The sequence below is a fragment of the Bordetella genomosp. 7 genome (assembly GCF_002261415.1).
In the GTDB taxonomy this organism is placed as follows: Bacteria; Pseudomonadota; Gammaproteobacteria; order Burkholderiales; family Burkholderiaceae_B; genus Bordetella_A.
Map to the genome: position 1 here is coordinate 283,858 of NZ_NEVI01000001.1, position 112,696 is coordinate 396,553.

Genomic DNA, 112,696 nt, shown 5'->3' on the forward strand with positions numbered 1-112,696 from the left:
CGCCTCGGTGGCTGTCTTGCGGCGCAGCTGCAGGGCGGTCATGCCGCCGGCCGCCGCGCGGCGCACGGCGTCCGCCAGGCGGTCGGTGTCGTCCCATTCGGGCGTGACGCCGTACAGACCGCCGGGAAAGCGCAGCCGTCCGGCGAGTGTGTCGGCGCCCTGAAAACCGGCGGGCGTCATGGAGCGGCCACCCGGTTGGGAACGCGCTTGCCCATGCCCGCCAGGAAAGCCGTGGCGACGGCCTGGTCGGCATGGCGCAGGGCCTGCTCGACGGCCTTGGGCATGTCGAGCCCCTGGGCCAGCATGGCGGCTGCGGCCGTGGCGGCCACTCCACCCGTATCGGCGTTGCGCTCGGGCGGCGCCTGCCATGGCCAGGTGGACGTCTGCCCCTCAGGGCCCAGCAACACGTTGGCGTAATGGCCGGGACGCACGGGCGAGCCCAGCACCAGTGCCCATTGGGCGCCGCCGGCCAGCATGGCGTGCATGGGGCTGGGCGCGTCGCCGATGTCGATGTCGCCGTCGGCGTGCCATTGGGCCAGGCGCAGATGTTCGACCACCACCAGATCAGTCTGGGGCAGCACGAGTTCCAGCGTGGCGGCCAGCAGGTCATCGGCGTCGTCCTGCGACGCGGCATCGTGCGCGGGCACGCTGCGCTGCCCCAGGTGCAGCACCAGCGGCACCTGGCTGTAATCGGCCGCCACCTGGGCGACGACACTGGCCGCTTCGGTGCTGTGCAGTCCGCCGACCTTGATGGCCTGCACCGGCATGTCTTCGAGCAGGCAGCGGGCCTGGTCGTCCAGCAGCTCCGGCGCGGTGGGGTGGATTTCTTCGATGCCGGCGGTATCCTGCACGGTCAGCGCGGTGGCCGCGGCCAGGCCGTGGCACCCCAGGCGCGCGCAAGTCACCGCGTCAGCAGGCAGGCCGTCGGTCCCGGATGGGTCGACGGGCCCGAAAATCAGCACTACAGGGGGAATCAAGGGGGACACGAGCTGCAGAATATTGAAGAGTGTTGCGCGGGCCTTGCCATGGCCGCCCGGCAACCCCTATTGGGTTTCGGTAAGATTGCCCCATTCTAATGGATGCGCCACGCGCTTTGCCCCTCGTCCGGGGGGCGGGCTTTTGATGTAACAGATAAAAGAGAATTTATGCGTACTTGGATGTGCTTAATCTGCGGTTGGGTATACGATGAAGAGGCCGGCCTGCCGGACGAAGGCATCGCTCCCGGCACGCGCTGGGAAGACGTTCCGCCCAATTGGGTCTGTCCCGAATGCGGTGCCCGCAAGGAAGACTTCGAACTGATGGAAATCTGATCGCGCGGGCGTCCTGCCGTATGCGGCCAGGCCGCCCGGGCACCGCGCCCGAGGGGTTCCCATGACCGATCAATACGACACCCGGTCCGACGACGACGCCACCGACGCGCCGGCTACCGACTTTTCCAACCAGTTCCTGATCGCTATGCCCAGCATGGTCGAAGGCAGCCTGGCAGGCTCGGTAATTTACGTGTGCGAGCACACGGCGCGTGGAGCGCTGGGCCTGGTCATCAACCGGCCAACCGACCTGACGCTGGCCAGCCTGTTCGAACGCATCGATCTCAAGCTCGAGATCCGGCCCGTGAAAGATTCGCCGGTATTTTTCGGCGGTCCCGTGCAAACCGACCGGGGCTTCGTGCTGCACGCGCCGGCAGGCAACTACACGTCCAGCATCAACCTGGGCGATCTGGCGCTGACGACCTCGCGCGATGTGCTGCAGGCCGTGGCCGACGGAGCGGGCCCTGCCCGCATGCTGGTGACGCTGGGCTACGCCGGCTGGGGCGCTGGCCAGCTCGAAAGCGAAATGGCCCAGAACGCATGGCTCAATGTCGGCGCCGATGCCGACATCATTTTCGACGTTCCGCCCGAAGACCGTTATCCGGCGGCGCTGAAGCTGCTGGGAATCGATCCGGTGATGCTCGCGGTCGGTGCGGGGCATGCCTGACGAAACGCTGCTGGCTTTCGACTTCGGCGAAAAGAAAATCGGCATTGCCATCGGCAATACGCTGACCCGGCAGGCGCGCCCGCTCGAAATCATTTTTTCCGAGGTGCGCGAAGCGCGCTTTGCGCGCATTGCCGAATTGCTGCACGAATGGCAGCCGCAGCGCGTCATCGTGGGCCTGGCGCTGGCCAGTGACGGCGGCGAGCAGCCGGCCACCGCCCGATGCCGCCGCTTCGCCAACCAGTTGCATGGCCGCTATGGGTTGAAGGTGGAACTCGTGGACGAACGCGGGTCCAGCATGGAAGCGCAGCGGCTGCTGGGCACCCACGCGCCCGATGACGCCGTGGCGGCAGCGGTGATCCTGCAGCGGTACCTCGACGCCTTGCCGTGATGGCGCGCAGGCGGACGACGCACGCGCGGCCGGGTCGCCCCTGGCCGCGCCCCGGCCGGTTTATGGGCCTGCCTGTTCGCGGGTATGATGCAGGCCGGCCGGCGGCGTGCCTCCCGTATGCGCGCCGCAGCAGCCGGGGAGCCCGAGTTTGCTGAGATTCCTGCGTTTCGTGTTGCGCTTCGCGCTGGTGGTGCCGTGGATACTGTTCGGCCTGCTGTGCGTCGGACTCGCCTATCCATCCATGACGGCGCGGGCGCGCGCCAACCTGAACCGCTACTGGTCGCGCCGGCTGATGTCGCTGTGCGGCATTGGCCTCGCCGTCCAGGGCGCGCCGCTGCTGCAGGGGCCGGTGCTGTGGGTGGCCAACCATGTGTCGTGGATCGACATTTTCGTTCTGAATTCGGTGCGCGCCACCTCGTTCATCGCCAAGAGCGAAATCCGCAAATGGCCGCTGATCGGCTGGCTGGCGGCGGGCGCCGGCACCCTTTTCATCGAACGCGGCCAGCGCCACGCCGTACATGCCATGGGCGAGTCGGTGCGGGCCCGCTTCGCACAAGGCGCCGCGGTGGGCCTGTTTCCCGAAGGAACCACCAGCGAAGGCGATACGGTGCGGCCGTTCCATGCCAGCCTGTTCGAACCCGCCCGCGCGGCGGGCGTACCCGTGCAGCCCGTGGTACTGCGCTTTCTGCAGCATGGGCAACGCAGCCCGCTGGCGGCATTCGTGGGCGAAGAAACACTGGCCGCCAACCTGTGGCGCGTGCTGGGCGCCACCGGTCTGTCGGTGCAGGTGGAATTCCTGCCGCCCGTGCCCACCCACACACCCGAAGGCTCGCCGCCCACCCGCCTGGAACTGTCCAGCCTGGCCCGCGACGCCATCGCCGCCCGGCTATAGCCGCGCCGCTGCTGCCCATATATCTACCCCGCTGCACGGCGGCCGTCGCCACGGTGTCTGAATCACGGAGGTGTCAGACACCCTGCGGGAGTCAGACACCGGCCGGGCATCCTTCAGGAGTCAGACACCGGCCGGGCCCCCGCGCCGCTGCTGCCCAGATATCCGCCCCGCTGTACGGCAGTCGTCGCCACGGTGTCTGACTCCGGAGGTGTCAGACACCCTGCGGGAGTCAGACACCGGACGGGCATCCTTCAGTTGTCAGACACCGGCCGGGCCCCCGCGCCGCTGCTGCAAAGATATCCGCCCCGCTGCACGGCGGCCGTCGCCACGGTGTCTGACTCCGGAGGTGTCAGACACCCTTCGGGAGTCAGACACCGGACGGGCATCCTTCAGGTGTCAGACACCGGCCGGGCCCCGCGCCGCTGCTGCCCAGATATCCGCCCCGCTGCACGGCGGCCGTCGCCACGGTGTCTGACTCCGGAGGTGTCAGACACCCTGCGGGAGTCAGACACCGGCCGGGCACGCGTGCCGCTGCTGGCAAGATATCCGCCCCGCTGTACGGCTGTCGTCGCCACGGTGTCTGACTCCGAAGGTGTCAGACACCCTACGGGAGTCAGACACCGGCCGGGCATCCTTCTTCAGTTGTCAGACACCGGTCGGGCATCCTTCAGTAGTCAGACACCGGCCGGGCCCCCGCGCCGCTGCTGCTTTCCGGGTTTAATCGGCCAGCGGATCCTGGAACTGCTCGCATTTGATCTGCACCAGCTTGCGGTCCTGCAGTCGGACGGCGGTCAGTGCGCCGCCCCACACGCAGCCCGTGTCCAGGCAGATGACGTCGGGCCGCAACAGCAGGCCCAGCGTGGACCAGTGTCCAAATACCACCGTCACGTCGCGCGTGGCCCGGTCGGGCACGTCGAACCACGGCACCAGGCCTTCCGGCCAGGCGCCGGGCGCCACTTTGGTGGCGAATTCCATTTCGCCCGACGGCGTGCACAGCCGGATGCGCGTCAGCGCGTTGATGATGACCCGCAGCCGCTTGCCGCCCGTGTAGCGTTCCTTCCAGCGCGTGGGTTCGTTTCCATACATGCGCTGCAAAGCCTTGCGCCAGTCGGGCCCGCGCAAGGCGTCCTGCACTTCGCCCGCCAGCGCCAGCGTCTTGGCCACATCCCACTTGGCCAACACTCCCGCATGCACCAGCAGGTGGCCATGTTCAAAGTGCGCCAGGGGCCGGTGGCGCAGCCAGTCGATCAGGTCGCCGGCGTCTTCGGCGTGCAGGATCTCGTTGATGGTGTCCGACTTGGACGGTTTGCGCACCTCGGCGGCGGCGGCCAGCAAGTGCAGGTCATGGTTGCCCAGCACCGAGACCGCGCGTTCGCCAAGATCGATAATGCGCCGCAAGCTCGCCAGGGACTCCGGGCCCCGGTTGATCAGGTCGCCGGCGAACCAGAACCGGGCGTCCGGATCGCCGGTGAGTTCGGGGTGGCTGAGCAGTTGTTCCAGCGGCGCGCAGCAACCCTGCACGTCGCCTATCATCCAGATGCTACCTTTCATGCCGGGCTGCGTCTCCAGGGCCAGCGCGCTCGCGCAAAGCGTGTCGTAGCGTGGCGGTATTCCATCAGGGTCAGGGCGCCCAGCGCCACCAGCACCGCACCCATGTTGGGGCCCAGTGCCGTCAACCAGGGCGGCCAGCGGCTCAGCATGCCGACATTGAGCGCCAGCTGGTTCAGCATGAAAAAGCCTACGCCCAGCAGTATGCCGATAAATACCTTTGCGCCGACGCCGCCGCGCCGCGTCTGCATGAACCCGATGGGCGCCGCGATGGTGATCATCACCAGCAGGGTGAACGGATAAGACACCTTGCGCCACAGGGCAACCACTTGCCGCCCCGCGTCAAGCTGGTTGTGATGCAGGTAATCGATGTAGTCGAGCAGCGTGTTCAGCGACATGCGTTCCGGCGTCAGCACCCGGGCCAGCAGCCGTTCGGGGCTGAGCGTGGTGTCCAGTTCGCGCTCGGGGACTTTCGATACATATGCCGGCGCCGTCGGTGGCGGCTTGCCATCGGCCAGCGCGTCGGGGGCGCCTTCGGTGATGTTCGTCTCGGCCACATCCCGCAGCACCAGCTTGTCCCCGGCGAAGGCGCCGGTGGCGGCGGTAGAAAGCGTGGTCAGCTGCTGCCCCGGCTTGAATTCGTACAGTGTCACGCCCTCGACGTTGCCGTCGGCCAGCAGCTTGGCGATATTGATGATGCGGGTGCCGCCGTTGCGCGTGGGTTCCTTGAACCAGTAGCCGCTGTCCATGCGGGTGCCGCTGGCCTTGCCGCGGAACATCAGGCTGGCCTCGCCGCTCTTGATTTCGGCGGCCGGCGTGACGAATTCCGACAACAGGGTGGCGCCGACCACCAGCGGCAGGGTGATCAGCCACAGCATGCGCAGCAGCCGCATGCCGCTGACACCCGACACGCGCAGGATCACGAGCTCGTTGCGTTGCGCCAGGCCGGCCAGCGCCAGGACGGCGCCGATGAGCAGCCCGATGGGCAGCAGGTCGTACAGGCGGGTGGGCAGGGCCAGGGCCTGCATGTACAGCAGGGCCACCATGCTGAACTTGTCGCCCACGTTGTCCAGGTCGTCGACCAGCGCAAAAAAGGTGAACAGGCCCAGCAGGGCCAGTAAGACCACTGCACAAGAACGATAGATCTCGCGAGCCAGGTAGCGGCGTGCTGTGCGCATGAAATGGAATGGGTACGTCGGCGCGTAAACGTGACAGCTTACCAAAATCGGGCCCCGTTCCGGGCCCCTGCTGCTGTGTCAGGGAATGTCAACCAGGCGCATGCGGCGGGTCAGTGTATTGGTGCGCGACTTCAAATAACTGGTATTGCGGTTTTTGTCGTAATAGCGCGGGTTGGGCAGCATGGCCGCCAGCCGGGCGGCCTGCGAGGTTCCCAGGTTGGCGGCGCTGGTCTTGTAGTAGTGCCGCGCGGCGGCCTCGGCCCCGAATACGCCCACGCCCCATTCGGCCACATTCAGATACAGCTCCAGGATGCGCCGCTTGGGCATGACGTGCTCGATCATGTATGTCAGCACCAGTTCCTGCCCTTTGCGCAGGTAGCTGCGCGAGCCCGACAGAAACAGGTTCTTGGCAAGCTGCTGGGTGATGGTGGACCCGCCGCGCATCTTGGTACGCCCCCGTTCCTGCTGGCGCTGGTTGTATTCCCAGGCCTTGCGGATGGCGTCCCATTCCACGCCGTCGTGCTCGGTGAAATTGGCGTCTTCCGAAGCCACTACGGCGCGCTTGAGCGTGTTGCTGATGCGGTCGTAAGGCACCCAGGTGTACCGCAGTTCGGCATCGGGGTCGGTTTCGCGCAGGCGCGAAAGCTCCTGGCGCATGATGGCGCTGCTGCCGGGGTCTCGGTAGGCGTACCAGACCACCAGGCAGAACATCCACAGCTGGTACATGATAAGCAGGCAGAGCAGGGCCATGATGCCTGCCCCGATCACCCGCCCCCAACGTATCCGGCTCAGTGTCGAGCGGCGCGCGGACATGCGTGCTCAGCCCTGGGCCAGCAGCGCGGCGCGCAGGGTCGTCAGTACGGGCGATGGGTCGGGCCGCACCCCGTGCCAGATCAGGAAGCTTTCGGCCGCCTGGCCCACCAACATGCCCAGGCCGTCGGCCGTGCGGGCGGCGCCGTCGGCGGTGGCCTGGCGCATGAAGGGGGTGGGGTGGGGCGCGTACATCATGTCGTACGCCAGTGCGTCCGGCGCGTAGAGCTGCTTCGGCAGCTCGGGCGCGGCGCCCTGCAGGCTGCTGGCCGTGGCATTGACCACCACATTCCAGCCGCCCGGCGTGCGGGCTTCAGACAGGGCGCCCGCGGTCACGTGCGTGCCCGGCCGCGCGCCCGCGGCCGCCCAGCTGGCGGCCAGGTCGTGGGCGCGCTGGGCATTGCGATTCACGATCTGGATGCGCGCGCAGCCCGCGTCGGCCAGGGGCTGCAGCACGCCGCGGGCCGCGCCGCCGGCGCCCACCAGCAGCACCCGCGCGCCCTCCAGCACGACGCCCAGCCGCAGCAGGTCGCTCACCAGGCCGACACCGTCGGTATTGCAGCCATGCCATTGCCCGTCGCGCAGCCACAGCGTGTTGACCGCGCCGGCCAGGCGCGCCCGTTCGCTCAGGTGCTCGCCAGCCAGGTCGCGGGCCGCTTCCTTGAAGGGCACCGTCACGTTCAACCCCAGCCCGCCTTGCTCGCGAAACGCCTGCACCGTGGCTGCGAAGCCATCCAGCGGCGCCAGCAGCCGCTCATATTGCAGCGGCTTGCCGGTCTGCGCCGAGAACAGCGCGTGGATCTGCGGCGAGCGGCTGTGCTCGACGGGGTTGCCGATGACGGCGTAGCGGGGCAGGCTGAGGTCCTGGGTCATGGGATATGGGTTTCCAGCGTGTCGTTGACGAAGTGCCAGGTGCGGGTAATGACCAGCATATCGGCTTCTCGTGCGATTTCGGGCGGAAAGGGAAGGAAGGGTGCGGCCATCTGCACGATGCGGCGAGCCGCCTGGTTCAGCACGGCATGCTCCGACGGCCGGTCGACCTCGACGCTGGCCACGCTGCCGTCGGCGCGCACCGACACGGTGATCTGCAACGTGCCGTAGATGCGGCCGCGCGCGTCTTCGGGGTAGTGCTGCGTGCCCACGGCCTCGATGCGGGCGCGCCAGGCATCCAGGTAGGCGGCATAGTGCGACGCCTGCGCCGACGGCGCCACGAAGGCCTTGCGAGGTTGCGCGTTATACGCCTGCACCCGGGCGGCCAGCGCCGCGATCCGCGCATTTTGCACCAGGCCCGGCTGGTCATCCACATCTTCGCCCGGCGCCGTGGCGTCGGGCCACGGATAGACCGGCTGGCGTTCCATGCCGGCCTTGTTGCTGGCCTGCAGCTGGCTCAGCAGCAGCATCTGCTCGGCCTCGAGCTGCGCCTGGCGCTTGCGCATGGCCTGCAGCACGATGGTTTCCGCCGACTCGCCCGTACGGGGCAAGGGCGATGCGGCCACGCCCTGGCGGGCGTCCCCGCCCCCATCGACCGCGTTCTGGGCGATCACCTGCGGCTGCACCGGTGTGGATTCCGTGCGGGCATTGACCAGCACGATCTCCAGCGGCGCCTGGCTGGGCCTGGCTGGCGACGGCGCACCGAACCGCCACGCCAGCGCACCGGCGTGCAACAGCAGCGAAATCGCAATCCCGATCCGCAGGTAGTGCTGGGCCGGCGCGCTCAGCCAATGCAAAAACCGGCCCGGCGTCGAGAGGTTATCGACAGAAAATTGCACCAGGGCATTTTAGACGCCTTGCTCGACAATGCGCGCCTTGCGCGCGTTGTTCCGGCGCTATGCCCCGACAACCCCCACAAATCGGCATTCCACCTCCAGCGCGAGTTCATCCACGCCCAGAATGTCGATTTCGACCGCCACGCCTCGTTCCAGCTCGGGCATTCCGCCCACCCTGGTCACGAGCGGCGCATTCGCAAAGCGCACGAGATCGTCCCGCAGCACATGCGCCACCGTGCGGGAAACGCCCTGCTGCTGCAGCCAGCGCAGGCACCAGTAGCGTTCCATATTGTTCTGGAACTCGCCCCACGCCGCATATTGGGAATCGAACGCGCCGATGATGGCGAACAGATCCGCGTCGCGAGGCTTGAAGGGCGCCACCAGGCGGGCCGACACGCCGTGATCGACCGCGGCGATCAGCTGCCATTGGTTCACCAGGTCTACATACCGGCGCAGCGGCGACGTATGCCAGGCATACTGCGGCACGCCGATAGCCTCGTGCGGCAGCGCCTGCGTGCTCATGCGCACCCGCCCAGCCTGCTGCGAACGGTAAATGCCCGGCACCCCATGCTGCTGCAGCAGGCCGCCCCACAGGTTGTTGGCCAGGATCATGTATTCGGCCACCATGCGGTCCAGCGGCGCATTGCGCTGGCGCGGCACCAGCCGCACCGGCGTGTCCGGGTCGTTGGGGTCGCCGTCCAGGTAGAAGCTGTACTCCACGCGCGTATTGTTCTCGGGCTTGCCGCGCACCAGGTCGCGCTGCGCCGACAACGCGCTGGCCAACCGCCACAGCGGCCGCAGCCAATGGCAATATGGAAACTGCGCGTCAGGGTCATTCAGCGCCTGCTCGGTAACCTGCGCGTCCAGCATGTTGTGGCGCAGATTCTCGCGCACTATCACGCGTTCCAGCCGCGTTTCCGACTCGGCGATCTCGCCGGTGGCCGGATCGGCCGTCACGTACAGCGACACCGCCGGCACCTCGCGCCCGGCATCCAGCGAGAAGGCCTCGATCACGTTGTCGGGCTGCATCGGAATCTTCTCGCCCGGCATGTACATGGTCGACAGGCGGGCGCGCGCCACCTTGTCCAGCTCGCCGCCGCGCGTCACCGCCAGCCCGGGCGCCGCCACGTGGATGCCCACCCGCACTTTGCCGTCCGGCAGCGTGACCACCGACAAGGCGTCGTCGATCTCGGTGGTGGTGATGTCGTCTACGGAATAGATTTCCAGGTCCGCGGCCAGCGGCAGGTCGCGTTCGATCGGTGGCACCGGCAGCTCGGGGAACCCTGTGCCGCGCGGAAAATATGCCGACAGGAACCGGCGCTTGTGCAGCGCCAGTGCATGGGGCCAGGCGCCCAGGTCCAGCAGCAGGCGCTCGGGGCTTTTCTGCAGGCGCGCGCAGGCGGCGTCCAGCGCCTTCCAGGGCATGCTGTTCTTGTCCGGGCGGATCAACAAAGATTCGGCGGCCTGGGCGATCTCGGTCGGCAGGCGTCCGGAGGCCATTTCTTCGACCCAATGCTCCTGCTGCTCGGCCTGTTTGCGTTTTTTCTCCAGCGCCGCCAGCGCGGCCTCCAGGATGTCCGGCGGGGCGGGGCGGTAGCGCCCGGTGCCGCGCCGGTGGAAATAGGCCGGCGCACTGTGCAGGCGCATCACGAGCGCCGCACGCTCAACCGGGCTGGGCGCCTGTCCGTAATAATCGGCCGCGAGCGCGGCGGCGTCGAATTCTTCCTGGGGCGCGCATTCCCACAGGAACTGCAGGTCCAGTTCCTCGGCGGCCGCGGCGGCCTCGGCCAGCAACGCGGCGGGCGCCGGCTCGGCGAAAGTGAACAGCGTATTGGCCCGCTTGATCTTGCTGCGCTTGCCCGACTCCGATTCCACCTGCAGGCTGGCGTCGGCTTCCGACAGGATATTGCCGGCCTTGAAGCTGCCGTCTTCTTCGTAAAACACGTACATATTCAGTCCATCGAGGGCACGGCGTCCGGGCTGGCCTGCGCAGCGCGGTTACCGGCCTGTATATATTGCGGGATGCAGAACGGGATCAAGCGTCCGGAGCTTCGAAGGCAAAGTCCAGCACTTCGGGCAGCCAGCGTTCGAAGTCCGACAACCCGTGGTCGCTGCCCTGCACAATGCGTTGACGGCAGCCGGCGTAGCGGGCTTGCATTTCGCGCCAGTCGAGCACTTCGTCGCCCGTGGCGGCCACCAGGAAATAACGGTCGGGCTGCGTGATCGCAGCCACGCGGGCCGTTGCAAGCTCGTCGACATATTCGGCGCGGAACTCGAACGGCGTGTCGGAATGATACATGTGATGCTGGCCCACCTGCGTGGCCAGATCGCGCGCGGCCTCGACGGCCGGGTTCAGCAGCACGGCCTTGCACTGCAGCCGCTCGGCCAGCCAGGTAGCGTAATAGCCCCCCAGCGACGAGCCCACGATGGTCAGGCGGCGAGGGTGGTCGGCGCCCTGAAGCAGGTCGCGCGCCAGTTGCAGCGACAGGTCCAGCGCCTGGCGCGGGCTGGCGGGCAATTGCGGGCATTGCCAGTCGCGCGGGCCGGCCAGCCCGCGCCGGGCCAGTTCCTGGGCCATCAGCCGGGCCTTGAACGACACGGGAGACGAGCGGAATCCGTGCAGATACAGAATCATGCGGGCTCCCGGCGGGCCAGGGCCTGGAGCAGCTTGTCGTGCACACCGCCAAAGCCGCCATTGCTCATGACCAGCACATGGTCGCCCGGCCGGGCGGCTTGCGTCACGGCCTCTACCAGCAGGCCCAGGTCGTTGTAGTCGCTGGCGCGATCGCCCAGCGGGGCCAGCACTTCGGCGGGGTTCCAGCCCAGGGCATGCTTGCCGCTGCGCTCGCCAAAGCAGAAGACCCGGTCCGCCAGTTGCAGCGCCTGCGGCAGGCGCGCCGCCACGGCGCCCAGCTTCATGGTGTTCGAGCGCGGTTCCAGCACGGCCAGGATGCGCGCCTGCCCGACTTGGCGGCGCAGCCCTTCGAGCGTGGTCGCGATGGCGGTCGGATGGTGCGCGAAATCGTCATATACCTTTACGCCGCCGGCGGTGCCGCGCAGTTCCATGCGACGCTTGACGCCCCCGAACCGGCTCAATGCCGCCACGCCGTCGGCGGGCGCCACGCCCGCATGCTGCGCGGCCGCCAGCGCGGCCAGGGCGTTCATGCGGTTGTGCTCGCCGCCCAGCGCCCAGCGCACCGTGCCGGCGGACTGCTCGTCGAACAGCACTTCAAAAGCGCCATCCGCGTCGGCAGGGCCGGCCTGCCAGGCGCCGCCCGGCCCGAAACTCACGGTCTCAGACCAGCAGCCGCGTGCGATGACGCGGTCCAGCGCATCACTGCTGGCGGGCCGCACGATGCGTCCGCGAGACGGAACGGTGCGCACCAGATGATGGAACTGGGTCTCGATGGCGGCAAGATCGGGGAAGATGTCGGCGTGGTCGTATTCCAGATTGTTCAGGATCGCCGTGCGCGGACGGTAATGCACGAACTTCGACCGCTTGTCGAAAAAGGCGGTGTCGTACTCGTCCGCCTCGATGACAAACGGCCGTATCGTGGGGTCGTACCGGGCGGATACCTTCAGGTCGTGCGCCACGCCGCCGATCAGGAAGTTGGGGCGCAGCCCTGCCGCCTCGAGTATCCAGGCCAGCATCGAACTGGTGGTGGTCTTGCCGTGCGTGCCCGCCACGGCCAGCACATGCGCGCCCGGCAGCACATTGTCGCCCAGCCACTGGGGCCCGGATACATAGCGCGCGCCCGAATCGAGGATGGCTTCCATCAGCGGGTTGCCGCGCGTCACGACGTTGCCCACCACATACAGGTCAGGGCGCAGCGCCATCTGGCCTGCCTCGTAGCCTTCAATGAGTTCGATGCCCTGTTCGGCAAGCTGGGTGCTCATGGGAGGGTAGACCGCCGCGTCGCAGCCCGTGACCCGATGGCCCGCGGCCCGTGCGATCAGCGCCAGGCCGCCCATGAAAGTGCCGCAAATACCAAGAATGTGCAGGTGCATTGATAATCTCCTGCGCGCATTGTAGAGGCTGCTTCGTCGGGCGCGGCCGCGTGGGGTTATGATCCGGTCCATGAACCGTCGCTTCTTCCTGTACGCTGGCGCAGCGGCAGCCGTGGCCGTTGCTGGTGGCTATGCCTGGCGCGATCGCCGCGAACCCGAACCTCCGCAACCTGCTTCGGCCCCGCCGGCTCCGGCGCCGGCCGCAGACCCGGCAGCCGTGCTGCGCAACCTGTCCCTGCCCGATCTCGATGGGCGCGAGCGCGCCTTGGCCGACTGGCAGGGCCGCCGCCCCATGGTGGTCAATTTCTGGGCAACCTGGTGCGCGCCCTGCGTAAAAGAAATGCCCGAACTGCAGGCGCTGCACGAAAAATATCCCGACATTCAATTCGTGGGCATCGGCGTCGATCAAGCCGAGAAAATGCGCGAATTCATCCAGAAAGTGCCGGTTACCTACCCCTTGCTGGTGATGGGGGCAGGGGCCATCGATACCCTGCGCAGCATGGGAAACCCGGCCGGCGGCCTGCCTTTTACACTGGTGTTGGCTGCTGATGGCAGCATTAACCGAACAATTCTGGGGCAGATCCAGGCAGACGATCTGGATCGCACGTTGCAGGGCCTGGCAGGCTAAAATCCGGCTCCGCGCCTGGTTGCGCCAGCATGGTTGCAGTATGACTTAGTTGGACAAATGCTGTGAATAGGCGTAAAAAGGCGGTTTATCGATAGTTTTGCCGACACGTTGCGGTTGGCCTTCGGCGCATCCCACATGGCGCAACATATCCTGGTTTTGCACGGCCCCAACCTGAACCTGCTGGGTTCGCGCGAACCCCATCTCTACGGCAGCCTGACGCTGGCGCAGATCAACCAGGGCCTGGAAGCGCTGGCGGCGCAGCTTGGCGTCGGGCTCACCGCCTGGCAAAGCAACCACGAAGGTGCGTTGGTCGAGCGCATCCAGGCGGCGCGCCAGGATGGCACCGACTTCATCGTCATCAACGCGGCAGCCTACACGCACACCAGCGTGGCAGTGCGCGACGCCTTGGCGGCGGTCGCCATTCCTTTTGTTGAAGTACATTTGTCGAACCTGTATAAACGCGAACCGTTCCGGCAGCACTCGTACCTGTCCGACCTGGCCGTGGGCCTGGTCTGCGGGCTGGGCGCCGATGGCTACGAGGCCGCTGTCCGCTATGCGGCGCGGCATTAGCGCGGCGCTCCAGTCTCCGGACTTATACCTTTACATCCTCTATTCGATACGGCGCGGCCTACACGCAGACGCGTCGCCAACATTAATCGGGAAGCAGCTTCTATGGACCTCCGAAAACTCAAGACCTTGATCGACCTGGTGGCGGAATCGGGCATTGCCGAGCTTGAAATCACCGAAGGCGAAGGCAAGGTCCGCATCGTCAAGTTCTCGCAGACCCTGCAGCCTGTGGCGTACCACGTGCCCGAAACGCCCGCCGCCGCGCCCGCGCCGGCCGCCGCCGCAGCGCCTGCTGCCGCGCCCGAAGCGCCCGCCGTGCCCCAGGGTCACGTCGTCAAGGCGCCCATGGTCGGCACCTTCTACCGCGCACCCAATCCTGGCGCCGCGCCCTTCGTCGATGTCGGCCAGTCCGTCAAAGAAGGCGACCCCCTGTGCATCATCGAAGCCATGAAGCTGCTCAATGAAATCGAAGCCGACAAGTCCGGCGTCATCAAAGAGATCCTGGTCGAAAACGGCGAACCCGTCGAATACGGCCAACCGCTATTCGTCATTGGCTGATTGCACCTATGTTTGAAAAGATCCTGATCGCCAATCGCGGCGAGATCGCGCTGCGTATCCAACGCGCCTGCCGCGAACTCGGCATCAAGACGGTGGTCGTGCATTCCGAGGCCGACCGCAATGCCAAGTACGTGCGCCTTGCCGATGAATCCGTGTGCATCGGGCCGGCGCCGTCGCGCGAAAGCTACCTGAACATGCCGGCCATTATTTCGGCCGCCGAAGTCACCGATTCCGAGGCCATCCACCCCGGCTACGGCTTTCTTTCCGAAAACGCCGATTTCGCCGAGCGGGTCGAGAAAAGCGGGTTTGTGTTCATTGGCCCCCGGCCCGACACCATCCGCCTGATGGGCGACAAGGTCAGCGCCAAGCGCGCCATGATCGAGGCCGGCGTGCCGGTGGTGCCCGGTTCGGAAGGCGCGCTGCCCGATGACCCGCAGGAAATCCTGCGGATGGCCCGCGAAACGGGCTACCCGGTCATCATCAAGGCCGCCGGGGGCGGCGGCGGTCGCGGCATGCGCGTGGTCTATACCGAGGCCGCGCTGCTCAATGCCGTCACCATGACGCGTTCCGAGGCCGGTGCGGCGTTCAACAACCCGGAAGTCTACATGGAGAAGTTCCTCGAGAACCCGCGCCATGTGGAAATCCAGGTGCTGGCCGATGGCGGCCGCAATGCCGTGTGGCTGGGCGAGCGCGATTGCTCCATGCAGCGCCGCCACCAGAAGGTCATCGAAGAGGCTCCGGCGCCGGGCATTCCCCGCCGCCTGATCGAGCGCATCGGCGACCGTTGCGCCGATGCCTGCCGCAAGATGGGCTATCGCGGCGCGGGCACCTTCGAGTTCCTGTACGAAAACGGCGAGTTCTATTTCATTGAAATGAACACCCGTATCCAGGTCGAGCACCCCGTCACCGAACTCGTTACCGGCGTAGACCTGGTCCAGCAGCAGATCCGCATCGCCTCGGGCGAAAAGTTCCTGCTGCGCCAGCGCGACATCAGCTTCAAGGGCCATGCAATCGAATGCCGCATCAACGCTGAAGATCCGTTCCGCTTCGTGCCCAGCCCTGGCCGCATCACCAACTGGCATACGCCTGGCGGCCCCGGCGTGCGCATCGATTCGCATGCCTTCAACGGCTATTTCGTGCCGCCCAACTACGACTCGATGATTGCCAAGGTCATTACGTACGGCGATACCCGCGACCAGGCTCTGGCCCGCATGCGTATCGCCCTGTCCGAAATGGTGGTAGAAGGAATTTCCACCAACATTCCGCTGCATCGCGAACTGTTGCAGGACGCCCGCTTCATCGAGGGCGGCACCAGCATCCACTATCTCGAGCACAAGCTGGCCCAGCGCCCTTGATGCTCTGGCGGGCCGCACGGGCGGCCCGCCATACCGGAAGAATCGTATGCGTGAACTTGTGCTTCATTGCCCAGAGGCGCAGGCCGAAGCGCTATCCGATGCGCTGCTCGAGGCTGGCGTCCTGTCGGTATCGGTCGAAGACGCCGATCTCGGCACCGAGGCCGAACGCCCTCTGTTCGGCGAGCCCGGCACCGAGCCCGATGTGCAGGCCTGGGAACACAACCGTGTCGTGGCCCTGTTGCCCGATGGCGTCGATCCGGCCCAGATCTATGAGCAGGCCATGGCCGGCGCCGGCATCGATCCCATCATGGCCGGCGGCTGGGCCGTGCGCGACGTGCCCGACGCCGATTGGGTGCGCCTGACGCAGTCGCAGTTCGGCCCCATCCAGATATCCCCGCGCCTGTGGATCGTGCCCAGCTGGCACCGCGACGACCCGGCCGTGCCCGCGGTCACCGGCCTGGACGACAACGCCATCCACATCGAGCTCGATCCCGGCCTGGCCTTCGGCACGGGCAGCCATCCCACCACCCACCTGTGCCTGGCCTGGCTCGAATCCGAGCTGCCCGCAGGCGCCACCGTGCTGGACTACGGCTGCGGCTCCGGCATCCTGGCCATCGCGGCTCGCAAGCTGGGCGCGGGCGCCACGGCAGCCGTCGACATCGACCCGCAGGCGGTGCAGGCCACGGCCGACAATGCGCGCGTCAACCGCGTCGAACTGCAAGCGCTGTTGCCCGACGCGCTGGCCGATGGCGCCTACCAGGTCGTGGTGGCCAATATCCTGTCCAACCCCCTGAAGGTGCTCGCGCCCATGCTGGCCGGACGCGTCGCGCCGGGTGGGCACCTGGTGCTGTCGGGCGTGCTCGAGCGTCAGGCCGAAGAAGTCGCCACTGCTTACGCGCCGTGGCTCACCCTGTCGGTATGGCAGGCACGGGAAGGCTGGGTCTGCCTGCACGGCCGCAGAACCTGAATGCCGGGTAGAGTAGCGCCATGGCCCTGACGACTCGCTGCCCGCACTGCGGCACCGCTTTCAAAGTCGTGCCCGACCAGTTGCGGGTGCGCAATGGCCTGGTGCGCTGCGGCGCCTGCGACACCGTGTTCGATGGCCGGGCCTGCCTGGTGGCGCAGATTCCCCAGACGCTGTCGGCCGCCGCCGTCGCGGCGTCTGCCGTGCCGCGCCCGCCCGCGCCGCCGCCCGTGCCGGAACCGTCCTTGTCGGAACCGTCCGTGCCGGAACCGTCGGTACCGGTGTCTTTGCCGCAGCGACCGATACCGGAACCGTCGCTACCGGAACCGTCCATACCCGAGCGGGCCATACCCGAGCCGGCCGCGTCGCGAGCCGAACCCCAATTGCGTGCGGCTCCGGCGACGCCTCCCGCAGTGCTGCGCGGCCGCACCGACATCCGCAGGCACGATCCTTATCTGGGCCGCCACAGCATGGATGACGAGGCGCCCGGTTTCGAAGAGCAACCGGAAGACTACGGCGGCGAGCCTGACGATGCCCCTGCGCACATCGCCGCGCCGGCGCCGTCCCCTGTCGCCGGCGGCGCGCCCGTGGGCCACGCTCCTGAAGCCCACGGCGATTACCCGGATCCGGACGTCGTTCCCGCCGTGCGCGGCGAGGCCCGCACCCGCTATTACGGCGTTACCGATGTCGGCCGCAGCCCTCCGGAATTTCTGGATCCCGAGCGCCAGGCGCGCCGCAGCATGGTCCGCAGCCTGTGGGGGTATGGCTGTGTGCTGGGCCTGCTGCTGCTGGCGCTGCAAGTGGTGTATGTGTACCGCACGGCGATCGCGGTTGCCATGCCGCAACTGCGCCCGTTGCTGACCAGCGTGTGCGAACCGCTGGGCTGCGAGATCGGCTACGCGCGCCGCATCGAGCGCATTTTCATCACCGCTTCGTCGCTGCAGCCGCCGCGCGGGCAGGCCGGCGCCCAGGGGCAGGACGACGGCAGCCGCCTGGTATTGCGCGTATCGCTGCGTAACCGCTACGACAGGCCCCAGCATTGGCCGGCGCTGCGGCTGGACCTTACCGATCTTTCCGATACCGTGGTGGTGCGCAAGGTGCTGCTGCCCGACGATTACCTGCCGCCCGGCCAGTCCGCGGCGCCCTTCGAGCCCGGCGCCGAGCGCAATATCGAAGTGCCCATCGAAGTGAAAGGCGCGCAGGTCAACGGCTACCAACTCGACAAGTTCTTTCCCTGAAGGATGACTAGCATGACGGCTCCGGTTCTGGTTTGCGGCTCGATGGCGTTCGACACAATCGCGGTATTCGATGGCCGCTTCAAAGAACATATCCTGCCCGACCGCATCCAGTCGCTCAGCGTGTCGTTCCTGGTGCCGTCCATGCGCAAGGAGTTTGGCGGCTGCGCCGGCAATATCGCCTACAACCTCAAGCTGCTGGGCGGGCAGCCGGTGCCGGTGGCCACGGTGGGCGAAGACGCGGCCGACTACCTGGCCCGCTTCACGGCGATGGGCATCGACACATCGCGCCTGCGCGTCATGCCCGACACCTTCACGGCGCAGTGCTACATCACCACCGATCTCGACGACAACCAGATCGCCGCTTTTCATCCCGGCGCCATGGAGCTTTCGGCGCAGAACGACCTGACGGGCGCCCAGGCATCGTGGGCTATTGTCGCGCCGGATGCCAAGGCCGGCATGTTCGCGCATGCACAGCGGCTGCACGCGGCGGGCATTCCGTTCATTTTCGACCTGGGCCAGGCCATGCCGTTGTTCGACGGCGCCGACCTCGATCGCATGCTGGGCCTGGCGCAGGTTCTTACCGTCAATGACTATGAAGCCGGCGTGGTGGAACAGCGCACCGGGCGCAGCATGGCGCAGATTGCATCGCACTTGCAGGCCGTGGTGGTCACGCGCGGCGCGGCGGGGGCCACGTTGCTTGCGGGCGGAACCGAAACCCAGGTGCCGCCCGTGCGGCCCACCGACATTGTCGACCCCACCGGCTGCGGCGACGCGCATCGCGCCGGGCTGCTGTATGGGCTGACCCAGGGCTGGAACTGGATCGATTGCTGCCGGCTGGCCAACCTGATGGGCGCGATCAAGATCGCGTCGCGAGGCCCGCAGAACCACGCGCCCGCGCGCGCCGACATCGACGCACGGTTGCGCCAAGCGTACGGAATCGGACTGCCGGCCTAGGAACCCTTCGGCCGGACCACGGTCCAAGCCTTTTGCGCCACGCCTGCCGGCGCATCAGCTATAAGCGGGCGTAACGCCGTACACGGTTATGGCCGTATTCGTTGCATGCTGTTTCGGACCGGCGCATTCCTTGCGCGCCAGAGTATTATCAGTTGCATAAAATAGGCCTACCGACCCAAGGAGTCCCCATGAGCCATCACCTGTCTTCTTCCATCATTGCGCCGCGCGCGGGCCGTTGGCTGGCCGTGGCCGCCGTCGTGACCTCGTTGGCCGTATTGGGCGGCTGCGCCAACCGCAGCGCGTCCAGTGGCGTTTATTCGTACGACCAGGCGCAGCGCGAACAAATCGTGCGCATCGGCACCGTCACGGGCGTGCGCCCCATCACCATCCAGGACGACAAATCCAGCGGCGTAGGCATGGTCGCCGGCGGTGCGCTGGGCGGGGTGGCGGGCAACGCCGTGGGCGGCGGCACAGGCCGCGCCCTGGCCACGGTGGGCGGCGCCATTCTGGGCGCGCTGGCCGGCAACGCCGTGGAAAACCGCGCGGGCCGTACCTCGGGCCTGGAAATCACCGTGCGGCTCGACAACGGCGAAACCCGTGTCGTGGCCCAGGAAGCCGACGTGCCCATCAGCGTGGGCCAACGTGTGCAGGTCATCAGCGGCGCCGGCCCCACCCGCGTGGCGCCGTACTAAGCCGCACCGCAGGTGTCAGGCGTGCGCAGGGCGCCTGGCACCTGTGTCCAGCACGGCAGTGCAGGCGTACTGCACGCCGTGCAAGCCTACACTCCCAGCAAGCCGTAGGTCAGGCGCGCCAGCATCATCAACACCACTTGCGCCAGAATCAGCAATATCAGCGGCGAAAAGTCGATGGCCGCGGTGCGCGGCAACAGGCGGCGAATGGGGTCGAGCAATGGCGCCGTCAGCGTTTGCAGCAGGGCCATCAAGGGCGACATGGGGTTCACCCACGACAGCACGGCCTGCAGCAGCGTCAGCCACACAATCAGGTTCAGCGCCCACTTGATCACCATCAATAGCGACGAGCCCAGCGCAGCGGGCACGAGCGCGGCGGGAATCAGCGAACCCACAGCCAGCAGCCACATCAGCGCCAGGTAGGCCAGGGCGGTCAGCCACGCGGCCACCAGGCTGGTCCAGTCGATGGAATTGCCGGCCGGAATCACCTTGCGTATGGGCAGCACCAGCCAGTTGGTTGCCTGGTAGATGCCGCGAGCCAGCGGATTGAAAGGATGCAGGCGTACCGCGTGGATCCATGCGCGCGCGATGAGGGCGGCGCCGAACAGCGTAAAAGTGATCTCGAGCAGGAAACGAAGGATGTCGCCGAGCATAGGGTGCGATCTGCAAAAATGTAATGGCGTTTATTGTCGCATGGCGCCATTGTGTTGCGTCGGCTCGGGCGCGCCGCGGCGCCGCGCACAAACAAAAGCCGCCTGGCCGGGGCCAGGCGGCTAAGGTACCGCCTAACGGTTCCGTCGATATTACGGACGGCCGCCGGTCGGGAACGGCCACGACGCGGCAGGGTTCAGCGCGGTCTTGGCGCCCGGGGCAGCAGCCGTGGAAGGCGGCGTGGCGGGCTTCTTGGGCGCAGCCTTCTTCGCAGGGGCCTTCTTGGCAGGCGCCTTCTTGGCAGGCGCCTTCTTGGCAGCAGCCTTCTTGGCGGGCGCCTTTTTGGCTACGGCCTTCTTGGCAGCGGCCTTTTTGGCAGGCGCCTTCTTGGCTACCGCTTTCTTGGCTACGGCCTTCTTGGCAACGGCTTTTTTAGCTACCGCTTTCTTGGCCGGGGCTTTCTTGACGGCCTTCTTGGCGGCAACTTTCTTGACCGCCTTCTTGGCAACAGTCTTCTTCACTGCTTTCTTGGCAGCGGTTTTCTTGACGGCTTTCTTGGCGGCGGTTTTCTTCACTGCCGGCTTCTTGGCCGCGGTCTTTTTCACGGCGGGTTTCTTGGCCGCTACTTTTTTGACTGCGACTTTCTTGGCAGCGACTTTCTTCACGGCCTTCTTGGCCGGGGCTTTCTTGGCCGCGGTTTTCTTCGCGGCGGGTTTCTTCACCGCCTTCTTGGCGGCTTTCTTGGCTGTTGCCATGGTCATGCTCCTTAGGTTCAGGGGTCCCAGAACTTAAACCCGTGCCACGATCCGTCGAACGACGGGCCGCGCCCGGGCCATTCATCGGCGCATGCCGCTGCCCCATACGGGCGGCAGCTACTGCGGTGTGCGCTAATGAATTCGGCACAGCCATTTGATATGGCCCCCACGCTCTGCGCGAGCCATCTCAAATGGCGCCGGCAGGCGCCCCACATGGGGCGCCTACCGCTTGGTACTGCGTATTCGAATACCCAGGCCGACGGAGCCGGCATCCGTCGCCGCGCCAGCCAGGCGCGCGGCGACGGATGCGTTTTATTCCCAGCTCAGCGTGCCGCCGGTCTGGTATTCGATCACGCGTGTTTCGAAAAAGTTGCGTTCCTTCTTAAGATCGATCATTTCCGCCATCCAGGGGAAGGGGTTTTCTTCCTGTGGGAACAGCGGTTCTATCCCAATTTGCTGGCAACGACGATTGGCGATGAATCGCAGGTACGACTTGAACATGGGAGCGTTCAAGCCCAGCACGCCGCGCGGCATCGTGTCTTCGGCATATGCGTATTCGAGTTCTACCGCCTTCTGGAACAGGCCGCGGATTTCCTCGCGGAACTCCGGCGTCCACAGATGGGGGTTTTCCAGCTTGATAGTGTTGATCAGGTCGATGCCGAAATTGCAATGCATGGATTCATCGCGCAGGATGTACATGTATTGCTCGGCTGCGCCGGTCATCTTGTTCTGGCGGCCCAGCGCCAGGATCTGCGTGAACCCAACGTAGAAGAACAGGCCTTCCATCAGGCATGCGAAAACGATCAGGGACTTCAGCAGTGTCTGGTCGGCTTCGGGCGTGCCCGTATTGAAGTTGGGGTCGGCGATGGCGTCGATGAACGGGATCAGGAATTCGTCTTTCGCGCGGATAGACGGGATTTCGTTATAAGCGTTGAAGATCTCGGCTTCGTCCAGGTCGAGGCTTTCAACGATGTACTGGTATGCGTGCGTGTGGATCGCTTCTTCGAACGCCTGGCGCAGCAGGAACTGGCGGCATTCGGGCGCCGTGATGTGGCGATAGGTGCCCAGCACGATGTTGTTGGCCGCCAGCGAGTCGGCCGTCACGAAGAAGCCCAGGTTGCGCTTGACGATGCGGCGCTCGTCTTCGGTGAGCCCGTTGGGGTTCTTCCAGAGGGCGATGTCGCGGGACATGTTGATTTCCTGCGGCATCCAGTGGTTGGCGCAGGTGGCCAGGTACTTTTCCCAAGCCCATTTGTACTTGAACGGCACCAGCTGGTTGACGTCGGTCTTGCCGTTGATGATGCGCTTGTCGGCAACCTTGACGCGATGCGCGGCGGCATCGCTGGCAGCCAGGCTGCCGGCATGCTGCGGCGCGGCCGGGGTAGGCAGCGCGGCATCGCCGAACACGCCGGTGGCGGCGCGAGTGGGTTGCGCAGCCGCCGGCTGCCCGCCCGCCGCGGGGGCGGGCGCCTGTGCCGGTTGTACTGCGAGCTTGTCGTCTTCCCAATTAAGCATGAATGAATTCTCCGGAGGCGGTGGTGATTACTGGCAGGCTTCGCACTCTTCGAAGCCGGGGTCGCCCGGCCTCATGGTGCAAACCGCCCCGAGAACTTCGGGTTCCGGCAAGGCAGGGGCCGCACCGGCGGCCACCGAAGCGGCGCCCGTGGCGCTGACGGCGTTCAGCTCGCCGCCGCGGCCCGTGGATTTTTCGGCGCTCGTGGCGCCCAGCGTGCGCAGGTAGTAGGTGGTCTTCAGGCCACGCTGCCACGCCAGCTTGTATGTGTCGTCGAGCTTCTTGCCCGATGCGCCCGCCATGTAGATGTTGAGCGACTGGGCCTGATCGATCCACTTTTGCCGGCGCGATGCGCACTCGACCAGCCAGCGCGGTTCGACTTCGAATGCGGTGGCGTAGAGTTCGCGAAGTTCGGAAGGTACGCGATCGATACGGGACAGGCTGCCGTCGAAGTACTTGAGGTCGGCGACCATGACTTCGTCCCAGAGACCGAGTTTCTTCAGGTCACGAACAAGGTATTCGTTTACGACCGTGAACTCGCCGGAGAGATTCGATTTGACGTACAAGTTCTGGAAAGTGGGTTCGATGCACGCAGATACGCCAATGATATTTGAAATTGTCGCAGTTGGGGCAATTGCAATGCAGTTCGAGTTGCGCATGCCATGTTCTTTGATGCGCGCACGCAACGCATCCCAATCGAGCGTGCTCGACTCATCGACATCGACATTGCCGCCGCGTTCTTCGCGCAGCATCGCCAGCGTGTCTTGCGGCAAGATGCCGCGCGACCACAGCGAGCCTTCGTACGAAGGATAGCGGCCGCGTTCCTGCGCCAGTTCGCTCGATGCCCAATATGCTTGGTAGCACACGGCTTCCATCGAGCGATCGGCGAATTCGACAGCGGCTTGCGACGCATACGGCACGCGCATCATCTGCAGGCAGTCCTGGAAGCCCATGATGCCCATGCCCACCGGGCGATGGCGTTCGTTGGAATCTTTGGCCTTCTTGACGGCGTAGTAGTTGATGTCGATCACGTTGTCGAGCATGCGCATCGCAATGCGCACCGTGCGCTTGAGCTTGTCGTGGTCGAGTTCGAACCCGCCGCCGGCAGCCGGCTTCATGTGCGCAACCAGGTTCACGGAACCCAGATTGCAAACAGCAATTTCAGATTCGTTGGTGTTCAGCGTGATCTCGGTGCACAGGTTCGAGCTGTGCACCACGCCGACGTGCTGTTGCGGCGAACGGATGTTGCACGGATCCTTGAACGTGATCCACGGGTGGCCGGTTTCGAACAGCATCGACAGCATCTTGCGCCACAGCGAGACGGCCGGCATTTTCTTGTACAGCGTCAATTCGCCACGGGCGACCTTGGCTTCGTAGCCCAGGTAGGCTTCTTCGAATGCCTTGCCGTATTTGTCGTGCAGGTCGGGGCAGTCGGACGGCGAGAACAGCGTCCATTCGCCGTTTTCCATGACGCGCTTCATGAACAGGTCGGGAATCCAGTTGGCCGTGTTCATGTCGTGCGTGCGGCGGCGTTCGTCGCCGGTGTTCTTGCGCAGTTCGAGGAATTCTTCGATATCCAGGTGCCACGTTTCCAGGTACGTGCACACCGCGCCCTTGCGCTTGCCGCCCTGGTTCACCGCCACCGCGGTGTCGTTGACGACCTTCAGGAACGGCACCACGCCCTGGCTTTCGCCGTTGGTGCCCTTGATGTGGCTGCGCAGCGCGCGCACCGGCGTCCAGTCGTTGCCCAGGCCGCCAGCGTACTTGGCCAGCAGCGCGTTTTCCTTGATGGCGTCGTAGATGCCTTCCAGGTCGTCGGACACCGTGGTCAGGTAGCACGACGACAGCTGCGAGTGCAGCGTGCCCGAGTTGAACAGGGTGGGCGTCGAGCTCATGAAGTCGAACGACGAGAGAATCTCGTAGAACTCGATGGCGCGGGCTTCGCGGTCGGGCTCGCGCAGCGCCAGGCCCATGGCCACGCGCATGAAGAACACCTGCGGCAGTTCGATGCGGGTGCCGCGGATGTGCAGGAAATAGCGGTCGTACAGCGTCTGCAGGCCCAGGTAGCCGAATTGCAGGTCACGCTGCGCGTCCAGTGCGGCGGCTACGCGGGCCAGGTCGAATTCGGCCAGCTTGGCGTCCAGCAGGCCGCCTTCGATGCCGCGCTGGATAAAGGTGGGAAAGTAATCGGCGTAGCGGGTCGCCATGGCGGCCTGCGAAACTTCTTCGCCCAGTACTTCCTTGCGGATCGTGTGCAGCAGCAGGCGGGCCGTGACCTGGCTGTAGGCCGGGTCTTTTTCGACCAGCGCGCGCGCCGACAGAATGGCGGACTTGAACACTTCGTCGACGGGGATGCCGTCGTACAGGTTCTTGACCGTTTCTTTCAGGATGGCTTCGGTGTCGATGAATTCGGTCAGGCCTTCGCCGGCGGCCTCGATCGTGGCGCGCAAGGCGGCCAGGTCGAGCGGGCGCTGCACGCCGTTGTCGACGACGTTCAGGTGGCTTTCCTGCGCGGCGGCGGGCGCGGCCTGTTCGAGCACTTCGGCGGCGGCGGCGCGTTCCTGGGCGCGTTTTTCGCGGTACAGCACGTAGGCGCGCGCCACGTCGTGTTCGCCAGAGCGCATCAGGGCCAGTTCGACCTGGTCCTGGATGTCTTCAATATGGAAGGTGCCGCCGGCGGGGCGGTTGCGGACCAGCGCGTTGACCACTTGAGTGGTCAGGTTGCTGACGAGCTCGCGCACGCGCGCCGACGCGGCGCCCTGGCCGCCGTTGACGGCCAGGAAGGCCTTGGTCATGGCGATGGCGATCTTGCTGGGCTCGAAACCCACCACGGAGCCATTGCGCCGGATGACGTTGTAGCTGGCCCATTGACCCGCGTTGGGATCGGCGGGGGCGTCGGTTTGAGACGGCGGCACGGCGGCGGGCCGGGTCACAGAGGCGATCGAAGTCTGCATGGAAGCTCCTGTGGGACTAGCGTAGATAAGCGGCATGGGCTGGGCCCATGCCGGCGCTGATGTATCGGGAAAAGGGGTCTATATTGCCGGGGAAATGCCCTCGGCTGCGCCAGGCGGAAGTGAATCCGGCTGTTCTGGCGACCACTACATATAGTGTAACACCCCCTCTGGTCATACAAATTCTAGTGATGCGGGCCGCGGGGGACAAGGCGCAGGAGACGTTAGTTCGATGTTTTAATTGTGATCAAATGTAATAGCGGCGTCAGTGTGGCGCGCACGGCGTAGTGCTTGCTATCAGCGTCGGTTTTACGCGGTTCTGCGCAGGGAAACCGGCGGAGAAGCCGGCGGCACGTAGTTCTGCAATGCCCGTCGCAAGCCGTCGCGGTACTTTGCGATGTTAGCCGCCTTTACGTGTCCGAAGCCCCGCACCATATCGGGCATGGCGGCGATGCCGGCGGCCTGCCCGATGTTGGCGGGGCTCAGGTGGGCCAGCAGCACTTGTACCGTGTCGCGGTATTCGTCGATCAGTTCGCGTTCCAGGCGTCGTTCGGCGTTGTAGCCGAACGGGTCCAGCCACGTGCCGCGCAAGCCTTTCATGCGCGCCAGTACCCGCATGGCGGGCATCAGGCCGGGGCCGAAGGCCACTTTGCGCGCCACGCCGGTATGGGGGTCTTTGCGCGCCAGCAAGGGCGGCGCCATGTGAAAGCGCAGCGTATAGCTGCCTTCGAACTGCGCGCGCAGCTGCTGCTGGAACGCGCCATCTGTATATAGGCGCGCGACTTCGTATTCGTCTTTATAGGCCATCAGCTTGAACAGATTGCGCGCGACGGCCATGGCCAGGCGCGGCGTGCGGGCCGTGGGAGCCAGCTCGCGCTCGCGCCGGGCGACCTGCTCGACCAGTTCGCGATACTGGCGCGCATAGCCGGCGTTCTGGTAGGCCGTCAGGTCGCGCACGCGGCGCTGCACCACGCTTTCGAACGATTCGGGCACATGCAGCTGCACCACTTGCGCGGCCGGCCTGAGCGCGCTTTCCAGCGCCTGAGGCTGGTGAGCCGCCAGGCGCCCGGCTTCGAAAGCATCCTGGTTGGCCTTGACGGCCACGCCGTTCAGTTCGATGGCGCGGGCCAGCGCGGCGTGCGACAGCGGCACGCCGCCGCGCTGCCACGCGTAACCCAGCATGAACATGTTCGACAGGATGCTGTCGCCGAACAAAGCCTGCGCGGCGTGATGCGCATCCAGCGCGGCCGTCGCGGATTCCCCGGCCGCGTGGCGGATCTTGGCCAACAGCGCCTCCGGGCGCAGGGCCGCGTCGGGGTCGCGCGTGAATTCGGACACGGGCGCCACGTAGGTGTTGACGGTAACCTGCGTATGGCCGCGCCGCAGCGCGCCCAGCGAATCGGGCGACACGGCGGCCACGGGGTCGCACAGAATGGCCGCATCCGCCTGCTGCCAATCCAGCCGCACCGGGCCATTGGCTGCGTGCTGCGGGGCCAGGCGGATGTGGCTGATGACGGTGCCGCCTTTCTGGGCCAGGCCGGTCAGGTCCAGCACCGACGCGGACAGACCCTGCAGGTGCGCAGCCATCGAGATGATCGCGCCGATCGTAATGACGCCGGTTCCGCCCATGCCCGCCACCAGAATGCGGTACGGCTGCTCGGGAGTATGCACGGACGGCGTGGGCAGGTCGGCCAGGCGGTCGCGCCATGCCGGCGCCTGTGGCTCCGGCGCGGCCTGCTTGCGCAGCGTACCGCCCAGCACCGACACGAAACTGGGGCAGAAGCCTTCTGCACAGGAAAAATCTTTATTGCAACTGGACTGGTCGATGGCGCGCTTGCGGCCGTACGGCGTTTCCAGCGGCACGATAGACAGGCAGTTCGATTGCACCCCGCAGTCTCCGCAACCTTCGCAGACGGCGCTGTTGATCAGCAGCCGGCGCGGCGGATCGGGAAACTGCTGTTTCTTGCGTCGCCGCCGCTTTTCGGCCGCACAGGTCTGGTCGTGAATGAGCACGGTGACGCCGCGCGTGTCCCGCAGTTCGCGCTGTATGCGGTCAAGCTCGCGGCGATGGTGCACATCCACGCCGTCGGGCAATTTCACGCCGCGGTACTTTTCGGGCTCGTCCGTGGTGATCACGATGCGCGCCACGTTTTCGCCCTGCAATTGCTGGCAGATCTGCGGCACCGATATCGGTCCGTCCACCGGCTGGCCGCCTGTCATCGCGACGGCATCGTTGAACAGGATCTTGTAGGTGATATTGGCGCGCGCCGCCACGGCCTGGCGGATCGCCAGGTAGCCCGAGTGGTAATACGTGCCTTCGCCCATGTTCTGGAACACGTGCGGCATTTCTATATAGCGCGACGCGCCCACCCAGTCGACGCCTTCGCCGCCCATCTGTGTCAGGCCGCCGGTGTCGCGGTCCATCCACGCGGCCATATAGTGGCAGCCTACGCCGGCCAAGGCCTGGCTGCCCTGCGGCACTTTGGTCGAACTGTTGTGCGGGCAGCCCGAACAGAAATACGGTCGCCGCCGCATGCCGTCCGCATCGTTGGAAAGCGGGGCGGGGCAGCTGAGCAGGGCGGGATCGGCGGCCGCGCGTATGCCGGCGCTGCGTCCCAGCCACGCCGCCAAAGGCGCGGCCAGCAGGGATGCGCGCAGCTGGCCCGCCGACGGCACCAGCGGCTCGCCATCCAGCCCGGCCTTGCCCACCACGGTGGGGCGCTCGGGCAAGTTGTAGAGCAGGTCTTTGATCTGGCTTTCTACTATCGCGCCTTTTTCTTCGATGACCATGACGTGCGCCAGCCCGCGGGCGAAGTCCAGCACGCGTTCGGCATCCAGCGGCCAGGTCAGGCCCGGTTTGTAGATGCGCACAGGCGTATCGGCGCCATGCGGGTCGATGCCCAGCCGGGCCAGCGCCTCGATGGTGTCGAGATAGGCTTTGCCCACCGCCACCAGCCCCACCCGGGCGCGCGGCGCGGGGCAGGCCAGCCGGTCGATGCTGTGGCGGCGCGCGAAGGCGCGCACGGCGCGCAGCCGCGCCTGCATGCGCAACTCGACCGCCGGCGACAGGAAGTCGCGCGCGGTGTATTCCAGCGCTTCTGGCGGCAGGCCGGGGTCGGCCGGCATGTCGTAATGCACGGCGGGCGCCGGAAGGCAGCTCTGGCCGCTTTCTACCGTTTCCGAAATGGCCTTGAAGGCCACCCATGCGCCGCTGTAACGCGACAGGGCCCAGCCCCACAGCGCGTACGCTTCATATTCGTCAATAGAGGCCGGATGCACGATGGGCATCTGCCAGCCGATCAGAGACGCTTCGCTCGAATGGGGAATCGACGACGACACCGCCGTGTGGTCGTCGCCCACCACGACCAGGACGCCGCCATGCCGCGATGCGCCGGCCGCATGTCCATGATGCAGGGCATCGCCGGCGCGATCCACGCCCGGGCCCTTGCCGTACCATAGTGCGAACACTCCATCCACTTTGCGGTCGCTGCGCACGCCGGCCTGCTGCGTGCCCATCACGGCGGTAGCGGCCAGGTCCTCGTTGATGCCCGGCACAAAGGTGACCTGGTGCGCGTCGAGCACCTTGTGCGCCTTCCACATGGCCATGTCCACGCCGCCCAGCGGCGAGCCCCGGTAGCCGGACACGAACCCCGCCGTATTCAGGCCGCGCTCGCGATCCAGCCGCCGCTGGGTCACCAGCATGCGCACCAGTGCCTGCGTGCCGGTCAGGAAGATGCGGCCGCGGGTGCGTGTCAGGTTGTCCTGCAGCTGGTAGTCCAGGTCCAGGCATGGCTCGTGTGCGGGCGTGCCGTCCATGATGGGCGCTCCTATTCTCAGAGTTCATGATAGGTGCGTGGCACTGCGCAAACATTGCGTTATCGGATCGTGTAATCCCTATAATTTGAAATAAACATTTCGTTCAGGAGGGGGTGGGCATGGACAAGACCGATATAGGCATATTGCGCGCGCTGCAGGCCGACGGCCGGGCCTCGGCGCAACAGCTGTCGGAGCAGGTGGGCCTGTCGGCCGCCCCGGTGTGGCGGCGGGTCAAGGCGCTGGAAGCCGCCGGAGTCATTACCGGATACAGCGCGCAGGTCGACCGCGGCAAGGTCGGGCTGCAGGGCTGCATGTTTGCGCAGATCAGCCTGGAACGGCATTCGGCCAGCACGGTCGAGAATTTCGAGCGTTCCGTGCGCGATGCGCCCGAGATCCTGGAATGCTATGCCGTCACGGGCGATTCCGACTTTCTGCTGAAGATTCTGGTCGAAAGCCCCGAGGCCTACGATCGGTTCCTGCATCGCTTCCTGTTCAATCTGCCGGGCATCCGCCAGACGCGCACGATTGTGGCGCTGCGCGAAATCAAGCACGAAGTGCGCCTGCCGCTGAACGCGGGATGAGCCCGGCGGCGCGGGGACGAGTGTTGCGCACGCACACCATCCCGGCGCCCCGCGATTGCATCGCGGCGGTGCGGTCATTAGAGTCCCACATGCGCGCGCCGACGTGCCGACGGCTGCTTGCCGCGGCCGGCGCGCGCGGTAATGAGGATTTCATGAACACTCAGTTGTGGTTACGCCGGATCGGCGCGGCAGGCGCCGTGCTGGTGCTGGCCGGATGCGTCGCACGCAATGGCGCTTCATCTTCTGCTTCGTCTGCGGCTTCTGCCGCGCCTGCGGCGCCCGCGGCGCCGACCTGCACCCCAGCCGCGCCGGGCCAGAACCTGGCAGGCGTCTGGCAGTCGAACACGCGGCCGCCCGGGGTGTCCGGGCAGTACACCGCGCTTGTGACCCTGTCGGCCGACGGAACCATGTCGTTCACCACCCAACTCAAGGTAGGCAAGCGGGTGCGTCCCGGCTTGCGCGAGACCGGCTGCTGGAAACTGGCCGACGGCGTGCTCACCCTGCACACCACGCGATCCAACGGCGAACTCGTGGATGCGGCGGACCCCATCTATCAGAACCGTTATCGCGTCGTCAAAGCCGACGGCGCGCGCCTGACGCTGCGCGAATTGAGGGAAGGCGGCCAGGTCATCACGGCTCGCCGCATGCCCGCCGGTTACCGCCTGCCCGACTGACGGGCGGCAGTTCATGTCACCGGCTTCCCCGCACAGTCGCGCCTTGTTGTTGCTGACGCTGGCCGCGTTCGTCAGCGCGGCTGCGATCCGCATATGCGACCCGGTGCTGCCCAGGCTGGCGGCGGACTTCGGCACCTCTACCGGCCAGGCGGCCGCCACGGTTACCGCTTTTGCCGTGGCCTATGGCGTGCTGCAGATGTTCTTCGGCCCGGTGGGCGACCGCTATGGCAAGTATCGCGTGGTGGCCGTGGCCACTTTTGCGTGCGCCATCGGAAGCGCAGGGGCCGTCTTTGCCTCGTCGCTGGACATGCTGGTGATATGCCGCGCGCTGTCGGGGGCGGCCGGAGCGGGCATCGTGCCGCTGGCGATGGCCTGGATAGGCGACAACGTGCCGTACGAGCATCGCCAGGCGACGTTGGCGCGATTTCTTACGGGCACGATCCTCGGCATGGCCGCCGGCCAGCTGCTGGGCGGCTGGTTTACCGACACGATAGGGTGGCGCTGGGCCTTCGCCGCGCTGGTAACCGGCTTTCTGGTGGTGGGCGTGCTGCTCTGCCGCGAGGCTGCGGCGCAGGCGCCGCACGTTGCCGCCGGCGCGGCGCCTCGTCAGGGCTTGCTGGCCCAGGCGCGCACGGTGCTCGGTGTGCCGTGGGCGCGGGTCGTGCTTGCCATTGTCTTTGTCGAGGCCTTGCTGGTTTTTGGCGCGCTGGCCTTTGTGCCGGCGTATCTGCATGCCCGCTTCGGGCTGCCGCTGGCCAGCGCCGGCGCGGTCGCCTCGGTATATGCGCTGGGGGGCCTGCTTTATACGGTGATTGCCGCGCCCGTATTGCGGCGCCTTGGTGAACGAGGCCTGGCGGTCGCCGGCGGCCTGTTATTGAGCGCGGCGTTCCTGGGCTACCTGCTGGGGCCGGGCTGGCCATGGGCGCTGACGGCCAGCGTGCTTGCGGGTCTGGGCTATTACTTCCTGCACGCCACGCTGCAGACCCATGCCACGCAGATGGTGCCCAGCGCACGCGGCACGGCGGTTGCCTGGTTCGCGTCGTCGCTGTTCATCGGCCAGGCCGTTGGTGTCGCTCTGGCCGGACTGGTGGTGGACACCGCGGGCGCCGCCAGCCTGTTCGGGGCCGCTGCCCTGTTGCTGCCCGTGGTGGGCGCGGGCTTCGCCTGGGCGTTGCGACGCCGCCAGTTGGCCGCGCCGCCGCCGGCCGGCTAAGGCCGGCGCGCATCCGTCCGCCGCGTTCGGCGGCGCAGCGCCGCTACGCCGCGGCCACCGCGTCCAGGCGCTGCAGCACGGTGTCTTTGCCGATCAGCGCCAGTACGGCATCCACTGCCGGTGTCTGCGTCTGACCGACCACGGCCACGCGCAACGGAATCGCCAGTTGCGGCATTTTCAGGCCGCGCTCGGCCAGCACCGTCTTGATCAGCGCCGAAATCGCATCCTTCGTCCAGTCGGCGCCACGCGCGCGTTGCGCAAAATCGGCCAGCGCCTCGCGCGCCGCCGGCGTCAGGTGCTGCTCGGCGAGTTCGGCAGGGGCAGGCTGGTACGGCTTGCAGAACAGCAGGGCGGCCTCGGCCAGCTGCTCGAGCGTTTCGGCGCGGTCTTTCAACAGAGCCACGGCTGCGGCCAGGTCCACCGCCGCCGGGTTGCCGCCGCGCCGCTGGATGCGCGGCGCCACGCGCGCCGCCAGTTCGGCGTCATCCATCTGCTTGATGTAGTGCGCATTGACCCAGTTCAGTTTTTTCGGGTCCCACTGCGAGGCCGATTTCGACAGATTGCGGGTATCGAACCATTGCACGAGCTGCTCGCGCGTAAACAGTTCGTCATTGCCGTGGCTCCAGCCCAGTCGCGCCAGGTAGTTCACCATGGCTTCGGGCAGATAGCCCTGCGCGTCGTATTCCATGACATTGACCGCGCCATGGCGCTTGGAAAGCTTCTCGCCATCCGGGCCCAGGATCATGGGCACGTGGCCGTATTCCGGCAGTTCGGCGCCCAGCGCGCGCAGGATGTTGATCTGGCGCGGCGTGTTGTTGACGTGGTCGTCGCCTCGCAGCACATGCGTGATGCCCATGTCCCAGTCATCGACCACAACGCAGAAGTTGTAGGTGGGCGTGCCGTCGGGCCGCGCGATGATCAGGTCGTCGAGCTCGGCGTTATCGAAGCTGATCGGGCCCTTGACCATGTCGTTCCAGCCCGTGGCGCCGTCTTGCGGGCTCTTGAACCGCACCACCGGCTGGCGGCCGGCCGGCACGGGCGGCAACGTCTTGCCCGGCTCGGGCCGCCAGGTGCCGTCGTAGCGGGGCTTGGCGCCCCGGGCGCGCGCCGCTTCCCGCATGGCTTCCACTTCTTCGGGCGAGCTATAGCAGTAATAGGCAGTGCCCTCGCGCAGCATCTGCGCGATGACCTCGCGGTAGCGGTCCATGCGCTGCATTTGATAAAACGGCCCTTCGTCGGGCTGCATGCCCAGCCAATCCATGCTGTCCAGAATGGCCTGCACCGCTTCCGGGGTGGAACGCTCGACGTCGGTATCTTCGATGCGCAGGACGAATACGCCGTTGTGGTGGCGGGCAAACGCCCAGGCGAACAGCGCCGTGCGCGCGCCGCCCAGGTGCAGAAAGCCTGTGGGCGACGGTGCGAAGCGGGTACGGATGGTGGCAGGGGTAGCAGTCATAGAGGCAGCAAAAAGCAGGGGGGCGGGCCGCGTACGGGTCGCGGGAAATGCACCGGCGCGGTCATGGCGGCCCGGTGCCCGTCTTGTTACGATGGCCGTATTTTAGATGACGGCCCCGATTCGCCCATGCTGCGACATGCGCTTGCCCCGTTGTTCGAGCCCCGATCGCTGCTGATCGTCGCCGACCGGCTGTTGCCGTTGGCCGACACATTGCCCGCGGCGCTGCGCGGACGCACCACTCGCATCGACGCGGAGGTCGGGGTGGCGCCCGAACTCCCGTCGGCCTGCGAAGGCCTGGCCGACGGCCAGCGGCCCGATCTGGCCATTGTGTGCGTGTCCCCCGCGGTGCTGCCCGAAACGCTGCGTCGCCTGGCGCCGTTGCGCCCCCACGCGGCCATCGTGCTGCCGCATGAACTGCCAGACCCCTACCCGGGCGGCACCCTGGCCCTTTGCCGCACCTGGGCCCAGGAAACCGGCTGCGCGCTGCTGGGGCCGCGCGCCTTCGGGGCGCAGCGTCCGCACGCCGGGCTGAATCTCAGCCAGCATCCCGCCCTGGCCCGCCCGGGCAGGGTGGCGCTGGTGGCGCAGTCGCGTTCCATCACCGCCGCGGTCATGGATTGGGCCGAAGACGTGCACATCGGGTTTTCCACCGCCGTGTCGTTGGGCGACGAAGCCGTGGTCGGCCTGGCGCAGGTGCTCGACTTCCTGGCCAGCGACCCGCGCACCGACAGCATCGTGCTGTACCTTGAAGAACCCGGCGCCACGCGCGAATTCATGAGCGCGCTACGGGCCGCGGCCAGTATCAAGCCCGTCATCGTGCTCAAGGCCGGGCGCGATGGCCCGCCGGGCAGCGACGCCACGCTCGACGCGGCACTGCGGCGCGCCGGCGCGGTGCGGGTGCGATATTTTGTGCAGCTGTTCTCTGCCGTAAAGGTGCTGGGCTACAAGCGCCGTCCGCGCGGGCGGCGCGTGGCGCTGCTTTCCAACGGCAGCGGCCCGCCGCAGCTTGCGTTGGATCTTATCGGGCCCGATGCGGCGGTGCTCAAGGCCGAACTGGCGCCCGCCACCCGGCGCGCGCTGGCCGGCCTGCTCGAACCCGACGCGGCTACCGACAATCCCGTCATCACCTATGTTCCGCTGACGCCCGAACGTGTTCGTGTGGCACTCGAATGTCTTATCGACGACAGCGGTGTCGACGGCGTGCTGGTGCTGCTGGCTCCCGATGCGCTGGCCGACATGCCGGCGGTGGCGCGCCAGCTGGCGGAGCTGACGCCCAAGGCCTCCAAGCCTGTGGTCAGCTGTTTCATGGGCGATGCCGGCATGCGACCTCTGCGCCGCATGCTTGACGATGCCGGCACGCCGGCGTTCCGCACGCCGGAGTCGGCCGCCGACGCCTTCGGCGTGCTGGCCACGCACTATTACAACCAGCAGTTGCTGCTGCAGACGCTGCCGCCCGAGCCCCCCAGCCGGCTGCCCGACATCGCCCGGGCGCGCGCCATCGTCGAACGCGCCCGCGCGCAGGGCCGCGTTGATCTGTCGGCCTCCGAATGCCGCAGTCTGCTTGACGCGTTCTACGTTCCCTTGCGTGACGTGCCGCCCGGCGTGCTGCCCGGCGGGCCCGAATCGCGGCCCATGGCGATCCGTGTGCGACGCGACCCCCGCTTCGGGCCGGTCATCCAGTTCGGCGCGGGCGGCCCCGACGCCGTGCTGGCCAGCGGCACCGACCGCGGCATGGACCTGCCGCCCCTCAACAGTTTCCTGGCCCGCCAGCTGATCGAGCGCAGCCGGGCGTGGCGCCGTGTGTTCGCCCCGAAGCTCACCGGTGCCGCGGCCGAGGCCGTGCAGCAGGCGCTGGTGCAGGTGTCCGAGCTGATTTCAGAACTGCCCGACGTAGAAACGCTCGACATCGATCCGCTGTACGCGGGCGAAACGCTGTTGCGCGCGGCAGAGCTGCGCGTCACGCTGTGCGCCCAGCCCGGCTGCGCCACGCCCCGGGCCAGCGGCTATCCGCACATGGCCATACACCCGTATCCGGCCCGGCTGGTGCGAGCCCGCCAGTTCGACGACGGCACCGAATGGGTGATCCGGCCCATTCGTCCCGAAGACGCCCAGAGCCTGCAGGAATTCATCCGGGGCCTGTCCGAACAGTCGCGATATATGCGGTTCGTGTCCATGATGCGCGAGCTCACGCCGCGCATGGTGGCGCGCTACACGCAGATCGACTACCACCGCGAACTGGCGCTGGTGGCCACGACCCAGGTGCCCAATCCGGCCAACCGCGGGCATCCGCGCGAAGTCATCATTGGTTTTGCGCACTACCTGCGCAACGCCGACGGGCGCGGCGCCGAATATGCCCTGGTCATCGGCGACGAATGGCAGCGCCGCCGGCTGGGCGGCCAATTGATGCAGGCCCTGATCGACGCCGCGCGCGAACAGGGCCTGGAATATATCGACGGGTTGGTGCTGGCCAATAACCGCCCCATGCTGACCCTTATGACGCGCCTGGGCTTTACCAACGACCCCGACCCGGAAGATCCCACCATGCGCCGGGTATGGCTGCCGCTGGCATCCGCGCAGACGGGCCGGGCCGGCGCCTGAGACGGCTGCTGAACGGCCGTCTCAGGCGCGCGGGAAGGGCGTCAGCCGGCGAGCACTTCCCGCAGGAACGCCGCGATATCCGCGATTTCCGGCGCGCACACCGAATGCGGCATGGGGTAGGTATGCCAGCGCACGTCGTGGCCCTGCGCCTGCAAGTGCGCAAGCGTCGCCTGGGCGCGCGGCAGCGCCACGACGGGGTCGAACGTGCCATGGGCCAGGAAGATCGGCGTGTCGGCATTGGCAGCGTGGCGCTCGGCCGCCGCAAGATCCAGCAGGGGCAGATAGCCCGACAGGCCGATCATGCCGGCCAGCTTTTCTTCCAGGCGCAGCCCGGTGTGCAGCGTCATTGCGCAGCCCTGCGAGAAGCCGGCCAGCACGATGCGCGACGTGGGAATGCCGCGCGCATTCTCGCGTGCGATCAACGCACGCACGGCGGCTTCCGAACGCCGGATGCCCGCTGCGTCTTCCTGGCGGACCAGGTCGGTGACCAGGATGTCGTACCACGACCGCATGGCCATGCCGCCGTTGATCGTCACGGGCTGTACAGGCGCGTGTGGAAAAACAAAACGCACCGCAGGGGCGGAACCCAGGCCCAGTTCGGGCACGATGGGCGCAAAGTCGTTGCCGTCGGCGCCCAGGCCGTGCAGCCAGATCACGGCATGCGTGGGATTGGGGGCGGTTTCGATCTCGATGCCGTCGAGCAGGGCGGATTGATCGCTCATAGGTATTCCAATCAATAAGAGAAGACGGGGCCGCACAAGCGCGGCGGGCCGGCGGGTCAGGCGGTCAGGGCCTTCAGGGCCTGGAACAGGGCACGGTAGTGCTTGCGCTGCGGTTCCTGGCCGGGCTGCAGATTGGCATTGTGCTGCGCTTCCTTGCGCGCCGCGCGGATGGTGGCCCGCAATTGTTGTACGTCGGCGCCGGGGTGGTCTTCGAGCAGCTTCGTCAGCGCCTCGTCGTCTTGCAGCAGGCGCTCGCGCAGGGTTTCCAGCCGGTGCATGGCGGCCGTTTCTTCGCGCGAGCCGTTCTGCCAGGTATCGAGTTGCGCGCGGATTTCTTCGGCCGGCGCGTCGCGCATCAGCTTGCCCACGAAGTGGGTCTGGCGGCGGCGGCCTTCGCGACTGGTCGTGCGTTGCGCCAGGCGGATGGCTTCGTACAGGCGTTCGGCCAGGGGCAACTGTTTCAACCTGTCGTCGGGCAGGTCTATCAGTTGCTTGCCCAGGTCGAGCAGGGCATGCATTTCGCGCTTGACCTGCGATTTGCTGGGGCGGTCGTAGCCGTTGTCGTCGAAGCCGGGTTCGGCCGGGTCAGGAATAGGGGAAGTCATGGGAACAGCGTAGACACAGACTTGGCTATGATAACCGTCTCTGTACACTGGACTGCAATGGTCAATTCTTCCTCCTCCTCACTGCCCCTGGCCGCCAACCACGCGCGCTTCAGCGAATTAATCGAACAGGTTCTTGCGCACGCGCGCCAGATCGGCGCCAGCGACGCCGCGGCCGAAGTTTCCGAAAGCCTTGGCCTTTCGGTCACGGCGCGCAAGAACGATATCGAAACCGTCGAGCAGACTCGCGACCGCTCCCTGGACCTCACCGTCTACGCCGGCAATAGCCGCGGTTCGGCCTCGACGTCCGACTTCTCCGATGCGGCGCTGCGCCAGACCGTCGAGGCAGCCTGGCACATCGCGCGCCACACGGCCGCCGATCCGGCCGCCGGGCTGCCGGACGCCGAGCACCTGGCCACCGACATTCCCGACCTGGCCTTGCACTATGCCTGGCCGGTCAGCACCGAGCAGGCGGCCGAGCTGGCGCTGCGCGCCGAGCGCGCTGCCCGCGCGGTCGATCCGCGCATCAGCAATACCGACGGCGCGACGGTCGGCACGTACGAAGGCCAATTCGTCATGGGCAATACGCGCGGCTTCCTGGGCGGCTACCCGTATTCGCGCCACAGCCTGTCCGTGGCGCCCATCGCCGGGCGCGGCAACAACATGCAGCGCGATTATTGGTACACGTCCGAGCGCGACCCGGCCCGCCTGGCGGCGCCCGAGGCCGTCGGCCGCTATGCCGCCGAGCGCACGCTGTCGCGCCTGTCGGCGCGGCGCATACGCACCGGCAAATTCCCGGTGCTGTTCGAGGCGCCCCTGGCGTTGGGCCTGCTGGGCGCGTTGACGCAGGCCGCCAGCGGCGGAGCCCTGTACCGCAAAGCCAGCTTCCTGGTCGACTCGCTGGGCAAACCCATTTTTGCCAGCCACATCGACGTGGCCGAAGACCCGCATGTACCAGGAGCCATGGGCAGTTCGCCGTTCGACGACGAAGGCGTGCGCACGCGGGCGCGCAGTGTTGTGTCGGGCGGCGTGCTGGAAGGCTATTTCCTGTCCAGCTATACCGCACGCAAGCTGGGCATGGTTACCACCGGCAACGCCGGCGGCTCGCACAACCTGACCCTTACATCGCGCCTGACCCGGCCCGACGATGATTTCGAGGCCATGCTGCGCAAGCTGGGCACGGGATTCCTGGTCACCGAGCTCATCGGGCAGGGCGTCAACTACGTCACGGGCGACTATTCCCGGGGCGCGTTCGGGTATTGGGTCGAAAACGGCAAAATCCAGCACGCGGTGCAAGAAGTCACCATTGCCGGCAATCTGGCCGACATGTTCCGCCAGATCGTGGCCGTAGGGGCGGACACCATCGCCCGCGGCACCAAGCGCACCGGCTCCATCCTGATCGAACAGATGTCGATCGCGGGCGCCTGACACGCGCCGCAGGGGGCGGGGCCCGCCCGGGGCCGCCCCGGCCCCCGCGCGGTCCGGGAATTTCCGCATCCCTGATTCGCGGAAACCCCGCATAGAGCCAATTTTTAACAGCGTGTAATATCTGCGGCGTATCGCATCTGCGGCGTATCGCCCGCGATATCCCATACCGAGTTGCCACCGAGGAGCCAACCCATATGCAACGTCGTTCCTTTCTGAAACATGCCGGCCTGGGCGCCGTGGCGGGTAGCGCCGCGGTTGCCGCACCGGTATTCGCGCAAGACGCGCCCACCCTGAACTGGCGCATGGCCTCCAGCTTTCCGCGCAGCCTGGATACGCTGTTCGGCACTGGCGAGATCTTCTGCAAGTTCGTGAACGAAGCCACGGCCGGCAAGTTCACCATTCGCCATTTCCCTGGCGGCGAAATCGTGCCTGCGCTGCAGGTGATGGATTCAGTCTCCAACAACACGATCGAATGCGGACACACGGTGTCCTATTACTACTACGGCAAAAGCCCGGCATTCTGCTTTGATGCGGCGGTGCCCTTCGGCCTGAACGCGCGCCAGATGAACGCCTGGATGTTCGACGGCGACGGCATGAAGCTGACGCGCGAAATGTTCGCGCCGCACAAGATCATCAACTTCCCGATGGGCAACACGGGCGTGCAGATGGGCGGCTGGTACCGCAAGGAAATCAAGTCCGTCGACGACCTGAAGGGCCTGAAAATGCGCACCGCGGGTTTCGCGGGCGAGGTGCTCTCGCGCCTGGGCGTGGTGCCGCAGCAGCTGGCGGGCGGCGACGTCTACCCGTCGCTGGAAAAAGGCACGCTCGACGCCGTGGAATTCGTCGGCCCGTACGACGATGAAAAGCTGGGCTTCAACAAGGTCGCCAAGTATTACTACTACCCGGGTTGGTGGGAGGGCGGTCCCCAGGTGTCGCTGTACCTGAACGAAGGCGCCTGGAACAGCCTGCCCAAGTCGTACCAGGCCATCGTCGAAGCCGCCAGCCGCGTGGCCCACGTGGCCATGACGTCGCGCTATGACGCCGTCAACCCCGGCGCGCTGCGCAAGCTGGTCGCCGCGGGCGCCGAACTGCGCCCGTTCCCGCGTTCGGTCATGGATGCGTCGTACGCGGCTGCTCAAACGGTGTACAAAGAGTTCTCTGACAAAGATCCGAAGTTCAAGGCGCTGTACGAGAACTACATGGGCTTTCGCGACAGCGTGGTGCCCTGGTTCCGGCTTGCCGAAGGCTCGTACGACCAGTACCTGGGCGTGGCGATGTCGGCCAACAAGTAAGTCTGGCTGCTGGCGGCCTGCCTGCGGGTGGGCCGCCCGGATGTCGGGGCGGGCTGCGGCTCGCCCCGATTTTTTTGTTCGCCGGGATCGGGTGCTCATATATCCAGGGCATCAGAGGGTGGCACGCTGTGAGTGCTTGCCGGGGCCGTCCTGGGGGTCTGGGCAGGCGGGGGCGGCGCGTTGGGCGGCGGGGCAGCCGGCATAGCCGGCCGAGGGCGCCTGCATGCGCCCGAGCCCGACGCACGTGCGCCGCCCCCGCCTGCCCAGACCACCCAGGACTACGGAGAAGCAGGCCGTGGCGTCTTGTCTTCAGACTCAATGGCCAGCGTGGCAGCCCCGGGACGCTGCCACTGCAACCTTCACGCGAGTGCAACGGCACCAATTTGCCCTTCTGTGAGCCAGGGCGTGCCGCAGTGGGGCCGGGCGAGTTGACCGGCGGGGCAGCCGGCGCAGCCGGCCGAGGGCGCCTGTATGCGCCCGAGCCCGACGGGCTTTGCCCGGCCCCACTGCGGCACGCCCTGGCGGCTGAAGAACTCAAATCGCAGTTTCCCGAGAGCGACTCAGCCCCCACAACCTGCCCAATACTTGCGCAATCGTGCTAGAATCATCAGCTTTCCCTTATTCCGGTTCGCGGCACGGGCGGGTAATAACGCTTAGGCCTGTGGCGGGTTCATTCCCAAAACACACCGAAACCAGGGAAAAATTCTTGCCTGGCTTTTCCGGCAAGAAAAATTTTCTACTTAGGAACCATCATGAAGACCTTTGTGGCCAAGCCGCATGAAGTCCAGCGTGACTGGTTTGTGATCGACGCCAAGGGCAAAGTCCTCGGTCGTGTGGCCAGCGAAGTCGCACGCCGCCTGCGTGGCAAGCACAAACCCGAATTCACGCCGCACGTTGACACCGGCGATTACATCGTCATCATCAACGCCGCTGAAATCGTCGTCACGGGTAACAAGGCGCAAGACAAGAAGTACTTCCGCCACACCACCTACCCGGGCGGTATCCGTGAAACGAACTTCGAGAAAATGCAGCAGCGTTTTCCCGGCCGCGCCATCCAGAAGGCTGTCAAGGGCATGCTGCCCAAGGGTCCGCTGGGCTACGCCATGATCAAGAAACTCAAGGTGTACGCCGGTGCCGAGCACCCGCACACCGCTCAGCAGCCCAAGCCGCTGGAATTCTAAGGAAACGCCATGATCGGTAACTGGAACTACGGAACCGGCCGTCGCAAAACCTCGGTGGCTCGTGTTTTCATCAAGAAAGGGTCGGGCAAGATCATCGTCAACGGCAAGCCCGTCGACGAATTCTTCGCTCGTGAAACCGGCCGCATGATCGTGCGTCAGCCGCTCGAACTCACCGGCCACCTGGAATCGTTCGACATCAAAGTCAACGTCCATGGTGGTGGTGTCACCGGCCAGGCCGGTGCCGTGCGTCACGGCATCACCCGCGCCCTGATCGACTACGACGCGGCGCTCAAGCCCGCGCTGTCGCAGGCTGGCTTCGTCACTCGCGACGCCCGTGAAGTCGAACGCAAGAAAGTCGGCTTCCGCAAGGCTCGTCGGCGCAAGCAGTTCAGCAAGCGCTAATGTCCTGCAAAAAGGCCGCGAAAGCGGCCTTTTTGTTTATGCGCCTGCTCATGCACCGGCCGTTGCATCTAGCCGCCGCGCGCTAGCGATACAATTGTTTTTCGTCTTACGGAAGCACTCACCATGGCCCAGGCATCGAATTCCCGTATCAAGGTCGGCATTGTCGGCGGCACCGGCTATACCGGCGTCGAACTGCTGCGCCTGCTGTCACAGCACCCCCACGTCGAACTCACCGCCATCACGTCGCGCAAAGAAGACGGCATGGCGGTGGCCGACATGTATCCCAATCTGCGCGGGCGCGTGAAGCTGGCTTTCTCTACGCCCGAAAAAGCCAGGCTTACCGATTGCGACGTGGTGTTCTTTGCCACGCCGCACGGCGTGGCCATGGCTCAAGCCCAGGAACTGCTCGCCGCCGGCACGCGCATCATCGACCTGGCCGCGGATTTCCGCCTGCAGGACACGGCCGCATTCGAGCGCTGGTACAAAATGCCGCACGCATGCCCCGATGTGCTGTCCGAGTCGGCCTATGGCCTGGTCGAGCTCAATCGCGACGCCGTGGCCAAGGCGCGCGTGGTGGGCAACCCCGGCTGCTACCCCACCACGGTGCTGCTGGGCCTGGCCCCGGTGCTCGAAAACGGCGCGCAGCTGGTAGATACGCAAACCCTCATCGCCGACTGCAAGTCCGGCGTGTCGGGCGCAGGGCGCAAAGCCGAAGTGGGTTCGCTGTTTTCAGAAGCCAGCGACAACTTCAAGGCCTATGGCGTCGCGGGCCACCGCCACCACCCCGAAATCACCGAGCAGCTCGAAAAGCTGGCGGGCGGCAAGGTGGGGCTGACGTTCGTGCCGCACCTGGTGCCCATGATACGCGGCATGTATTCGACGCTGTATGCGCGCATCCGTCCCGAAGCCATGGACACCGACTTCCAGGCCCTGTACGAAAAGCGCTACGCCGACGAACCCTTTGTCGACGTCATGCCTGCCGGCAGCCTGCCCGAAACGCGTTCCGTGCGGGCGTCCAACAACCTGCGCATCGCGCTGCACCGTCCGCAGGGCTCGGGCCTGCTGGTGGTGCTGGTGGTGCAGGACAACCTCGTCAAGGGCGCTTCGGGCCAGGCGGTGCAGAACATGAACCTGATGTTCGGCCTGCCTGAATCCGCCGGGCTCGAGCACGTTGCCATTCTGCCGTAATGCCGGCCGGTCCCGCTGCGCCACGCATCCGGCCCGCCAGTCGTAATGCAGCCCGCACCCGATCCCGCCGTCGCACAGCGTACGCAATCGGCCTGGCGCTGGCCGGCGTTGTTGTGCGTGCTGGTTATGGGGCTGGCGCTGGGCGCGGCGGCGGGTTGGTGGTACGCGGGCCAATCCGCGGCCTCGGACAACACCGTCGTGGTCACGTCCGCCCAGATGGCCGCGCACGAAGCCGCCTTGCGCCAGAGTCAGGCCGAAGTCCGTTTCCTGCGGGCCCAGCTTGATACAGCCGATGGCGAAATCGCCATCGAGCGCGCCGCGCGCCAAGAGCTCGAAGCCCAGTTGCGCGCCGCCACTACCGAGTTGGGCGCCGTGCGCGACCGGCTCGCCTTTTTTGAACAGTTGCTGCCGCCGGGGCCGGAGGGCGCGGTCGATATCCGAGGCGCCGAACTCCAGCGCGAAGGGCCCGGCCTGAAGTACCGGGTCCTGCTGATGCGCAGCGGCCGTGGCGACAGCCCTTTCATCGGCATGCTGCGCTTCCAGGCGGCGGGCGTGCTCAAGGGGGAAACGGTATCAGTAGACCTGGTTCCGATGCAGCTCAAGACCGATACGCCGGCCGACCCCGGCGCCGTGCCCGCATCGGGCGGCGGGCCGCTGGCGCTGCAATTCGACCAATACCAGCGCAGCGAAGGGGTGCTGGAAATCCCCGCGGGTTTTGTCCCCGAAACAGTGACAATCAGCGTGCTCGAGGGCAGCACCGTACGCGCCTCGCGCACGGTCAAGCTCGAATTTTGAGCCTCGCCCCGTCTGCGCTATAGTGAACACATAGATGGCGGCGCGTCCGCCTGCCTAATATACGGCCCCACGCGGCCAGGAGCTCTACCATGAATGCTGTCACCGAAACCGTCGACCTCCAGGCGCCTCCGTCGCCGCTGGTCTTCACCGATTCCGCCGCGGCCAAGGTCAAGGACCTGCTGCTCGAAGAAGGCAACCCCGAACTGAAATTGCGCGTGTTCGTGCAGGGCGGGGGCTGTTCGGGTTTCCAGTACGGCTTCACGTTCGATGAAGCCGTCAACGACGACGACACCGTGCTCGACAAGAACGGCGTGCAGTTGCTGGTCGACCCCATGAGCTTCCAGTATCTGGTCGGCGCCGAAATCGACTACAAAGAAGATCTCGAAGGCGCCCAGTTCGTCATCCGTAACCCCAACGCCAGCACCACCTGCGGCTGCGGATCTTCGTTCTCGGTGTAAGTCAGCCCCGCCAGGCTGCATGTAAGCCCCCGGCATGGGGGCTTTTTCATTTTGGCGCCGGCCTACGCCGGATACAGCGCGCCCAATACACGCGGCCCGCGCGCGCCGGTAACCTGCGGCACGCCGGCTGGCGTGCGGTCTAGAAAGGCTTGCGCCAACCATGCGAATGCCAGCGCTTCGACCCATTGGGCGGGAACGCCTTCGGCGTCGGTGGGCTTTACGGGCCTTTGCAGGCAAGCAGCCAGTTCGCGCATCAGCCCCGGGTTACGCGCGCCGCCTCCGCACACCAGCACGTCGACGGCGCCCGGGGCGGCCTGATGCAGGGCGTCGGCGACAGTCTGCGCAGTAAACCGCTGCAGGGTGGCCTGCACGTCGGCTGGCGCTGGGGCGGGGCCCCCATAGGTGCGCAGGCGCTCATCCAGCCATGCGGCGTTGAAAAGGTCGCGCCCGGTGGATTTGGGAGCAGGCAGTGCAAGCCAGGGCTCGCTGGCCAGCAGGTGGTCAAGCAAGTGTTGCAGGACACGTCCGCTGGCTGCCCACTGGCCCGCCTCGTCATAGGGCTGGCCGGTGTGGCGCTGGCACCAGAGGTCCAGCAGTACGTTGGCCGGGCCGGTGTCCAGGCCGCGCGGCGCCGCACCGGGCGATAGCAGTGTCAGGTTCGCGATACCGCCCAGGTTGAGCACGGCGCGTTCGTGGGCGGCCTGGAACATGGCCGCATGGAACGGTGGCACGAGCGGCGCGCCCTGGCCGCCGGCCGCCACGTCGCGGCTGCGGAAATCGGCCACTACGTCGATGCCGGTCAGTTCCGCCAGCAGGGCGGGGGCATTGAGCTGCAGGGTATAGCCCAGTTCGGGGCGATGGCGCACGGTCTGGCCGTGCGCGCCGATGGCGCTGACGGCGCTGGCGGGCTGACGGGCCTGCTGCAGCAGGGCCTGCACGGCATCGGCGTACAGCCTGGCCAATGCCTGAGCGGCCAGGGCGGCGCGGTGCAGTTCGTCGGCGCCGCTGCGGTTCAGCGCCAGCAGCTCATCGCGCAGCGGCCCCGGCATGGGCAGGGCCGCCGTGGCCAGCACTTCGGGCGCCTGTCCGGGTGCCAGGCGCACCAGCACGCCGTCGGCGCCGTCCATGCTGGTGCCCGACATCAGGCCAATGAAAAGGCGGCCAGCTACGGGCATATGCTGGCCGCCGGATTGCGTCATGGCTGGCGCTGCGCAGCCCTAGCGGCTGGCCACGTTGGTGGCGGCCTCGGGCAGTGTTTGCTGGAATTCCTTCAGCAACGCGATTTGCTGCTTGTAGGGCAGCACCGCCGTCTTGAATTTGGCGGCCTCGGCGGCTTCAAGCGGACGCGACACGGGCAAGTCGGCCGCCAGCGGGTTGACCGGCCGGTTGTCGATCCGGAATTCATAGTGCAGGTGCGGCCCGGTAGCCCATCCGGTAGACCCCACGTAACCGATCAGCTGGCCTTGCGAGACCTTCGAGCCCTTTTTGATGCCGGGCGCGATGCGGCTCTGGTGCGCGTAGACGGTGGAATACTTGCCGAAATGCTTGATGATGACGACGTTGCCGTAGCCGCGCTGCCAGCCGGAGAATTCCACCGTGCCGTCGGCCGTGGAATGGATGGGGGTGCCGGTGGGGGCGGCGTAGTCGACGCCTTTGTGGCCCATCCAGGTCTTGTGCACCGGATGCATGCGCATGCCGAAGGTCGAGCTGATGCGAGAGAACTTCAGTGCCGTGCGCAGGAAGGCGCCGCGCAGGCTGGCGCCCTCGAAATCGTAGTAGCTGCCGCTCTTGCCGTCGGGGCTGAACCAGACGGCGCTGTGCGTCTTGCCATTGTTGACGAATTCCAGGGCCAGGACACGCCCGGCGCCGGCATAACGGCCCTGGTGCGAGCGCACCTCGTAGACGACGCGGAACTGGTCGCCGCGGCGCAGGTCGCGCAGGAAGTCGATCTTGGAGCTGAGGATATCGGCCATCTGCATGGTGACCGAATCGGGGATGCCGGCCGCGTCGGTGGCGCCGAACAGCGACGAGCGGATGGTGCCTACGGCTACGCGCGTCTGGCTCTCGGTGCTGTCGCTGATTTCGCGGGCCGTGTAGGATGTGCTGGAAGGCGTGACCAGGAGCATCCTGGTCGTGACCTGCCCGTTGTTTTCTTCGCCGGGGGTGTGCACATAGCGCAGCCATACCAGCTTGCCTTCGGCATCGGTGGCAGCTTGCACCGAACGGCCGGGATACAGCTTATAGATGCTGCGGGCGTCGGGCGACTGGGTAAGAAAGCGCTGCAGCCCGGGCGCGTCGACCTCGAGCCGTTGCAGCACGGAAGCCAGCGTGTCGCCGGGGCGGATGCGGGTTTCGCTGATATACGGCGCCGCGCTGTCGGTGGCGCTGACGCTGACATCGGTGGGTTCCAGCGACAGCACGCTCTGGATCTGGCGCTGCGGGGGCAGTTCGGTGCGGTCGGGCTGTTGCACCATGCCCAGCGCGGCGGCACCGGCGAACAGGCCAATGGCGGTAACCAGAAGAGTGCGGCGGATCAGGCCGGGGCGGCGGGACGACGAGGACGCTGAACGGGGGGCGAACAGGGCGGCTATTCTATTGCGGGTGCCGGCCGGGCTGTCTGAGCCTCGATTCATCGTGCGGGACCTTTCAGATGGTACGTTGTGGACTCAGGATGCGGGCGCGGGATGCAGGCTGCCCCTGGCGTGCGTAACGGCACGCGGACGGGCTTGCGCCCCTGCGACGCATCGGGTGAACAACTGGTATGTAACGAAGACAGCTACTGTAACGGCGACAGTTGCGTATGATTAGGGCCGTATCCTAGCCGATTCGGATAGAATTTTCGACCGACTTTAGGCCTTTTTTGGCAGTTTTTACACCTTTTTTGCGCCGTCCGCCCCTGTTTCCCCTTGTTATGTCTCAATCCGAAGCCCCTATTACTCCTGAAGTCGAGGCCGACCTGCGTGTCGCCAAGCGCGGCTGCGACGAACTGCTGGTCGAGTCCGAATTCGCCCGCAAGCTGGCCAACAGCCGCGCCACGGGCGTGCCGCTGCGCATCAAGCTGGGGCTGGATCCCACCGCGCCCGACATCCACCTGGGGCACACCGTGGTGCTCAACAAAATGCGCCAGCTCCAGGACCTGGGGCATACCGTCATTTTCCTGATCGGCGATTTCACCTCGATGATCGGCGACCCCAGCGGGCGCAATTCCACCCGGCCGCCGCTCACGCGCGAGCAAATCGAAGAAAACGCCAAGACCTATTACGCCCAGGCCAGCCTGGTGCTGGATCCGGCGCGCACCGAGATCCGTTACAACTCCGAATGGAGCGACCCGCTGGGCGCCCGCGGGCTGATCCAGCTGGCTTCGCGCTACACCGTGGCGCGCATGATGGAACGCGAAGACTTCACCAAGCGGTTCAAGGGCGGCGTGCCCATCGCCGTGCACGAGTTCCTGTACCCCCTGATGCAGGGCTACGACTCGGTGGCGCTGAAGTCCGACCTCGAGCTGGGCGGCACCGACCAGAAATTCAACCTGCTCGTGGGGCGCGAGCTTCAGAAAGAATACGGCCAGGCGCCGCAATGCGTGCTGACCATGCCGCTGCTCGAAGGCACGGACGGCGTCGAGAAAATGTCCAAGTCCAAGGGCAATTACATCGGCATTTCCGAAACGCCCGAATCCATGTTCGGCAAGCTGATGTCGATTTCCGACACGCTGATGTGGCGGTATTACGAGCTGCTTTCCTTCCGTTCGCTTGAAGATATCGCCACGCTGAAGGCCGGTATCGATGCGGGGGCCAACCCGCGCGACGCCAAGGTGGCGCTGGCCCAGGAAATCGTGGCGCGCTTCCATTCGCCGCGCGCCGCCGAAGACGCGCTGGCGGCTTTCCAGGCGCGCTTTCGCGATGGCGCCATTCCCGAGAACATCCCCGAAATCAATATGGCCGGCGCGCCGCTCGGCATCCTCAAAGTGCTGCGCGAAGCGGGGCTGGCGGCCTCGGGCGCCGAAGCGCAGCGCAACGTCGAACAAGGCGGCGTACGCGTCAACGGCGACCGCGTTGAAGACAAATCGTTGCAATTACAGGCGGGCACCTACGTGCTCCAGGTGGGCAAGCGCAAGTTCGCTCGTGTTAACTTGGCAGGGTAGGAAGCGCCTACGTTTTCGCAGGAGCACGACATGAAACTATCGAGTCTGTCTTTTTCCGATAACGAATCGATTCCCGATCGCTACGCTTTCGGCAAGATCGACCCGCAGTCGCACGTCGCACTGGCGGAAAACTTCAATCCGCAGTTTTCCTGGGACGACGTACCCGAGGGCACCCAGTCGTTCGCCCTGATCTGCCACGATCCCGACGTGCCGTCCAAGCCCGACGACGTCAACCAGGAAGGCCGCGCCGTGCCGGCCGATCTGCCGCGCGTCGACTTCTTTCATTGGGTGCTCATCGACCTGCCGGCCGACCGTCGCGAAATCGAAGAGGGCTTTTTTTCCAATGGCATCACGCCGCGGGGCAAGGGCGGGCCGCTGGCGCCCGGCGATGCGCGCCAGGGCATCAACGACTACACCACCTGGTTCGCCGCCGACCGCGACATGAGCGGCGACTACTTCGGCTACGACGGGCCTTGCCCGCCCTGGAACGACGAACTGCCGCACCGGTACGTATTCACTCTTTATGCCCTGGACGTGCCGCGCCTGGACGTGCAAGGCAACTTCAACGGCCACGATGTGCTCAAGGCCATGCAGGGCCATGTGCTGGCCCAGGCAAGTCTTACCGGCATCTACACCCTCAACCCCGATCTCGCCCCCAAGCAGATCGGCAGCACCTCGGCCTGACCCGCCATCCGCCGGGTGTCAGGCTCCGAAGGCGCCTGACATCGCCCGCGCACGGCAGCCGGCGCCAGTAGGTGTCTGGCACCCTGTCGGGAGCCAGACACCGGTGTTGCTACCACTGCAATACCCTGGCTTGCTGTGCGAATTCCAGGTGTCAGGCTCCGACGGCGCCTGACATCGCCCGCGCGCACAGCAGTCGGCGCCAGTAGGTGTCTGGCACCCTGTCGGGAGCCAGACACCGGTGTTGCTACCGCTGCAATATCCTGGCTTGCTGTGCGAGTTCCAGGTGTCAGGCTCCGACGGCGCCCGGCATCGTCCGCGCACAGCAGCCGGCGTCAGTAGATGTCTGGCACCCTGTCGGGAGCCAGACACCGGTGTTGCCACCACTGCAATACCCTGGCTTGCTGTGCGAGTTCCGGGTGTCAGGCTCCGACGGCGCCCGGCATCGCCCGCGCACGGCAGCCGGCGTCAGTAGATGTCTGGCACCCTGTCGGGAGCCAGACACCGGTGTTGCCACCACTGCAATACCCTGGCTTGCTGTGCGAGTTCCAGGTGTCAGGCTCCGAAGGCGCCTGACACCGCCCGCGCACCGCAGCCGGCGTCAGTAGGTGTCTGGCACCCTGTCGGGAGCCAGACACCTGTGTTGCTACCACTGCAATACCCTGGCTTGCTGTGCGAATTCCAGGTGTCAGGCTCCGAAGGTGCCTGACACCCCGTGCCCGGCAAAATGAATCTTTCTCACGCTGACTTGAGCCTGCTTGCAGAGTAGCAGGCAGATACGCGCCTTTTGAGCGGCCAAGGGCGATTTTCGATTGATTTTCGGCGTCATGGCGCGGGATGCGGGGCGCTGGCGCGGTAAACTACTGCCCATTCCTCATCCCCGCTTTCCGTCTTTTACGTTCCAGGAACTCCCCGTCATGTTCGACCGCAAACTCACCCTGTCCCAGGTGGACCCCGAAGTCTGGGCCGCCATCCAGAAAGAAGAAGTGCGCCAGGAACAGCATATCGAGCTGATCGCTTCCGAAAACTACGCCAGCCCCGCGGTCATGGCGGCCCAGGGCACCCAGCTGACCAACAAGTATGCCGAAGGCTATCCCGGCAAGCGCTACTACGGCGGCTGCGAATACGTCGACGTGGTCGAGCAACTGGCCATCGACCGCCTGAGGCAGCTGTTTGGCGCCGAAGCCGCCAACGTGCAGCCCAATTCGGGTTCGCAGGCCAATCAGGGCGTATACATGGCTGTGCTGAAGCCGGGCGATACCGTGCTGGGCATGAGCCTGGCCGAAGGCGGCCACCTGACCCACGGCGCCTCGGTCAACGCATCCGGCAAACTTTACAACTTCGTTTCGTACGGCCTGGACGCCAACGAAGTGCTGGACTACGCCCAAGTCGAGCAACTGGCCCGGGAACACAAGCCCAAGCTCATCGTGGCGGGCGCGTCGGCGTACGCGCTGCATATCGATTTTGAACGCCTGGCGCGCATCGCGCACGACAACGGCGCGCTGCTGATGGTAGACATCGCGCACTACGCGGGCCTGGTGGCGGGCGGCGCCTACCCCAACCCGGTGCCCCATGCCGATTTCGTCACGTCTACCACGCACAAGTCGCTGCGCGGCCCGCGCGGCGGGGTCATCATGATGAAGTCCGAATACGAGAAGATCATCAATTCGGCCATCTTCCCCGGGATCCAGGGCGGCCCGCTGATGCATGTCATCGCCGCCAAGGCCGTGGCCTTCCAGGAAGCCCTGTCGCCCGAGTTCAAGCAGTACGCCCAGCAGGTGGTCAAGAACGCCAAGGTGCTGGCCGACACGCTGGTCAAGCGCGGGCTGCGCATCGTGTCGGGCCGCACCGAAAGCCACGTGATGCTGGTCGACCTGCGCCCCAAGGGCATTACCGGCAAGGAAGCCGAGGCGGTGCTGGGCCAGGCGCACATCACGGTCAACAAGAACGCCATCCCCAACGACCCCGAAAAGCCCTTCGTGACCAGCGGTATCCGGCTGGGCACCCCGGCCATGACCACCCGCGGCTTCACGGAAGCCGAGGCCGAGCTCACCGCCAACCTGATCGCCGACGTGCTGGACAACCCGCGCGACGAGGCCAACATCGCGGCCGTGCGCGCCCGGGTCAACGAACTGACAGCCAGCCTGCCGGTGTACGGCGGCTGATCGTCGGCAGGGCGGCGGCCCGGGTGCCGCCGACTGGCGTATATGCATTTCGCGCCGGCCCTTTTGGGCCGGCGTCGTTACAATACGCCAACTATTTCAGTGGGGGCCGGCAATATGAAATGCCCATTCTGCGGCAACGCCGACACACAGGTGGTAGACAGCCGGGTGTCCGAAGAAGGCGATACCATACGGCGTCGCCGCCGCTGCCTGTCCTGTGACAAGCGCTTTACCACGTACGAACGCATCGAACTGGCCATGCCTTCGGTGGTCAAGCGCAACGGCAGCCGAAGCGACTACGACACGGCCAAGCTGCGGGCCAGCCTGTCGCTGGCCTTGCGCAAGCGCCCCGTCAGCACCGAGCAGGTCGACAACGTCGTTGCCCGCATCGAAGAAACCCTGCTGGCCAGCGGCCTGCGCGAAGTGCCTACCGAGCGCATCGGCGAACTTGTCATGGCCGAACTCAAGAAGCTCGACAAGGTGGCATATGTGCGATTCGCCTCGGTGTACAAGAACTTCGAAGACATAGGCGAATTCGTCGATGCCATCCGCGAAATGCAGGGCCCCATGCTGCCGGGCAAGCTGCGCGGAAATAATCAGGCAGGGCGGCGCTAGCGCCTTATCGGCCTGCACATCATGACGGCCGCGCCGCGCAAGGATGCCATGACGGGCGCGCCCGCAGGCAGCCTGCGCCGCGGGCCGGGTCCGGCGGATTTCCCCACGTTTGAATCGACCGACTTCGCGGGCGTGGGGTCGTTCTATTTCGACCTGGCCAGGCTGCAGGAAAGGCCCGAGATCCCGCGGGGATTTCCGCACCGGCACGCCTACTACCACATCCTTTGGATGACACGTGCCCAAGGCACGCATATGGTTGATTTTGAGCACCTGGACGTGCGGGATCGATCGGTGTTTTTTCTGGGGCCGGGCCAGTTGCACGCGTGGAGTTCGTCCGTGCCTCCGGCAGGCTATGTGCTGAATATCAGCACCGCGTTTTTTACGCATATGTTCCCGCGCGCCGATGACATCGCCAAGTTTCCGTTCTTTCATCCGGCCGGGGGGCAGCCGGTGCTGTACCTGAGCCCCCCGCAGCATGACGACATGGCGCCTTTGCTGCAGGCCATGGAGCAGGAAATGCAGACGCGCCAGGCGGGATACTACGACGTCGTGCGCTCTTACCTGCTTATCCTGCTGACGCGGCTGCGACGCCTGTATGCCCTGGACGATCATGCGCTGCGGGCGGGGCGTAGCTATCCCCTGGCCAGGCGGTTTGCGTTGCTGGTCGAAGAACACTACCTGGACCTGCGCAGCATCTGCGACTACGCAGATGCACTGGCGGTCAGCGAGCGACAGTTGAACGACGCCGTCAAACGAACCACGGGCCGAACCGCCAGTCGTGTAGTGCACGAACGTCTGGTGCTGGAGGCCAAGCGCTTGCTGGCCAACACCGAGCTGGGCATCGCCGAGATCGCCTTCCAGCTCAATTTCGAAGACCCGGCGTATTTCGCCCGTTTCTTCAAGAAGCATACGGCGCTCACGCCGGGGCAGTTCCGCGCTGATACCCGCGACTTGCGGGCCTGAGCGACGGAAAAGTGCAACTCAAGCTCTGATTCGTCCTAACGGTATCGGGCCGTTCCTGCATAAAGTGTGCAGCACGCGAGAGGCTGCGGCCGCATCCGGCAACCGGCATCTCGAGATACGAACGATGCGCCCCGCTCGACGGGCCGCCCCAGGAGACAAGAGCATGAAACCCCTTTTCGCCCATCTGTTGCGTCCTGCGCTTGCCGCGGCGCTTACCTTCGGCTGCGCGGCGGCGGCCGCTTTCCCCGATCGCCCCGTGCGGATCATTGTTCCGTTCGCCGCAGGCGGCGCCACGGATGTCATTGCGCGCACCGTGGCACAGGAAATGGCGGCGAAGCTGGGCCAGCCCGTCATCGTCGAGAACCGTGCCGGCGCCAATGGCAATATCGGCGCCAGCGCCGCGGCCCGGGCGGATGCCGATGGGTACACGCTGTTGATGGCCACGTCCAGCCACGCCATCAACGCTACCCTGTACCGCGACCTGGACTACAGCCTGACCAGGGATTTCGTCGGCCTGTCCAACCTGGCGTCCGTGCCGCTGCTGCTGGTAGTCAACCCCCAGGTGCCTGCCACTACTGCGCAGGATATGTCGGCCTACCTGCGCAAGCACGGCGACCGCCTGGCCTATGCGTCCGGCGGCACGGGCACGGCGGCGCACCTGGCCGGCGCGCAATTCAACGCATTGTCGCAGGCCAGCGCCACGCATGTGCCGTACAAGGGCGGCGCGCTGGCGCTGAACGACCTGGTCGGAGGCCAGGTGCAGTTCATGTTCGCCAATCTGCCAGAAGTGCTGGCGCATGTGCAGGCCGGCCGTCTCAAGCCGGTTGCCGTCACCGGCCAACAGCGCCACGCGGCGCTGCCCGACGTGCCCGCCTTTGCCGAGACGCCCTTTGACAAGATGACGGCGCGGTCCTGGTTCGGGCTGTTCGTGCGTGCGGGCACGCCCCAGTCCGCCGTGGAACGCCTGTCTGCCGCGATTGTGGAGAGCGTGTCCGCCCCTGCGGTGCAGGCCAGGCTCAAGGGCCTGGGCGCCGACCCCGTCGGCGACGGCCATGCCGCCTTCACCCCTTACGTGGCGCAGGAAGTGGACCGCTGGCGGGCCCTGGTCGTGGCGTCCGGCGCTTCGCCCAACTGATCCGGCGCTGGCTGGCCGCCCTCGGCGGCCGGTTCCCCGCCTTCTTATGTTCGCTCTGGAGATTTCATGCTTTACGACGTCAGAACCTATACATGCCAGCCCGGCAAGATCAAAAAGCACTTGGCGTTGTACGCCGAATACGGCTATGCGGTGCAACGCCGCCACCTGGGCGAACCACTGGCGTATATGCAGACCGAAACGGGCGACGTCAACAGCTACGTACATATCTGGGTGTATGAAGACGCCGCGGATCGGGCGCGCAAGCGCATGGCGTTGCAGGCCGACCCCGAATGGGCTGCCTACCTGGCCCGCAGCAGTGAAGCGGGGTATCTGGTGGCGCAGCGCAATCAGCTGATGGTGCCGGTGCCGTTCTTCAAGCCAGGTTCCTGAGACCGGGCCGCCGGGCTGCGGCGGCCAGCCCGGCAGCCCGACGGCCGCCTGCTCTTGCGGCGGAGCATACAATCTCAGGCGTGATCGATTTTTCCGACCCCGACGACCTGATCTGGATGCGGCGCGCCCTGGCGCTGGCCCGCACCGTGATGACATCCACCACGCCCAATCCGCGCGTGGGGTGCGTGATCGTGCGCGACGGGCGGATACTGGGCGAGGGCGCCACACAGCCGCCCGGCGGCCCGCACGCCGAAGTCTGCGCGCTGCGCGATGCCCAGGCGCGCGGCGAATCGGTAAAGGGCGCCACGATGTATGTCACGCTCGAGCCCTGCAGCCATCATGGCCGTACGCCGCCTTGTGCCGATGCCGTCATTGCGGCGCGGCCGGCGCGCGTCGTGGTGGCGATGGGCGATCCCAACCCGCAGGTGGGCGGCCGCGGCCTGGCGCGGCTGCGCGAGGCCGGCATCGTGGTCAGCACGGGCGTCTGCCACGACGAGGCGCTGGAAATCAACGCCGGCTTCGTGGCCCGCATGAGCCGGGGCACGCCATGGACGTGGGTCAAGATGGCCACGTCGCTGGACGGCCGCAGCGCTTTGCACAACGGCGTTTCACAGTGGATTACCGGCGAAGCGGCGCGGGCCGATGGCCATGCGTGGCGCGCGCGCAGCTGCGTTGTGCTGACCGGCATGGGCACGGTGCAGAAAGACAATCCGCAACTGAACGTGCGCAGCGTCGCCACCTCGCGGCAGCCGCCGCGTGCCGTAGTGGACGGCCGTTTTGCCATTGCCGAAGACGCGCGCCTGTTCGACGGGGGCGATGTCATTATTTTCACGGCGCAGCCCGATGCCGCCAAGGCGGCGCGCCTGGCTCGGCGCAACGTGCGCGTGGTTGCCCTGCCTGATGCCCACACCGGCCGCGTCGACTTGCCCGCCATGATGCGCTGGCTGGGCGAACACGATTTCAACGAGGTGCATGTCGAGGCCGGCGCGGGCCTGGGCGGCGCGCTCGTGTCCACCGGGTGCGTCGACGAGCTGCTGGTGTACCTGGCGCCGGTGTTGCTGGGCGATGCCGCCGCCATGTTGCGGCTGCCGCTGATCGAACATCTGGATAGCGCCCGGCGCTTTGAATTCACCGACCTGGCGCGCATAGGCCCCGATTTGCGCCTGCGCGCGCGTGATCCGGCCCGCTGGCAAGCGTTGCAACGCCAGACAGTGTGCCGCTGATCCCTTCAGACACATTTACAGCAGGAGACTGATCCATGTTTACTGGACTGGTAGCGGCGGTAGGCCGCATCGTCCGCGTCGAACCGCTGGCAGACAATGCAGCGGGCGGCGTCCGCCTGCACATCGATGCGGGCGAGCTCGATCTGGCCGATGTGCGTATCGGCGATTCCATTGCCGTGCAGGGCGCCTGCATGACGGTCGTGGCGATGCAGGGCCAGGTTTTCCAGGTCGACGTGTCGCGGGAAAGCCTGAATCTGACCACGGGCCTGGATAGCCAGGGTGAAGTCAATCTGGAAAAGTCGCTGCGGGTGGGCGACCAGATCGGCGGCCACCTGGTATCGGGCCACGTCGATGGGCTGGGCGAAGTGCTGCGGTTCGATACGGCGGGCGAATCGCGCGAACTGGTCATTCGCGCGCCCACGTCGCTGGCGCGATACCTGGCCTATAAGGGTTCCATCACCGTCAATGGCATCAGCCTTACGGTGAACCGGGTGGCCGATACAGCCGAAGGGTGCGAGATCAGCATCAACATCATCCCGCATACGCAGGCCGTTACCACGTTGCGTGCCGTGCAGCCGGGCGATCGCGTCAACCTCGAGGTGGACACCATTGCGCGATACGTCGCGCGCATGATGTCGTTGCCTCGCTGATTGTCATTTTCTGCGCGGCAGCCGGCCTACGATCACAACTAGTATGCCGGTCGGCTGCTAGCGCTTGCAAGTGTGCGCTGCCAAAGCGGCGCAACGGGCCCGCCGCTTGCTACGGTACGACTCAAGCGTGGCAAGGCGCCCGTATGTCGAAACGTGTTGGAATGAATCTTTCCAGATTCGCGGAACTGTTTCGATGTAGGGTAGCCTAACCGATAAGAAGCTCGTCAGCCCTAGCTGTGGTGTGTGGCGAAAGCAACATATCAAGATGATGTGCATGACCCCATAACCAGAAAGTCTGGCTACATCATGCGTTCAGGCACACAATGGGGCAACGGACTTTTTAACCGACCAGGCCATGCGTTGTAGGAGGTTATCCGTGCAAAACATCGTCGAAGGCTTCAAGTCGCTGTACGCGAAAGACCAGGAAACCGAACTTTCCCTCGAGGAATACCTGGCTCTGGCCAGAGAAGACCCCATGGCCTATGCCAGCCCGGCAGAACGCATGCTGGCGGCGATAGGCGAACCCGAACTGGTCGACTCCCGCAACGATCCACGGCTGTCCAGGCTGTTCTCCAACCGGATCGTGCGTCGCTACCCCGCGTTCAAAGAATTCTTCGGCCTGGAAGAAGTCATCGACCAGATCGTGGCTTTCTTCAAGCATGCTGCGCAGGGCCTGGAAGAGCGCAAGCAGATCCTGTATCTGTTGGGGCCGGTAGGCGGCGGCAAGTCGTCGATTGCCGAGCGGCTGAAGGCGCTGATGGAAGCCTACCCCATCTATGCGCTCAAAGGCTCGCCGGTAAATGAATCGCCGCTGGGGCTGTTCCATCCCGACCGGTTCGGCAATACGCTCGAAAAAGAATACGGCATTCCGCGCCGGTATCTCAGCGGCATCATGTCGCCGTGGGCCGTGAAGCGCCTGAAGGAATTCGAAGGCGATATATCGAAGTTTCGCGTGGTGCGCCTGAATCCGTCGGTATTGCGGCAGATAGGCATCGCCAAGACCGAGCCGGGCGACGAAAACAACCAGGACATCTCGTCGCTGGTTGGCAAGGTCGACATCCGCAAGCTGGACCGCCACTCGCAAGACGACCCCGACGCCTATAGCTACTCGGGCGGCCTGTGCCTGGCCAACCAGGGGCTGCTGGAATTTGTCGAGATGTTCAAGGCGCCCATCAAGATGCTGCATCCCTTGCTGACGGCCACGCAAGAAGGCAACTTCAAGGGCACCGAGGGTTTTTCCGCTATTCCGTTCAACGGCATCATCCTGGCGCACTCGAACGAATCCGAATGGCAGACCTTCCGCAACAACAAGCACAACGAGGCCTTCCTTGACCGCATTTATATCGTCAAGGTGCCGTACTGCCTGCAGATAACCGAAGAGGTCGAGATCTACAAAAAGCTGCTGCGCAACAGCTCGCTGGCCACGGCGCCTTGCGCGCCGGGCACCCTGGAAATGATGGCGCAATTCTCGGTGCTGACGCGCCTGAAAGAGCCCGAGAACTCCAGCATTTATTCCAAGCTGCGCGTGTACGACGGCGAGTCGCTCAAAGACGTCGACCCCAAGGCCAAGGCCTTGCAAGAATACAAAGACTACGCGGGCACCGACGAAGGCATGACGGGCGTATCCACGCGCTTTGCCTACAAGATCCTGTCCAGCGTGTTCAACCATGACCAGACTGAAGTGGCCGCCAACCCGGTGCACCTGATGTACGTGCTTGAACAGCGCATCGCCCGCGAAGACTACCCTGAAGAAATCCGGCGCCGCTACCTGGATTTCATCAAGGGCTACCTGGCGCCGCGGTATGCCGAGTTCATCGGCAAGGAAATCCAGACCGCCTACCTGGAATCGTATTCCGAGTACGGGCAGAACATCTTCGACCGGTACGTCACGTTTGCCGATTGCTGGATACAGGACGAAGAATTCCGCGACCCCGAAACCGGAGAAAGTTTCGATCGCAGCGCGCTGAACGACGAGCTCGAGAAAATCGAGAAGCCCGCCGGCATCGCCAACCCCAAAGACTTCCGCAACGAGATCGTCAACTTCGTGCTGCGCGCCCGCGCCAACAACGCCGGCCGCAACCCCAACTGGACCAGCTACGAAAAGCTGCGCGAAGTGATCGAGAAGAAAATGTTCTCGAACACCGAAGACCTGTTGCCTGTCATATCCTTCAACGCCAAGGCTTCCGCAGAAGACAAGAGCAAACACCAGAGCTTTGTCGACCGCATGGTGGAAAAGGGGTATACCGAAAAGCAGGTACGCCTGCTGTGCGAATGGTACCTGCGCGTAAGGAAGTCATCCTGAGCGAGGTGAATCATGAATTCACTCATCGATCGGCGCCTGAACGGCCGCAATAAAAGCGCGGTCAACCGCGAGCGATTTCTCAGGCGATACAAAAACCAGATCCGGCGGGCCGTACAGGATCTGGTGCGCGAGCGGTCCATCGAAGACATGGACCAGGGCGGGGAAATCAACCTGCCCGCGCGCGATATTTCCGAGCCGCATTTCCGCCACGGCCCCGGCGGCGACCGCGAACTCGTGCACCCGGGCAACCGCGAGTTCGCCAAGGGCGACACCTTCCAGCGGCCATCCGGCGGGCAGGGGCAGGGCGGCAGCGAGCCCGGCGAAGGCGAATCGGTCGACCAGTTCACCTTCAGCCTGTCGCGCGCGGAGTTCCTGAACCTGTTCTTCGAAGACCTGGAACTGCCGCACCTGATCCGCACCCAGCTGGGCGACGTCACCCAGAAAAAATGGCAGCGAGCCGGCTACACCACCACCGGGTCACCCAGCCTGTTGAGCGTCAGCCGTACCCTTAAGGCATCGCTGTCGCGGCGCGTGGCGCTGGGCGTGGCCGCGCGCGCCGAACTCGAGGCAGCGCAGGGCAAGCTGGATGCAGCCATTGCCGCCGGCGCGCCGCAAGACGAAATCGACGCGCTGCGCAAAGCGGTTGAAGACTGCACCAACCGTCTGGCGCGCCTGCCTTTCCTTGACGACCTGGACCTGCGCTATCGCAACCGCGTGTCCGTTGCCATGCCCATGGCGCGCGCGGTCATGTTCTGCCTGATGGACGTGTCGGGGTCCATGGACGAAGGCAAGAAAGACCTGGCCAAGCGCTTTTTCACGCTGCTGTACTTGTTCCTGTCGCGCAAATACGAACACGTGGACGTGGTGTTCATCCGCCACACCGACAACGCCGAAGAGGTGGACGAACACACGTTCTTCTACGACCCGAAAAGCGGGGGCACCATCGTGCTGTCGGCGCTGGAACTCATGAACGAGATCATGCTTGAGCGCTATCCGCCCGGCGCCTGGAACGTGTACGCCGCGCAGGCAAGCGACGGTGATTCATTTGGCGCCGACGCCGGCAAGAGCGCCCGGTTCCTGGCCGAAAAGCTGTTGCCGGCAACCCGCTACTTTGCGTACATCGAAGTCCCCGACTCGCAAGAGGCCCGCAAAAGCAGCCTGTGGGCCGAGTACGAGCAGGAATCTGCGCCGCATTTCGCGATGCGACGCATTCATGAGCGCGGCGAAATCTACCCCGTGTTCCATGATCTGTTCAAAAAGGAAACAGCATGAACGCCATCGTGGGCTCTCGTGCCGAGCTGGAGGCTCTTGGGCGTGCCCGGCCCATCTCCGAAGGTTCCGAGTGGACGTTCGAACTGATCCAGCGCTATGACGAAGCCATTTCACAAGTGGCGGGGGAGTTCGGGCTGGACACCTACCCGAACCAGATCGAAGTCATTACGTCCGAGCAGATGCTTGATGCCTACGCATCCGCAGGCCTGCCTCTGGGCTATCCGCATTGGTCGTACGGCAAGGAATTCATCCGCAACGAACAGTTCTACCGGCGCGGCATGCAGGGCCTGGCGTACGAGATCGTCATCAACTCCAACCCCTGCATCGCCTATTTGATGGAAGAAAATTCCATGGCCATGCAGGCGCTGGTGATCGCACACGCCTGCTATGGCCACAACTCTTTCTTCAAGGGCAACTACCTGTTTCGCCAGTGGACCGACGCCGACAGCATCCTGGATTACCTGGTGTTCGCCCGCAAGTACGTAATGGACTGCGAAAGCCGGTATGGCATCGACGCGGTCGAGGCAGTGCTGGATTCGTGCCACGCGCTGGCGCCGCACGGGGTAGACAGGTACAAGCGTCCGGCTCCCATTTCGTACAAGGAAGAAGCCCAGCGCCAGGCAGAGCGCGAAGAACATGCGCGCCTGCAGTACAACGACTTGTGGCGCACCCTGCCGCGCACCGAGCCCGATCCGGCCGAAGAAAAGCGGCGCACGGCCTTCCCGCCCGAGCCTGAAGAAAACCTGCTGTATTTCATCGAGAAGCACTCGCCCAAGCTCGAGCCGTGGCAGAAAGAGCTGGTGCGCATCGTGCGCAAGATCTCGCAGTACTTCTATCCGCAAGGGCAGACCAAAGTCATGAACGAAGGGTGGGCCACCTTCTGGCACTACACCCTGCTGAACCGCCTGCACGAAAAAGGCCTGGTCACCGACGGGTTCATGATGGAATTCCTGCAAAGCCACACCAACGTCGTCAGCCAGCGCGGCTTCGACGAACAGGGCTATGGCGGCATCAACCCGTACGCGCTCGGCTTTGCGATGATGCAGGACATCCGTCGCATCTGCGAATCCCCAACGCCCGAAGACCGTAGCTGGTTTCCCGACATTGCGGGGGCCGACTGGGTAAAGACGCTCGATTTCGCCATGCGCAACTTCAAGGATGAGTCGTTCATCTCGCAGTACCTGTCGCCGCGGCTGATACGCGAGTTCCGGTTCTTTGCCATCGCCGACCACGAGGCCGACCCCTATCTGGAAGTGGCCGCCATCCACGACGACGACGGCTATCGCGAAATCCGTAAACTGCTGGCCGCGCAGCACAACCGCGACAACCAGGTGCCCGACATCCAGGTCGTTCGCTATCGCCGCGAGTCCGATCGTTCGCTGGTGCTGCGCCACCTGCAAACCCGCGGCCGGCCGCTGGCCAGCGAAGACGCCGAGCAGGTCATGAAACACCTGGGCCGGCTGTGGGGCTTCAAGGTCCGCCTGGAAGAAACCGCGCCCGACGGCAGCGTGCTGGCATACCGCGAAGTCAACCCGACCAACACCCCCTCGTAAGAGCCGTAGCGGGCTGCGAAGGTCGGGCAGGGCAGGTCGGGCCGCGCGGGTCGGGCCGTGCAGCTCGGGCCGCGCAGCTCGGGTGTCGCACCGGCCGGCATGATGCCCCCGGTGTCTGACTCCGAAGGTGTCAGACACCCTTCCCAAGGAGTCAGACACCCTTCAACAAGAGCGGCGCCCGCCCCGCGACCTTGCCGATCCATCTGTCCCTATATGCTCGCCCCGCTGGCCCCTTATGCCAGCCGCTCGTCATTCTGCTAGAATCGCGGATTCGCATTTGCGGCTTCGCCCGGCTGGTCCGGCTGTCGAGGCCGGCTTATGTAGGACAGGTGGCCGAGTGGTTGAAGGCGCACGCCTGGAAAGCGTGTATACGTTCATAGCGTATCGGGGGTTCGAATCCCCCTCTGTCCGCCAGAGTTTAAAAAGGCCCTTGAAAATCAAGGGCCTTTTTTATTTTTCGTGAAAAATCAAGGGCTTATAGTCTATAGTGGTCCCTCGATAAAGGCGTTCTGATTGGGCTTAGTCCTGCGCCGTGCACATCAGTATCCCGCCGAGATATGGCGATGCTTGAACGGCAGCTTGGATAAGTCCAGGCAGGCCGGCCCGGGTGCATCGCAATCGATGATTTCCGCGCAGCGCTGCGCGAACGCGGCGCGGAAATGGTTTTTTGCCTTGACGCACAGTAGCCGCAGATCTGCCGGATCGATGCCATGCAAGGTATAGAAGGCGGGGTCGTCGGCCGCGACCACGCGTTCGGTTACGATGACGCGCAGCGACGGCAAGCCCTCGATGCGCAGCACCGCGCTCGGGCCGCAGCGCCGTTCCACGCCGGTTTGCATGGGGCCGGTATTGATAAACACGCCGTCCGTCAGGCGTTCCACGACAGCACGCACAGGAACGCCCGCGCCAAAGTGGGGGCCATTGCGTCCACCCAGCGTGGCCTGTACGGGCCGGCCCACGCCGGCCCGGTGCGCGGCCTGTACGGTATCCGGATCGGCAAAGCTGGCGAACAGGGTGGGCACCTGCGGCATTGCGTCGATCAGGGCCTGGAACAATCCTGGCGTGTCGCCGCCGCCGCCCGACAGCGGGTTGTCACCCGAATCCGTGACCGCAATCAAGCCAGGCTTGGAGTTGGCAAGCGCCGCGCTCAGGGCCTCGCTGGCTGACGGCAGCCGCATGCGGAATGCCTCGGCCAGTTCGTGGATGCGGTTCATCACCTGGCGGGCGGCCGCCTCCGCCGCCCGGCCGTCGGGGTCGGCCCCGGCATCGCTGACCGCGAATACCGATGCGCCGGTGGCCGCGGTATCCGAATAGGGAAAGCCGCCGAATACCGACACGTCGATCACGGGCCCTACCGTGGCGTCGCGGGCGGCCTGCTCCAGCACATGCATCGGGCCGCCGGGGGCGGTGCGCATATTGATGCTGGGCAGGACCACGCCTTCATTCAGCAGCACGCGTCGGGTGCGCAAGCCCCGGGTTGCGCAGCGCACCAGGCCGTCGAGCACACGATCGGCCGCTTCATCCATGTCGATATGCGGGTGCGTGCGATACACGGAGGCTATGTCGAGTACGTCGGCCCAGGCCGGGGGCATATTGCCGTGCAGGTCGAAGCTGGCGCCCAGCGGCACGCTGGGCAGCAGTTCGCGCACCATCCGGGCGATGTCCAGTTCGGGGGTTTCGCGCTGGTCGGTGATGGCGGCGCCATGCAACGACAGATAGACCGCATCCCAGCCGCCCTGGACAATGCCGGCCTGCAGGCCGGCCCGCACTTCATGCATGTAACGCTGCATCACGGCTTCGTCGATGGGGCCAGCCGGCAGCGCGGCGGCGCAGCGCAGCACCACGACTTCCCATTCGGGATGCGTATCCGCGAAACGGGCCACGGCACCCAGTTCAGTAGCGGTGCCGCGCATGGCATCAAGTACGGCGGGGCCGGCCTGCCATTCGTATTGCTCGAATTGCGGCATCCCTGCGGGCACCGGCCCGAACGCATTGCCTTCGAACCACAGGCGTGCCACGGCCAGTCGTTTGCGCGTCATTTGGAAGTTCCTTGGATGTTCTTGAGCACGTCGCCGTAGCGCGCCTGCTCGGCCTTCAGGTGCTTGGCCAGGCGTTCGGCGGGGCCGCCCACCGGCACGGCGCCCAGTGCGCGGAATTTCTCGATGGTGGCGGGCTCTTTCTCGAAGGCGTCGATCACGCCGCTGATCTTGTCGACGACGGGCTGGGGCGTACCCGCCGGCGCCACGATGACGAACCAGGAGGGCAGGAGATAACCCGGTACGGCTTCGCGTACCGGCCGCACACCTGGCAGCACTTCCAGTTCGTCATTGCTCGCTACGCCCAGGGCCACCAGTTTGCCGGCTCGGATGTTCGCCAGGGCGGTGGGCACGTTGTCGCCTGCCAGTTCGATGTGGCCTGCGATCAGGTCGGCCGACGCCTGAGACGCGCCCTTGTACGGCACGTGCGCGATGTCTACGCCCGACAGTTGCTTGAGCAGTTCCAGTTGGATATGGCCGGTGCTGCCTACGCCAGGCGAGCCCCAGTTCAGCTGTCCGGGCTGCTCCTTGGCGCGAGCCAGCAGGTCGGAAATGTTTTTCAGGCCCGTTGCTGGATTGGCCAGGATGACGTTCGGCACATCGGCCACATAGGATACCGCCGTGAAGTCTTTGGCCGGATCGAACGGCATCTGCGAATACACATACGGGTTGATGGCCAGAGGCCCGGGCGTGCCCATCAGCAGCGTGTAGCCGTCGGGCGCGGCGCGCGCCACTTCGGCTGCGCCGATGTTGGCGCCCGCGCCGGGCTTATTCTCGACGACGACGTTCTGCTTCAGGCCCTTGGATAGACCGTCGGCCACCAGGCGGGCCAGCAGGTCGGTGGTGCCGCCGGCGGCAAAAGGCACGATCAGCACGATGGGCTTGGTGGGCCAATTGTCGGCGGCGTAGGCGGGCTGCGCGCCCAGCGCCAGCGCCGCCACGGCGGCGGCTGGCCAGGCCAGGAATTTCAGGGCCTGGCGGCGCGCGGCGCCGGGGCCAGAACGGACTTGCTTCTGCATGGTGGTCAACCCCTTGTCTGTGAATGTCGCCTGAAAAAGGCGTCGGAAAACGTCCGGATGTCTGTTATAGGTTCGCATCCGCTTCGCGCACCAGCGGTCCGTAAAGATCGGGCCGTCGGTCGCGCCGCGACGGATAGGCGATGCGGGCTTGCTCGACTTGGGCCTGGTCGATATCGGCCAGCAGCAAGGCATCTTCGGTGGTGTTGGCGCTTTTGAGCACCGTGCCGTCCGGCGCCGCGATCAGGCTGCCACCGCCCATGTGCCAGTCGCCTTCGCGTCCAACCTTATTGGCGGCAACGAGGAAGCAGCCGTTTTCGAAGGCGCGGGTGCGCAGTACCTCCTGGAACATGTGGGTGCGCGACGTGGCGTACGGCGCGATCAGCAGTTCGGCGCCATTGGCAGCCAGGCAACGGGCGGTCTCGGGAAAACCCATGTCATAGCAGATACCGATGCCCACGCGCCAGTCGTCCAGCCGGTACGTGTCGAAGCGCGTGCCATAGCGGAAGTAGATCTTTTCCAGGCTGCGCACGGCGGCGGGATGGACCTTGCGATATTTGAAGATGATTTCGCCGGCGGGGTCGATGTGCATGGCGGTATCGAAGTACAGCCCCGCCTCGACCTGTTCGTAAAGCGTGGCCACGACCGCGATGCCGTGCCGTTGCGCGGCCTCGCGCATGGCGGTAATGCTGGGGCCGTCATCGCGTTCGGCCAGCGCGTGGTATTTGGGATCCTGGTACTGGGCGAAGAAGATGGTATTGAAGAATTCCGGCAGCACCGCCAGTTCGGCGCCTTGGCCGGCGGCCTGCGCTACATAGGCGCTTGCCTTGGCCAGGTTCTGCTGCAGGTTTTCGGTGCTGCGCATCTGTATGCAGGCAATTTTCATGACCATGTTCCGGTGGCGGGTCAGCACACTGGCCGGGCGCGTCCGACAAGTGATCAAACGATCCATTTTCTGATAGTATGAATCATATGATCCATTTTTAGGGGGCTCGAGTCAACCGGCCCGGGCACCATTCACCATGACGCATATCTTTCACCGCAACCCCCGCAAGCCCCCCGCCACCGCCTTGCGAGGCGAGGGCAGTTTCCTGTTCGATCAGGCCGGGCGGCGCTACTACGACGGCTCGGGAGGGGCGGCGGTGTCGTGCCTGGGGCACGGCCATCCCGAAGTGATCGAGGCGGTGGTCGACCAGATGCGCAAGCTGGAATACGCGCACACCAGCTTTTTTACGTCCGAGCCCGCCGAGCAGCTGGCCGATCTGCTGGCGCGGCGTTCGCCGGCCGGCCTTGGGCACGTCTACTTCCTGTCCAGTGGTTCCGAGGCCGTGGAAACGGCGTTGAAGATGGCGCGGCAATATCACGTCGAGCGCGGCGAACCGGGCCGGCGCCACAACATCGCCCGTATGCAGAGCTATCACGGCAATACGCTGGGGGCGCTGGCGATCGGCGGCCACCGCGGACGGCGCGCGCTGTACCAGCCCCTGCTACCTGACAGCCACCATGTTTCGCCTTGCTTCGCGCGGCACTACCGCCACCCCGGCGAGTCCGACGAGGCCTACGGCACGCGGCTGGCCGACGAACTGGAACAGAAGATCCTGGCGCTCGGGCCGCAGACGGTCAGTGCTTTCATCGCGGAAACCGTGGTGGGGGCCACGGCCGGCGCGGTATGCGCGGTGCCCCGGTACTTCCGCAAGATCCGCGCCGTGTGCGACCGCTATGGCGTGCTGCTGATCCTGGACGAAGTCATGTCGGGCCTGGGCCGCACCGGGGCCTATCATGCGTTCGAGCGCGAAGACGTGGTGCCCGACTTGCTATGCCTGGCCAAGGGACTGGGCGGGGGCTATCAGCCCATCGCGGCCGTGATGGCGCACGACCGGGTGGTGGACGCCATTGTCGCGGGGTCGGGCGCCTTCCAGCACGGCCATACGTATGTAGGCCACCCGGTCGCGTGCGCCGCCGCCTTGGCCGTGCAGCGCATCGTGGCGCGCGACGGGTTGGTGCAGCAGTCGGACCAGCTGGGCGCTTATCTGCACGCACAATTGCGGGCGCGCTTCGCCGAGCACCCCCACGTGGGCGACATTCGGGGGCGCGGCCTGTTCCAGGCCATCGAGCTGGTGGCCCGGCGCGAGCCCGACACGCCGTTCGATGCCGCGCTGCAACTGCACGCGCGCATCAAGCAAGAGGCCCTGGCGCGGGGGTTGCTGTGCTATCCCGGCGGCGGAACAATAGACGGCGAACGCGGCGACCACGTGCTGCTGGCTCCGTCCTACGTGACCAACAGGGCCGAACTGGACGCCGCGGTCGAACTGCTGGGCGTATCGATCGACGCCGCGATCGCCGCGATGCCAACCGTAAAATAGGCGCCCGGCATCAACACAGGAACGTCGATGAACAAGAGCGCGGTCGATAAACTCATCGAAAAACAGTATGACGCGCTGCCACCCACTCTGCAACGCGCGGCCCGCTACGTCATCGACAATCCCCAGGCTATCGCGCTGCACTCCATGCGTACCGCGGCCGCCGAGGCCGGCCTGCAGTCCAGCGCCATGCACCGTTTGGCGCGGCACCTGGGGTTCGACGGCTACGAGGCGCTGCGCACGGTTTACCGCAATTGGCTGGCCAATGGGGCCGGCTCGTTCTCGCAGCGCGCCACGGCGCTGCAGCAGCGCGGCGCGCGCGACAAAACGGAAAGCCTGGTGCGCGAACTTGTGCATGCCGACAGCGGCAATCTGCAATCGCTGTTGGACCCGGCAGGGCTAGACGCCATCCGGGCGGCAGCCGACGTTCTGGCCGGGGCCCGGCACATCTATGTGGCGGGCTTGCGCAGTCTTTTTCCAGCCGCTTTCTACTTCAACTATGCCTGCGGCCTGTTCAAGCACAACACGACGCTGTTGTCCGGGATCGCGGGCACGTTCGCCGACGATCTGCGTCGCGCGGGGCCCGACGATGCGCTGTTGGTGTTCAGTTACGAGCCCTATGCGCGCGACGCGGTATCTGCCGTGCGGTTCGCACGCGGGCGCGGCCTGCGCGTGGTCAGCGTCACCGACAGCGTCGTGTCGCCGATCGCGGCGCGGGCCGCCGCGTTGATCGTGGTGGCCAACGCGACGCCGTCGTTGTTCCCGTCGGTAGTGCCCGCGTTGTCCGTGGCGCAGACGCTGGTCGCCCTGCTGGTCGCCCGGGGCGGGCGCGCCAGTTTGCAGGAAATCGAAGAAAGCGAAGTGCAGCTGCGGAAATTCGCCGTGTATTTGAAAGACCAGGCATAGGCGGCCGCGGGCCGATGTCATGCTGCATGAGGCCTGAATGCCTGGCTATTGATGCCGTCAATATCGCCATTGCCAAACGGTATTAGTCAATGTCGTCGCACGCTTCGTATAGTTGCTTGCGACGACGGCGCTTGCCATACAAGCCACACCCCCGCCGTCTTTCCGTTTTTCATTCTTCTTAAAAAAGGTGCGGGCAATCATGAAGAATCTTCTGAGTTCCTTGCTGGCCGGTCTGCTATGCAGCGTTTCCTGCATCGCCCAAGCGGCGTGGCCAGATAAACCCATTTCACTCGTGGTGCCCTTTCCGCCTGGCGGGGCCACCGACTTTGTCGGCCGTCTGATCGGCAAGGAACTCAGCGAGCGCCTGAAGGTGAGCGTGGTCGTTGAGAATCGTTCCGGCGCCGCCGGCAATGTGGGATCCCGCTACGTGGCCCGGTCCAAAGCCGATGGCTATACGCTTCTGATCGGCACCACCGCGCAGACCATCGGCGCGGCGCTCTATAAAGACGTCGGCTACGACATCGTGAACGACTTCGAGGCCATCAGCACCATTAACGAAGGGCCGCTCATATTGATCAGTCGCCCCGGTCTGGAGGTATCCAGCGTAGAAGAGTTGGTTCGGGTGGCCAAGAGCCGGCCGCAAGAATTGACATACGGCAGCCCGGGCAACGGCACCTCGTCGCACATGGCCATGGAGGTATTCAGTCTGGCCACGGGCCTGAAGATGGTGCATGTTCCTTTTCAAGGCGCCGGGCCGGCGATGAATGCGCTCATTGGCGAGCAGGTCGATATTGCCTTCGATGAGATGTCCAGTGGCCGGCAGCATGTAGACGCAAAGCGTGTCCAGGGGATCGGCATTGCCACCCGCGAGCGTTCGCCTTTGGCTCCCGAGTGGGTTACTTTGGCAGAGCAAAGTCCGCAAATGCTTTCCGGATTTCATGAGGCCGCCTGGACCGTGCTGTTGGCCCCCAAAGGCACCCCGCGCGCGATCATCGATACGTTGAACGCGGAAATGAAGGCCATTCTCGAAAGCGAGCCCATCCGCGCCAGGTTTGCGGGACTCGGCAACCTGACCATCTGGCAAAGCGCCGAGGACACCCAGGCGTTCATTGCGCGTGATGTCGAAAAGTGGAAGCGCGTCGTGCAGGACGCCGACATCGAGCAACTGTGAGGCTTGCCATGTCGGAGGCATCCGTTTCCACTGGCGGCGATATGCAGCAGTTGCTCGAGATACTCGCCCGGAACAGGATCAAGGTTCCCGATGAGCGGCTTGAACTGGTACTGGCAGAGTACCGCCTATTGCGAGACCAGATGAACTTGCTGGAACAGCGGCTTGATTCGAGCGCGCGTTCTCACATCATGACGGTTATCGCGCCGGGGGGCCTGCCGTGAGCACCGACACTTCCATTCGTCGGCAAGCCGAACATCTGCGTAGCGGACTCAAAACGTCGGTGGCATTGACTCAAGCGCTGCTGGCCCGCATCGCCGCCACCAACGCGCGCACTTGCGCTTTCATACGTGTGGATGCGGCCGGCGCGCTGGCGGCAGCCCGCCAGGCCGATGCCGAGCTCGCGGACGGCCGCGTCCGTTCGCCGCTGCATGGTATTCCGGTTGCGGTTAAAGACCTATACGACGTTGTCGGCCAACCCACGACCTGTCATTCCAAACTGCGGCTGGACCACGTAGCCGAAGATGATTCGGGCCCGGTGCAAAAGCTGCGCGACGCCGGCGCCGTGTTACTTGGCAAGCTCGCCACCCATGAGTTTGCATTGGGCGGGCCGAGCTTTGACCTGCCTTTCCCGCCCGCGCGCAACCCCTGGGACCTGAGCCGCATCCCGGGGGGGTCGTCGTCTGGCTCAGGGGCCGCGATCGCGGCCGGCTACACCCGGATTGCGCTGGGAACCTGCACCGGGGGGTCTATCGGGGTTCCCGCCGCCTGGTGCGGCGCCGTCGGGCTGAAGCCCACTTATGGCCGTGTTTCCAAGTATGGCGTCTTTCCCCTATCCTGGACGCTAGACCATTGTGGCCCGCTCACGCGCAGCGTCGAAGATGCCGCCCTGACGCTGCAGGTGCTGGCGGGGCATGACGCGCGCGACCCCTCCAGTGCGCCCGTGCCGGTCGCCGACTATACGAGCGACCTGGAGCAGGGGGTCGAGAAGCTTCGAGTCGGCGTGCCCCGGCATACCTTTCAGAATTCGCCACTTGCCTCTGCCGCGTTTCTCGACGCGATGTCCAATACGGAAATCCAGCTCGAGGAGGCCGGCGCCGTTGTGAGCGAAATCACTTTGCCCGATCCCGCCGTATTTCTGGCATGCGGGCGCGTGATCAACAGCGCCGAGATTTTTTCGGTACATCGGGACTGGATCCGCGAGCGTCCGGACGACTACGGTGAACTGACATTGCCCCGCTTCGTGCTCGGGGCCGCAATCAGTTCCGAAGATTACTTGACTGCCATGCGGGTGAGGCGGCAGTTGGCCGCCGACGTAAACAGCGTCCTGGAGCACGTGGACGTGCTGCTTACCGCTGTGACGCTCGATGTGGCGCCACCCTTTGAGCCGACGCCGTATTTTCGCTTCTGGCCCGTGCAAACCTACCTCTTCAATGTGACCGGGCATCCGACGGTCACCGTGCCTGTGGGGTTGTCCGCGCAAGGCCTGCCTTTGGCGGTGCAGGTGGTGGGCCGCTATTTCGACGAGGCGACGGTGCTGCGGGTGGCTCGTGCCATCGAGCGCCTGAGCGGCTGGGAGCGGCAGGCCTTACCGGACTTGCAGGGTTGACGTTTTCCAGTCCATGGCGGCTGTGTAAAACAACTCGCAAGCCGGAGTGGATGAGGTCGCTGGCATGATCAAGCCCAAGCTTGTTTTTGGGGCGTGGTCGCCAGCGAGCGGCCGCAGGACCAGCGAGTCGGGCAGCCGCGAAGCCAGGGAGTTTGGCACGATGCCCAGACCCAGCCCGGCGTCCACAAGCCCCACGACCGACTGGACCTGCACCGCTTTGTGCGTCACATTGGGCATGTGGCCTTCGGCCTGGAAGAGACCCTCGATGATGTGGGACAGGCCGCCATGCACTTCGCCCGTATATTGAATGAACGGATACCCTGCGACCTCGCACAGGGTGACCTGTTGCCGCGACGCCAAAGGATGATTGCGGGGCATGACCACTTCCAGCCAGTCATCTTGCAAGTGGGCGATGCTTAGGTCTGGATGATCGCCGATGGGCAACCGGACGACGCCGATATCGATGTCTCCGCTCTTGACGCGTTCCACGATGATGGAATTCGTGTGTTCCAGCGGTTCAAGACGGATCTGGGGGTGCCGCAGGCAGAACCAGGCTAATAGTCTTGGCAATATGGTGCTCATTGCCGAACCGATGAACCCCAATTTGAGCGTGCCGGCTTGGCCGGTGGCAACCAGCCGTGCCTTGTCGCGAGCCTGATGGGCATGCATGAGGGCCCGCCGGGCATCTTCCAGCGCCGCGGAGCCCGCCATGGTAAGCCGCATGCCGCGCGGAGTGCGCTCGAACAATTGGCAGCCCCATTCTTCTTCAAGTTTTCGGAGCGACACGGACAGCGCTGGCTGCCCTAAAAAAAGCTTCTGAGCGGCCAGGCTGATGTTGAGCGTTTCACTGAGAACAACAAACTGGCGCAGCTGTTTCAGGTCCATCTGGATGGGTGCAAGCACGCAGAGACCGCCATGCTATCTGGATTTCGATGGATCGTACAGCTTCAGCCCCTATCGGTGGAATGCCCTGGATTAGCCAGCTTCCCGTCAATTCCGTTGCTTACCTTTTCGTGCGTTCTTGTTGACTTGCCCGATCGTTGTGAAAATTGCTGCCCCACAAACGATAGAGCAAGCACGCAACGATGACGCTTACCCTGCCCGAGCCCGTTTCTGTTTACCTGAAAATCGCCAATGGCGTAGACATTGAAGATGTCGTCCATGTGTTCGCACCCGATGCAGTGGTCTTTGATGAAGGCCGCACGCATCGCGGGCACGATGCCATCAAATCGTGGCAGCGCGAGGCGCAGAAGAAGTTCACTTATACGGTGACGCCCGTCAGTGTTGCCCCTGTAGGAGACCGGCTCAAGGTCGTGACCCGTGTCGCGGGCGACTTTCCGGGCAGCCCGGTGCAGCTCGACCATGTGTTCGGCCTGGTCGAAGGCAAGATCACCTCACTGGAGATCAGCTGATGTCCAAGGGCCGCTTCGATCTCACCAACGGTTGGAATCTGCTGCGCATCGCCGCTGGCGCATTTTTCTTTCCGCACGTTGCCGGCAAGTTCGTCGGCTTCACTACCATCAACCCCATGGTGCTGGGTTTTTTTGAAACCGCCGGCTTTTCGCCAGCGGCCGCCTTTGTGTGGTTGGCTGCCGTGCTGGAAGCCGTGGTCGGCGTGGCGCTGGTGTTGGGCATTTTTACTCGATACGCAGCATTGGCGGGCGCGTTCATCCTCCTGACAGCCGCGTACGCATTGCATAGCGTTACCGGCTTTAAAGGCTGGGTCTGGAACAGCGGGGGCTACGAATACCCCGTGTTCTGGGCCATCGCCTGCCTGACTGTCGCATTGGAAGCGTTTCGCCAGCGGCGCGGCAGCCTGCGCGCAGTCGAGCCCCTGGCAGCCGCATAAGACACACGCTGTGGCGCGCAACGCGCGCCCGGCAAGGCGCTTTCCCGCGGAATGCAAAAATCACTTTGAAGGGTAGTAATGTCTATAGATTTTGAGCAAGAGAAACGGCTCGCCGAGATCGGCGGGTCGACCATGTCGTACCTTGATATCGGGTCGGGGCCGACGGTGGTTTTAGGGCACAGCTATCTCTGGTCTGCCCAGATGTGGGCGCCGCAGATCGCGGCGCTGTCCGAGCATTGCCGCGTCATCGTGCCGGAGCTCTGGGGGCATGGCAAAAGCGCCGCCATGCCGCCCGGCACGGCTGATATTGGGCATCTGGCCCGGCAGCATCTTGAACTGCTCGACCGGCTCGGGGTTGAGAACTTCGTTGTCGCCGGGCTTTCGGTGGGCGGAATGTGGGGCGTCGAGCTCGCTTTGCAGGTTCCTGACCGCGTGTCGGGGCTGGTGCTGCTGGGCACGTTTTTCGGCAGCGAGCCTGCGCCGTCCAGGGAACGCTATTTCTCCATGCTCAAGACGGCCGAGTCGGTCGGTGCGGTGCCGGAGGCCATCGTCGACGCGATATTGCCGTTGTTCTTCAGCGCCACATCGCTGGCGCATCGCCAGGACCTGATCGACATGTTCCGCCAGGGGCTGCGCCAGGCCAGCCGCGAAGATATCGTGCAAAGCATTGTTCCCCTGGGTCGGATGATTTTCGGGCGGCGCGATGGGCTGGCCGATCTGCGCAGGCTGACCATGCCCGCGCTGGTCGTCACCGGCGAGCAGGATCGTTCGCGGCCGCCCGCAGAGGGCAGGGCGATGGCCGAGACGCTGGGCTGCAAGTTCGTCGAACTGGCGGGCGCCGGCCATGTGTCTTCGCTGGAGACGCCCGACGAAGTTACCGAGCTTCTGGCCGCCTTTATACAAAAAGCCGTCCGCTGACACGCAGCGGGCCGGCGCGTGGCCGGCGCAAACGCCGTTGCGCCGGCCACCTTAGTATTTTCCCGATAGAACAGCTTGCGCCATATTTGTTCTATTGACCCTACATTAAGAGAATCCTAGAGTGCATGCACTATGGGAACCTCTCTGCCGCTCCCGAAGTATCACCAGATCTATCTTGTGCTGCGCGAGCAGTTGCAGGAAGGGCGCTACGACCACGACGGCGTGCCGGGCGAGCATGCGCTGGCGGACCAGTTCGGCGTCGCCCGCATCACCATCCGCAAGGCGATGGAAATGCTGGTGACTGACGGCCTGGTGTCGCGCCGGCCCGGCCGCGGCACGCGCGTTATCCGGCCGGCTGCCGGGGCGCACGCGTTGCCGCCCGATGACGCGCACAAGGCCCATCTGACCGGCCTTCTGGAAAACATCGTCAACATGGGGTTGCGCACCGCCGTGCAGGTGCTCGACAGCGAGCGCGTCGGCGCCACGCCGGCGGTGGCGCGCGAGCTCGAGATCCAGGCGGGCGCTGCGGTGCACAAGAGCCTGCGGGTGCGCAGCACCGACGCGGGGCCGCTGTCATATATCACCACCTATGTGCCATGTTCGGTTGCGGATTTCAGCCGCGCCGACCTGGAGCACCAGCCGCTGCTGATGCTGCTGGAAAGCGCGGGCGTGGAGTTCGGCGTGGCCACGCAGACCATCAGTGCGCGGCTGGCCGACGCGCAGGTGGCGCGGCACCTGGACGTGGCCGTGGGCTCGGCGCTGCTGGCCGTTACGCGGCTGGTGCGCGACGTGCACGACCGCCCGGTGCAGTTGCTGCAGGGGCTGTATCGCCCCGACCGCTATCAGTATCAACTACAGCTGTCGCGCGTTGGCAGTATCGACGCCAAAGTCTGGGTCAGCGAAGAGCTGTCCGCCCAGTTCCACTGATAAAAACGGAGATCTACCCATGACTACGCGCCGCATATTCCTTGCCAGATCCGCCGGGGCGGCCGCCATGATGGCGGCGCCGTGGATGGCCCGCGCGCAATCCGCGCAACCCGTGAAAGTGGGCGTGCTGCACCCGGTTACCGGCGCGCTGGCCTATTCGGGCCAGCAGTGCCGCCTGGGCGCGCTGCTGGCCATCGAAGACATCAACAAGGCGGGCGGCATCAAATCGCTGGGCGGCGCGCCGCTCGAGGCGGTGCTGGGCGATGCGCAGTCGCGCCCCGAGGTGGGCTCGGCCGAGGTCGAGAAAATGCACTCGGCGGGGGTGTCGGCCATTGTGGGCGCCTATGCGTCGGCCATCTGCCTGGCCACGACGCAGGCGGCCGCCAAGTACGGCCTGCCCCATGTCGTGGACGTGGGCGTGGCCGACCAGATCGTCGAGCGCGGGCTGAAGAACACGTTTCGTTTCGGGCCGGGATATCGCAGTTGCACCGAACGCGCCATCGCCGACCTGGTGGCACTGAACGACGCGGCGGGCAAGCCGGCCAAGACAGTGATGATCGTGCACGAGGACTCGCTGTTCGGCACGGGCACGGCCGCGCTGTTGTCCAAGGCGTTGCCCGGGCACGGCTTCGAGATCACCGAAGTGCTCAAGCATCCCAACCCCACCCGGGATTTCAACAATATTGTGCTGCGCATGCGCTCGGCGCGGCCGGACATCGTAATCCCCGCCAACTATTACAACGAATACGCACTGCTCTTGCGCGCCATGAAGCAGCAGAAGGTGCAGCCCAAGGCCATTTATTCGGTGCTGGGCGGCGCGGCGTCGAGCTACAAGTTCCTGAAGGAATTTCCCGATGTGGCCAACGGCATCCTGGACTGCAACCACTGGTTCAATCCCAAGGATGCGCGCGTGGCGCCGTTGAAGGCCCGGGTCGAGGCCAAGGACGCTTATTTCAGCTATGAAGTGTTCATGACCTACACCAGCATGTTCCTGCTGGCCGACGCGCTGGAGCGCGCCGGGTCGGCCGACCGGGCCGCTGTCACGCAGGCGCTGGCCGGCAGCACGTTCGCAGACCACTTGATGCCGTACGGGCCCACCAAGTTCGTCGACGGCCAGAATACCGGCGCGCGGCCCTTGCTGACGCAGGTGCTCGACGGCGACATCAAGGTGGTTTTTCCTGAAGAGTACCGCCAGGCGCAAGCCGTGTTTCCCTTGAAGGCCTGACGCCGTGCTGCTGGACCCGGCGATCCTGTTCACGGCGCTGCTCAACGGCCTGACCACCGGCGCGGTGTACGCGCTGGTGGCGCTGGGGCTGACGCTGATCTACGGCGTGCTGCACATCATCAATTTCGCGCACGGGGCCGCCCTGATGGTGGCCCTGTACGCGGTGTACTGGCTGAAAGTCAGATTGGAAATCGACCCGTATGTGGCGCTGCCGCTGGTCATGGCGGGCATGTTCGGGCTGGGCTACGCCCTTCAGCGTGTGGTGATCAGCCGGGCCAGCCACGGCAAGGACGAGAACATTCTGCTGGTGACGCTGGGCCTGGCCATTGTGCTGGAAAACCTGGCGCTGGTCTGGTTCAAGTCGGATACGCGCAGTATCGATACGCCCTATACCTTGTCCACGGTCGAGATCGGGCCGGCTTTCATCGCGCTGCCCAAGCTCATGGCGTTTGCCGGGGCGCTGGTGGTGGCGGCGGCGTTGTTGTGGATGATCCGCCGCACCGACCTGGGCCGCGCGATACGCGCGGTGGCCCGCGAAAAGCAGGGCGCCAAGTTGATGGGCATCGATGTCGAACGCGTGTATGCCTTGTCGTTCGGCATCGGCATGGCGTGCCTGGGGGCGGCGGCATGCTTTCTGTTGCCGGCATATTACGTCAACCCGCAGGTGGGAAGCGGCTTTGTGCTGGTGGCCTTTACCATCGTGGTGCTGGGCGGCATGGGCAGCTTTGCCGGCGCGCTGGCCGGCGGGCTGCTGGTTGGCGTGGTCGAGTCGGTGGGCGGGCTGCTGTGGGGCGATACGTTGGGGCAGATGGGCATCTTCGCCATCTTTATCCTGGTGCTGCTGTTCCGCCCGCAGGGTTTGTTCGGAGCCCGGGCCTGATCATGAAAGACTTGTATGCCGTGCTGGTGTTCGGTGTGGCCGTGGCGGTTGCCGCCACGATGATGCAGTCGGGTGTGGCCCTGACGTTCATCATGATGACGCTGTACGCCACGCTGCTCGCGCAGGCATGGAATATTCTGGGTGGCTATGGCGGGCAGTTGTCGTTCGGACATGCGCTGTTCTTTGGCGTGGGTGCATATGGGCAGGCGCTGGGGCAGCTCAGCCTGGGCCTGAACCCGTGGCTGGCGTTGCCGCTTGCCATCGCGCTGGGCGCCGGGGCGGGGCTGGCGGTGGGCGGGCTGACGTTCCGCTACGGCTTGCGAGGGTCTTATTTCGCGCTGGTGACGCTGGCGTTCGCCGAGGTGTTCCGCATTCTGGCGGTGTCGGTGCCGTTTACCGGCGGCGGCGTCGGGTTGATGGTGCCGCTGCAGGAAGGCGCGGCAAACATGCAGTTTGCCACGCGCCATGGCTATATCTACTTGTTGCTGGCGTTTGTGATGCTGGCCCTGCTGGTGACGGCATGGCTGAGGCATTCGCGTTTTGGCGCGTACCTGCAGGCCGTGCGCGACAACGAAGACGCCGCCCGCGCGGTGGGCATCGATCCCTTGCGCATCAAGTTGGGCGGCATAGGGTGGTCGGCTGGCTTCATGGCGGCCGCCGGCGCCTTTTATGTGCAAGTGTTCCAGTACATCGACCCCGGCATCGCATTCGGGCCGGCCGTCTCCGTCGAGGCGCTGGTGGGCGCCATCGTGGGCGGGATGGGCACGTTGTGGGGGCCGGTGCTGGGCGCGCTGGCGCTGCATCTGGTGGCCGACCTGACACGCAACCTGTTTGGCGAACTGCCCGGCATCAATATGGTGATCTACGGGGTAGTGCTGATCCTGATCGTGATGTTTGCGCCGCGCGGCGTTGCCGGCGCCGGCATATCGGCCAGGCGCCTGCTGGGCGCGGGGGAGCGCCGCCGTGGCTGATACGCTGCTGCAGGCGCGCAACCTCTCTATCGCTTTTGGCGGCCTGAAGGCGGTGCAGGACGTCAGCCTGGATGTGCCGGCCGGGTCGCTGACGGCGCTGGTCGGGCCCAATGGGGCCGGCAAGACGACGCTGTTCGCGCTGCTGTCTGGCTTTTTGAGCCCATCGCACGGCCGGGTGGTGTTCGCGGGCCGCGATATTACCGGCATGCCGCCGCAGCAGGCCGCGCGGCTGGGCCTGACGCGCACGTTCCAGATCGTGCAGCCCTTCGGGGCGCAGACGGTGCGCCAGAATATTGCCGTGGGCGCGCACCTGCGGCTGGCCGATCGCCGGCAGGCGCTTGAGGCCGCCGAAGATATCGCGCGGCGCGTCAATCTGCAGGCCCATCTGGACAAGCCCGCCGCGGACCTTACCGTGGCCGGCCGCAAGCGCCTGGAGCTCGCGCGCGCCCTGGCGACTCGCCCGCGGCTGCTGCTGCTGGACGAGGTGCTGGCTGGTCTGAACCCTTCGGAGATCGACGACATGATCCCGGTGTTGCGCCAGGTGGTGGCCGACGGCGTAGCGGTGCTGATGATCGAACATGTGATGCGTGCCGTGATGAGCCTGGCCGAACACGTCTGGGTGCTGTCGCAGGGGCGGCTGATCGCGCAGGGCGCGCCCGCCCAGGTGACGCGCGACGCCCCGGTCATCGAGGCATACCTGGGGCATGGCGCCGCCCGGCGCCTGGCGGCGATGGGGGCGGCGCAATGACGGCGTTGCTGGAAGTCAGCGGCCTGCGCGCGGGCTATGGCCGTACCGAGGTGCTGCGGGGCGTGGACTTGCGGGTGGATGACGGCGAGATCGTGGTGCTGCTGGGCAATAACGGCGCCGGCAAGTCGACGCTGAATAACGCGGTGTGCGGCCTGTGCCGCCCCTGGAGCGGCCAAGTGCGTTTCGATGGTCAGGAAATTGCAGGGCGCCACTATCGCGACATCGTGCGTGCGGGCTTGATCCAGGTGCCCGAGGGGCGTCGTGTCTTTCCCAACCTGGATGTGCGCGAAAACCTGGAGCTTGGCGCTTATGCGCGGGGGCGCGGGCAGCGCGCCCGCAACCTGGACAAGGTGCTGGACATCTTTCCGCGGCTGCGCGAACGCCTGGGCCAGCGCGCGGGCACGATGTCTGGCGGCGAACAGCAGATGCTTGCCATCGGGCGCGGCCTGATGGCCGAGCCGCGGCTGTTGATACTGGACGAGCCGTCGCTGGGGCTGTCGCCGCTGATGGTGGACGAGATGTTCGGCCTGATCGGCCGGCTGCATGCCGAAGGGCTGTCGATACTGCTGGTAGAGCAGAACGTCGCGCAGTCGCTGGAGGCCGGCCAGCGCGGTTATGTGCTGGAAGAGGGCGCGGTCCGCTACAGCGGGCTTTGCTCCGAGTTGCTGGCCAGCGACGGCGTGCGGCGCGCCTACCTGGGAATGTAGCCATGCCGCAGGCCCGCCACCGGTTTCTTTCTCCTATTGCGCTGGATGTCTGCCATGCTTGATCCCGTTACCCTGGCCGTACTGAAAGGGCGCCTGGAACAGATCGCCGACGAGATGGACGCGACGCTGTACCGCAGCGCCTTCAACCCCATCATCGCCGAGGCCCATGATGCCTGCCACGGCCTGTACGATGCGGCCACGGGCGCTACCCTGGTGCAGGGTAAGTCGGGCCTGCCGGTGTTCGTGGGCGCGATGTCGTTCGCCGTGCAGGCGGCCGCGCGCGCCGCCGCGGGGCGGGGCGGCATGGTCGAGGGCGACATCTGGCTGTTCAACGATCCGTACGACGGAGGCACGCACGCCAACGATTTCAAGCTGGTGCGGCCCGTCTTCCGGCACGGCAGCCTGTTCTGCTTTCTGGCGTCGGCCGCGCACTGGCATGACGTGGGCGGCGCCGTGCCGGGCAACTACAACCCTGCCGCCACCGAGTGCTGGCAGGAAGCGGTGCAGATACCGCCGGTGCGCATCGTGCGCGCAGGCGAGCTGGACGAGGACGTCCTGGCCATTCTCAAGGCCAATACCCGGCTGCCGGACAGTCTGTGGGGCGACCTGAACGGGCAACTGGCCGGCCTGGACCTGGGCGCACGGCGGCTGCAGGCCCTGCTGGACGAATACGGCGACGCCGCCGTCAAAGAGGCGCTCGACACACTGCGGCAGCGCGCCCAGCGCCTGATGCGCGATCACGTGCGCCGCTTGCCCGACGGCGAATACCGGTTCGAGGACACGCTGGACAACGACGGCGTGCGCGACGAGCCCCTGCGCATTGCGCTGACCCTTACCGTGCGCGGCGACCAGCTGGTGCTGGATTTTTCGCAGACGTCGCCCGCCTGCGCGGGCCCGGTGAATATTTCGCGCGCGACGGCCATTGCTGCCTGTTATGTGGCGTTGAAGCATGTGTTTCCCGACGTGCCCGCCAACGCCGGCGTGCTGGACGCGGTAGAGGTGGTGCTGCCTGATGGCCTGCTGATCTCGGCTACGCGGCCGCGACCGGTGGGCGGCTATACCGAGACTATCCTGCGCATGATAGATGTGGTGTTCTGCGCCATGGCGCAGGCGGCGCCGGAGCGCGCGCCGGCGCAGGCCTATGGCACCATCAATGCGCTGTCCATCGCCGGCTATCGCAGCGATGCGCCACGCCGCGGGCAGCGCTGGGTGATGTTCAGCTTCTTCGGCGGCGGGCACGGCGGCAGCAGCGACGGCGACGGCCTGAGCCATGGCAACGCGCCGATTTCCACGGCTACGATCCCACCGCTGGAAATACTGGAAGCGGTCTATCCCATACGCTTTACCCAGTGGGCATTGCGGCCCGACTCGGCGGGCGACGGCACGTATCGGGGCGGGCTGGGCGCCGTCTACGAGATCGAACTGCTTGAAGACAGCGCCGAGGCATTCATTTTCGGCGAGCGCGGGCGCAGCGCGCCCAAGGGTATCGCGGGCGGGCAGGCGGCGGCGCCCAATGTGTTCCGCTATCAGCAGGACGACGGCTGGCATGCGCCGCCCATGGCTTCCAAGATGCTGGGCATCGCGCTCAAGCGTGGCCAGCGTGTGCGCCTGGAGACGCCCGGCGGAGGCGGCTATGGACCGCCGCAGGCGCGCAGCGAGGCCGCGCGCGGGCATGACCTGGTCATGGGTTATGTGACGGACAAGAAGCAGGAGCAAGCCGTATGAGCACAGCGCAGCCGTCCCTGGTGGTGGGCGTGGACGTGGGCGGCACGTTTACGGATCTTTTCGTGCTGGACGAGCGGCGCGGCACGGCGGCGGTGGTCAAGGTGCCGTCCACGCGCGGCGACGAGTCACGCGGTTTCATGGATGGCGTCGCCCGCGCGACGGACGGGGCCGGCTCGATCGCCACCATTGTGCACGGCACCACGGTAGGCACCAACGCACTGCTGGAGCGCAAGGTGGCGCCTACGGGCATTATCACGACGGCGGGTTTTCGCGATGTGCTCGAAATGCGCCGGCGCGACCGCCCCCACACGTGGGGTCTGCGCGGCAACTACGTGCCCGTGGTGCCGCGCAACCTGCGCGTGGAGGTGGACGAACGGGTGCTTGCCGATGGCACCGTGCACACGCCGGTGGATGTGGAGCAGGTCGAGGCGGCCGCGCGCGAGCTGCTGGCGCGCGGCTGCGTGGCGGTTTGCGTGTTCTTCATCAACGCGTACGCCAACCCTGTCAACGAAGCGCGGGCGGTGCAGCGCGTGCGCGCCATGTGGCCCAACGGCTACGTTACCGCGGCCACCGAGGTGCTGCCGGAAATCCGCGAGTTCGAACGCTGTTCCACCGCCACGTTGAACGCGGCGTTGCAGCCCGTCGTGGGCGGCTATCTGCAGCGCCTGGAAGCCGATCTGCAGGCGCAGGGTTTTGCCGGCGAGCTGCTGATCGTGCAGAGCAATGGCGGCGTCATGTCGCGCCAGACCGCCTGCGATGTGCCGGTGCGCACGGCCCTGTCGGGCCCGGCGGCAGGGGTGATCGCGTGTGCGGCCATCGCGCGGGCCGCCGGGGTGCCCGACGTGGTCACTGGCGATATGGGCGGCACGTCGTTCGATGTGTCGCTGGTGTCGGGCGGCCAGGCGTCGCTGTCGGCGCAGACGTCCATAGAGTTCGGCATGGTCGTGCGCGCGCCCATGATCCAGATCGAAACCATAGGCGCCGGGGGCGGTTCCATTGCAAGCGTGGACGCGGGCGGGCTGCTGCAGGTGGGGCCCGAGTCGGCCGGCAGCAACCCCGGGCCGGCATGCTACGGGCGCGGCAATACGCGGCCCACCGTTACCGATGCCAACGTGCTGCTGGGCCGCATAGCCGCCGACCGCCCGCTGGGGGGCGGCCTGCTTGCGCAACTGGACATCGCGCAGGCCCGGGCGGCCATCGCACGGCACGTGGGCGAGCCGCTGGGCCTGGACCCTTGCGCCGCGGCCGAAGCGATCCTGACGGTGGCCAACGCCAAGATGGCCGGCGCAGTCCGGCTGGTGTCGATCGAGCGCGGCCATGACCCGCGCAAGTTTGCCTATATGCCCTTTGGCGGGGGCGGCGCACTGCATGTATGCGCCATGATGCGCGAAGTGGGGTGCACGCAAGGCATCATCCCGCGCTATCCGGGCGTGACCTCGGCGCTGGGCTGTGTCATGGCCGATATGCGCCACGACAGTGTGCAAACCTTGAACGTGGCCCTGGATGCGCTGGACGTCGATAGCCTGGACGCCCGCATCGACGCGATGGCGCAGGCCTGTCAGGCGCGGCTGGATTCTGCCGGCGTGGCGTTCGAAACGGTGCGCGAGGATATCGAGCTCGACATGCTGTACGCAGGGCAGAGCCACACGGTGTCGGTGGCATTGACGCGTTCGACGCTTGCGCGCGTAGCCATCGCGGCGGCCTTCGATGCGGCGTATCGCCGCGCGTATGGACGCGTGCTGCCGGGCATCGCGGTGCGCGTTCTGAACCTGCGCTATGCGCGCATCGGCGTGCGCCCCAAATTCGATCTTGCCGTCCTGGGCCCCACCGGGAAAACCATGCCGGCCCCACTGGGCACGCAGGCGGTCTATCACGGCGGCCGGTGGTGGGATGCCGTGCGCTATGGCCGGCTGGACCTGCCCGCAGGGGCCGCGGTTGCGGGGCCCGCCGTTTTCGAGCAGCCGGACACGACCATCTGGCTGGAGCCCGGTTTCACGGCCAGAGTGGATACGTTGGGCAATCTGCTGATCACCCCCGCCATGCAGGAGCAGCCATGCACATGACAGACCCACGGAAAACGGCGCTGGTCATCGTCGATCTGCAGAATGACTTTCTGTCGCCGGGCGGCGCTTACGACCGGGGCGCCGCAGCCACCGCCGAGGCCCGCGCCGTGCCCGCGCGCGTGGCGCCGGTTGCCCGGGCCCTGAAGGCGGCGGGCGGCTATGTGGCCGCCAGCCTGTTTACCCTGTGGCCCGATGCGCGCGGCGAACCCATGATCTCGCCGCATCTGAAGCAGCTGCGGCCGTTCCTGGGCAGGGGCGACTTCGTGGCAGGCAGCCCCGGCCACGCCTGCGTGGCCGAGCTTGATGGGCTGGTGGACGTGGCGGTATGCAAGGTCGCGTATTCGGCTTTCTTCAACACGCAGCTGGACTGGGTGCTGCGCCGTACGGGCATCGACCATGTGGCGATATGCGGCATCGTCACCAATGGCGGCGTGGCCAGCACGGCGCGCGACGCGCACATGCGCGACTACCGGGTAACGATACTGGCCGACGGCTGCGCCGCGCCGCGCCCAGATCTGCATGACGCGGCGCTGGCCGATCTGCGCTCGGTGGCCGACATTGCCGGCTGTGACGATATGCTGGCGCGGCTGCGCGCGTGACGCGCCGCGCCGTTGCCGGATTCAGCCCTTAAGCCTGCGCCAGCGCCTGCTCCAGGTCTTCGAGCAGGTCATCGATGTGCTCGATGCCGAGCGACAGGCGCACCATGCCTTCGGTGACGCCCGCTTTGGCCAGTTCGTCGGCGTCGAGCTGCCGGTGCGTGGTGGACGCGGGGTGGGTGGCCAGAGACTTGGCGTCGCCGATGTTTACCAGGCGCGTGAACAGTTTCAGCGCATCCAGGAAGCGCGCCCCGGCCTCGCGGGCATTGTCACCCTTGATGCTGAACGACAGGATGCCTGACGCGCGGCCGCCGGACTGCTTCTGTACGATGGCGTGGTCCGGATGGTCTTTCAGCCCCGCGTAGCGCACCCATTCCACCTTGGGGTGCTTCTGCAGAACCTCAGCCACTTTTTGCGTGTTTTCGCAGATGCGGTCCATGCGCAGCGGCAGCGTTTCGATGCCCTGCAGGATCTGGAAGGCGTTCTGCGGCGAGATCGCCGCGCCCATGTTGCGCAGCGGCACAACGCGCGCGCGTCCGATATAGGCCGCGGGACCGAATGCTTCGGTATACACCACGCCGTGATAGCTCACGTCGGGCTCGTTCAGGCGCTTGAAGCGTTGCTTGTGTTCGGCCCACGGGAATTTCCCGCTGTCGACGATGGCGCCGCCCACGCTGGTGCCGTGGCCGCCCAGGTATTTGGTCAGCGAGTGCACCACGATGTCCGCCCCGAACTCGAAGGGCCGCAGCAGGTAGGGCGTGGGCACGGTGTTGTCCACGATCAGGGGCACGCCATGAGCATGCGCCACGTCGGCCAGGGCGCGGATGTCGGTGACGTTGCCCAGCGGGTTGCCGATGGATTCGATGAAAACGGCCTTGGTCTTTTCGTCGATCAGCTTGCCGAAGCTTGCCGGGTCGCGCGGGTCGGCGAAGCGGACTTCGATGCCTTGCTGCGGGAAGGTATGCGCGAACAGGTTATACGTGCCGCCATACAGAGTGCTGGCGCTGATGATGTTGTCGCCGGATTCGGCCAGCGTCTGGATGGCGGCCGTGACGGCGGCCATGCCCGAGGCCATCGCCAGCGCGCCGACGCCGCCTTCCAGCGCCGCGACGCGCTGTTCGAGCACGTCGGTAGTGGGGTTCATGATGCGCGTGTAGATATTGCCCGCGACTTTCAGGTCGAACAGGTCGGCGCCATGCTGGGCGCTGTCAAACGCGTAGGCGACAGTCTGATAGATGGGGACGGCCACCGATTTGGTGTTGGGGTCGGGCGTGTAGCCTGCATGTACTGCGAGCGTCTCGATTCTCATAGTTATCAAAAGCCGGGTTGATCCACAGGTTAAAAAAGCCGCTTGTCCGCGATGGCCGGCGCCGCGAGCTGGGCGCCGGTCCGCTCTGGCAGCGGAGTAGCGAAGCTTGGGATAGTACATGCCCCGCGCCGCACGCGTCCGCGAAGGCGGCCTGATCCGGCCAGGCGGTCGACGGCACGTGACGCTATGTTACGTACAAATTCTTTTGCCATCGGATATTTTCAACGAAAATAGCCAGCGCGCTTTTGCGCGTACCGTGCCGCCCGTATCGACTCCATTGCATGGGACGACATCGCCTTCAATTGCATCACCCCCATTACAGGCCGCCGCGCATCGCCCACCCGCAGCGTGCGGCCTTGCCACGCCGGAGGCGGTCGTGCTGCGGGTAGTGCTGGTCGACGACGAAGCTCCCGCGCGGCGCTATCTGCGCCGCATGCTCGAATCGCTTGAAGGGCCCCAGGTGGTCGGCGAAGCCGACTGCATGCACAGCGCCATCGAAATCGTCAACCGGCAGAAACCGGATGCGATCTTTCTCGACATTGAACTGACGCGCGGCACATCGTTCGACGTGCTGAGCGCGCTCGAATGCCAGCCCTGCATCGTGTTCGTGACGGCGTATGCGCTGTATGCCACGCGGGCTTTCGAAGTGGGCGCCGTCGACTACCTGTTGAAGCCTGTGGGCCCGGACAGGCTGCGCCAGGCGGTGCAGCGGCTGTATACGCGCCTGAACCGCCCGTGGGGCGATGCATCGTTCCTGACGGTGCGCAACCAGGGCCACAGCCAGCTTATCCGGACAGACACGCTGGCGGCGCTGGTGGCGCAGCGCGATTATGTGAAGCTGCATGCGCCGCAGGGCGAGACCTTCCTGATGTACACCACCCTCAAGGGCCTGTTGCCGCAACTGGGCACGCTGCCTTTCGTGCAGGTGTCGCGCTCTGTGGTGATCAATATGGAACAGGTGGGCCGAGTGGGATCCGAAGGCGGCCTGGCTGCCCAGGTCGAGTTCCTGAATGCTGCCTTGCCCGTGCAGCTGGGGCGCACGGCTTACGTGCGCTTGCGCGAAGCGCTCGATGAGCGCTCGCGCGCCGCGTGACGGCGGCGCGCGAGCGTGTGCGTTGGGTCAGCGGCCCGGGGTCGAGTGTTGCGAGGTATCCAGAACATCGTCTTCGGGCGCGATCACGCCCGGGTCGCCGGGTTCCGCAATGGCGCGCCCCTGGCGGGGGCGGCCGGCGACGTCGGGGGCGTTGTCGGGCATGGGCATCTCGCGCGTGCCCTGTCGCTTGTCCGCAGGCGATTCCGGACGCTGGTTGCCGGCGTGTTCGGCCGGCAGGGACTCTCGTGCGGTTTTGTTCATGATGGCCTCCATCAGTACGGGCGGCGCCTTGCGGCGTCGGGATAAGCCCATGGTAGGCGGGCCGCGGCGCGACAGGGTTGTCGGCTTGTGTCCTTTGCAAGGGGCTGTTGCAGTGTGGGGCCTCTTATAATCCCCGCATCGCCACTATCTGTTGCGCGCCGCCTTGACCGATCCTGTCGAACGCTCTGTTTCCGCCGAACTCGTCGCCGTGCTGGTGGCCGTCACCCAAGGCCAGCCGCGTGTGCTGACCACCGAAGACGCCAGCGCGCTGCCCGCCGGCCCCTTCGAACTGGAACACCGGTCGTTGCAGGCAGGGCTGCGAGCCTGGGTCGAGACCCAGACGCATCATCCCCTGGGCTATATCGAACAACTCTACACATTCGCCGACCGCGACCGCTCCAATGACGACGGGCGGCGCGTGATTTCGGTCAGCTATCTGGGATTGACCCGCGAAACGGGCGAGACGGGCGTCGCGCAGGTGGGCTGGCAGGACTGGTACCGCTATTTCCCGTGGGAAGACCGTCGCGACGGGCCTCCGGCGGTGATCGGCGAATTGATCGGCCCCAGCCTGATGGCATGGGCACGCGCGGCCGGCGACCGGGCCACCCAGGCGTACCGCCGCCAGCGGGCTGCGCTGACATTCGGGCTGGATGGGGCCGCCTGGAATGAAGACATGGTGCTGCAGCGCTACGAACTGCTGTTCGAGGCCGGCCTGGTGCCCGAAGCAACCCGTCGCGCGGCAGGCGACGTACGCGCTGCCGGGGGAGCAATGGCGCCGGGGCAGGCCATGCGCCATGATCACCGCCGCATTCTTGCCACGGGCATGGCGCGCCTGCGGGCCAAGATCAAATACCGGCCGGTGGTGTTCGAGCTGATGCCGCCCGCCTTCACCTTGTTGCAATTGCAGACGGCCGTCGAAGCGCTGGCGGGCCGTGGCCTGCATAAGCAGAATTTCCGGCGCCTGATCGAACAGCAGGCGCTGGTGGAAGACACCGGCGATATCGCTACCGGCGCCGCCGGCCGGCCCGCCAAACTGTTCCGCTTCCGGCGCGACGTACTGCTCGAGCGCGCCATCGCCGGCAGCAAACTGCCCCTGGCCCGCCAGCCGGAATAAGCCACCTTCGGCTTTCCACGCCCGCTCGTGGCGCGGAATCTGCCACCGGTCCGCTACCCCGCCCGGCAGATTCGCGACACCGTGTTGCTGGCTCGCCCCGGCACATTCGCGACACCGCGTTGCTGGCTCGCCCCGGCACATTCGCGACACCAGCCTTGCTGGCCCGCGCTGTATGTACTCTGGTGTCTGACTCCCGCAGGGTGTCTGACACCAGACACACAGCATCGACCCCTTGACATGAATTATGCTCAGCAATAGCATAATTGTTCCGGCACACGCCGGTTTTTCTTCACTCAACAAATACTCTTAGTGAGCATATCCATGGCCGCTGCCACGACCGTCGAATCCGCATTGCCCGTCGCGCCTTTGCCCACCGTGATGATCGAGCCGCTGGTGCGCGCGGCATTGCAAGAAGACCTGGGGCGGGCGGGCGACCTGACCACTGACGCCATCGTGCCGGCCGACACGCACACGCGTGCGCGCCTGGTCGCACGCCAGGACGGCGTTCTGGCAGGCTTGGACCTGGCACGCCTGGCGTTCCGGCTGATGGACCCCGCTATCGAAGTGCGCGCCGCACTGGCCGACGGCGCGCGCTTGCGGCCCGGCGCCGAGATCGCCGTCATCGAAGGCCCGGCGCGCGCCATGCTGACGGCCGAGCGCACCGCGCTGAACTTCCTGTGCCACTTGAGCGGGGTGGCCACGGCCACCGCAGCCATTGCCGATGCAATCCGGCCGCACGGCGCCAAGGTTACCTGCACCCGCAAGACGCTGCCCGGCCTGCGGGCGGTGCAGAAGTACGCGGTAAGGGTGGGCGGCGGCAGCAATCATCGCCACGGCCTGGACGATGCAGTGCTGATCAAAGACAACCACGTAGCGGTGGCCGGTGGCGTGCGCCAGGCCGTGCAGCGTGCGCGCGCTGCCATCGGGCATCTGGTGAAGATAGAGCTGGAAGTCGATACCCTGGAACAGCTGGACGAGGCGCTCGAGCTTGGGGTCGACGTGGTGCTGCTCGACAATATGGACCTGCCGACATTGCGCGAGGCGGTGCGCCGCGCCAAGGGGCGGGCCGTGACGGAAGCGTCAGGCGGCATCACGCCGGACACGGCGCCCGCCGTGGCGGCCACCGGCGTCGACCTGATGGCGATAGGCTGGCTCACGCACAGCGCGCGGGCGCTGGATATCGGGCTGGACAGTTGATGGGCGCGGCGGCGCTTCGGTGCGCGCCTGCCCGCCTGCAAGCGCCGCTGTCCATCGGAGCCGGCCGTCAGGCCGTTGCCGTTTTTACCTGCGCCTCGAGTTGCGCTTTCAGATCGGGCGGCAGTTTCAACTGGCGGGCCAGCTCGTCCAGATAGGCGCGCTCCATGAAGCTTTCTTCGTCCACCACCAGCAGGCTGGCCAGGTACATTTCGGCCGCCATTTCGGGGGTTTGCGCACCGGCGGCCACCGCTGCCGGGTCGAGCGGGCGGCCGAGCTCGGTTTCCAGCCACTGTTTGTCGGCGGCATCCCCCGACAGCTTGCCCAGTTCGGTTTCCAGCAGCTGGCGTTCTTCGGGGCCGATATGCCCGTCGGATTTTGCCGCGCCGATCATGGCCGACAGAATCGCCAGGCTATGTTGCTCGGCCTGGGCGGGGGGCAGCCGGTCAAGCGTCTGGGGCGGCTGGGCGTCAGGCTGAGCCTGCTTGCGCTGCCAATCGCCATAGGCGCGGTACGCCAGAGCGCCCAGCGCCGCCATGCCGCCGTACATGGCGACCTTGCCGCCGATTTTGCGGGCCTTCTTGCTTCCCATCAGCAGGCTCAACGCGCCTGCCCCCAGCGCGCCCCCACCCAGGCCGGCCAGAAACGACGGGGCGTGTGCCGAAGCACTGGCCGACTGCGCGCGCGCGGTGGCGTCGCGAGCCAGGCTCTGGCCGGATTGCAGAAGTTGATCGAGTAACTGGCGGGCGCTCATGCGGGCTCCTTCATCATGCGAATGTGGTCAGGTCAGACCGGCAACCGGTGCCAGAGTTCAGTTGCACATGTATACATGCGTTTGCCTGGCGCGACGCGCCCCGGTTGGCAGATACGCCCGGCCGGCTCGCCCACGATGGGGCAGGGAAGTGCTACAAAGACTGGGGCGGCCGCCCGGCCGCTTTGCCGGAGACACTGATGACGATACGCATACGCCAGAACGCCCCCCGCAGCCTGCAGTTCACGGCCACGGCCGAGGGGCATGCGCTGCCCCTGGACATGCCGCAGCCGCAAGGGGCGGGCCCCGATCCGCACGACTATTTCGATACGGCGCTGGGCGGGTGCAAGGCCATGACGGTGATGCTGTATGCCCAGCGCAAGGAAATCCCGCTGGAATCGGTGGACGTCGACGTCGTGCGCGACGCCGGGGAAGAACGCAAGGGCATATACCGGCTGACAGCCAAGCTTACGCTGCACGGCCCGCTGAGCGACGCGCACATCGACGAACTGTTCGCCGTGGCAGAAAAATGCCCGGTGCACAAATTGATGACCGCGGTAGACGTGCAAGTATCCACCCTGGTGGTGCGCCCAGCCTGAGGCCTGGCGGGAGCCGACTTGTCGGTGTCAGACACCCGCCGGGTGTCAGACACCCCCACCGCCTAGCGCAACAACCCGAGTCCCAGCCGCCGAAGCCAGCCTACCGGTGTCTGACTCCCGAAGGGTGTCAGACACCCCCACGGCTAGCGCAACAACCCGAGTCCCAGCCGCCGAAGCCGGCCTACCGGTGTCTGACTCCCGAAGGGTGTCAGACACCGGTAGGCATTCAGCCTTCCATGCCCGCCGTCACGGTGGAAAACCCCGCGTCGACATGCGTGATTTCGCCCGTGACGCCGGCCGCCAGATCGGACAGCAGGAACGCCGCCACGTTGCCGACTTCTTCGATTGTGACGTTGCGGCGCAGAGGCGCGTGGCTTTCGACGAACTTCAGAATGGCCGAGAAGTCCTTGATGCCGCTGGCGGCCAGCGTCTTGATGGGGCCGGCCGAAATGCCATTGGCGCGGATGCCTTGCGGGCCGAGCGCCGAGGCCAGGTAGCGCACGCTGGCCTCCAGCGACGCCTTGGCCAGGCCCATGGTGTTGTAGTTGGGAACGACGCGCTCGGCGCCCAGGTAGGTCAGCGTCAGCACGGACGCCTGGCGGCCTTGCATCAGGGGCAGCGCCGCCTTGGCCATGGCCGGGAAACTGTACGCCGAAATGTCGTGCGCGATGCGGAAGCTCTCGCGCGACAGGCCGTCCAGGAAGTTGCCCGCAATGGCTTCGCGCGGCGCGAAACCGATGGAATGCACCAGGCCGTCCAGCCCATCCCAGCGCTTGCCCAGTTCGGCGAAGGCGGCTTCGATCTGGCTGTCTTCGGCGACGTCACAGGGCAGCACGATGTCGCTGCCGAATTCGGCGGCGAATTCGCCTACACGGTCTTTGAAACGATCGCCCACATAGGTGAAGGCCAGTTCGGCGCCCTGCTGGTGGCAGGCCTGCGCGATGCCGTAGGCAATGGATCGGTTGGAAAGCACCCCGGTAACCAGGATGCGCTTGCCGGCGAGAAAACCCATGTGTGTTGTCCTTAGAATCCGTGCGGAAGGCCGCTATTTTAGAGCGTATCGGCGCAGGGCAGGCCTGGGCCCGCCCCGGTTCGCATCAGCCCCGCGCGTCGGTGCCGGGGATACGCAGTTGCGAGCCTATTTTCAGGTTGGTGCCCTTCAGGTTGTTCAGCGCGCGCAGCGTGTCGACGGTCGTGCCGTAGCGGCGGGCCAGCGCGAACAGCGTGTCGCCGGCCCGGACTTTGTGGGCCCGCACGTTGGGGCGGCTGCTGCGGCGGGCAGAGGGCGAGGTGCGCGCCGGCGCCGGCTCCAGCGCGCCGGCAGGCGTGGACAACGACGCAAGTTGCACCCCGGCCGGCTGCCCGCTGCTGGGCACCAGCAACGTGCCGCCGCTGGCCGTCTTGCGGCGGGCAGGCACGCCGTTGGCCCGGCGCAGCTCGGCCTCGGAAATGCCGTGGCGCTTGGCGATGGCTGCATACGACTCGCCGCGGCGCGGCTGGTATACCTTCCAGGAACTCAGGTCGCCCTTGTAGGCCAGCAGGTTGGCGTTGAAGGTCGCCACGCGGTCGGTGGGCAGCAGCAACGTCGGCTGGTGTTCGCCGCGGATGACCGGGCGGTTGTAGGATGGGTTCAGCGCCTTGAATTCCTCAAGCGGCATCTCGGCCAGGCGCGCCGCAACCTCGACGTCGATGTCGCGGTTCTTGCGCACCATGGCGAAATACGGGGAATTTTCAACGGGGGGCAGCGCAACGGCGTACTTGCGGGGGTTGGCGATGATGTTCTTGATGGCCTGCAGCTTGGGAACGTAGTTGCGCGTTTCTTCGGGCATGTCCAGCGACAGGTAGTCCGATGGACGGCCGGCCGCCTCGTTCTTTGCCATGGCCCGCTGCACCGAACCTTCGCCCCAGTTGTACGAGGCCAGGGCCAGGTACCAGTCGCCCTGCATTTCGAACAGCTTTTCCAGATAGTCCAGCGCCGCGTAGGTCGAGGCGATGGGGTCGCGGCGTTCGTCGCGCCACCAGTCTTGTTTCAGGTTGAAGTACTGGCCCGTGGTGGGCACGAACTGCCACAGGCCCGAAGCTTGCGAGCGGGACAGCGCCGTGGGGTTGTAAGCGCTTTCCACGAACGGCAGCAGGGCCAGTTCGGTGGGCAGGCCGCGGCGGTTGACTTCGTCAACAATGAAATAAAGGTACTTGCCCGCGCGTTCGGCCATACGTTGCACGGATTCGGGGTGGGCCGCGTAGTAGTCGGTCCATTCCTGGGCAAGCTGGGTGTTCAGGTTGGGGATGGCGAAACCGCGGCGGATGCGATCCCAGGCGTCGGCGGGCGGGCTCGTGAGGTCGACAGTGCGGGATGTGTCCTGGGCCACATAGGGCCCTTGATTGGCAGCGTCGACCGCCTGTACCGGTTGGCGAGCGGTGCCGGCGCAGCCGGCGAGCAAGGCAAGAACAATAGGTAGCAGTAGTCGTAACAGGATCATCAGGGGGCGGTCACTTGAAATTGTTCTTCCAGAGGCGCAGGGCGGCGAATACGGCCACGGGGGTGTCGAGCACACCTTCGGCCTGCTGCGATGCTGCCCTGGCAACCTCGGCTTGCTGGGTACGCATGAAGGGATTCGTGTCCAGCTCCAGCCGCAGCGTGGACGGCAGGGTGGGACGGCCTTCATCACGTAATTGCCGGGCCTGCCGATACCACTGTTGCAGCTTGCGGTTGGCGGGTTCCACCGCCATGGCCCAGCGCAAGTTGGCTAGAGTGTACTCGTGTGCGCAGCATACCTGTGTATCGGCCGGTAATGCAGCGAATTTTTGCAGAGATGCGTGCATTTGTTCAGGAGACCCTTCGAACAGCCGGCCGCAGCCCCCCGCAAACAGCGTGTCGCCGCAGAACAGCACGGGCTCCTGCCCGGCTGCCCGGCCATGGTAGGCGATGTGGCCGGCCGTATGGCCGGGTACATCGAGCACCGATAGATCCAGGTCAAGCTCCGGCAGGGCCACCCGGTCGCCCTCGGACAGGCGCACGTCGCAGTGCGGCAGGTTCTCGCGGGCGGGCCCGTACACGGTCGCAGGCGCATGCCGCAGCAGTTCCAGCACGCCTCCGACATGGTCGCCGTGATGATGGGTGAGTAGAATGGCGCGCAACTGCAGGCCACTTTGGGCCAGCATGTCCAGCACCGGGCCGGCTTCGCCGGGGTCGACCACTGCCGCCTGGCCGTCGCGCACAATGGCCCAGATATAGTTGTCGGAAAACGCCGGCAGCGGCATGACAGAGCCGCGGGGCGGGGGCATGGCTGGCTTCATTTCAGGAACTCACTTTGACCGAACAGACTCCGCCGATTGTAGAACTGGCCGAATGGTTCCAGACCCCGCCGGGCGAATACGTGCTGGCCTGGGAACGCGCGCAGTTCGACGCCATCGTGGCGGATGTGTTCGGATACTACGCCTGGCAGTCCGGGCTGGCGGATATCAATCTGCTGCAGGCCAACCGCATGCCCTTCAAGGGCTGGGTGGGCACCGAGATGCCCGCGCCCGAACAGGCCGCGCAATGGCAAGGCTGCGTGCTGGCCCGCCCCGACGCGCTGCCCTTCGAATCGCAGAGTGTCGACCTGCTGCTGCTGCCCCATGCGTTCGAATGCACCGACGCGCCGCACGATGTGCTGCGCGAGGCCGAGCGGGTGCTGGTGCCCGAAGGCCGGCTCGTGATCTCGGGTTTCAATCCATGGAGCCTGTGGGGAGCGCGCAACCGCATGCCGGGCATGGAGCCGTGGCTGCCGCACGCGCCGTCCGCTCAGGTATCCTTGCCGCGCCTGAAAGACTGGCTGAAGCTGTTGTCGTTCGATGTCGGGCCCGGCCGCTTCGGCTGCTACAGCCCGGCGTGCCGGACCGATAAATGGCTGCGACGCTGGAATTTCATGGAAGCCTACGGCCGGCGCTGGTGGGCCGTGGGCGGGGCGGTTTATGTCGTGTCTGCCGTCAAGCGCGTGGCCGGCATGCGGCTGATCGGGCCCGCCTGGAAGAAATCGCGGCGCAAGCGCGCCCGTGCGGCATCCGTGGCGGTCAACCGCCAGGCGGGGCCGGGCAAAACCTGAGGCATATGGGCGCTCGCGCGCCTTTCATGCCTGCTACACATTCATACGATGCAAACTGACAGCAATAACGACGGCCCGCAGGTCGAGATGTGGACAGACGGGGCCTGCAAGGGCAACCCCGGGCCGGGAGGCTGGGGCGTGCTGATGCGCGCCGGGGCCCACGAAAAAACCCTGCATGGCGGCGAGCCCAACACCACCAACAACCGCATGGAACTCCTGGCGGTAATCGAAGGCCTGCGCACGCTCAAGCGGCCGTGCAAGGTGCTGATACATACCGACTCGCAATACGTCATGAAGGGCATGACCGAATGGCTGGCCAACTGGAAGCGGCGCGGCTGGCTTACGGCAGACAAAAAACCGGTAAAGAACGCCGAGCTGTGGCAGGCGCTGGACGAGCAGGTCGGGCGCCACCAGGTCGCCTGGCGCTGGGTGCGGGGCCACGCTGGCGACCCGGGCAACGAGCGCGCGGACGCGCTGGCCAACCAGGGCGTGCTGACCGTGGCGCGGGGCCGGCGCTGACGCATACTGGGGATTACCCCAGTCGCAAGGCATCCTGCGTACCGGTAGTCCCGTAGTTGTGCCAGTATGTAAGAGCTGGTGCTACAGTGCCAGGCTCGCTTCTCACTGACGCGCCCGGACCGCACCGTGCCGGGCGGCTCCGATGCATTCCCGAATCGCATGAAAAAAGTAGTTCTGCTGACCGCGGCCGCGGCCGGGCTCGCCGCGGGCGCTGTCCTGGGATATCTGGCGCCCCGCTGGCTCGATGCCCCGGCCGACATCGCCGCGCCGGCGGCGCCCGCCGCCGCGTCGGCGCCGACGGCCATTCGCGTGGAAGTCGCACCCGTCCAGCAATTGACCTTCCCCCGGGGGATATCCGCGGTTGGCAGCCTGCGCTCGGATGAGTCGGTAATGCTGCGTCCGGAGGTGGCGGGCCGTATCGAGCATATAGATTTCCAGGAAGGCCAGCCGGTAGGGCAAGGCCAGGTGCTCGTGCGCCTGGACGATTCGGTGCCCCGCGCCGAACTCGACCAGGCCCGCGCCAACCTGGCGCTGGCGCAAAGCCATTATCGGCGCGCGGTCGATCTGCAGGGGCGCGGCTTTGTCAGCCAGCAGGCGCGCGACGAGGCGGCCAGCAACCTCAAGGTGCAGCAGGCGGCCGCCGCGCTGGCCCAGGCGCGCCTGGACAAAATGACCATACGCGCCCCGTTTGCCGGCATCGTGGGGTTGCGCAACATGTCGGTCGGCGACTACGTCGACCAGGGGCAAGACCTGGCACCGCTCGAAGCCATCGACCCGTTGAAAGTCGACTTCCGCATTCCGGAAATGTATTTCGGCAAGGTGCGCGTCGGCCAGGACATGACGGTGCGGCTGGATGCGCTGCCGGGCGAAGAGCGCGAAGGCCGCGTCTATGCGGTCAGCCCGTTGGTCGATGCCGGGGGGCGCTCGATCCTGATACGCGCCACGGTGCCCAATCCGGATTCGCGGCTGCGCCCCGGCATGTTTGCGCGCGTGCAGCTGCGGTTTGGCGCCGACCAGGTGCTGGCCGTGCCCGAGGCGGCGCTGGCGCCGTCCGGGCAGAACCAGTACGTGTTCAGTGTGCGCGACGGCAGGGCGCACCGCGCCGAGGTCACCCTGGGCGAACGCCGCGACGGCAAGGTCGAGATCCTGACCGGCGTTGCGGCCGGCGAACAGGTCGTGGTGGCCGGGTTCCAGCGCTTGACCGACGGCGCGCCCGTTGAGATCGTCAAGCCCGCCGCCGCGGGCGCCCCCGGGACGCCGCGCTCATGATCCTGTCCGAAGTCTGCATCAAGCGGCCGGTGTTCGCATCGGTGCTGTCGCTGATCATCGTGCTGATCGGCCTGATTTCGTATACGCGCCTGACCGTGCGCGAGTACCCGAACATCGACGAGCCGATTGTCTCGGTCAACACCACCTACAAGGGCGCGTCGCCAGAAGTGATCGAATCGCAGGTCACCAAGCCGCTCGAAGACCAGCTTGCGGGTATCGAGGGCGTCAATGTCATGACCTCGCGCAGCCGCACCGAACGCAGCCAGATCAATATCAAGTTCGACCTGTCGCGCGACCCGGACGCCGCCGCGGCCGAAGTGCGCGACAAGGTCTCGCGGGCCCGCCGCTACCTGCCCGACGAAATCGACGAACCCATCATCGGCAAGGTCGAGGCCGATTCGCTGCCCATCATCTACATCGCCGTCGAATCCGGGTCGCTTTCGGCGATCCAGACATCCGACTACATCAATCGCTACATCAAGACGCGGCTTTCCGTGCTGCCCGGCGCGGCCGAGGTGCGCGTGTATGGCGAGCGGCTGCCTTCCATGCGCATCTATGTCGATCGCGACAAGCTGGCGGCCTATAACCTTACCGTCCAGGATGTCGAGACTGCGCTGGCCAGCCAGAACGTAGAGATTCCGGCAGGCCGCATCGAATCGCGCGACCGGGAATTCTCGGTGGTTTCGTCCACCGACCTGCAGACGCCGCCGCAGTTCGCGGCCATTGTGGTGGCCAACGTCAAGGGTTACCCGGTCAGGCTGAGCGACGTGGCCAGGGTGGAGATCGGCGCGGCCGAAGACCGCATCCTGTCGCGCTTCAATGGCAGGCCCGCCATCAACATCGGCCTGACGCGGCAGTCCACCGCCAACCCGCTGGATCTGTCCAAGGCGGTGCGCGAAGAAATCGCCCAGCTCAACGAAACCCTGCCGCCCGGCATGAAACTGAACATCGCCTACGATTCGTCGGTGTTCATCGAGCAATCGATCCAGTCGGTGTTCCAGACCATAGGCGAGGCCATCGTCCTGGTCGTGCTGGTGATCTTCTTCTTCTTGCGCAACCTGCGCGCCAGCATCATTCCCATCGTCACGATCCCCGTGTCGCTGATCGGCGCGTGCGGGCTGATGTACCTGTTCGGCTTCTCGGTCAACACGCTGACACTGCTGGCCATGGTGCTGGCCATTGGCCTGGTGGTCGACGATGCCATTGTGGTGCTCGAGAACATCTTCCGCCATATCGAAGAGGGCATGTCACCCAGGCAGGCGGCTTTCCGCGGCTCCAAAGAAATCGGTTTTGCCGTGGTGGCCATGACGCTGACACTGGTAACCGTGTACGCGCCGCTGGCGTTCGCCACCGGGCGAACGGGGCGGCTGTTCATCGAGTTTGCGCTGACGCTGGCCGGGGCGGTGCTGGTATCGGGCTTCGTGGCCCTGACGCTCACCCCCATGATGTGCTCGGTATTGTTGCGCCACGAACCCCGCCACAATCGCTGGTACAACATGGTGGAGGGCTGGCTCGAAAGCCTGGCGCTGGGCTATCGCCGATCGCTGGCGCTGGCGTTGCGGCATCGGGCCGTCGTGGTGGGCGTGGGACTGGCCGTGGCGGCCGCCAGCGGCGTGCTGTTTTCCGTGGTCAAGAGCGAACTCGCGCCGGTCGAAGACCGTGGCGTGATATTCGGCCTGGTCTCGGCGCCCGAAGGCGCCACGCTGAACTACACGCTGGACAGCATGCTCGAACTCGAGCAGTTCTATGACCAGATTCCCGAAGGCGCGGCCCACCAGGTGTCGGTAGGGTTTCCCACCGTCAGTGACGGCACGGCCATTCTGCGCCTGAAGCCCTGGGACCAGCGCGACCGCAAGCAGCAAGACATCGCGCTCGAGCTGCAGCCCAAGTTCGCCGGGTTGCCGGGCGTCAGGGCGTTTCCCACCAATCCGCCATCGCTTGGCCAGTCGGCCCGTTCCAAGCCGGTGGAATTCGTGATCATGAGCCAGGCGTCATACGCCGAACTGGCCAAGCTCGTCGACGTTTTTACGGCCGAGCTGCGCAAGTATCCCGGCCTGGTCAACCTGGACACCGACCTGCGCCTGAACACGCCCGAACTGCGGGTACAGGTCGACCGAGACAAAATGGCCGACGTCGGCGCCGGGGTGGACGTGGTCGGCCGCACCCTGGAATCGATGCTGGGCGGCCGGCAGGTCACCCGCTACAAAGACCAGGGCGAACAATACGACGTGATCGTGCAGGTGCTGCCGCGCGACCGTGCCAATCCCACCGACATCTCGGGCATCTACGTGCGCACCCGCGAGGGCGGCATGGTGCAGCTGGACAACCTGCTGTCCGTGCACGAAAGCGTGTCGCCGCAGTCGCTCAACCACTTCAACCGGCTGCGCGCGGTCAAGGTCGAAGCCGCGGTCGCGCCGGGCTACGCCCTGGGCGAAGTGCTGGAACACATGCACGACGTGGCGCGACGCGTGCTGCCGCATACCGTCGTCACCGATCTGGACGGGCAGTCGCGCGAATTCCGCGATTCTTCGGGCAGCATCTACCTGGTATTCGCCATGGCGCTGGCCTTCATCTATCTGGTGATGGCGGCGCAGTTCGAAAGCTGGCGCAATCCGTTCATCATCATGCTGTCGGTGCCCCTGTCCATGACGGGCGCGCTGCTCGCGCTGTGGGCCAGCGGCGGAACGCTGTCCATCTATAGCCAGATCGGCCTGATCACGCTGGTGGGCCTGATCACCAAGCACGGCATCCTGATCGTGGAATTCGCCAACCAGTTGCGCGACGAGGGCCGCGAGCTGGTGGACGCCGTCACTGAAGCCAGCGTCCTGCGCTTGCGCCCCATACTGATGACCACGGGCGCCATGGTGCTGGGCACGCTGCCCCTGGCGGTTTCGCAAGGCGCCGGCGCGGAGTCGCGCCAGCAGATAGGCTGGGTGCTGGTCGGCGGGCTGATGCTGGGTACACTACTGACTTTGTACGTCGTGCCCGTGGCCTACTCGTTGGTGGCCGCAGCGCGCCGCAAGTCCGGCCAGGCAGGCCCGGCCGCTCATCCTCACAGCCACGGTACGCCCCCCGTAACCAAGTAGCCACAATGCGTCAGATCATTTTCGATACCGAAACCACCGGCCTGGATCCCGCCCAGGGGCACCGCATCATCGAGATCGGTTGCGTCGAGATCATCAACCGCACCGTTACCGGCAACACCCTGCACCTTTACCTGAACCCGGACCGCGACAGCGATCCGGAAGCCCTGGCGGTGCACGGCCTGACCACCGAATTCCTCGCCGACAAGCCCCGTTTCGCCGAGGTGGCCGACCAGTTCCTGGACTTCATCCGGGGCGCCGAGCTCATCGCGCACAACGCCTCGTTCGACGTGAAGTTCTTCAATGCCGAACTGGCCAGCATCGGGCGCGGCGAGCTTGCCGCACATTGCGGCCAGATCACCGATTCGCTGCTGCACGCCCGCAGCCTGTACCCTGGCAAGCGCAATTCGCTCGACGCCCTGTGCGACCGTTACGGCATCTCCAACGCGCACCGCACCCTGCACGGCGCCTTGCTCGACTCACAATTACTGGCCGAAGTCTGGCTGGCGATGACGCGCGGGCAGGATGCGCTGCTCATCGACGTGGACGACACCGCCCAGGCGGGCGGCGCGGGGCTGGCCCTTGGCGCTTTCGACGGATCGGTGCTTCCCGTGGTGTACGCCACCGACGCAGAGCTGGCCGAGCACGACGAATACCTGTCCGCCCTGGACAAGGCCGCCGGCGGCACCAGCGTGTGGCGCGCGCTGACCCAACCGCAGGCCGAAGCCGCATAAAGCGCCTGGCGAACGAAGCAGGGCCGCGTGTTTGCACAGCCTTTAAAGGCTGTGCTAGAATTTCGCCTCTTTGGGTGGTTAGCTCAGTGGTAGAGCACTGCCTTCACACGGCAGGGGTCACAAGTTCGAACCTTGTACCACCCACCAGGATTCCCAAAGCACCAAGGGCTTAGCCGTTATGGCTAGGCCCTTGGTGTTTTTGCGGCTTGCGTACCGACACCTCTTCGTTTCTTGATCTCCCGAACAACGGCAATGTCCCGCGAGTGATTCTTGCGTTGGCGGCGTTTCGTTGCGCGTACGCTCTGGCTTGGACGTGACTTAACCGGACAGGGGTGATGTGGATTGCCGTAGCAGTGCTGGGCTTGGCCGGCGTGCTGGCGTTGCTTGGGGTGTGTTCGCTGGCGCGCGCGTATCAGCGGCAGGCTGACGACGAACACTATTGAAATCGCCCGCGCCGGCACTTGCCGGCAGCTTAGCGTCTATTTGCAACAAAACAAAATTATTACAAATAAATAAAAATGTTTTGTATATCATAGATGCAAATTTGGATGGGGTGGGCGATGGCGATGCTGCCTATAAGAACAATCGCCTTGGCCCCGTGGAGAGTCAAATGCGCGTCAATCTGCCGGTTACCCAGCATAGCTACGAGTTCCCTCCTGACCAGACCTTGGTCTCGATTACCGATCTGAAGGGACGCATTACTTATTGCAATGCCAATTTCGCCGAGGTAAGCGGCTATTCGCGCGCTGAACTGATTGGGCAGCCGCATAACCTGGTGCGCCATCCCGACATGCCGGAAGAGACGTTCCGCGACATGTGGGCAACGATCCAATCGGGCGCGCCCTGGACGGCGCTGGTGAAGAACCGTCGCAAGAACGGCGACTACTACTGGGTGCGCGCCAATGCCACGCCGTTGCGCCGCGGCGAGCAGATCGTGGGGTATCTGTCGGTGCGTACGCACGCGCCGCAAGACGAGGTCGACGAAGCCGAGGCGCTGTACGCCGCGATGCGCGAGGAAGCCGCGCAGGGCCGGCGCGTACACGTGTTGCAGGGCGGCGTGCTGCGCGAACGCAGCCTGTCGGGCCGCCTGCGGCGCGTGTTTTCGCTGGGCCTGCGGGCGCAGATCGTGCTGGCCGCGGGGTTTGCCGCCGCCGCCACGCCGCTTGCCTACTTTGTGGCCAAGCCCTATGGCGCGCCCGCATGGGTGCCGCTGCTGGCCGGATTGCTGGGGGCGGCCCTGGCCGCGCATCACCTGGTGCGCGTCGTGGTCCGTCCGCTGCGCGACGTGATAGGCACCGCGAATATCCTGGCCGCGGGCGATCTTACCCAGCATGTCCGGGTCAATGGCAAAGACGAGCTGGGCCGGCTGCAATTGGCCCTGGCGCAGCTGGCGGTATCCGTGCGCACCGTGGTGCGCGATGTGCGCGAGGAAGTCGTCAATCTGCGCGGGGGCGCGCAAGAGATCGCCAGCGGCAACCATGACATGTCGGCACGCACCGAGGCGCAGGCGGCCAGCCTGCAAGCTACCGCGTCGGCCATGGATGAAATCAATCACGCCGCGCGGCAGACCAACAGCATGGCCGAATCCGGCGCGGACCTGGCGCGCGAGACGGTGGGCGCGGCGCAGCGCAGCCACGATGCGGTACAGAATGTGGTGGCGACGATGCACGAGATTTCTCAGGCATCGCAACGAATCGCCGACATCATCCAGGTCATTGAAGGCGTGGCGTTCCAGACCAATATCCTGGCGTTGAACGCCGCGGTCGAGGCCGCCCGCGCCGGCAGCCATGGCAAGGGGTTCGCCGTCGTGGCCAGCGAGGTGCGCGCGCTGGCGCAGCGCACCAGCCAGGCGGCCAAGGAAATCCGCGACCTGATCCACGAATCGGGCGAACGGGTGCAATTGGGCGAGCAGCGGGCCGGCGAGGCGAGCATGCGCATGGACGAGGCCATGGGCGCCATCGAGCGTGTCATGCACTCGCTGGAGCGCATCAACGATGCAAGCCAGGAGCAAGCCGCCGGTATCGGCCGGGTGAACACGTCGGTCACTCAGCTTGATGACATTACCCAGCAGAATGCCGCCATGGTCGAAGAATTGGCGGCGGCCGCCAGTTCACTGAACGAGCAGGCCAGCGTTGTGCATGACACGATACGCGTGTTCCGCCTCAGCGACCGGGACGTTTCGCTGGCCGAGGTCGATGCCGTGGAGTTGCGCAGGCAGAACCGCGCACTGGCGGACGCGCAGGCCGGGCAGGCTGCCGGCGAGTCGCCCAAACTCAAGCTGCTGGCTGCCTGAGCGGCGTTCGCCCCGCAGGCCGGTCGGGCCGGCACGACTAAGGGTGCAAGGTGCAACGCCTTGCGCTTTCGTCATTGCATGGGCGGGTCAAGGCAGCGCCGCCAGATTGCCCCCGGCGCCGTGCCGGTAGGCGCGCTGCGCATCCCGTATGAAACCGCGCACGGCGGTTTCATAGACCGCGCCGCTGCGCACCGATCCGGAGTGCGAAGCCCCGTCGATTTTCACCAGGCGCTTCAGGTCCGGCGGCACCTTCAGCGCGGCCTCGAAAAGTTCGTCGCTCATCGTGTGCGGCACCACGCGGTCGGCAGTGCCGTGCATCAGCAGCATCGGCGTCGTCAGCGTGGCAAGCTTCTCGACGGACGCAAATGGCTGGGTCACCAACAGGCTGGCGCCGGGCAGCTTGCCCCATTTCAGGGTGCCCAGCATGGCGGCGATGCTGGTGAAGCTGGACTCGACGATCAGCCCGGCGAAGGGTGGCATGTCGGGGCGGGCGGCCAGGCCGATGGCGATGGCGCCGCCCAGGCTGTGGCCGTACACGAAGCGCCGGGCCGGATCCGGCTGGCGGCGCGCCAGTTCCTGCAGGGCCGCCGCGGCGTCTTCGCTGGCGGTTTCTTCGGAAGGCAACAGGGGCGTGGATTTGCCAAACCCCCGGTAGTCGATGGCCAGCACCGAATAGCCCATGCGCGTCCAGCTTTCCATGCGGAAGGCGCTGCCGTTCAGGTTCCAGCGCGCGCCATGCAGATACAGCACCGTGGGTGCGTCGCCCTGCGGATGCTGCCAATACCATGCATGCACCTTGTCGCCGCCGGGCAAGGGCAGATCGAAGATCTGCGTGCCGGCGGGCGGCTCGCGCCACCAGCGCTGCTGTTCGGTTTCCGGCGAGAAGATGGCGTGTCGCTGCCAGGCGTCGAGCTGCGTGCAGCCAACCACGCTGGCGGTGGCGAGCAAGGCGGCTCCGAGCAGGCGGCGCAGGGATAGACGTGGCAGCAAGGGCATGAAGGATGTGACCGGCGACGGGCCGCCGGGTTCCCGCTGCCGATGCCGGCGGTTCAGGCCAGTGCCAGCAAGTCCTGCGCGACAGGGTACAGCGAAGCCACCAGCAGCAATGCCATGGAGATATTGAAGGCCCGGATGGCGCGAGGATGGTGCAGCAACCTTTGCAGCGCCGTGCCAAAGGCCGTCCAGACACCGATGCTGGGCAGGTTCACCACGCAGCATACCGCGGCGGCCAGCGCCAGGTTCCAGTAAAAGCCAGCCTGTGGAGTATAGGTGGCGATCACGCCCACCGCCATGACCCAGGCCTTGGGGTTGACCCACTGGAACAGGGCAGCCTGCAAGAAAGTAAAGGGCCGGCCGCGCTGGCTGCCGCCTTCCATGGGCCCCGAGCCCGCGATTTTCCATGCCAGGTACAGCAGATACAGCGCGCCTGCGTACTTCAGCACCGTATACAGCCACGGCAGCTGGCCGAACAGGGTGCCCAGCCCCAGGCCGACCAGCACCAGCATCAGCGTAAAGCCCAGGTTCACGCCCAGCATGTGGGGGATGGTGCGCCTGAAACCGAACGTCAGGCCCGAAGAAGCCAGCATGATGTTGTTCGGGCCGGGCGTGATGGAACTTACCAGGGCAAACATGGCCAGCGGGCCCAATACGGCCCAGGTTGACTCAGGCAGTAATGGCGTCATGACGCCCTCCGCACGATGGCGCGCCGCCCGCCGGCAATGATGAAGACCACGGCCAGCGCAAAAATGTAGGTCAGGGGGTCGACGCTTTCATTGAAGAACAGCGCGGCGGCCACCACCGTCATGAAAGGCTGCAGCAATTGCACCTGGCCTACCTTGGCGATGCCGCCCACCGCCAGGCCCCGGTACCAGGCGAAAAACCCCAGGAACATCGAGCCGAAGGTCAGGTATGCGAAGGAAGCGGCCACGGGCAGCGAAGGCCACGGCGCGCGGGCAGCCATCCACGCCACGGGTGCGGCGATCACGGGCGCACTGACGACCAGCGCCCAGCAGATGGTGCGGGCGCCACCCAGCGTGCGCGCGACGCGGCCGCCCTCGGCATAGCCCAGGCCGCCCAGCAACACAGCCACCAGCAGCCACAGATCGCCGGTCTGTAGACTGCCATGGCCTTGCCGCAACGCGTAGCCCATTACCAAAGCGGCGCCCCCCAGCGCCCATATCCAGAACTTGGCCGAAGGGCGTTCGCCGGTTCGCCACGCGGCAAAAGCCGCAGTAGCCAGCGGCAGCAAACCGTTGAAGACGGCGCCGTGAGCGGCCGGTACCGTTGCCATGGCCAGGGTAGAGGCCAGGGGCCATCCCACCACGATGCCCGCCGCGGCCAGCACAACGCCGGACCACTCATGGCCGCGCGGCAGGCGGCTGCGAGTAAGCCACAGCAGCAGGGCTGCCGGCACGGCCGCCAGCAAGGCCCGGCCCAGGCCGATCAAGGCTGGCGACAGCTCGGTGACGGCTACCCGAGTCATGGGCAGCGTCAGGGAAAAGACCAGCACGCCCAGCAGGCCGTAGCCATAGCCCTCCAGTGGTGCTGCAGGGGCGGACGGCGCAATAGCGGTAGGGCGCGACATAGAGAATGATACCGGGGAACAGGCTTGCGGGTTGAGAAGGTTTCTGCCACTCTACGCAAATTGGTCAGTACAGTACCGGTACACTTTTCCATATCAGCTTGAATACTGGCCTGGTAAAACCGCCATGACAGTCGCAACTTCCTCCGATGTGCCCGTGGGCTGGCGCCCCGTGCGCCAGGCCGACGCCACGCTGGTGACGCAGTTGGCCGACGACGTGGCGCGCCGCATCGATGATCAGGGTCTGCGGCCCGGCACCCGGCTGCCCTCCATCCGGAAAATGGCGCAGCAGGCCGGCGTAAGCCGTTTTACCGTGGTCGAGGCCTACGACCGCCTGGTGGCCCGCGGGCTGGTGCAGTCCCGCCGTGGCGCGGGTTTTTTTGTACGCGCGCGGCGCGGCCCGCTGGCGCCCGTGGCGGGCAGCGGCCCGGCCGGCAACACCGGGTTGGCGCCGCCGGCCCGTATCGACGTGGCGTGGTTGCTGCGCAGCATGTTCCGCGAGCCCTCGGCCCTGGCCATGCCGGGCGGGGCAGGGCTGCTGCCGGCAGACTGGCTCGATCCCGACATGGTCGCGGCTGCGGTACGCGCAGTGGGCCGCTCGGTGCGCGGACAACTGGTGTCTTATGGGTCGGAGCTGGGCTATGGCCCGCTGCGCCAGCAACTCGCGTCGCGGCTGCAGGCCGAGGGCGTGCCGGCGCACCCCGACCGCAACTTGCTCACCACCAACGGCGTCACACACGGGCTCGACCTGATCGCCCGCCACCTGGTGCGCCCGGGCGACGCAGTGCTGGTCGAAGACCCGGCGTGGTTTGTCATCTTCGGCCGGCTGGCCGCGTTTGGCGCCAGGCTGGTCGGCGTGCCGCGCGGGCCCGACGGTCCGGACCTGCAGCAGCTCGACCGCCTGGCCGCGCTGCACAAGCCGCGCCTGTTCATCGTCAATACGGCCGTGCACAACCCCACGGGCCACACGTTGTCGGCGGGCGCCGCGTACGACATCCTGCGCCTGGCCGAGCGGCATGATTTCCTGGTGGTGGAAGATGACACCTATGGCGAACTGCACCCCGGCGGGGCCACAAAGCTGGCCTCGCTCGACCGGCTGAACCGCGTGATACTGGCCGGGGGGTTTTCCAAGATGCTCGCCGCCAGTCTCAGGGTGGGTTACCTGGCGGCCAACGAAGAACTGGTGCGCAAGCTGGCCGACCTGAAAATGCTGGCCGGCCTGACCACGCCTGAACTTGGCGAGCGGGTGGTGCACCGGGTGCTGGTCGAAGGCCAGTACCGCCGGCACATCGAACGCGTGCGCGCGCGCGTCAACACGGCACGCCAGCGATGCCTGGCGGCGCTGGCCGGCCTGGGGGTGTCCGTGCGTCACGAGCCTCACGCAGGCATGTTCGTGTGGGCCGATTGCGGCCGCGACTCGGAAACCCTGGCGCGTGCTGCGGCCAGCCGGGGCTTGCTGCTGGCGCCAGGCAGCCTTTTTTCGCCCGCGCAGGCGCCCTCGACGATGATGCGGTTCTCGGTGGCCATGGTAGACACTCCGGGCATCTGGGATGCCCTGGCCGACGTCCTGGCCGAGCCGGGCAATTGATATGCCCGGCGCCGGCGGAAGACATATACTGTTCCTCTGTTCTAATAAGCTACATCACCAAGGAACCGCCATGGCCGACGTCCCGATCAAGCCACTGACCGACAAATTCGCTGTTGCGCCGCAGCTCACGCCCGAAGACATGGCGGGCGTCGCCGCCGCCGGATACAAAAGTGTAATCATCAACCGCCCCGATTACGAAGGCGGGCCCGACCAGCCTACGGCTGCCGACGTCGCACGCGCGGCGCGCGAGGCCGGGCTGCAGGTCGAATACCAGCCGGTCATCGGCAGCGCCATGACCGCCGACGATGTGGCGCGCTTTGCAGAACTGCTGCGCACGATGCCGGGCCCCGTGCTGGCGTATTGCCGCACCGGCACCCGATGCACTAACCTTTTCGTCGCGTCGCAACAGTTGTCTTGACGCTTCGCATTCTGCGGGTAGACCGCAATGCGGCCTGCCGGTAATTCCGGTAGCATGGGATTTCCAACCTAGCAGCCAGGAGCCCACAATATGTTCAAAAGAATCCTGATCCCCACCGACGGTTCTCCGCTATCGGCGCAGGCCGCCAATGCCGGCATCTGCTTTGCGCGCTCGGTAAACGCCGAGGTCGTCGCGCTGCACGTCACGCAACCTTTCGCCGCCACCATCGGGTTCGACGGCATGGCAGCCGCCTACGCCATCACCGATGAAGACTACGAAAAGGCCTCGGCCGAACAAGCCGAAAAATACCTGAAGCTGATCCTCGACCGTGCCGACACGGCCGGGGTCAAGGCCCAGTCGCGCGCCGTGTCCAACTTCAACGTGGCCGACGGCATCGTGCAGGCCGCTTCCGAAAACGGCTGCGACCTCATCTTCATCGGCAGCCATGGCCGCAGCGGCCTGTCGCGCCTGCTGCTGGGCAGCGTCACGGCCAAGGTGCTGTCGCTGGCCCACACCGCGGTGCTGGTGTACCGCGTCAAGGAAGACAAAGAAAAGAAATAAAGGCTCGCCGAGCCGTCCGGCGGCCAGTCGCATCTCTTCATGCGGCTGGCCGTTTTGTTTTTTGCCCATACCTGCGGCGCGCGCAGGGGGATCTGGTGTTTTGCGATCGGGCGCGCGTAATATCTGCACAGGGCGTCGCTGCGCCGGGCGTCCCGCCGATACCTACCATCAGGGGCCGCCATGACTCGCAAGACGCGTATCGATCATTACCGCAACATCGGTATCAGCGCGCATATCGATGCCGGCAAGACAACCACCACCGAGCGCATACTGTTCTATACCGGCATCACGCACAAGCTGGGCGAAGTCCATGACGGCGCGGCGACTATGGACTGGATGGAACAAGAGCAAGAGCGCGGCATCACGATTACCTCGGCCGCCACCACCGCGTTCTGGCGTGGCATGGCCGGCAATTACCCCGAACACCGCATCAACATCATCGATACGCCGGGCCACGTCGATTTCACCATCGAGGTCGAGCGTTCGATGCGTGTGCTCGACGGCGCCTGTATGGTGTACGACGCGGTGGGAGGCGTGCAGCCGCAGTCCGAAACGGTCTGGCGCCAGGCCAACAAGTATGGCGTGCCGCGGTTGGCGTTCGTGAACAAGATGGACAGAGTCGGGGCCGACTTCTTTCGCGTGCAGAAGCAGATCGCCGAACGTCTCAAGGGCGATGCGGTGCCCGTGCAGATACCCGTGGGCGCCGAAGATCATTTCCAGGGCGTGATCGACCTGGTCAAAATGAAGGCCATTATCTGGGACGACGCGACCCAGGGCGTAAAGTTCGAGTACCGCGACATCCCCGACGAACTCGCCGGCCAGGCCCGGCAATGGCACGACCATATGGTCGAAAAGGCGGCCGAGGCCGACGAGGCCCTGCTCGAAAAGTACTTGTCCGGCGAGCCGCTGTCCGAAGCCGATATCAAGCGCGGCCTGCGCATGCGCACCATCGCCAACGAGATCGTGCCCATGCTGTGCGGCAGCGCCTTCAAGAACAAGGGCGTGCAGGCCATGCTGGACGCCGTTATCGATTACCTTCCTTCGCCGGCCGACGTGCCGGCCATCCGGGGCCATGACGAACGCGATCGCGAGATCGAACGGCATCCGGCAGACGATGAACCCTTTTCGGCGTTGGCGTTCAAGATCATGACAGACCCCTTCGTGGGGCAACTGGTGTTCTTCCGCGTGTATTCCGGCGTCGTAAAGTCGGGCGATTCGGTCCTCAATCCGCTCAAGGGCAAGCGCGAGCGCCTGGGGCGGCTGCTGCAGATGCACGCCAACGAGCGGCGCGAGATCAGCGAAGTCTACGCGGGCGACATTGCGGCGGCGGTGGGCATCAAAGAAGTCACGACGGGCGATACGCTGACCGATGCGAACCGCGTCATCGTGCTCGAGCGCATGTCGTTCCCCGAGCCGGTTATTTCGCAGGCCGTCGAACCCAAGACCAAGGCCGACCAGGAAAAAATGAGCCTGGCCCTGAACCGGCTGGCGCAGGAAGATCCGTCGTTTCGCGTGCGCACGGACGAAGAATCCGGACAGACCATCATATCCGGCATGGGCGAATTGCACCTGGAGATCCTGGTCGACCGCATGAAACGCGAATTCCATGTCGAGGCCAGTGTGGGCAAGCCGCAGGTCGCGTACCGTGAAACCATCCGTCAAACCTGCGACGAGGTCGAAGGCAAGTTCATCAAGCAGTCGGGCGGCCGCGGCCAGTATGGCCACGTGGTGCTCAGGCTCGAGCCCCAGCCGCCGGGCCAGGGGTTCGCATTTGTCGACGCCATCAAGGGCGGGGTGGTGCCGCGTGAATTCATACCGGCCGTCGAGCGCGGGGTGCGCGAAAGCCTCAATGCGGGCGTGCTGGCCGGCTACCCGGTGGTCGACGTCAAGGTCACACTGGTTTTCGGCTCATATCACGATGTCGATTCCAACGAGAACGCCTTCCGCACGGCCGGCTCCATGGCTTTCAAGGAAGGCATGCGGCGGGCCCGGCCGGCCCTGCTCGAACCCATGATGCATGTCGAGGTCGAGACGCCCGAAGACTATACCGGCCATGTCATGGGCGACCTGTCTTCGCGTCGCGGCATGGTGCAGGGGATGGAAGATATCGCCGGAGGCGGCGGCAAGCTGGTGCGCGCCGAAGTGCCCCTGGCCGAGATGTTCGGCTATTCCACATCGCTGCGGTCGTTGACCCAGGGGCGCGCCACTTACACCATGGAATTCAAGCACTACGCCGAGGCGCCCGGCCAGGTGGCCGCGCAGGTCGTTGCCGCCCATGGCGGCGCGGCCCGTTAACAACCGGTTGCCAGCGCGGGCGGTGCGGCTGCGGGCACGCAGCTATCATGGGCTGACCTACAGCCGGAGAGCCACATGGATCAACTGATAGAGCTTGCTCAGCAGCCCGCCGCGTGGGCCGCCTTGGCTACCCTGATCGCCATGGAAGTCGTGCTGGGCATCGACAACCTCATCTTCATCTCCATCCTGACCAATAAATTGCCGCCCGAGCAGCAAGAGCGCGGCAGGCGCATCGGCATCGGCATGGCCCTGATCCTGCGCCTGGCGCTGCTGGGCACCGTCGCCATCATCGTCAAGCTGACGCAGCCTGTCATTACCTTGTTCGGGCAGGGCTTCTCGTGGCGCGACATCATTCTCATCGCGGGCGGGCTGTTCCTGGTCTGGAAGGCCACCAAAGAAATCCACCATCACGTCGACCGCGAGCCCGAAGGCGACATGTTCGAGGGCAAGCCCGCGACCCTCGGATTCGCCGCCGCCATCGGGCAGATCCTGATGCTGGACCTGGTGTTTTCCATCGACAGCATCATCACCGCCGTCGGCATGACCGAACACATACCCATCATGTTCATCGCCGTCATCGTGGCGGTCACGGTCATGCTGCTGGCCGCCGGCCCACTGGCGCGCTTCATCCAGCGCAATCCCACCGTGGTGATGCTCGCACTGGGCTTTCTGCTGATGATAGGGATGACACTCATCGCCGAAGGCTTCGGCGCCCACGTGCCCAAGGGGTACATCTACGCCGCCATGGCGTTTTCCGCCCTGGTCGAAGCCCTGAACATGCTCGCCCGCCGTGCCAAGAGAGGGCCGGCCGGAGACGGCGCCGGCGCATAGCGCCACGCCCGGGCGGGGCCGCGCCGAAACAAAGGGCGCCCGGCCCGGGCGCCCTTCTTTCAGCCGAGAAAGTCTTCGATGGCGGCGTTGAACGCCCGCGGATTGCCCAGGTTCATCCCATGTGAAGAGCCTTGTATCACTTCCCTGCGGGCCGTCGGCAGCCATTCCGTCAGCATATCCAGCACTGCAGGGTAGGGCGCCGGGCTCAGCGCGCCGCCGATCAGCAGCGTAGGCAGGCCCAGCCTTTCCACCTGCTCGCGCGACACCGGCGGCAAAGATTCGGACACCTGGCCACGCAGTGTCGATGCGTTGTCGCGCACCATGTCCTTGAACCACGGCACCATGCGGCGCCACGTGTCCGCGCCCGACACCGTGTCTACGAACAAGGCCAGCCCCGCATCCATCTCGCCCGATTCAATCAGCGCCAGGGCACGTTCCCGGAACCCGCTGCGTGCGCGTTCCTCGACTCCCGGCAAGGGCAGGCCGGGATCCGCCAGCGTCAGCGAGCGCACACTGCCCGTGCCCCGCAGCGCGGCTTCCAGGGCCACTCGCGCGCCGCGCGAATGGCCCACCAGGTGCGCCGCGCCTTCGCCCACCTGGTCGATGAAGGCGAGCAGATCGTCCACATGCTGGCGCAACGAAAATTCCGTGCCGTCCCACTGTTGGGGCCAATAGTGCCGCAAACTGAGCGCCAGCACCCGGAACGACCGCCCCAGCGGGCCCAGTTGCGACTTCCAGTACCGGCAGTCGCACAGCGAGCCGTGCACCAGCACCAGGGGAGTGCCTGCGCCATGCTCGGTGTAAGTCAGGGGGTAGCCGTTGATGATGGCCGTCTGCAACGGCAGCTGAGGTTCTGAACGCATAGGGGTATCGGGCCGGGTGTCCAGCGCGTGATTCTAGCGCCCCGCCCCGTTGCCGCTGCTAAACTCAGTGGCCTTGCCTCAGGGCGCCAAACTTTTCCTTCGGAACCTAGACACAGCATGTCTGTTGAATCCGTCGCTTCCTTGCCCGAATCTGCGCAGCGGGTTGCCCGGCTGTTGCAAGAGCTGGGCCACGACCATTCCATTGTCATCCTGCCGCAAACCGGCAAGACGTCCGCCGAAGCGGCCCAGGGCCTGGGCTGCCAGGTGGCGCAGATCGCCAAGTCCATCATTTTCCGGCGGCTGGCCGACAACGCGCCCGTGCTCGTCATCGCCAGCGGCGTGAACCGTGTAGACGAGACCAAGGTGGCCTCGCTGGTTGGCGAACTCGGCAAGGCCGACGCCCGCTACGTGCGCGAGATGACGGGCTATGCCATCGGCGGCGTCTGCCCCATCGGGCACACCGTCAAGCCCAACATGCTCATCGACCAGGACCTGTTCCAGTACGACACCCTGTGGGCCGCCGCGGGACATCCTCATGCGGTGTTTCCGCTCAGCCCGCAGCAGCTCGCCTCCATGACCGGCGCGCCGGTTGCCGATATCGCCTTGCGCGCATAGCGCACACCAGGAACATCTCCATGGACTGGACTTGGGTCTGGATACCCGCCACCGTAGCGGCCGCGGCCGCACAGGCGGGTCGCAACGCCGTGCAACGCAGCCTTACCGCAACACTGGGTACGCTGGGGGCGACCCAGGTGCGGTTCCTGTTCGGCTTCCCCTTCGCCTTGCTGTTCCTGGCCATCGTGATGCTGGTCGATGGCGGCCAGGCCCCGCAGGGCGGCTATGAATTCATGCTGTTCGTGCTGGGAGGCGCGCTGGCGCAGATCTCCGCAACCGCGCTGATGCTTGCCGCCATGCGCGAGCGGTCTTTCGTGGTCGTCACCGCCTGGACCAAGACCGAACCTATCCAGGTCGCCGTATTCGGTTTTGTGGTGCTGGGCGACCCCTTGTCCTGGCTCAGCATTGTCGCAATCATGGTGGCCACGTTCGGCGTCGTCCTGATGTCGGGCGATCCGGCGGTCGCAGCCGGCCGCGGCAGGTTGCGGCCGGCGTTGCTGGGGCTGGTCTCGGGCGCGTTCTTTGCTTTGTCCGCCATAGGCTTTCGCGGCGCCATTCTCGAACTCGACGGCGGCAGCTTCGTGCTCCAGGCCACCTGGACGCTGGCCTGGTCGCTGGGCGTGCAGACGCTGGTGCTGGTGTTGTGGATGCTGTTGTTCAACCGCGCCTTGCTCAAGGCCTGCATGGCCGCCTGGCGGGCTTCGATCTGGGGCGGCCTTCTGGGCGCCAGTGCATCGCAGGGCTGGTTCCTGGGTTTTGCGCTGACCGCGGCCAGCAACGTGCGCACCCTGGGGCTGGTAGAGGTTCTTTTCGCGCAGTTGCTGTCGCGGCGTCTGTTTTCGCATGCATCCAGCCGCCGCGAACTTGCCGGTATTGCATTGATCGTCCTGGGCGTGGGCTTATTGCTGGCCTGGTCCGGCTGACGCCCGGCCAATGAAAACGGCCCGCCTGGTGGCGGGCCGCACAGCCGCGACGGTCGCTTACTGCAGCAACTGCAGGCGATTCTTGGCCGTCTCGGCGGCGGGGGTGTTCGGGTAGTCGCGCACGATGCGTTCCAGCGACGCCTTGGCACCAGCGCGGTTATTCAGTTCGATCTGGCTGCCGGCAATTACCAGCAGGGCATCGGGGGCGCGGGCATCGTCAGGCGATTCCTGCACCAGCTGGTTCAGCTGTTCGATGGCGCCCTTGTAATCTTTCGCGGCATAACGGCTGCTGCCCAGGTAGAACTTGGCGCTGGGCGCCAGCTGGCTGGTGGGGTACAGGGCGATGAAGGCCGCCAGTGATTCCGCAGCGTCTTTGTACTGGGCCTTGCGAAACTGGTCGATGGCGCCATCGTACGCGGCTTGTTCGCGCGGGTCTGCCGCGCTGGCGCCCGGCGGGTTGTTTGCGCCGGCCTGGCCCGGCTGGGTGCTGGGTTGCTGGCGCGACACGAGCTCGAGCTGTTCGCGCAACTGGGTGATCTCTTGCTGCAAGGCTTGCAGTTGGTCGGCCAGTTGCAGTCGCGCGCGCTGATTCTGCTCGTTCTGCTGCTGCACTTGCTTGCGCAGATCGAGAATGGCGCGGCGGGCTTCGTCATCGGAAAAGGCGTGGGCAGAAGTGGCGGCGGCCAGGGCGGCCGTCAAAACCAGTGTACGCAGAGGCAGAACGTGAGCGCGCATAAAGATTCCCGGATTCTCAAAACAAAAACGTCGGAACGGCCGCTTGACCGTTCCGACGCGCTTCAGTGCCTGGATGCAGACGTGCTTAGCGCTGATATTCGATGTCGGCGCGGCGGTTTTCCGCAAAGTCGGCCTCGGTGTTGCCCGTGGCGCGGGGCTTTTCCTTGCCGAAGCTGATGGTTTCAATCTGCGCGTCGCTGACGCCCAGCAGGGTCATCATGCGGCGTACAGCGTCGGCACGGCGCTGGCCCAGGGCCAGATTGTATTCGGCGCCGCCGCGTTCGTCAGTGTTGCCCTGGATCTGGACGCGCTGTTGTTGATTCGACGCCAGGTAGCGGGCGTGCGTTTCCACCAGCCCACGATATTGCTCGGGCACCGTGTAGCTGTCGAAATCAAAG

The 112,696-nt window shown here is 65.7% G+C and carries 105 protein-coding genes and 2 tRNA genes (2 of these 107 running past the window's edge); 71 read left to right on the forward strand and 36 right to left on the reverse strand.

Features of this window, described 5'->3' with window-relative positions; genetic code table 11:
- Together thiE and CAL18_RS01275 are read right to left on the reverse strand one after the other, a co-directional pair.
- A protein-coding gene (gene thiE / locus CAL18_RS01270) for a thiamine phosphate synthase (protein WP_094817188.1) crosses the window boundary here: on the reverse strand, positions 1-180 show its 5' end (the start). It extends 522 nt beyond the left edge of the window; the window shows 180 of its 702 coding nt (coding positions 1-180); it begins with the start codon at positions 178-180; its stop codon lies off the left edge, out of view.
- Positions 177-977: a bifunctional hydroxymethylpyrimidine kinase/phosphomethylpyrimidine kinase gene (locus CAL18_RS01275; protein ID WP_349290268.1), complete on the reverse strand. Its 801-nt coding sequence runs from the start codon at positions 975-977 to the stop codon at positions 177-179. The genes thiE and CAL18_RS01275 overlap by 4 nt, the downstream gene beginning before the upstream one ends.
- Positions 978-1,145: 168 nt before the next feature.
- Between CAL18_RS01275 and CAL18_RS01280 the strand changes: the two genes are divergently transcribed.
- The 4 genes from CAL18_RS01280 (at position 1,146) to CAL18_RS01295 (ending at position 3,254) form a co-directional block, all read left to right on the forward strand.
- Positions 1,146-1,310 carry a rubredoxin gene (locus CAL18_RS01280; protein ID WP_003814980.1) on the forward strand — a complete coding sequence of 55 codons (165 nt, stop codon included), beginning with the start codon at positions 1,146-1,148 and terminating at the stop codon, positions 1,308-1,310.
- A 61-nt stretch (positions 1,311-1,371) separates the two neighbouring features.
- On the forward strand, positions 1,372-1,974 hold the full coding sequence (locus CAL18_RS01285) for a YqgE/AlgH family protein (RefSeq protein ID WP_094817190.1): 603 nt from the start codon (positions 1,372-1,374) through the stop codon (positions 1,972-1,974).
- Entirely contained in the window at positions 1,967-2,362 is a 396-nt protein-coding gene (ruvX, locus tag CAL18_RS01290) for a Holliday junction resolvase RuvX (protein WP_026640668.1), read from the forward strand. The genes CAL18_RS01285 and ruvX overlap by 8 nt, the downstream gene beginning before the upstream one ends.
- 151 nt (positions 2,363-2,513) lie before the next feature.
- Positions 2,514-3,254 (forward strand): lysophospholipid acyltransferase family protein, encoded by a 741-nt coding sequence (locus CAL18_RS01295; RefSeq protein WP_094817232.1) that lies wholly within the window; start codon positions 2,514-2,516, stop codon positions 3,252-3,254.
- A gap of 717 nt (positions 3,255-3,971) precedes the next feature.
- Here CAL18_RS01295 and CAL18_RS01300 read toward each other — a convergent pair.
- From CAL18_RS01300 to mpl, 8 genes are all read right to left on the reverse strand, one after another.
- A complete protein-coding gene (locus CAL18_RS01300; protein WP_026640670.1) occupies positions 3,972-4,805 on the reverse strand; it encodes a symmetrical bis(5'-nucleosyl)-tetraphosphatase in 834 nt (277 codons plus the stop codon).
- Positions 4,802-5,980 (reverse strand): LPS export ABC transporter permease LptG, encoded by a 1,179-nt coding sequence (gene lptG / locus CAL18_RS01305; RefSeq protein WP_026640671.1) that lies wholly within the window; start codon positions 5,978-5,980, stop codon positions 4,802-4,804. The genes CAL18_RS01300 and lptG overlap by 4 nt, the downstream gene beginning before the upstream one ends.
- A 78-nt stretch (positions 5,981-6,058) precedes the next feature.
- On the reverse strand, positions 6,059-6,793 hold the full coding sequence (mtgA, locus tag CAL18_RS01310) for a monofunctional biosynthetic peptidoglycan transglycosylase (RefSeq protein ID WP_038852522.1): 735 nt from the start codon (positions 6,791-6,793) through the stop codon (positions 6,059-6,061).
- A 6-nt stretch (positions 6,794-6,799) separates the two neighbouring features.
- The gene (aroE, locus tag CAL18_RS01315) at positions 6,800-7,663 is read right to left on the reverse strand and encodes a shikimate dehydrogenase (RefSeq protein ID WP_026640673.1); all 864 of its coding nucleotides are present in this window, start codon (positions 7,661-7,663) and stop codon (positions 6,800-6,802) included.
- On the reverse strand, positions 7,660-8,559 hold the full coding sequence (locus CAL18_RS01320; protein ID WP_026640674.1) for an energy transducer TonB: 900 nt from the start codon (positions 8,557-8,559) through the stop codon (positions 7,660-7,662). Before CAL18_RS01320 ends, aroE begins: the two co-directional genes overlap by 4 nt.
- A 57-nt stretch (positions 8,560-8,616) precedes the next feature.
- Positions 8,617-10,506, reverse strand: coding sequence for a ribonuclease catalytic domain-containing protein (locus CAL18_RS01325; RefSeq protein WP_026640675.1), 1,890 nt, complete (start codon positions 10,504-10,506; stop codon positions 8,617-8,619).
- Positions 10,507-10,591: 85 nt separating this feature from the next.
- Positions 10,592-11,191, reverse strand: coding sequence for a YqiA/YcfP family alpha/beta fold hydrolase (locus CAL18_RS01330; RefSeq protein ID WP_026640676.1), 600 nt, complete (start codon positions 11,189-11,191; stop codon positions 10,592-10,594).
- Complete coding sequence (gene mpl / locus CAL18_RS01335) at positions 11,188-12,564, reverse strand: UDP-N-acetylmuramate:L-alanyl-gamma-D-glutamyl-meso-diaminopimelate ligase (protein WP_026640677.1); 1,377 nt, start codon at positions 12,562-12,564, stop codon at positions 11,188-11,190. Before mpl ends, CAL18_RS01330 begins: the two co-directional genes overlap by 4 nt.
- 70 nt (positions 12,565-12,634) lie before the next feature.
- Between mpl and CAL18_RS01340 the strand changes: the two genes are divergently transcribed.
- The 8 genes from CAL18_RS01340 (at position 12,635) to CAL18_RS01375 (ending at position 19,520) form a co-directional block, all read left to right on the forward strand.
- Positions 12,635-13,192, forward strand: coding sequence for a TlpA family protein disulfide reductase (locus CAL18_RS01340; protein ID WP_026640678.1), 558 nt, complete (start codon positions 12,635-12,637; stop codon positions 13,190-13,192).
- A 135-nt stretch (positions 13,193-13,327) separates the two neighbouring features.
- Positions 13,328-13,762 carry a type II 3-dehydroquinate dehydratase gene (gene aroQ, locus CAL18_RS01345; protein ID WP_026640679.1) on the forward strand — a complete coding sequence of 145 codons (435 nt, stop codon included), beginning with the start codon at positions 13,328-13,330 and terminating at the stop codon, positions 13,760-13,762.
- 102 nt (positions 13,763-13,864) lie between these two features.
- Positions 13,865-14,317: an acetyl-CoA carboxylase biotin carboxyl carrier protein gene (accB, locus tag CAL18_RS01350; RefSeq protein WP_026640680.1), complete on the forward strand. Its 453-nt coding sequence runs from the start codon at positions 13,865-13,867 to the stop codon at positions 14,315-14,317.
- Between the two features lie 8 nt (positions 14,318-14,325).
- Complete coding sequence (accC, locus tag CAL18_RS01355; RefSeq protein WP_026640681.1) at positions 14,326-15,672, forward strand: acetyl-CoA carboxylase biotin carboxylase subunit; 1,347 nt, start codon at positions 14,326-14,328, stop codon at positions 15,670-15,672.
- Positions 15,673-15,718: 46 nt separating this feature from the next.
- Complete coding sequence (prmA, locus tag CAL18_RS01360; RefSeq protein WP_026640682.1) at positions 15,719-16,639, forward strand: 50S ribosomal protein L11 methyltransferase; 921 nt, start codon at positions 15,719-15,721, stop codon at positions 16,637-16,639.
- Positions 16,640-16,659: 20 nt separating this feature from the next.
- Positions 16,660-17,874, forward strand: coding sequence for a DUF3426 domain-containing protein (locus CAL18_RS01365; protein WP_094817192.1), 1,215 nt, complete (start codon positions 16,660-16,662; stop codon positions 17,872-17,874).
- A 12-nt stretch (positions 17,875-17,886) separates the two neighbouring features.
- Positions 17,887-18,828 (forward strand): carbohydrate kinase family protein, encoded by a 942-nt coding sequence (locus CAL18_RS01370; protein ID WP_026640684.1) that lies wholly within the window; start codon positions 17,887-17,889, stop codon positions 18,826-18,828.
- Between the two features lie 188 nt (positions 18,829-19,016).
- Positions 19,017-19,520, forward strand: a complete 504-nt coding sequence (locus tag CAL18_RS01375; protein WP_026640685.1) for a glycine zipper 2TM domain-containing protein — start codon at positions 19,017-19,019, stop codon at positions 19,518-19,520.
- A gap of 86 nt (positions 19,521-19,606) precedes the next feature.
- Here the strand turns inward: CAL18_RS01375 and CAL18_RS01380 are convergent, their stop codons facing one another.
- The 5 genes from CAL18_RS01380 to CAL18_RS01400 all read right to left on the reverse strand — a co-directional run bounded on the left by CAL18_RS01380 (position 19,607) and on the right by CAL18_RS01400 (position 29,203).
- Positions 19,607-20,170 (reverse strand): YggT family protein, encoded by a 564-nt coding sequence (locus CAL18_RS01380; protein ID WP_026640686.1) that lies wholly within the window; start codon positions 20,168-20,170, stop codon positions 19,607-19,609.
- Between the two features lie 150 nt (positions 20,171-20,320).
- Positions 20,321-20,923: a histone H1-like DNA-binding protein gene (locus CAL18_RS01385; RefSeq protein ID WP_094817193.1), complete on the reverse strand. Its 603-nt coding sequence runs from the start codon at positions 20,921-20,923 to the stop codon at positions 20,321-20,323.
- A gap of 312 nt (positions 20,924-21,235) precedes the next feature.
- Positions 21,236-22,438: a ribonucleotide-diphosphate reductase subunit beta gene (locus tag CAL18_RS01390; protein WP_094817194.1), complete on the reverse strand. Its 1,203-nt coding sequence runs from the start codon at positions 22,436-22,438 to the stop codon at positions 21,236-21,238.
- A 27-nt stretch (positions 22,439-22,465) separates the two neighbouring features.
- Positions 22,466-25,390, reverse strand: coding sequence for a ribonucleoside-diphosphate reductase subunit alpha (locus tag CAL18_RS01395; RefSeq protein WP_094817195.1), 2,925 nt, complete (start codon positions 25,388-25,390; stop codon positions 22,466-22,468).
- Between the two features lie 306 nt (positions 25,391-25,696).
- The gene (locus CAL18_RS01400; protein ID WP_094817196.1) at positions 25,697-29,203 is read right to left on the reverse strand and encodes an indolepyruvate ferredoxin oxidoreductase family protein; all 3,507 of its coding nucleotides are present in this window, start codon (positions 29,201-29,203) and stop codon (positions 25,697-25,699) included.
- A 119-nt stretch (positions 29,204-29,322) separates the two neighbouring features.
- On the opposite strand from CAL18_RS01400, the gene CAL18_RS01405 reads away from it, so the two are divergent.
- The 3 genes from CAL18_RS01405 to CAL18_RS01415 all read left to right on the forward strand — a co-directional run bounded on the left by CAL18_RS01405 (position 29,323) and on the right by CAL18_RS01415 (position 31,671).
- Positions 29,323-29,784, forward strand: a complete 462-nt coding sequence (locus CAL18_RS01405) for an Lrp/AsnC family transcriptional regulator (protein WP_026640691.1) — start codon at positions 29,323-29,325, stop codon at positions 29,782-29,784.
- A 152-nt stretch (positions 29,785-29,936) separates the two neighbouring features.
- The gene (locus CAL18_RS01410; RefSeq protein WP_026640692.1) at positions 29,937-30,458 is read left to right on the forward strand and encodes a hypothetical protein; all 522 of its coding nucleotides are present in this window, start codon (positions 29,937-29,939) and stop codon (positions 30,456-30,458) included.
- A gap of 13 nt (positions 30,459-30,471) precedes the next feature.
- Positions 30,472-31,671, forward strand: a complete 1,200-nt coding sequence (locus CAL18_RS01415; RefSeq protein WP_094817197.1) for an MFS transporter — start codon at positions 30,472-30,474, stop codon at positions 31,669-31,671.
- A gap of 43 nt (positions 31,672-31,714) precedes the next feature.
- Here the strand turns inward: CAL18_RS01415 and gltX are convergent, their stop codons facing one another.
- Complete coding sequence (gltX, locus tag CAL18_RS01420) at positions 31,715-33,127, reverse strand: glutamate--tRNA ligase (protein ID WP_170940266.1); 1,413 nt, start codon at positions 33,125-33,127, stop codon at positions 31,715-31,717.
- 126 nt (positions 33,128-33,253) lie between these two features.
- Here gltX and CAL18_RS01425 point away from each other — a divergent pair, with 126 nt between their 5' ends.
- Positions 33,254-35,725 carry a GNAT family N-acetyltransferase gene (locus tag CAL18_RS01425; RefSeq protein ID WP_094817198.1) on the forward strand — a complete coding sequence of 824 codons (2,472 nt, stop codon included), beginning with the start codon at positions 33,254-33,256 and terminating at the stop codon, positions 35,723-35,725.
- Positions 35,726-35,766: 41 nt separating this feature from the next.
- Here CAL18_RS01425 and CAL18_RS01430 read toward each other — a convergent pair whose 3' ends face one another.
- Both CAL18_RS01430 and yjgA read right to left on the reverse strand, forming a co-directional pair.
- Positions 35,767-36,447 (reverse strand): alpha/beta hydrolase, encoded by a 681-nt coding sequence (locus CAL18_RS01430; protein ID WP_026640696.1) that lies wholly within the window; start codon positions 36,445-36,447, stop codon positions 35,767-35,769.
- A 56-nt stretch (positions 36,448-36,503) separates the two neighbouring features.
- Positions 36,504-37,052, reverse strand: coding sequence for a ribosome biogenesis factor YjgA (gene yjgA / locus CAL18_RS01435; RefSeq protein ID WP_094795837.1), 549 nt, complete (start codon positions 37,050-37,052; stop codon positions 36,504-36,506).
- A 57-nt stretch (positions 37,053-37,109) separates the two neighbouring features.
- Between yjgA and pmbA the strand changes: the two genes are divergently transcribed.
- The 7 genes from pmbA to erpA all read left to right on the forward strand — a co-directional run bounded on the left by pmbA (position 37,110) and on the right by erpA (position 43,793).
- A complete protein-coding gene (pmbA, locus tag CAL18_RS01440) occupies positions 37,110-38,477 on the forward strand; it encodes a metalloprotease PmbA (protein ID WP_094817199.1) in 1,368 nt (455 codons plus the stop codon).
- A 194-nt stretch (positions 38,478-38,671) separates the two neighbouring features.
- Positions 38,672-39,769, forward strand: coding sequence for a TRAP transporter substrate-binding protein (locus CAL18_RS01445; RefSeq protein WP_026640699.1), 1,098 nt, complete (start codon positions 38,672-38,674; stop codon positions 39,767-39,769).
- Positions 39,770-40,521: 752 nt separating this feature from the next.
- The gene (gene rplM / locus CAL18_RS01450) at positions 40,522-40,950 is read left to right on the forward strand and encodes a 50S ribosomal protein L13 (RefSeq protein WP_026640700.1); all 429 of its coding nucleotides are present in this window, start codon (positions 40,522-40,524) and stop codon (positions 40,948-40,950) included.
- Positions 40,951-40,959: 9 nt separating this feature from the next.
- Positions 40,960-41,352 (forward strand): 30S ribosomal protein S9, encoded by a 393-nt coding sequence (rpsI, locus tag CAL18_RS01455; protein ID WP_026640701.1) that lies wholly within the window; start codon positions 40,960-40,962, stop codon positions 41,350-41,352.
- 123 nt (positions 41,353-41,475) lie between these two features.
- Positions 41,476-42,540 (forward strand): N-acetyl-gamma-glutamyl-phosphate reductase, encoded by a 1,065-nt coding sequence (argC, locus tag CAL18_RS01460; RefSeq protein ID WP_026640702.1) that lies wholly within the window; start codon positions 41,476-41,478, stop codon positions 42,538-42,540.
- A gap of 45 nt (positions 42,541-42,585) precedes the next feature.
- A complete protein-coding gene (locus CAL18_RS01465) occupies positions 42,586-43,335 on the forward strand; it encodes a DUF6776 family protein (protein WP_094795840.1) in 750 nt (249 codons plus the stop codon).
- Positions 43,336-43,424: 89 nt separating this feature from the next.
- A complete protein-coding gene (gene erpA / locus CAL18_RS01470; RefSeq protein ID WP_026640704.1) occupies positions 43,425-43,793 on the forward strand; it encodes an iron-sulfur cluster insertion protein ErpA in 369 nt (122 codons plus the stop codon).
- 62 nt (positions 43,794-43,855) lie between these two features.
- Here the strand turns inward: erpA and CAL18_RS01475 are convergent, their stop codons facing one another.
- Both CAL18_RS01475 and CAL18_RS01480 read right to left on the reverse strand, forming a co-directional pair.
- A complete protein-coding gene (locus tag CAL18_RS01475; protein WP_094817200.1) occupies positions 43,856-44,992 on the reverse strand; it encodes an anhydro-N-acetylmuramic acid kinase in 1,137 nt (378 codons plus the stop codon).
- 18 nt (positions 44,993-45,010) lie between these two features.
- On the reverse strand, positions 45,011-46,426 hold the full coding sequence (locus tag CAL18_RS01480) for a M23 family metallopeptidase (RefSeq protein WP_094795842.1): 1,416 nt from the start codon (positions 46,424-46,426) through the stop codon (positions 45,011-45,013).
- Positions 46,427-46,704: 278 nt separating this feature from the next.
- Between CAL18_RS01480 and tyrS the strand changes: the two genes are divergently transcribed.
- The 13 genes from tyrS to CAL18_RS01545 all read left to right on the forward strand — a co-directional run bounded on the left by tyrS (position 46,705) and on the right by CAL18_RS01545 (position 61,294).
- Complete coding sequence (gene tyrS / locus CAL18_RS01485; protein WP_094817201.1) at positions 46,705-47,934, forward strand: tyrosine--tRNA ligase; 1,230 nt, start codon at positions 46,705-46,707, stop codon at positions 47,932-47,934.
- Positions 47,935-47,964: 30 nt separating this feature from the next.
- Positions 47,965-48,618 carry a YbhB/YbcL family Raf kinase inhibitor-like protein gene (locus tag CAL18_RS01490; protein ID WP_094817202.1) on the forward strand — a complete coding sequence of 218 codons (654 nt, stop codon included), beginning with the start codon at positions 47,965-47,967 and terminating at the stop codon, positions 48,616-48,618.
- A 914-nt stretch (positions 48,619-49,532) separates the two neighbouring features.
- Positions 49,533-50,780, forward strand: coding sequence for a serine hydroxymethyltransferase (gene glyA, locus CAL18_RS01495; RefSeq protein WP_094817234.1), 1,248 nt, complete (start codon positions 49,533-49,535; stop codon positions 50,778-50,780).
- Positions 50,781-50,894: 114 nt separating this feature from the next.
- Entirely contained in the window at positions 50,895-51,392 is a 498-nt protein-coding gene (nrdR, locus tag CAL18_RS01500; RefSeq protein WP_026639348.1) for a transcriptional regulator NrdR, read from the forward strand.
- A 21-nt stretch (positions 51,393-51,413) separates the two neighbouring features.
- A complete protein-coding gene (locus CAL18_RS01505; RefSeq protein ID WP_249278365.1) occupies positions 51,414-52,355 on the forward strand; it encodes a helix-turn-helix domain-containing protein in 942 nt (313 codons plus the stop codon).
- Between the two features lie 163 nt (positions 52,356-52,518).
- Complete coding sequence (locus tag CAL18_RS01510; protein ID WP_094795844.1) at positions 52,519-53,490, forward strand: tripartite tricarboxylate transporter substrate binding protein; 972 nt, start codon at positions 52,519-52,521, stop codon at positions 53,488-53,490.
- 66 nt (positions 53,491-53,556) lie between these two features.
- Entirely contained in the window at positions 53,557-53,880 is a 324-nt protein-coding gene (locus tag CAL18_RS01515) for an NIPSNAP family protein (protein WP_026639345.1), read from the forward strand.
- An 80-nt stretch (positions 53,881-53,960) separates the two neighbouring features.
- Positions 53,961-55,103: a bifunctional diaminohydroxyphosphoribosylaminopyrimidine deaminase/5-amino-6-(5-phosphoribosylamino)uracil reductase RibD gene (ribD, locus tag CAL18_RS01520; RefSeq protein WP_432759126.1), complete on the forward strand. Its 1,143-nt coding sequence runs from the start codon at positions 53,961-53,963 to the stop codon at positions 55,101-55,103.
- Between the two features lie 35 nt (positions 55,104-55,138).
- The gene (locus CAL18_RS01525; RefSeq protein WP_026639343.1) at positions 55,139-55,753 is read left to right on the forward strand and encodes a riboflavin synthase; all 615 of its coding nucleotides are present in this window, start codon (positions 55,139-55,141) and stop codon (positions 55,751-55,753) included.
- 376 nt (positions 55,754-56,129) lie between these two features.
- On the forward strand, positions 56,130-58,055 hold the full coding sequence (locus CAL18_RS01530) for a PrkA family serine protein kinase (protein WP_170940267.1): 1,926 nt from the start codon (positions 56,130-56,132) through the stop codon (positions 58,053-58,055).
- A gap of 12 nt (positions 58,056-58,067) precedes the next feature.
- Positions 58,068-59,327, forward strand: coding sequence for a YeaH/YhbH family protein (locus tag CAL18_RS01535; protein WP_026639341.1), 1,260 nt, complete (start codon positions 58,068-58,070; stop codon positions 59,325-59,327).
- Positions 59,324-60,880, forward strand: coding sequence for a SpoVR family protein (locus CAL18_RS01540; RefSeq protein WP_026639340.1), 1,557 nt, complete (start codon positions 59,324-59,326; stop codon positions 60,878-60,880). Before CAL18_RS01535 ends, CAL18_RS01540 begins: the two co-directional genes overlap by 4 nt.
- 323 nt (positions 60,881-61,203) lie before the next feature.
- A tRNA-Ser gene (locus CAL18_RS01545) sits at positions 61,204-61,294 on the forward strand.
- A gap of 125 nt (positions 61,295-61,419) precedes the next feature.
- On the opposite strand, the gene CAL18_RS01550 is transcribed toward CAL18_RS01545, so the two are convergent.
- From CAL18_RS01550 to CAL18_RS01560, 3 genes are all read right to left on the reverse strand, one after another.
- The gene (locus CAL18_RS01550; RefSeq protein WP_094817204.1) at positions 61,420-62,919 is read right to left on the reverse strand and encodes a M81 family metallopeptidase; all 1,500 of its coding nucleotides are present in this window, start codon (positions 62,917-62,919) and stop codon (positions 61,420-61,422) included.
- On the reverse strand, positions 62,916-63,935 hold the full coding sequence (locus CAL18_RS01555; protein ID WP_094817205.1) for a Bug family tripartite tricarboxylate transporter substrate binding protein: 1,020 nt from the start codon (positions 63,933-63,935) through the stop codon (positions 62,916-62,918). The genes CAL18_RS01550 and CAL18_RS01555 overlap by 4 nt, the downstream gene beginning before the upstream one ends.
- Before the next feature lie 64 nt (positions 63,936-63,999).
- Positions 64,000-64,818: a carbon-nitrogen hydrolase family protein gene (locus tag CAL18_RS01560; protein WP_170940268.1), complete on the reverse strand. Its 819-nt coding sequence runs from the start codon at positions 64,816-64,818 to the stop codon at positions 64,000-64,002.
- Positions 64,819-64,954: 136 nt separating this feature from the next.
- Here CAL18_RS01560 and CAL18_RS01565 point away from each other — a divergent pair, with 136 nt between their 5' ends.
- The 5 genes from CAL18_RS01565 (at position 64,955) to CAL18_RS01585 (ending at position 69,975) form a co-directional block, all read left to right on the forward strand.
- Positions 64,955-66,295, forward strand: a complete 1,341-nt coding sequence (locus CAL18_RS01565) for an aspartate aminotransferase family protein (protein ID WP_094817207.1) — start codon at positions 64,955-64,957, stop codon at positions 66,293-66,295.
- 27 nt (positions 66,296-66,322) lie between these two features.
- Positions 66,323-67,198, forward strand: coding sequence for a MurR/RpiR family transcriptional regulator (locus CAL18_RS01570; RefSeq protein ID WP_026639335.1), 876 nt, complete (start codon positions 66,323-66,325; stop codon positions 67,196-67,198).
- A gap of 199 nt (positions 67,199-67,397) precedes the next feature.
- Positions 67,398-68,369, forward strand: coding sequence for a tripartite tricarboxylate transporter substrate binding protein (locus CAL18_RS01575; RefSeq protein WP_094817208.1), 972 nt, complete (start codon positions 67,398-67,400; stop codon positions 68,367-68,369).
- Positions 68,370-68,410: 41 nt separating this feature from the next.
- On the forward strand, positions 68,411-68,590 hold the full coding sequence (locus CAL18_RS01580; protein WP_141217732.1) for a hypothetical protein: 180 nt from the start codon (positions 68,411-68,413) through the stop codon (positions 68,588-68,590).
- A 59-nt stretch (positions 68,591-68,649) separates the two neighbouring features.
- Positions 68,650-69,975 (forward strand): amidase, encoded by a 1,326-nt coding sequence (locus CAL18_RS01585; RefSeq protein WP_231494557.1) that lies wholly within the window; start codon positions 68,650-68,652, stop codon positions 69,973-69,975.
- On the opposite strand, the gene CAL18_RS01590 is transcribed toward CAL18_RS01585, so the two are convergent.
- On the reverse strand, positions 69,955-70,878 hold the full coding sequence (locus CAL18_RS01590; protein ID WP_141217733.1) for a LysR family transcriptional regulator: 924 nt from the start codon (positions 70,876-70,878) through the stop codon (positions 69,955-69,957). The two genes, CAL18_RS01585 and CAL18_RS01590, sit on opposite strands and share 21 nt — an antisense overlap.
- A gap of 182 nt (positions 70,879-71,060) precedes the next feature.
- Here CAL18_RS01590 and CAL18_RS01595 point away from each other — a divergent pair, with 182 nt between their 5' ends.
- From CAL18_RS01595 to CAL18_RS01650, 12 genes are all read left to right on the forward strand, one after another.
- Complete coding sequence (locus tag CAL18_RS01595) at positions 71,061-71,387, forward strand: nuclear transport factor 2 family protein (protein ID WP_094817209.1); 327 nt, start codon at positions 71,061-71,063, stop codon at positions 71,385-71,387.
- Positions 71,387-71,824 (forward strand): DoxX family protein, encoded by a 438-nt coding sequence (locus CAL18_RS01600; protein WP_094817210.1) that lies wholly within the window; start codon positions 71,387-71,389, stop codon positions 71,822-71,824. Before CAL18_RS01595 ends, CAL18_RS01600 begins: the two co-directional genes overlap by 1 nt.
- A 78-nt stretch (positions 71,825-71,902) precedes the next feature.
- On the forward strand, positions 71,903-72,742 hold the full coding sequence (locus CAL18_RS01605; RefSeq protein ID WP_212589920.1) for an alpha/beta fold hydrolase: 840 nt from the start codon (positions 71,903-71,905) through the stop codon (positions 72,740-72,742).
- Between the two features lie 132 nt (positions 72,743-72,874).
- Positions 72,875-73,669: a GntR family transcriptional regulator gene (locus tag CAL18_RS01610; protein ID WP_094817211.1), complete on the forward strand. Its 795-nt coding sequence runs from the start codon at positions 72,875-72,877 to the stop codon at positions 73,667-73,669.
- 19 nt (positions 73,670-73,688) lie between these two features.
- The gene (locus tag CAL18_RS01615) at positions 73,689-74,894 is read left to right on the forward strand and encodes an ABC transporter substrate-binding protein (protein WP_094795856.1); all 1,206 of its coding nucleotides are present in this window, start codon (positions 73,689-73,691) and stop codon (positions 74,892-74,894) included.
- 7 nt (positions 74,895-74,901) lie between these two features.
- Positions 74,902-75,774 (forward strand): branched-chain amino acid ABC transporter permease, encoded by an 873-nt coding sequence (locus CAL18_RS01620; protein WP_026639326.1) that lies wholly within the window; start codon positions 74,902-74,904, stop codon positions 75,772-75,774.
- Positions 75,775-75,776: 2 nt separating this feature from the next.
- Complete coding sequence (locus tag CAL18_RS01625; protein WP_038852237.1) at positions 75,777-76,745, forward strand: branched-chain amino acid ABC transporter permease; 969 nt, start codon at positions 75,777-75,779, stop codon at positions 76,743-76,745.
- Positions 76,738-77,493 (forward strand): ABC transporter ATP-binding protein, encoded by a 756-nt coding sequence (locus CAL18_RS01630; RefSeq protein WP_026639324.1) that lies wholly within the window; start codon positions 76,738-76,740, stop codon positions 77,491-77,493. Before CAL18_RS01625 ends, CAL18_RS01630 begins: the two co-directional genes overlap by 8 nt.
- Complete coding sequence (locus tag CAL18_RS01635; protein WP_026639323.1) at positions 77,490-78,200, forward strand: ABC transporter ATP-binding protein; 711 nt, start codon at positions 77,490-77,492, stop codon at positions 78,198-78,200. Before CAL18_RS01630 ends, CAL18_RS01635 begins: the two co-directional genes overlap by 4 nt.
- A 54-nt stretch (positions 78,201-78,254) precedes the next feature.
- Entirely contained in the window at positions 78,255-79,925 is a 1,671-nt protein-coding gene (locus tag CAL18_RS01640; RefSeq protein WP_094817238.1) for a hydantoinase B/oxoprolinase family protein, read from the forward strand.
- Entirely contained in the window at positions 79,922-81,988 is a 2,067-nt protein-coding gene (locus tag CAL18_RS01645) for a hydantoinase/oxoprolinase family protein (protein WP_094817212.1), read from the forward strand. Before CAL18_RS01640 ends, CAL18_RS01645 begins: the two co-directional genes overlap by 4 nt.
- Positions 81,979-82,587: a cysteine hydrolase family protein gene (locus CAL18_RS01650; RefSeq protein WP_094817213.1), complete on the forward strand. Its 609-nt coding sequence runs from the start codon at positions 81,979-81,981 to the stop codon at positions 82,585-82,587. Before CAL18_RS01645 ends, CAL18_RS01650 begins: the two co-directional genes overlap by 10 nt.
- A 28-nt stretch (positions 82,588-82,615) precedes the next feature.
- On the opposite strand, the gene CAL18_RS01655 is transcribed toward CAL18_RS01650, so the two are convergent.
- Positions 82,616-83,893 (reverse strand): O-acetylhomoserine aminocarboxypropyltransferase/cysteine synthase family protein, encoded by a 1,278-nt coding sequence (locus CAL18_RS01655; RefSeq protein WP_026639319.1) that lies wholly within the window; start codon positions 83,891-83,893, stop codon positions 82,616-82,618.
- Positions 83,894-84,269: 376 nt separating this feature from the next.
- Here CAL18_RS01655 and CAL18_RS01660 point away from each other — a divergent pair, with 376 nt between their 5' ends.
- Entirely contained in the window at positions 84,270-84,986 is a 717-nt protein-coding gene (locus CAL18_RS01660) for a LytR/AlgR family response regulator transcription factor (protein WP_170940269.1), read from the forward strand.
- 27 nt (positions 84,987-85,013) lie between these two features.
- Here CAL18_RS01660 and CAL18_RS01665 read toward each other — a convergent pair whose 3' ends face one another.
- Complete coding sequence (locus CAL18_RS01665; protein WP_094795923.1) at positions 85,014-85,247, reverse strand: hypothetical protein; 234 nt, start codon at positions 85,245-85,247, stop codon at positions 85,014-85,016.
- 163 nt (positions 85,248-85,410) lie between these two features.
- On the opposite strand from CAL18_RS01665, the gene CAL18_RS01670 reads away from it, so the two are divergent.
- Together CAL18_RS01670 and nadC are read left to right on the forward strand one after the other, a co-directional pair.
- Positions 85,411-86,361: an NUDIX hydrolase gene (locus CAL18_RS01670; protein ID WP_051423722.1), complete on the forward strand. Its 951-nt coding sequence runs from the start codon at positions 85,411-85,413 to the stop codon at positions 86,359-86,361.
- 321 nt (positions 86,362-86,682) lie between these two features.
- Positions 86,683-87,558: a carboxylating nicotinate-nucleotide diphosphorylase gene (gene nadC, locus CAL18_RS01675; protein WP_094817215.1), complete on the forward strand. Its 876-nt coding sequence runs from the start codon at positions 86,683-86,685 to the stop codon at positions 87,556-87,558.
- Positions 87,559-87,625: 67 nt separating this feature from the next.
- Here the strand turns inward: nadC and CAL18_RS01680 are convergent, their stop codons facing one another.
- On the reverse strand, positions 87,626-88,309 hold the full coding sequence (locus CAL18_RS01680) for a tellurite resistance TerB family protein (RefSeq protein WP_094795862.1): 684 nt from the start codon (positions 88,307-88,309) through the stop codon (positions 87,626-87,628).
- 197 nt (positions 88,310-88,506) lie between these two features.
- Between CAL18_RS01680 and CAL18_RS01685 the strand changes: the two genes are divergently transcribed.
- Entirely contained in the window at positions 88,507-88,905 is a 399-nt protein-coding gene (locus CAL18_RS01685) for an OsmC family protein (protein WP_094817216.1), read from the forward strand.
- 226 nt (positions 88,906-89,131) lie between these two features.
- On the opposite strand, the gene fabI is transcribed toward CAL18_RS01685, so the two are convergent.
- The 3 genes from fabI to gloB form a co-directional block, all read right to left on the reverse strand.
- On the reverse strand, positions 89,132-89,917 hold the full coding sequence (gene fabI, locus CAL18_RS01690) for an enoyl-ACP reductase FabI (protein WP_026639312.1): 786 nt from the start codon (positions 89,915-89,917) through the stop codon (positions 89,132-89,134).
- Between the two features lie 85 nt (positions 89,918-90,002).
- Entirely contained in the window at positions 90,003-91,385 is a 1,383-nt protein-coding gene (locus tag CAL18_RS01695; RefSeq protein WP_094817217.1) for a transglycosylase SLT domain-containing protein, read from the reverse strand.
- Between the two features lie 10 nt (positions 91,386-91,395).
- Entirely contained in the window at positions 91,396-92,190 is a 795-nt protein-coding gene (gene gloB / locus CAL18_RS01700; protein ID WP_432759127.1) for a hydroxyacylglutathione hydrolase, read from the reverse strand.
- Positions 92,191-92,216: 26 nt separating this feature from the next.
- Here gloB and CAL18_RS01705 point away from each other — a divergent pair, with 26 nt between their 5' ends.
- The 7 genes from CAL18_RS01705 (at position 92,217) to CAL18_RS01735 (ending at position 100,888) form a co-directional block, all read left to right on the forward strand.
- A complete protein-coding gene (locus CAL18_RS01705) occupies positions 92,217-92,990 on the forward strand; it encodes a methyltransferase domain-containing protein (RefSeq protein ID WP_026639309.1) in 774 nt (257 codons plus the stop codon).
- Between the two features lie 48 nt (positions 92,991-93,038).
- On the forward strand, positions 93,039-93,509 hold the full coding sequence (gene rnhA / locus CAL18_RS01710; protein ID WP_026639308.1) for a ribonuclease HI: 471 nt from the start codon (positions 93,039-93,041) through the stop codon (positions 93,507-93,509).
- A 159-nt stretch (positions 93,510-93,668) separates the two neighbouring features.
- On the forward strand, positions 93,669-94,778 hold the full coding sequence (locus tag CAL18_RS01715) for an efflux RND transporter periplasmic adaptor subunit (protein WP_094795865.1): 1,110 nt from the start codon (positions 93,669-93,671) through the stop codon (positions 94,776-94,778).
- The gene (locus tag CAL18_RS01720; RefSeq protein ID WP_026639306.1) at positions 94,775-97,864 is read left to right on the forward strand and encodes an efflux RND transporter permease subunit; all 3,090 of its coding nucleotides are present in this window, start codon (positions 94,775-94,777) and stop codon (positions 97,862-97,864) included. Before CAL18_RS01715 ends, CAL18_RS01720 begins: the two co-directional genes overlap by 4 nt.
- Before the next feature lie 5 nt (positions 97,865-97,869).
- Positions 97,870-98,595, forward strand: a complete 726-nt coding sequence (gene dnaQ / locus CAL18_RS01725; protein WP_026639305.1) for a DNA polymerase III subunit epsilon — start codon at positions 97,870-97,872, stop codon at positions 98,593-98,595.
- 72 nt (positions 98,596-98,667) lie between these two features.
- A tRNA-Val gene (locus CAL18_RS01730) sits at positions 98,668-98,742 on the forward strand.
- 463 nt (positions 98,743-99,205) lie between these two features.
- Entirely contained in the window at positions 99,206-100,888 is a 1,683-nt protein-coding gene (locus CAL18_RS01735) for a methyl-accepting chemotaxis protein (protein ID WP_026639304.1), read from the forward strand.
- A gap of 87 nt (positions 100,889-100,975) precedes the next feature.
- Here CAL18_RS01735 and CAL18_RS01740 read toward each other — a convergent pair whose 3' ends face one another.
- From CAL18_RS01740 to CAL18_RS01750, 3 genes are read right to left on the reverse strand one after another with little or no spacing between them, the layout of a single operon-like run.
- Positions 100,976-101,884, reverse strand: coding sequence for an alpha/beta hydrolase (locus CAL18_RS01740; protein WP_026639303.1), 909 nt, complete (start codon positions 101,882-101,884; stop codon positions 100,976-100,978).
- 53 nt (positions 101,885-101,937) lie between these two features.
- A complete protein-coding gene (locus CAL18_RS01745) occupies positions 101,938-102,570 on the reverse strand; it encodes a LysE family translocator (protein WP_026639302.1) in 633 nt (210 codons plus the stop codon).
- Positions 102,567-103,472, reverse strand: coding sequence for a DMT family transporter (locus tag CAL18_RS01750; RefSeq protein WP_026639301.1), 906 nt, complete (start codon positions 103,470-103,472; stop codon positions 102,567-102,569). The genes CAL18_RS01745 and CAL18_RS01750 overlap by 4 nt, the downstream gene beginning before the upstream one ends.
- Positions 103,473-103,641: 169 nt before the next feature.
- On the opposite strand from CAL18_RS01750, the gene CAL18_RS01755 reads away from it, so the two are divergent.
- The 5 genes from CAL18_RS01755 to CAL18_RS01775 all read left to right on the forward strand — a co-directional run bounded on the left by CAL18_RS01755 (position 103,642) and on the right by CAL18_RS01775 (position 109,162).
- On the forward strand, positions 103,642-105,057 hold the full coding sequence (locus tag CAL18_RS01755; RefSeq protein ID WP_026639300.1) for a PLP-dependent aminotransferase family protein: 1,416 nt from the start codon (positions 103,642-103,644) through the stop codon (positions 105,055-105,057).
- A gap of 70 nt (positions 105,058-105,127) precedes the next feature.
- Positions 105,128-105,475, forward strand: coding sequence for a TIGR01244 family sulfur transferase (locus CAL18_RS01760; RefSeq protein ID WP_026639299.1), 348 nt, complete (start codon positions 105,128-105,130; stop codon positions 105,473-105,475).
- Positions 105,476-105,565: 90 nt separating this feature from the next.
- Positions 105,566-106,036 (forward strand): universal stress protein, encoded by a 471-nt coding sequence (locus CAL18_RS01765; RefSeq protein WP_026639298.1) that lies wholly within the window; start codon positions 105,566-105,568, stop codon positions 106,034-106,036.
- Between the two features lie 180 nt (positions 106,037-106,216).
- Positions 106,217-108,331, forward strand: coding sequence for an elongation factor G (gene fusA / locus CAL18_RS01770; protein WP_094817218.1), 2,115 nt, complete (start codon positions 106,217-106,219; stop codon positions 108,329-108,331).
- 75 nt (positions 108,332-108,406) lie between these two features.
- Positions 108,407-109,162: a TerC family protein gene (locus CAL18_RS01775; protein WP_026639296.1), complete on the forward strand. Its 756-nt coding sequence runs from the start codon at positions 108,407-108,409 to the stop codon at positions 109,160-109,162.
- A gap of 59 nt (positions 109,163-109,221) precedes the next feature.
- Here CAL18_RS01775 and CAL18_RS01780 read toward each other — a convergent pair whose 3' ends face one another.
- Complete coding sequence (locus CAL18_RS01780) at positions 109,222-110,025, reverse strand: alpha/beta fold hydrolase (protein WP_026639295.1); 804 nt, start codon at positions 110,023-110,025, stop codon at positions 109,222-109,224.
- 117 nt (positions 110,026-110,142) lie between these two features.
- On the opposite strand from CAL18_RS01780, the gene CAL18_RS01785 reads away from it, so the two are divergent.
- Positions 110,143-110,640, forward strand: coding sequence for a YbaK/EbsC family protein (locus tag CAL18_RS01785; RefSeq protein ID WP_026639294.1), 498 nt, complete (start codon positions 110,143-110,145; stop codon positions 110,638-110,640).
- A gap of 20 nt (positions 110,641-110,660) precedes the next feature.
- Positions 110,661-111,563: a DMT family transporter gene (locus tag CAL18_RS01790; protein ID WP_026639293.1), complete on the forward strand. Its 903-nt coding sequence runs from the start codon at positions 110,661-110,663 to the stop codon at positions 111,561-111,563.
- A gap of 57 nt (positions 111,564-111,620) precedes the next feature.
- Here CAL18_RS01790 and ybgF read toward each other — a convergent pair whose 3' ends face one another.
- Both ybgF and pal read right to left on the reverse strand, forming a co-directional pair.
- Complete coding sequence (ybgF, locus tag CAL18_RS01795; RefSeq protein WP_026639292.1) at positions 111,621-112,298, reverse strand: tol-pal system protein YbgF; 678 nt, start codon at positions 112,296-112,298, stop codon at positions 111,621-111,623.
- An 85-nt stretch (positions 112,299-112,383) separates the two neighbouring features.
- Positions 112,384-112,696 carry the 3' portion of a peptidoglycan-associated lipoprotein Pal gene (gene pal, locus CAL18_RS01800; RefSeq protein ID WP_026639291.1) on the reverse strand. Its footprint extends 191 nt past the window's final position, so 313 of the gene's 504 nt are visible here — the last part of the coding sequence; its start codon lies off the right edge, out of view; it ends in the stop codon at positions 112,384-112,386.

Excerpts from the sequence above, each read along its gene's own strand:
- CAL18_RS01280 (WP_003814980.1), top strand. The coding sequence starts at position 1,146 with ATGCGTACTTGGATGTGCTTAATCTGCGGTTGGGTATACGATGAAGAG.
- CAL18_RS01285 (WP_094817190.1), top strand. The coding sequence starts at position 1,372 with ATGACCGATCAATACGACACCCGGTCCGACGACGACGCCACCGACGCG.
- ruvX (WP_026640668.1), top strand. The coding sequence starts at position 1,967 with ATGCCTGACGAAACGCTGCTGGCTTTCGACTTCGGCGAAAAGAAAATC.
- CAL18_RS01300 (WP_026640670.1), bottom strand. The coding sequence starts at position 4,805 with ATGAAAGGTAGCATCTGGATGATAGGCGACGTGCAGGGTTGCTGCGCG.
- lptG (WP_026640671.1), bottom strand. The coding sequence starts at position 5,980 with ATGCGCACAGCACGCCGCTACCTGGCTCGCGAGATCTATCGTTCTTGT.
- mtgA (WP_038852522.1), bottom strand. The coding sequence starts at position 6,793 with ATGTCCGCGCGCCGCTCGACACTGAGCCGGATACGTTGGGGGCGGGTG.
- aroE (WP_026640673.1), bottom strand. The coding sequence starts at position 7,663 with ATGACCCAGGACCTCAGCCTGCCCCGCTACGCCGTCATCGGCAACCCC.
- CAL18_RS01325 (WP_026640675.1), bottom strand. The coding sequence starts at position 10,506 with ATGTACGTGTTTTACGAAGAAGACGGCAGCTTCAAGGCCGGCAATATC.
- CAL18_RS01330 (WP_026640676.1), bottom strand. The coding sequence starts at position 11,191 with ATGATTCTGTATCTGCACGGATTCCGCTCGTCTCCCGTGTCGTTCAAG.
- mpl (WP_026640677.1), bottom strand. The coding sequence starts at position 12,564 with ATGCACCTGCACATTCTTGGTATTTGCGGCACTTTCATGGGCGGCCTG.
- CAL18_RS01340 (WP_026640678.1), top strand. The coding sequence starts at position 12,635 with ATGAACCGTCGCTTCTTCCTGTACGCTGGCGCAGCGGCAGCCGTGGCC.
- aroQ (WP_026640679.1), top strand. The coding sequence starts at position 13,328 with ATGGCGCAACATATCCTGGTTTTGCACGGCCCCAACCTGAACCTGCTG.
- accB (WP_026640680.1), top strand. The coding sequence starts at position 13,865 with ATGGACCTCCGAAAACTCAAGACCTTGATCGACCTGGTGGCGGAATCG.
- accC (WP_026640681.1), top strand. The coding sequence starts at position 14,326 with ATGTTTGAAAAGATCCTGATCGCCAATCGCGGCGAGATCGCGCTGCGT.
- prmA (WP_026640682.1), top strand. The coding sequence starts at position 15,719 with ATGCGTGAACTTGTGCTTCATTGCCCAGAGGCGCAGGCCGAAGCGCTA.
- CAL18_RS01365 (WP_094817192.1), top strand. The coding sequence starts at position 16,660 with ATGGCCCTGACGACTCGCTGCCCGCACTGCGGCACCGCTTTCAAAGTC.
- CAL18_RS01370 (WP_026640684.1), top strand. The coding sequence starts at position 17,887 with ATGACGGCTCCGGTTCTGGTTTGCGGCTCGATGGCGTTCGACACAATC.
- CAL18_RS01375 (WP_026640685.1), top strand. The coding sequence starts at position 19,017 with ATGAGCCATCACCTGTCTTCTTCCATCATTGCGCCGCGCGCGGGCCGT.
- CAL18_RS01380 (WP_026640686.1), bottom strand. The coding sequence starts at position 20,170 with ATGCTCGGCGACATCCTTCGTTTCCTGCTCGAGATCACTTTTACGCTG.
- CAL18_RS01385 (WP_094817193.1), bottom strand. The coding sequence starts at position 20,923 with ATGGCAACAGCCAAGAAAGCCGCCAAGAAGGCGGTGAAGAAACCCGCC.
- CAL18_RS01390 (WP_094817194.1), bottom strand. The coding sequence starts at position 22,438 with ATGCTTAATTGGGAAGACGACAAGCTCGCAGTACAACCGGCACAGGCG.
- CAL18_RS01395 (WP_094817195.1), bottom strand. The coding sequence starts at position 25,390 with ATGCAGACTTCGATCGCCTCTGTGACCCGGCCCGCCGCCGTGCCGCCG.
- CAL18_RS01400 (WP_094817196.1), bottom strand. The coding sequence starts at position 29,203 with ATGGACGGCACGCCCGCACACGAGCCATGCCTGGACCTGGACTACCAG.
- CAL18_RS01405 (WP_026640691.1), top strand. The coding sequence starts at position 29,323 with ATGGACAAGACCGATATAGGCATATTGCGCGCGCTGCAGGCCGACGGC.
- CAL18_RS01410 (WP_026640692.1), top strand. The coding sequence starts at position 29,937 with ATGAACACTCAGTTGTGGTTACGCCGGATCGGCGCGGCAGGCGCCGTG.
- CAL18_RS01415 (WP_094817197.1), top strand. The coding sequence starts at position 30,472 with ATGTCACCGGCTTCCCCGCACAGTCGCGCCTTGTTGTTGCTGACGCTG.
- gltX (WP_170940266.1), bottom strand. The coding sequence starts at position 33,127 with ATGACTGCTACCCCTGCCACCATCCGTACCCGCTTCGCACCGTCGCCC.
- CAL18_RS01425 (WP_094817198.1), top strand. The coding sequence starts at position 33,254 with ATGCTGCGACATGCGCTTGCCCCGTTGTTCGAGCCCCGATCGCTGCTG.
- CAL18_RS01430 (WP_026640696.1), bottom strand. The coding sequence starts at position 36,447 with ATGAGCGATCAATCCGCCCTGCTCGACGGCATCGAGATCGAAACCGCC.
- yjgA (WP_094795837.1), bottom strand. The coding sequence starts at position 37,052 with ATGACTTCCCCTATTCCTGACCCGGCCGAACCCGGCTTCGACGACAAC.
- pmbA (WP_094817199.1), top strand. The coding sequence starts at position 37,110 with ATGGTCAATTCTTCCTCCTCCTCACTGCCCCTGGCCGCCAACCACGCG.
- CAL18_RS01445 (WP_026640699.1), top strand. The coding sequence starts at position 38,672 with ATGCAACGTCGTTCCTTTCTGAAACATGCCGGCCTGGGCGCCGTGGCG.
- rplM (WP_026640700.1), top strand. The coding sequence starts at position 40,522 with ATGAAGACCTTTGTGGCCAAGCCGCATGAAGTCCAGCGTGACTGGTTT.
- rpsI (WP_026640701.1), top strand. The coding sequence starts at position 40,960 with ATGATCGGTAACTGGAACTACGGAACCGGCCGTCGCAAAACCTCGGTG.
- argC (WP_026640702.1), top strand. The coding sequence starts at position 41,476 with ATGGCCCAGGCATCGAATTCCCGTATCAAGGTCGGCATTGTCGGCGGC.
- CAL18_RS01465 (WP_094795840.1), top strand. The coding sequence starts at position 42,586 with ATGCAGCCCGCACCCGATCCCGCCGTCGCACAGCGTACGCAATCGGCC.
- erpA (WP_026640704.1), top strand. The coding sequence starts at position 43,425 with ATGAATGCTGTCACCGAAACCGTCGACCTCCAGGCGCCTCCGTCGCCG.
- CAL18_RS01475 (WP_094817200.1), bottom strand. The coding sequence starts at position 44,992 with ATGACGCAATCCGGCGGCCAGCATATGCCCGTAGCTGGCCGCCTTTTC.
- CAL18_RS01480 (WP_094795842.1), bottom strand. The coding sequence starts at position 46,426 with ATGAATCGAGGCTCAGACAGCCCGGCCGGCACCCGCAATAGAATAGCC.
- tyrS (WP_094817201.1), top strand. The coding sequence starts at position 46,705 with ATGTCTCAATCCGAAGCCCCTATTACTCCTGAAGTCGAGGCCGACCTG.
- CAL18_RS01490 (WP_094817202.1), top strand. The coding sequence starts at position 47,965 with ATGAAACTATCGAGTCTGTCTTTTTCCGATAACGAATCGATTCCCGAT.
- glyA (WP_094817234.1), top strand. The coding sequence starts at position 49,533 with ATGTTCGACCGCAAACTCACCCTGTCCCAGGTGGACCCCGAAGTCTGG.
- nrdR (WP_026639348.1), top strand. The coding sequence starts at position 50,895 with ATGAAATGCCCATTCTGCGGCAACGCCGACACACAGGTGGTAGACAGC.
- CAL18_RS01505 (WP_249278365.1), top strand. The coding sequence starts at position 51,414 with ATGACGGCCGCGCCGCGCAAGGATGCCATGACGGGCGCGCCCGCAGGC.
- CAL18_RS01510 (WP_094795844.1), top strand. The coding sequence starts at position 52,519 with ATGAAACCCCTTTTCGCCCATCTGTTGCGTCCTGCGCTTGCCGCGGCG.
- CAL18_RS01515 (WP_026639345.1), top strand. The coding sequence starts at position 53,557 with ATGCTTTACGACGTCAGAACCTATACATGCCAGCCCGGCAAGATCAAA.
- CAL18_RS01525 (WP_026639343.1), top strand. The coding sequence starts at position 55,139 with ATGTTTACTGGACTGGTAGCGGCGGTAGGCCGCATCGTCCGCGTCGAA.
- CAL18_RS01535 (WP_026639341.1), top strand. The coding sequence starts at position 58,068 with ATGAATTCACTCATCGATCGGCGCCTGAACGGCCGCAATAAAAGCGCG.
- CAL18_RS01540 (WP_026639340.1), top strand. The coding sequence starts at position 59,324 with ATGAACGCCATCGTGGGCTCTCGTGCCGAGCTGGAGGCTCTTGGGCGT.
- CAL18_RS01550 (WP_094817204.1), bottom strand. The coding sequence starts at position 62,919 with ATGACGCGCAAACGACTGGCCGTGGCACGCCTGTGGTTCGAAGGCAAT.
- CAL18_RS01555 (WP_094817205.1), bottom strand. The coding sequence starts at position 63,935 with ATGCAGAAGCAAGTCCGTTCTGGCCCCGGCGCCGCGCGCCGCCAGGCC.
- CAL18_RS01560 (WP_170940268.1), bottom strand. The coding sequence starts at position 64,818 with ATGAAAATTGCCTGCATACAGATGCGCAGCACCGAAAACCTGCAGCAG.
- CAL18_RS01565 (WP_094817207.1), top strand. The coding sequence starts at position 64,955 with ATGACGCATATCTTTCACCGCAACCCCCGCAAGCCCCCCGCCACCGCC.
- CAL18_RS01570 (WP_026639335.1), top strand. The coding sequence starts at position 66,323 with ATGAACAAGAGCGCGGTCGATAAACTCATCGAAAAACAGTATGACGCG.
- CAL18_RS01575 (WP_094817208.1), top strand. The coding sequence starts at position 67,398 with ATGAAGAATCTTCTGAGTTCCTTGCTGGCCGGTCTGCTATGCAGCGTT.
- CAL18_RS01580 (WP_141217732.1), top strand. The coding sequence starts at position 68,411 with ATGCAGCAGTTGCTCGAGATACTCGCCCGGAACAGGATCAAGGTTCCC.
- CAL18_RS01595 (WP_094817209.1), top strand. The coding sequence starts at position 71,061 with ATGACGCTTACCCTGCCCGAGCCCGTTTCTGTTTACCTGAAAATCGCC.
- CAL18_RS01600 (WP_094817210.1), top strand. The coding sequence starts at position 71,387 with ATGTCCAAGGGCCGCTTCGATCTCACCAACGGTTGGAATCTGCTGCGC.
- CAL18_RS01605 (WP_212589920.1), top strand. The coding sequence starts at position 71,903 with ATGTCTATAGATTTTGAGCAAGAGAAACGGCTCGCCGAGATCGGCGGG.
- CAL18_RS01610 (WP_094817211.1), top strand. The coding sequence starts at position 72,875 with ATGGGAACCTCTCTGCCGCTCCCGAAGTATCACCAGATCTATCTTGTG.
- CAL18_RS01615 (WP_094795856.1), top strand. The coding sequence starts at position 73,689 with ATGACTACGCGCCGCATATTCCTTGCCAGATCCGCCGGGGCGGCCGCC.
- CAL18_RS01625 (WP_038852237.1), top strand. The coding sequence starts at position 75,777 with ATGAAAGACTTGTATGCCGTGCTGGTGTTCGGTGTGGCCGTGGCGGTT.
- CAL18_RS01635 (WP_026639323.1), top strand. The coding sequence starts at position 77,490 with ATGACGGCGTTGCTGGAAGTCAGCGGCCTGCGCGCGGGCTATGGCCGT.
- CAL18_RS01640 (WP_094817238.1), top strand. The coding sequence starts at position 78,255 with ATGCTTGATCCCGTTACCCTGGCCGTACTGAAAGGGCGCCTGGAACAG.
- CAL18_RS01645 (WP_094817212.1), top strand. The coding sequence starts at position 79,922 with ATGAGCACAGCGCAGCCGTCCCTGGTGGTGGGCGTGGACGTGGGCGGC.
- CAL18_RS01650 (WP_094817213.1), top strand. The coding sequence starts at position 81,979 with ATGCACATGACAGACCCACGGAAAACGGCGCTGGTCATCGTCGATCTG.
- CAL18_RS01655 (WP_026639319.1), bottom strand. The coding sequence starts at position 83,893 with ATGAGAATCGAGACGCTCGCAGTACATGCAGGCTACACGCCCGACCCC.
- CAL18_RS01665 (WP_094795923.1), bottom strand. The coding sequence starts at position 85,247 with ATGAACAAAACCGCACGAGAGTCCCTGCCGGCCGAACACGCCGGCAAC.
- nadC (WP_094817215.1), top strand. The coding sequence starts at position 86,683 with ATGGCCGCTGCCACGACCGTCGAATCCGCATTGCCCGTCGCGCCTTTG.
- CAL18_RS01680 (WP_094795862.1), bottom strand. The coding sequence starts at position 88,309 with ATGAGCGCCCGCCAGTTACTCGATCAACTTCTGCAATCCGGCCAGAGC.
- CAL18_RS01685 (WP_094817216.1), top strand. The coding sequence starts at position 88,507 with ATGACGATACGCATACGCCAGAACGCCCCCCGCAGCCTGCAGTTCACG.
- fabI (WP_026639312.1), bottom strand. The coding sequence starts at position 89,917 with ATGGGTTTTCTCGCCGGCAAGCGCATCCTGGTTACCGGGGTGCTTTCC.
- CAL18_RS01695 (WP_094817217.1), bottom strand. The coding sequence starts at position 91,385 with ATGATCCTGTTACGACTACTGCTACCTATTGTTCTTGCCTTGCTCGCC.
- gloB (WP_432759127.1), bottom strand. The coding sequence starts at position 92,190 with ATGCCCCCGCCCCGCGGCTCTGTCATGCCGCTGCCGGCGTTTTCCGAC.
- rnhA (WP_026639308.1), top strand. The coding sequence starts at position 93,039 with ATGCAAACTGACAGCAATAACGACGGCCCGCAGGTCGAGATGTGGACA.
- CAL18_RS01715 (WP_094795865.1), top strand. The coding sequence starts at position 93,669 with ATGAAAAAAGTAGTTCTGCTGACCGCGGCCGCGGCCGGGCTCGCCGCG.
- CAL18_RS01720 (WP_026639306.1), top strand. The coding sequence starts at position 94,775 with ATGATCCTGTCCGAAGTCTGCATCAAGCGGCCGGTGTTCGCATCGGTG.
- dnaQ (WP_026639305.1), top strand. The coding sequence starts at position 97,870 with ATGCGTCAGATCATTTTCGATACCGAAACCACCGGCCTGGATCCCGCC.
- CAL18_RS01735 (WP_026639304.1), top strand. The coding sequence starts at position 99,206 with ATGCGCGTCAATCTGCCGGTTACCCAGCATAGCTACGAGTTCCCTCCT.
- CAL18_RS01740 (WP_026639303.1), bottom strand. The coding sequence starts at position 101,884 with ATGCCCTTGCTGCCACGTCTATCCCTGCGCCGCCTGCTCGGAGCCGCC.
- CAL18_RS01745 (WP_026639302.1), bottom strand. The coding sequence starts at position 102,570 with ATGACGCCATTACTGCCTGAGTCAACCTGGGCCGTATTGGGCCCGCTG.
- CAL18_RS01750 (WP_026639301.1), bottom strand. The coding sequence starts at position 103,472 with ATGTCGCGCCCTACCGCTATTGCGCCGTCCGCCCCTGCAGCACCACTG.
- CAL18_RS01760 (WP_026639299.1), top strand. The coding sequence starts at position 105,128 with ATGGCCGACGTCCCGATCAAGCCACTGACCGACAAATTCGCTGTTGCG.
- CAL18_RS01765 (WP_026639298.1), top strand. The coding sequence starts at position 105,566 with ATGTTCAAAAGAATCCTGATCCCCACCGACGGTTCTCCGCTATCGGCG.
- fusA (WP_094817218.1), top strand. The coding sequence starts at position 106,217 with ATGACTCGCAAGACGCGTATCGATCATTACCGCAACATCGGTATCAGC.
- CAL18_RS01775 (WP_026639296.1), top strand. The coding sequence starts at position 108,407 with ATGGATCAACTGATAGAGCTTGCTCAGCAGCCCGCCGCGTGGGCCGCC.
- CAL18_RS01780 (WP_026639295.1), bottom strand. The coding sequence starts at position 110,025 with ATGCGTTCAGAACCTCAGCTGCCGTTGCAGACGGCCATCATCAACGGC.
- CAL18_RS01785 (WP_026639294.1), top strand. The coding sequence starts at position 110,143 with ATGTCTGTTGAATCCGTCGCTTCCTTGCCCGAATCTGCGCAGCGGGTT.
- CAL18_RS01790 (WP_026639293.1), top strand. The coding sequence starts at position 110,661 with ATGGACTGGACTTGGGTCTGGATACCCGCCACCGTAGCGGCCGCGGCC.
- ybgF (WP_026639292.1), bottom strand. The coding sequence starts at position 112,298 with ATGCGCGCTCACGTTCTGCCTCTGCGTACACTGGTTTTGACGGCCGCC.